Source organism: Brachybacterium sp. P6-10-X1 (genome assembly GCF_001969445.1).
GTDB lineage: Bacteria > Actinomycetota > Actinomycetes > Actinomycetales > Dermabacteraceae > Brachybacterium.
Genome location: NZ_CP017297.1, coordinates 170,417 through 285,006, shown reverse-complemented (window position 1 = coordinate 285,006; position 114,590 = coordinate 170,417). Strand labels below are relative to the sequence as shown.

General features: G+C 70.4%; 99 protein-coding genes, 2 tRNA genes, 3 rRNA genes and 1 pseudogene (2 of these 105 running past the window's edge). 32 read left to right on the top strand and 73 right to left on the bottom strand.

The genetic code is table 11. The features are described 5' to 3' along the window. The 10 genes from steA to BH708_RS01220 all read right to left on the bottom strand — a co-directional run. Positions 1-113, bottom strand: the beginning of a protein-coding gene (gene steA / locus BH708_RS01265) for a putative cytokinetic ring protein SteA (protein ID WP_076805965.1). It extends 1,066 nt beyond the left edge of the window; only the first 113 of its 1,179 coding nucleotides appear in the window; its start codon is at positions 111-113; the stop codon falls past the left edge of the window. After that, on the bottom strand, positions 110-1,858 hold the full coding sequence (gene recN / locus BH708_RS01260) for a DNA repair protein RecN (RefSeq protein ID WP_083713178.1): 1,749 nt from the start codon (positions 1,856-1,858) through the stop codon (positions 110-112). Before recN ends, steA begins: the two co-directional genes overlap by 4 nt. 16 nt (positions 1,859-1,874) lie before the next feature. Then, a complete protein-coding gene (locus BH708_RS01255; RefSeq protein WP_076805961.1) occupies positions 1,875-2,819 on the bottom strand; it encodes an NAD kinase in 945 nt (314 codons plus the stop codon). 4 nt (positions 2,820-2,823) lie between these two features. Further along, complete coding sequence (locus BH708_RS01250) at positions 2,824-3,714, bottom strand: TlyA family RNA methyltransferase (RefSeq protein WP_083713177.1); 891 nt, start codon at positions 3,712-3,714, stop codon at positions 2,824-2,826. After that, on the bottom strand, positions 3,711-4,727 hold the full coding sequence (locus BH708_RS01245) for an HAD-IIA family hydrolase (RefSeq protein WP_076805958.1): 1,017 nt from the start codon (positions 4,725-4,727) through the stop codon (positions 3,711-3,713). Before BH708_RS01245 ends, BH708_RS01250 begins: the two co-directional genes overlap by 4 nt. Further along, the gene (locus BH708_RS01240; RefSeq protein WP_253705435.1) at positions 4,724-5,347 is read right to left on the bottom strand and encodes a hypothetical protein; all 624 of its coding nucleotides are present in this window, start codon (positions 5,345-5,347) and stop codon (positions 4,724-4,726) included. Before BH708_RS01240 ends, BH708_RS01245 begins: the two co-directional genes overlap by 4 nt. 1,425 nt (positions 5,348-6,772) lie before the next feature. After that, positions 6,773-6,889, bottom strand: a 5S ribosomal RNA gene (gene rrf / locus BH708_RS01235). 109 nt (positions 6,890-6,998) lie between these two features. Continuing rightward, positions 6,999-10,067: ribosomal RNA gene (locus tag BH708_RS01230) — 23S ribosomal RNA — on the bottom strand. Between the two features lie 355 nt (positions 10,068-10,422). Then, positions 10,423-11,941, bottom strand: a 16S ribosomal RNA gene (locus BH708_RS01225). Together the 16S, 23S and 5S rRNA genes form the textbook arrangement of a ribosomal RNA operon. Before the next feature lie 496 nt (positions 11,942-12,437). Further along, positions 12,438-13,136, bottom strand: coding sequence for a demethylmenaquinone methyltransferase (locus BH708_RS01220; RefSeq protein ID WP_076805956.1), 699 nt, complete (start codon positions 13,134-13,136; stop codon positions 12,438-12,440). 141 nt (positions 13,137-13,277) lie between these two features. Between BH708_RS01220 and serC the strand changes: the two genes are divergently transcribed. Then, complete coding sequence (gene serC, locus BH708_RS01215) at positions 13,278-14,435, top strand: phosphoserine transaminase (protein ID WP_076805954.1); 1,158 nt, start codon at positions 13,278-13,280, stop codon at positions 14,433-14,435. Between the two features lie 175 nt (positions 14,436-14,610). On the opposite strand, the gene BH708_RS01210 is transcribed toward serC, so the two are convergent. From BH708_RS01210 to BH708_RS01140, 15 genes are all read right to left on the bottom strand, one after another. Then, positions 14,611-15,156 (bottom strand): MarR family winged helix-turn-helix transcriptional regulator, encoded by a 546-nt coding sequence (locus tag BH708_RS01210; protein ID WP_083713175.1) that lies wholly within the window; start codon positions 15,154-15,156, stop codon positions 14,611-14,613. After that, on the bottom strand, positions 15,156-16,658 hold the full coding sequence (locus BH708_RS01205) for an NCS2 family permease (RefSeq protein WP_076805952.1): 1,503 nt from the start codon (positions 16,656-16,658) through the stop codon (positions 15,156-15,158). The genes BH708_RS01210 and BH708_RS01205 overlap by 1 nt, the downstream gene beginning before the upstream one ends. A gap of 52 nt (positions 16,659-16,710) precedes the next feature. Then, entirely contained in the window at positions 16,711-17,508 is a 798-nt protein-coding gene (gene nagB, locus BH708_RS01200) for a glucosamine-6-phosphate deaminase (protein WP_076805950.1), read from the bottom strand. Between the two features lie 241 nt (positions 17,509-17,749). Continuing rightward, complete coding sequence (locus BH708_RS01195) at positions 17,750-19,123, bottom strand: NAD(P)/FAD-dependent oxidoreductase (RefSeq protein WP_076805948.1); 1,374 nt, start codon at positions 19,121-19,123, stop codon at positions 17,750-17,752. A gap of 143 nt (positions 19,124-19,266) precedes the next feature. Beyond that, positions 19,267-20,220, bottom strand: coding sequence for a Ppx/GppA phosphatase family protein (locus BH708_RS01190; RefSeq protein WP_083713838.1), 954 nt, complete (start codon positions 20,218-20,220; stop codon positions 19,267-19,269). A 2-nt stretch (positions 20,221-20,222) separates the two neighbouring features. Beyond that, the gene (locus BH708_RS01185) at positions 20,223-20,726 is read right to left on the bottom strand and encodes a DUF501 domain-containing protein (protein ID WP_172805721.1); all 504 of its coding nucleotides are present in this window, start codon (positions 20,724-20,726) and stop codon (positions 20,223-20,225) included. 56 nt (positions 20,727-20,782) lie between these two features. Continuing rightward, complete coding sequence (locus BH708_RS01180) at positions 20,783-21,487, bottom strand: septum formation initiator family protein (RefSeq protein WP_076805943.1); 705 nt, start codon at positions 21,485-21,487, stop codon at positions 20,783-20,785. Positions 21,488-21,517: 30 nt separating this feature from the next. Continuing rightward, positions 21,518-22,801, bottom strand: coding sequence for a phosphopyruvate hydratase (eno, locus tag BH708_RS01175; RefSeq protein WP_076805941.1), 1,284 nt, complete (start codon positions 22,799-22,801; stop codon positions 21,518-21,520). Between the two features lie 66 nt (positions 22,802-22,867). Further along, positions 22,868-23,662, bottom strand: a complete 795-nt coding sequence (locus BH708_RS01170) for a MazG nucleotide pyrophosphohydrolase domain-containing protein (protein WP_253705434.1) — start codon at positions 23,660-23,662, stop codon at positions 22,868-22,870. 10 nt (positions 23,663-23,672) lie between these two features. Further along, positions 23,673-27,302 carry a transcription-repair coupling factor gene (mfd, locus tag BH708_RS01165; protein ID WP_076805939.1) on the bottom strand — a complete coding sequence of 1,210 codons (3,630 nt, stop codon included), beginning with the start codon at positions 27,300-27,302 and terminating at the stop codon, positions 23,673-23,675. After that, positions 27,299-27,913: an aminoacyl-tRNA hydrolase gene (gene pth / locus BH708_RS01160; protein ID WP_076805937.1), complete on the bottom strand. Its 615-nt coding sequence runs from the start codon at positions 27,911-27,913 to the stop codon at positions 27,299-27,301. Before pth ends, mfd begins: the two co-directional genes overlap by 4 nt. Positions 27,914-28,153: 240 nt before the next feature. Further along, the gene (locus tag BH708_RS01155) at positions 28,154-28,780 is read right to left on the bottom strand and encodes a 50S ribosomal protein L25/general stress protein Ctc (protein WP_083713174.1); all 627 of its coding nucleotides are present in this window, start codon (positions 28,778-28,780) and stop codon (positions 28,154-28,156) included. A gap of 552 nt (positions 28,781-29,332) precedes the next feature. Next, entirely contained in the window at positions 29,333-30,313 is a 981-nt protein-coding gene (locus BH708_RS01150; RefSeq protein ID WP_076805935.1) for a ribose-phosphate diphosphokinase, read from the bottom strand. Then, positions 30,310-31,809, bottom strand: a complete 1,500-nt coding sequence (gene glmU, locus BH708_RS01145) for a bifunctional UDP-N-acetylglucosamine diphosphorylase/glucosamine-1-phosphate N-acetyltransferase GlmU (RefSeq protein WP_076805934.1) — start codon at positions 31,807-31,809, stop codon at positions 30,310-30,312. Before glmU ends, BH708_RS01150 begins: the two co-directional genes overlap by 4 nt. A 62-nt stretch (positions 31,810-31,871) precedes the next feature. Continuing rightward, positions 31,872-31,943, bottom strand: a tRNA-Gln gene (locus tag BH708_RS01140). Positions 31,944-32,110: 167 nt separating this feature from the next. On the opposite strand from BH708_RS01140, the gene BH708_RS01135 reads away from it, so the two are divergent. From BH708_RS01135 to BH708_RS01125, 3 genes are all read left to right on the top strand, one after another. Further along, positions 32,111-32,758: a TetR/AcrR family transcriptional regulator gene (locus BH708_RS01135; protein WP_076805932.1), complete on the top strand. Its 648-nt coding sequence runs from the start codon at positions 32,111-32,113 to the stop codon at positions 32,756-32,758. A gap of 77 nt (positions 32,759-32,835) precedes the next feature. Further along, the gene (locus BH708_RS01130; RefSeq protein ID WP_083713172.1) at positions 32,836-33,375 is read left to right on the top strand and encodes a MarR family winged helix-turn-helix transcriptional regulator; all 540 of its coding nucleotides are present in this window, start codon (positions 32,836-32,838) and stop codon (positions 33,373-33,375) included. A gap of 121 nt (positions 33,376-33,496) precedes the next feature. Then, positions 33,497-35,389: an ABC-F family ATP-binding cassette domain-containing protein gene (locus BH708_RS01125; RefSeq protein WP_076805931.1), complete on the top strand. Its 1,893-nt coding sequence runs from the start codon at positions 33,497-33,499 to the stop codon at positions 35,387-35,389. A 120-nt stretch (positions 35,390-35,509) separates the two neighbouring features. On the opposite strand, the gene BH708_RS20200 is transcribed toward BH708_RS01125, so the two are convergent. The 4 genes from BH708_RS20200 to BH708_RS01110 form a co-directional block, all read right to left on the bottom strand. Continuing rightward, the gene (locus tag BH708_RS20200) at positions 35,510-35,857 is read right to left on the bottom strand and encodes a hypothetical protein (protein ID WP_253705589.1); all 348 of its coding nucleotides are present in this window, start codon (positions 35,855-35,857) and stop codon (positions 35,510-35,512) included. Positions 35,858-36,014: 157 nt separating this feature from the next. Then, positions 36,015-37,202 carry a DUF222 domain-containing protein gene (locus BH708_RS19515; protein ID WP_083713169.1) on the bottom strand — a complete coding sequence of 396 codons (1,188 nt, stop codon included), beginning with the start codon at positions 37,200-37,202 and terminating at the stop codon, positions 36,015-36,017. A 483-nt stretch (positions 37,203-37,685) separates the two neighbouring features. Beyond that, positions 37,686-38,651, bottom strand: a complete 966-nt coding sequence (rsmA, locus tag BH708_RS01115; RefSeq protein ID WP_083713168.1) for a 16S rRNA (adenine(1518)-N(6)/adenine(1519)-N(6))-dimethyltransferase RsmA — start codon at positions 38,649-38,651, stop codon at positions 37,686-37,688. Continuing rightward, entirely contained in the window at positions 38,648-39,610 is a 963-nt protein-coding gene (locus tag BH708_RS01110; RefSeq protein ID WP_076805926.1) for a TatD family hydrolase, read from the bottom strand. The genes rsmA and BH708_RS01110 overlap by 4 nt, the downstream gene beginning before the upstream one ends. A 315-nt stretch (positions 39,611-39,925) precedes the next feature. Between BH708_RS01110 and rpmF the strand changes: the two genes are divergently transcribed. Beyond that, entirely contained in the window at positions 39,926-40,096 is a 171-nt protein-coding gene (gene rpmF, locus BH708_RS01105; protein WP_076805924.1) for a 50S ribosomal protein L32, read from the top strand. 197 nt (positions 40,097-40,293) lie between these two features. On the opposite strand, the gene rsmI is transcribed toward rpmF, so the two are convergent. Beyond that, a complete protein-coding gene (rsmI, locus tag BH708_RS01100) occupies positions 40,294-41,136 on the bottom strand; it encodes a 16S rRNA (cytidine(1402)-2'-O)-methyltransferase (protein ID WP_076805922.1) in 843 nt (280 codons plus the stop codon). A gap of 93 nt (positions 41,137-41,229) precedes the next feature. Here rsmI and BH708_RS01095 point away from each other — a divergent pair, with 93 nt between their 5' ends. Together BH708_RS01095 and malQ are read left to right on the top strand one after the other, a co-directional pair. Then, entirely contained in the window at positions 41,230-42,831 is a 1,602-nt protein-coding gene (locus tag BH708_RS01095; RefSeq protein ID WP_076805920.1) for a dolichyl-phosphate-mannose--protein mannosyltransferase, read from the top strand. A 47-nt stretch (positions 42,832-42,878) separates the two neighbouring features. Beyond that, a complete protein-coding gene (gene malQ, locus BH708_RS01090) occupies positions 42,879-45,002 on the top strand; it encodes a 4-alpha-glucanotransferase (protein WP_076810630.1) in 2,124 nt (707 codons plus the stop codon). Here the strand turns inward: malQ and BH708_RS01085 are convergent. The 4 genes from BH708_RS01085 to BH708_RS01070 form a co-directional block, all read right to left on the bottom strand. Then, positions 44,989-45,462 (bottom strand): S-ribosylhomocysteine lyase, encoded by a 474-nt coding sequence (locus BH708_RS01085; protein ID WP_076805919.1) that lies wholly within the window; start codon positions 45,460-45,462, stop codon positions 44,989-44,991. The genes malQ and BH708_RS01085 overlap by 14 nt on opposite strands. 97 nt (positions 45,463-45,559) lie before the next feature. Then, positions 45,560-46,105: a LysR substrate-binding domain-containing protein gene (locus BH708_RS01080; protein ID WP_076805917.1), complete on the bottom strand. Its 546-nt coding sequence runs from the start codon at positions 46,103-46,105 to the stop codon at positions 45,560-45,562. Between the two features lie 44 nt (positions 46,106-46,149). Further along, complete coding sequence (locus tag BH708_RS01075) at positions 46,150-46,968, bottom strand: hypothetical protein (RefSeq protein WP_076805915.1); 819 nt, start codon at positions 46,966-46,968, stop codon at positions 46,150-46,152. 98 nt (positions 46,969-47,066) lie between these two features. Further along, positions 47,067-48,119: a hypothetical protein gene (locus BH708_RS01070; protein WP_076805913.1), complete on the bottom strand. Its 1,053-nt coding sequence runs from the start codon at positions 48,117-48,119 to the stop codon at positions 47,067-47,069. A 196-nt stretch (positions 48,120-48,315) separates the two neighbouring features. On the opposite strand from BH708_RS01070, the gene BH708_RS01065 reads away from it, so the two are divergent. Beyond that, a complete protein-coding gene (locus tag BH708_RS01065) occupies positions 48,316-48,723 on the top strand; it encodes a hypothetical protein (RefSeq protein ID WP_157235652.1) in 408 nt (135 codons plus the stop codon). Between the two features lie 46 nt (positions 48,724-48,769). On the opposite strand, the gene BH708_RS01060 is transcribed toward BH708_RS01065, so the two are convergent. The 7 genes from BH708_RS01060 to BH708_RS01030 form a co-directional block, all read right to left on the bottom strand. Beyond that, positions 48,770-49,642: an SDR family NAD(P)-dependent oxidoreductase gene (locus BH708_RS01060; RefSeq protein ID WP_076805910.1), complete on the bottom strand. Its 873-nt coding sequence runs from the start codon at positions 49,640-49,642 to the stop codon at positions 48,770-48,772. 392 nt (positions 49,643-50,034) lie between these two features. Next, a tRNA-Ala gene (locus tag BH708_RS01055) sits at positions 50,035-50,107 on the bottom strand. Between the two features lie 76 nt (positions 50,108-50,183). Beyond that, complete coding sequence (locus tag BH708_RS01050) at positions 50,184-51,071, bottom strand: inositol monophosphatase family protein (protein WP_076805908.1); 888 nt, start codon at positions 51,069-51,071, stop codon at positions 50,184-50,186. A 126-nt stretch (positions 51,072-51,197) separates the two neighbouring features. Next, positions 51,198-52,508: a D-arabinono-1,4-lactone oxidase gene (locus tag BH708_RS01045; protein WP_083713166.1), complete on the bottom strand. Its 1,311-nt coding sequence runs from the start codon at positions 52,506-52,508 to the stop codon at positions 51,198-51,200. 40 nt (positions 52,509-52,548) lie between these two features. Further along, positions 52,549-53,754 (bottom strand): alanine racemase, encoded by a 1,206-nt coding sequence (locus BH708_RS01040; protein ID WP_076805905.1) that lies wholly within the window; start codon positions 53,752-53,754, stop codon positions 52,549-52,551. A gap of 1 nt (position 53,755) precedes the next feature. Then, positions 53,756-54,640, bottom strand: a complete 885-nt coding sequence (locus tag BH708_RS19665; protein ID WP_076805903.1) for a hypothetical protein — start codon at positions 54,638-54,640, stop codon at positions 53,756-53,758. A 36-nt stretch (positions 54,641-54,676) separates the two neighbouring features. Then, entirely contained in the window at positions 54,677-55,303 is a 627-nt protein-coding gene (locus BH708_RS01030; protein WP_076805901.1) for a GNAT family N-acetyltransferase, read from the bottom strand. A 118-nt stretch (positions 55,304-55,421) separates the two neighbouring features. Between BH708_RS01030 and BH708_RS01025 the strand changes: the two genes are divergently transcribed. Together BH708_RS01025 and BH708_RS20195 are read left to right on the top strand one after the other, a co-directional pair. Next, on the top strand, positions 55,422-56,090 hold the full coding sequence (locus tag BH708_RS01025; protein ID WP_083713163.1) for a 5-formyltetrahydrofolate cyclo-ligase: 669 nt from the start codon (positions 55,422-55,424) through the stop codon (positions 56,088-56,090). Between the two features lie 83 nt (positions 56,091-56,173). Further along, positions 56,174-56,269: pseudogene (locus BH708_RS20195) on the top strand (FmdB family zinc ribbon protein); the annotation flags it as partial. Positions 56,270-56,331: 62 nt separating this feature from the next. Here the strand turns inward: BH708_RS20195 and BH708_RS20190 are convergent. Then, positions 56,332-56,505 (bottom strand): hypothetical protein, encoded by a 174-nt coding sequence (locus tag BH708_RS20190; protein ID WP_253705588.1) that lies wholly within the window; start codon positions 56,503-56,505, stop codon positions 56,332-56,334. 147 nt (positions 56,506-56,652) lie between these two features. On the opposite strand from BH708_RS20190, the gene BH708_RS01015 reads away from it, so the two are divergent. From BH708_RS01015 to BH708_RS01005, 3 genes are all read left to right on the top strand, one after another. Further along, positions 56,653-57,309 carry an SAF domain-containing protein gene (locus tag BH708_RS01015; protein ID WP_076805897.1) on the top strand — a complete coding sequence of 219 codons (657 nt, stop codon included), beginning with the start codon at positions 56,653-56,655 and terminating at the stop codon, positions 57,307-57,309. Positions 57,310-57,345: 36 nt separating this feature from the next. Next, the gene (mscL, locus tag BH708_RS01010) at positions 57,346-57,774 is read left to right on the top strand and encodes a large conductance mechanosensitive channel protein MscL (RefSeq protein ID WP_076805895.1); all 429 of its coding nucleotides are present in this window, start codon (positions 57,346-57,348) and stop codon (positions 57,772-57,774) included. A 167-nt stretch (positions 57,775-57,941) separates the two neighbouring features. Beyond that, positions 57,942-58,799 (top strand): A/G-specific adenine glycosylase, encoded by an 858-nt coding sequence (locus BH708_RS01005; RefSeq protein ID WP_076805893.1) that lies wholly within the window; start codon positions 57,942-57,944, stop codon positions 58,797-58,799. Positions 58,800-58,907: 108 nt separating this feature from the next. Here the strand turns inward: BH708_RS01005 and BH708_RS01000 are convergent, their stop codons facing one another. The 3 genes from BH708_RS01000 to BH708_RS00990 form a co-directional block, all read right to left on the bottom strand. Continuing rightward, positions 58,908-59,417: an amino-acid N-acetyltransferase gene (locus tag BH708_RS01000; protein ID WP_076805891.1), complete on the bottom strand. Its 510-nt coding sequence runs from the start codon at positions 59,415-59,417 to the stop codon at positions 58,908-58,910. Continuing rightward, positions 59,414-60,295: a DedA family protein gene (locus BH708_RS00995; RefSeq protein WP_083713162.1), complete on the bottom strand. Its 882-nt coding sequence runs from the start codon at positions 60,293-60,295 to the stop codon at positions 59,414-59,416. Before BH708_RS00995 ends, BH708_RS01000 begins: the two co-directional genes overlap by 4 nt. 197 nt (positions 60,296-60,492) lie before the next feature. Continuing rightward, entirely contained in the window at positions 60,493-63,075 is a 2,583-nt protein-coding gene (locus BH708_RS00990) for an ATP-dependent Clp protease ATP-binding subunit (RefSeq protein WP_076805889.1), read from the bottom strand. Positions 63,076-63,338: 263 nt separating this feature from the next. Between BH708_RS00990 and BH708_RS00985 the strand changes: the two genes are divergently transcribed. After that, on the top strand, positions 63,339-64,031 hold the full coding sequence (locus tag BH708_RS00985; protein ID WP_076805887.1) for a FadR/GntR family transcriptional regulator: 693 nt from the start codon (positions 63,339-63,341) through the stop codon (positions 64,029-64,031). 3 nt (positions 64,032-64,034) lie between these two features. Here the strand turns inward: BH708_RS00985 and BH708_RS00980 are convergent, their stop codons facing one another. The 4 genes from BH708_RS00980 to BH708_RS00965 are packed head-to-tail and all read right to left on the bottom strand — an operon-like array spanning position 64,035 to position 68,478. Further along, a complete protein-coding gene (locus BH708_RS00980; protein WP_076805885.1) occupies positions 64,035-64,904 on the bottom strand; it encodes an amidohydrolase in 870 nt (289 codons plus the stop codon). Next, entirely contained in the window at positions 64,897-65,814 is a 918-nt protein-coding gene (locus tag BH708_RS00975) for an aldo/keto reductase (protein ID WP_371330002.1), read from the bottom strand. The genes BH708_RS00980 and BH708_RS00975 overlap by 8 nt, the downstream gene beginning before the upstream one ends. A gap of 29 nt (positions 65,815-65,843) precedes the next feature. Further along, positions 65,844-67,181, bottom strand: coding sequence for an alpha-L-fucosidase (locus BH708_RS00970; RefSeq protein ID WP_083713160.1), 1,338 nt, complete (start codon positions 67,179-67,181; stop codon positions 65,844-65,846). Further along, complete coding sequence (locus BH708_RS00965) at positions 67,165-68,478, bottom strand: enolase C-terminal domain-like protein (RefSeq protein WP_076805883.1); 1,314 nt, start codon at positions 68,476-68,478, stop codon at positions 67,165-67,167. Before BH708_RS00965 ends, BH708_RS00970 begins: the two co-directional genes overlap by 17 nt. Positions 68,479-68,833: 355 nt before the next feature. Here BH708_RS00965 and BH708_RS00960 point away from each other — a divergent pair, with 355 nt between their 5' ends. The 4 genes from BH708_RS00960 to BH708_RS00945 all read left to right on the top strand — a co-directional run bounded on the left by BH708_RS00960 (position 68,834) and on the right by BH708_RS00945 (position 74,448). Then, positions 68,834-70,636 carry a hypothetical protein gene (locus tag BH708_RS00960; RefSeq protein ID WP_076805881.1) on the top strand — a complete coding sequence of 601 codons (1,803 nt, stop codon included), beginning with the start codon at positions 68,834-68,836 and terminating at the stop codon, positions 70,634-70,636. Positions 70,637-70,639: 3 nt separating this feature from the next. Further along, the gene (locus tag BH708_RS00955; RefSeq protein ID WP_083713159.1) at positions 70,640-71,611 is read left to right on the top strand and encodes a carbohydrate ABC transporter permease; all 972 of its coding nucleotides are present in this window, start codon (positions 70,640-70,642) and stop codon (positions 71,609-71,611) included. Between the two features lie 7 nt (positions 71,612-71,618). Beyond that, positions 71,619-72,620, top strand: coding sequence for a sugar ABC transporter permease (locus BH708_RS00950; protein WP_083713157.1), 1,002 nt, complete (start codon positions 71,619-71,621; stop codon positions 72,618-72,620). 67 nt (positions 72,621-72,687) lie between these two features. Further along, positions 72,688-74,448 (top strand): extracellular solute-binding protein, encoded by a 1,761-nt coding sequence (locus tag BH708_RS00945; RefSeq protein WP_076805880.1) that lies wholly within the window; start codon positions 72,688-72,690, stop codon positions 74,446-74,448. A 95-nt stretch (positions 74,449-74,543) separates the two neighbouring features. Here the strand turns inward: BH708_RS00945 and BH708_RS00940 are convergent, their stop codons facing one another. After that, complete coding sequence (locus BH708_RS00940) at positions 74,544-75,848, bottom strand: alpha-L-fucosidase (protein WP_076805878.1); 1,305 nt, start codon at positions 75,846-75,848, stop codon at positions 74,544-74,546. Positions 75,849-75,927: 79 nt separating this feature from the next. Here BH708_RS00940 and BH708_RS00935 point away from each other — a divergent pair, with 79 nt between their 5' ends. From BH708_RS00935 to BH708_RS00910, 6 genes are all read left to right on the top strand, one after another. After that, positions 75,928-76,605 carry a DUF624 domain-containing protein gene (locus BH708_RS00935; RefSeq protein ID WP_083713156.1) on the top strand — a complete coding sequence of 226 codons (678 nt, stop codon included), beginning with the start codon at positions 75,928-75,930 and terminating at the stop codon, positions 76,603-76,605. 136 nt (positions 76,606-76,741) lie between these two features. After that, entirely contained in the window at positions 76,742-78,226 is a 1,485-nt protein-coding gene (locus BH708_RS00930) for a malate:quinone oxidoreductase (RefSeq protein WP_076805874.1), read from the top strand. 75 nt (positions 78,227-78,301) lie between these two features. After that, positions 78,302-79,087: a (Fe-S)-binding protein gene (locus BH708_RS00925; protein ID WP_076805872.1), complete on the top strand. Its 786-nt coding sequence runs from the start codon at positions 78,302-78,304 to the stop codon at positions 79,085-79,087. A gap of 124 nt (positions 79,088-79,211) precedes the next feature. Beyond that, a complete protein-coding gene (locus BH708_RS00920; RefSeq protein ID WP_076805870.1) occupies positions 79,212-80,765 on the top strand; it encodes a lactate utilization protein B in 1,554 nt (517 codons plus the stop codon). Continuing rightward, positions 80,762-81,562: an LUD domain-containing protein gene (locus BH708_RS00915; protein WP_083713155.1), complete on the top strand. Its 801-nt coding sequence runs from the start codon at positions 80,762-80,764 to the stop codon at positions 81,560-81,562. Before BH708_RS00920 ends, BH708_RS00915 begins: the two co-directional genes overlap by 4 nt. Beyond that, entirely contained in the window at positions 81,559-82,515 is a 957-nt protein-coding gene (locus BH708_RS00910) for an aldose 1-epimerase family protein (protein ID WP_083713154.1), read from the top strand. The genes BH708_RS00915 and BH708_RS00910 overlap by 4 nt, the downstream gene beginning before the upstream one ends. Before the next feature lie 61 nt (positions 82,516-82,576). On the opposite strand, the gene BH708_RS00905 is transcribed toward BH708_RS00910, so the two are convergent. From BH708_RS00905 to BH708_RS00840, 14 genes are all read right to left on the bottom strand, one after another. After that, positions 82,577-82,906: an Lsr2 family protein gene (locus BH708_RS00905; protein WP_076805868.1), complete on the bottom strand. Its 330-nt coding sequence runs from the start codon at positions 82,904-82,906 to the stop codon at positions 82,577-82,579. 299 nt (positions 82,907-83,205) lie between these two features. After that, positions 83,206-84,714, bottom strand: coding sequence for a lysine--tRNA ligase (gene lysS, locus BH708_RS00900; protein WP_076805866.1), 1,509 nt, complete (start codon positions 84,712-84,714; stop codon positions 83,206-83,208). Between the two features lie 43 nt (positions 84,715-84,757). Beyond that, complete coding sequence (gene panC / locus BH708_RS00895) at positions 84,758-85,663, bottom strand: pantoate--beta-alanine ligase (protein ID WP_083713153.1); 906 nt, start codon at positions 85,661-85,663, stop codon at positions 84,758-84,760. Between the two features lie 16 nt (positions 85,664-85,679). Beyond that, positions 85,680-86,582, bottom strand: coding sequence for a Rossmann-like and DUF2520 domain-containing protein (locus BH708_RS00890; RefSeq protein WP_076805863.1), 903 nt, complete (start codon positions 86,580-86,582; stop codon positions 85,680-85,682). Continuing rightward, on the bottom strand, positions 86,579-88,123 hold the full coding sequence (locus tag BH708_RS00885; protein ID WP_076805860.1) for a PH domain-containing protein: 1,545 nt from the start codon (positions 88,121-88,123) through the stop codon (positions 86,579-86,581). Before BH708_RS00885 ends, BH708_RS00890 begins: the two co-directional genes overlap by 4 nt. 101 nt (positions 88,124-88,224) lie before the next feature. Then, on the bottom strand, positions 88,225-88,725 hold the full coding sequence (locus BH708_RS00880; protein WP_253705433.1) for a PH domain-containing protein: 501 nt from the start codon (positions 88,723-88,725) through the stop codon (positions 88,225-88,227). A gap of 207 nt (positions 88,726-88,932) precedes the next feature. Next, positions 88,933-89,442 carry a DUF3180 domain-containing protein gene (locus tag BH708_RS00875; RefSeq protein ID WP_076805858.1) on the bottom strand — a complete coding sequence of 170 codons (510 nt, stop codon included), beginning with the start codon at positions 89,440-89,442 and terminating at the stop codon, positions 88,933-88,935. After that, entirely contained in the window at positions 89,439-90,380 is a 942-nt protein-coding gene (gene folK / locus BH708_RS00870) for a 2-amino-4-hydroxy-6-hydroxymethyldihydropteridine diphosphokinase (RefSeq protein ID WP_083713149.1), read from the bottom strand. Before folK ends, BH708_RS00875 begins: the two co-directional genes overlap by 4 nt. Then, a complete protein-coding gene (gene folP / locus BH708_RS00865) occupies positions 90,377-91,240 on the bottom strand; it encodes a dihydropteroate synthase (RefSeq protein ID WP_076805856.1) in 864 nt (287 codons plus the stop codon). The genes folK and folP overlap by 4 nt, the downstream gene beginning before the upstream one ends. A 4-nt stretch (positions 91,241-91,244) precedes the next feature. Next, the gene (folE, locus tag BH708_RS00860; protein WP_076805844.1) at positions 91,245-91,811 is read right to left on the bottom strand and encodes a GTP cyclohydrolase I FolE; all 567 of its coding nucleotides are present in this window, start codon (positions 91,809-91,811) and stop codon (positions 91,245-91,247) included. Position 91,812: 1 nt separating this feature from the next. Further along, positions 91,813-94,005: an ATP-dependent zinc metalloprotease FtsH gene (gene ftsH / locus BH708_RS00855; protein WP_083713148.1), complete on the bottom strand. Its 2,193-nt coding sequence runs from the start codon at positions 94,003-94,005 to the stop codon at positions 91,813-91,815. A 1-nt stretch (position 94,006) separates the two neighbouring features. Then, positions 94,007-94,561, bottom strand: a complete 555-nt coding sequence (gene hpt, locus BH708_RS00850) for a hypoxanthine phosphoribosyltransferase (protein WP_076805839.1) — start codon at positions 94,559-94,561, stop codon at positions 94,007-94,009. A 44-nt stretch (positions 94,562-94,605) separates the two neighbouring features. After that, positions 94,606-95,691 carry a tRNA lysidine(34) synthetase TilS gene (gene tilS / locus BH708_RS00845; protein ID WP_371329941.1) on the bottom strand — a complete coding sequence of 362 codons (1,086 nt, stop codon included), beginning with the start codon at positions 95,689-95,691 and terminating at the stop codon, positions 94,606-94,608. A 20-nt stretch (positions 95,692-95,711) separates the two neighbouring features. Further along, complete coding sequence (locus BH708_RS00840; RefSeq protein ID WP_076805836.1) at positions 95,712-97,121, bottom strand: D-alanyl-D-alanine carboxypeptidase; 1,410 nt, start codon at positions 97,119-97,121, stop codon at positions 95,712-95,714. Positions 97,122-97,203: 82 nt separating this feature from the next. Here BH708_RS00840 and BH708_RS00835 point away from each other — a divergent pair, with 82 nt between their 5' ends. Next, positions 97,204-97,716, top strand: a complete 513-nt coding sequence (locus tag BH708_RS00835) for an inorganic diphosphatase (protein ID WP_076805835.1) — start codon at positions 97,204-97,206, stop codon at positions 97,714-97,716. A 290-nt stretch (positions 97,717-98,006) separates the two neighbouring features. Here BH708_RS00835 and BH708_RS00830 read toward each other — a convergent pair whose 3' ends face one another. Both BH708_RS00830 and BH708_RS00825 read right to left on the bottom strand, forming a co-directional pair. Next, a complete protein-coding gene (locus tag BH708_RS00830; RefSeq protein ID WP_172805720.1) occupies positions 98,007-98,747 on the bottom strand; it encodes a hypothetical protein in 741 nt (246 codons plus the stop codon). A gap of 81 nt (positions 98,748-98,828) precedes the next feature. Beyond that, a complete protein-coding gene (locus BH708_RS00825; protein ID WP_076805834.1) occupies positions 98,829-99,512 on the bottom strand; it encodes a peptide deformylase in 684 nt (227 codons plus the stop codon). Between the two features lie 245 nt (positions 99,513-99,757). Here BH708_RS00825 and BH708_RS00820 point away from each other — a divergent pair, with 245 nt between their 5' ends. The 3 genes from BH708_RS00820 to BH708_RS00810 all read left to right on the top strand — a co-directional run bounded on the left by BH708_RS00820 (position 99,758) and on the right by BH708_RS00810 (position 103,012). Further along, positions 99,758-100,843, top strand: coding sequence for an ABC transporter ATP-binding protein (locus BH708_RS00820; protein WP_076805833.1), 1,086 nt, complete (start codon positions 99,758-99,760; stop codon positions 100,841-100,843). Positions 100,844-101,049: 206 nt separating this feature from the next. Continuing rightward, positions 101,050-102,291, top strand: coding sequence for a DUF4032 domain-containing protein (locus tag BH708_RS00815; protein ID WP_076805832.1), 1,242 nt, complete (start codon positions 101,050-101,052; stop codon positions 102,289-102,291). A gap of 16 nt (positions 102,292-102,307) precedes the next feature. Continuing rightward, positions 102,308-103,012 carry a YitT family protein gene (locus BH708_RS00810; RefSeq protein ID WP_076805831.1) on the top strand — a complete coding sequence of 235 codons (705 nt, stop codon included), beginning with the start codon at positions 102,308-102,310 and terminating at the stop codon, positions 103,010-103,012. A 174-nt stretch (positions 103,013-103,186) separates the two neighbouring features. On the opposite strand, the gene rlmB is transcribed toward BH708_RS00810, so the two are convergent. From rlmB to BH708_RS00790, 4 genes are all read right to left on the bottom strand, one after another. After that, positions 103,187-104,158 (bottom strand): 23S rRNA (guanosine(2251)-2'-O)-methyltransferase RlmB, encoded by a 972-nt coding sequence (rlmB, locus tag BH708_RS00805; RefSeq protein ID WP_076805830.1) that lies wholly within the window; start codon positions 104,156-104,158, stop codon positions 103,187-103,189. Between the two features lie 49 nt (positions 104,159-104,207). Next, on the bottom strand, positions 104,208-105,650 hold the full coding sequence (gene cysS, locus BH708_RS00800) for a cysteine--tRNA ligase (protein WP_076805828.1): 1,443 nt from the start codon (positions 105,648-105,650) through the stop codon (positions 104,208-104,210). 40 nt (positions 105,651-105,690) lie between these two features. Next, a complete protein-coding gene (locus BH708_RS00795; RefSeq protein ID WP_076805827.1) occupies positions 105,691-106,173 on the bottom strand; it encodes a phage holin family protein in 483 nt (160 codons plus the stop codon). Between the two features lie 85 nt (positions 106,174-106,258). Beyond that, on the bottom strand, positions 106,259-107,449 hold the full coding sequence (locus tag BH708_RS00790; RefSeq protein WP_076810618.1) for a LacI family DNA-binding transcriptional regulator: 1,191 nt from the start codon (positions 107,447-107,449) through the stop codon (positions 106,259-106,261). A gap of 170 nt (positions 107,450-107,619) precedes the next feature. Here BH708_RS00790 and BH708_RS00785 point away from each other — a divergent pair, with 170 nt between their 5' ends. From BH708_RS00785 to BH708_RS00775, 3 genes are read left to right on the top strand one after another with little or no spacing between them, the layout of a single operon-like run. Next, positions 107,620-108,975 carry a sensor histidine kinase gene (locus BH708_RS00785; RefSeq protein ID WP_076805821.1) on the top strand — a complete coding sequence of 452 codons (1,356 nt, stop codon included), beginning with the start codon at positions 107,620-107,622 and terminating at the stop codon, positions 108,973-108,975. Continuing rightward, positions 108,972-109,628: a response regulator transcription factor gene (locus BH708_RS00780; RefSeq protein ID WP_076805820.1), complete on the top strand. Its 657-nt coding sequence runs from the start codon at positions 108,972-108,974 to the stop codon at positions 109,626-109,628. The genes BH708_RS00785 and BH708_RS00780 overlap by 4 nt, the downstream gene beginning before the upstream one ends. Further along, entirely contained in the window at positions 109,625-110,539 is a 915-nt protein-coding gene (locus tag BH708_RS00775; protein WP_076805819.1) for a DUF4097 family beta strand repeat-containing protein, read from the top strand. The genes BH708_RS00780 and BH708_RS00775 overlap by 4 nt, the downstream gene beginning before the upstream one ends. A gap of 131 nt (positions 110,540-110,670) precedes the next feature. Here the strand turns inward: BH708_RS00775 and acs are convergent, their stop codons facing one another. The 3 genes from acs to BH708_RS00760 all read right to left on the bottom strand — a co-directional run bounded on the left by acs (position 110,671) and on the right by BH708_RS00760 (position 113,928). After that, entirely contained in the window at positions 110,671-112,650 is a 1,980-nt protein-coding gene (acs, locus tag BH708_RS00770) for an acetate--CoA ligase (RefSeq protein ID WP_076805818.1), read from the bottom strand. 191 nt (positions 112,651-112,841) lie between these two features. Continuing rightward, entirely contained in the window at positions 112,842-113,732 is an 891-nt protein-coding gene (locus BH708_RS00765; RefSeq protein WP_076805816.1) for a VOC family protein, read from the bottom strand. Between the two features lie 10 nt (positions 113,733-113,742). After that, entirely contained in the window at positions 113,743-113,928 is a 186-nt protein-coding gene (locus BH708_RS00760; RefSeq protein WP_076805813.1) for a CopG family transcriptional regulator, read from the bottom strand. Positions 113,929-114,073: 145 nt separating this feature from the next. Between BH708_RS00760 and BH708_RS00755 the strand changes: the two genes are divergently transcribed. Then, positions 114,074-114,590: the start of an NADH:flavin oxidoreductase/NADH oxidase gene (locus tag BH708_RS00755; protein WP_076805811.1), read on the top strand. The gene runs 590 nt beyond the window's last position; the window shows 517 of its 1,107 coding nt (coding positions 1-517); it begins with the start codon at positions 114,074-114,076; its stop codon lies beyond the right edge, outside the window.

The window sequence follows — 114,590 nt, the reverse complement described above, 5'->3', positions numbered from 1 at the left end:
ATGTCCTCATGGTCGATGATCGCGATGTCCCCGGGCTCGAGGCGTTTGGTGAGGTCCTTGGTCCGCTTGCCCAGCCGGGCGATGCCCGAGACCGTCGGCGGCGCGGCGCTCATCCGACGGACCTGCGGGGAGAGGTCCGGCCGGCAGGCGCCGTGCTCGCCTCGTCCAGCAGCTCCTCGGCGTGGGCGAGGGCCAGATCGGAGGCGTCGTCCCCGGCGAGCATGCGCGCGAGCTCCCGGATCCGTCCCGGGCGCTGCAGGGTCTCGACGGTGGAGCTGGTGGCTCCGTCGGTCGAGGACTTCACGATCTGCAGATGTGTGCCGGCGTGAGCTGCGACCTGCGGCAGGTGGGTGACGACGATGACCTGGGCGTGGCGGGCCAGCTGCGCCAGGCGCTGACCGACGGCGAGAGCGGCCCGGCCGCCGATGCCCGCGTCGATCTCGTCGAAGACGAAGACGGGGGCGGCGGTGCGGTCGCTGCGGGAGGAGGCCAGCGCCACCTCGAGGGCCAGCATGACGCGGGAGAGCTCGCCGCCGGAGGCGGCCTGGGCGACCGGCAGGGGCTCGGCACCGGGATGCGGGGCCAGCAGGATCGCGACCGCGTCGCGGCCGTGGGAGCGGTGGGCCCGCTCCGAGACGTCGACGCGGAGGGCGGCGTCGGGCATCTCGAGATGGCGCAGCTCCTCCTGCACCGCCGCGGCCAGCCGCTCGGCCGCGGCCCTCCGGGCGGCGGTGAGCGCGTCGGCGGTCTCCTCGAGCTCACCCTGGACGGCCTCGAGCCGAGCGGCGGCGGTGGCGCGCTCCTGCTCGGCTCCCTCGAAGCGGTCGAGGTCGACGGCCGCGCCGCGGGAGGTCTCCAACAGGGCGGTGACGTCCTCGGCCGGGCCGTCGGACCCGGGCAGCAGGGCACCGAGGTCCCGCACCAGGACGGTCAGTTCGTGCAGTCGCTCGTTCGCCTCGTCGAGCCGACCCGGGGAGGCGTCGATGTCCTCGGCATAGCGGGTCAGTTCGGCCGAGACGTCCGAGAGCTCGATGCGGGCGGCGTCCAGGCGCTCGACCAGCGGGGTCAAGGTGGTGTCGGTGCGGGCGGCGCGACCCAGGGACTCGGAGGCGACGTCCAGCAGGGAACCGGCGGCAGGGCCGTCGTCATCGCCGATCAGGGCCAGGGCGGCCTGGGTGGCGGCACCCCGCAGCTCCTCGGCGTTGCCGAGCCGTTCGAGCTCGGTGCGCAGGGCGTCGTCCTCTCCCGCCTCGGGATCGGTGGCCTCGATGCGCTCGAGCGCCTCGCGCAGCGCGGTGCCGCGGCGGTCCCGCTCGGACAGCAGGACGTCGAGCTCGGCGATCCGCTCCGTCAGGGTGGTGCGTTCACGCCAGATCTCCCGGTGACGGGTGAGCAGCGGCCCGATCTCGGCGTCGGCGAAGCGGTCCAGCGCCTCCCGTTGGGCGTCGAGGTCCCGCAACCGTTGCTGATCGGCCTGGCCGTGCACGGTGACGGCGGTGCCGACCAGGCGGGCGAGGGTTCCGATCGGCACGGGGACCCCACCGATCTGGGCCCGGGAGCGGCCGTCGCGGGTGACGCGGCGCACGACCAGGACCTCACCGTCGTCCTCCTCCGCTCCGAGCTCGTCGAGGGAGGTGGACAGCTCCTCGTGCCCGGCCAGCGCGAGGGTGCCGTCGACCGTGCTCGAGCCGCGCGTGCGGCCGCGGTCCAACCGGTCCCCGAGGAGCATGGTCAGTCCGGTGACGATCATCGTCTTGCCGGCGCCGGTCTCGCCGGTCAGGGCGGTGAATCCGGGGCCGAACTCGAGCATCGCGTCATCGATGACACCGATCTGGCGGATGCGCAGGGTGGACAGCATGGAACGGATCAGCCCCTCAACGCGTGCGCGGGCTGCGTCCCCGCCAGCCGACGACCGGGAGCTGGAACTTCTCGACGAGCCGGTCCGCGAAGGGGGTGGTGCTCAGGCGGACCAGGCGCACGGATTGCTCGGACAGGCGGGCCTCGACGCGCATCCCGGCGGTGATCTCGGCGGTGCGGCGGCCGTCGAGGGTGAGGATGCCGTCCTCGCGGTTGTCGAGAGTCATCTCGATCGCCGCCTCGGAGGAGCGGCCCAGCAGGAGCGGGCGGGCGAACAGGGCGTGGGCGGCCAGCGGGATCAGCAGCATCGCGTCGACCTCGGGCCAGATCACGGGCCCGCCGGCGCTGAAGGCGTAGGCGGTCGACCCGGTGGAGGTGGACAGCACCACGCCGTCGCAGCCGAAGGAGGAGACGGGGCGGCCGTCGATCTCGATGGCGACGTTGATCATCTTGAGCCGGTCGGCCTTCTCGAGCGAGGCCTCGTTCAGCGCCCAGTGCTCCGCGACGGGCTGGTCGTCGGCGTCCCGGACGTGCACCTCGAGCGCGGCGCGCTTCTCGATCTCGTAGTCCCCGTCCAGCAGACGCGCGACGGTGATCGAGAGGTCCTCGACCTCGCTCTCGGCGAGGAAGCCGACGTGCCCGAGGTTGACGCCGTGGACCGGGACGTCGGCCTCGCGGACCGCTTCCAGGGCCCGCAGGATGGTGCCGTCGCCGCCCAGGACGATGCCGAGCTCGACGAGGTCGGCGGCCGAGACGGCGTCCAGCACGTCCACTCCCCCGTTGGTGAGGAAGGTCAGCAGCTTCGGGGGCGCCGTGTTCTCGGGCAGCGCGAAGATCTCGTCGACCTGCTCGTCGACCACCACCCCGCGCACGCCGCGCCGGGTGAGCTCCTCGAGGACGGTGAGCATCGCGCTCAGAGCGGCGCGCCGCCCGGTGTGGACATAGAGGAGGAACCGTCGCATCTGGTCAGTCCTCCTGGTCGTCGGTCGGGGCATCGGCCGGGGCGTCGGCCGTGGTGCTCGGCGTGTCGGTCGGGATCTCGCGAAGGCGTGGCCGGTTCTCGTGCACGGCGTCCCCGATCATGTCACAGGCGACCTCGTCCATCGTGCAGGTCACGCCGGTGGGCCGCAGGTGCAGGAAGTACTCGCGGTTGCCGTCCTGACCGGGCAGGGCGCTGGGGCCGACGCCATGCAGCGCCAGCCCGGCCCCGACGGCGGCCCCGGCGACCCCGGTCACGGCGGCGATGCGGGCCGCGGGGTCGGTGACCACGCCGGTGCGCGGCAGCGCAGCCCGCCCCACCTCGAACTGGGGTTTCACCATGATCAGCAGATCGCCGCCGGGGCGTACAACGCTCGCCAGCGGGGCGATCACCGTGCGCAGGGAGATGAAGGAGAGGTCCGCGACGAGGAGGTCGACGATGCCGCCGACGAGCTCCGGGGTGAGGTCGCGCACGCTGGTGCCGTCGCGCACGCTCACCCGGGGATCGCGGGCCACGTGCTCGACGAGCTGGTCGTGGCCGATGTCGACGGCGATCACGGAGTCCGCCCCGCGGCGCAGCAGGACGTCGGTGAAGCCCCCGGTGGAGGCTCCGGCGTCCAAGCAGCGGGCCCCGGCGGGATCCAGGCCGAGAGTGCCCATCGCCCCCTGGAGCTTGTGCGCGGCTCGGGAGGCGTACTCGACGCCGTCGGGGACGTCGACGACCTGCAGCAGCGCCGCGGCGGGGACCGGGGTCGAGGGCTTCGGCGCGGGGCGGCCGTCCAGACGGACGCGACCTTCGTCGATGATGCGGCGGGCGTGGCTGCGGGATCGGGCGAGCCCTGCGGCGGTCAGGGCGACGTCGAGGCGCTCCGGACTCACCGGTCGGTGGGGTGCTGCTCGGTGCCCTGGCTGTCCAGGAGCCGTCCGGTCCAGGGGCCCTGCGCGGCGTTCGCGTGCAGGAGCGCCAGGACGGCACGGAGCACCCGTGGGTCCTCGAGCCGGTCGGTCAGGACGATGTCGCCGTCGGCCCAGCGGGCGCCGACCGCCCCGCAGCGGACTCGATCACCGTCCAGCACCGGCAGCGGGAACGGTGCCCCCAGCTCGGAGAGGTCGGCGAGGATGAAGGTGGGTCGACGCACGGGGTCCGCTCGCAGGGCCGCATCGATGCCGTCGACGCCGGTGAGGACCAGCAGGGAGTCCATGCCGGCGCGCACCGCTCCCTCGATGTCGGTGTCGAGGCGGTCGCCGATGATCAGCGGCCGACGGGATGCCGCATCTCGGGCGGCGACGGTGAACATGCCGGGTTCCGGCTTGCCGGCGACGGCGGGGGCGACGCCGGTGGCGTGGCGCAGCGCCGCGACCATCGCGCCGTTGCCGGGGGCCATGCCGCGTTCGGTGGGCAGGGTGGCATCGATGTTGGTCGCCATCCACCAGGCGCCGTGGCCGATCGCGTAGGCGCCTTCGGCGAGGATCGGCCAGTCCAGGGTCGGGGACCACCCCTGGACGACGGCGACGACGTCCGGGCCGTCGGTCGTGACGGGGTCGAGACCGACCTCTCGGATCTCGGCGGCGAGGCTCTCGCCGCCGACGACGAGCACTTTCTGGCCGGGCTCGAGGCGGTCGGCGAGCAGACGGGAGGCGACCTGCGGGGAGGTCACGAACTCCTCGGGCTGCGCGGTGACGCCCACCTGGGCGAGGTGGTCCGCGGCCTGGCGCGGGGTGCGGGAGGCGTTGTTGGTCGCGAAGACGACGGTGACGCCGGCGGTGCGGGCGTGGTCCACCGCTTCGGCGGCGTGCGGGATCGGGGTGGCGCCATGCATGAGCGTGCCGTCGAGGTCCAGCAGCAGGGCGTCGTAGAGATCCAGCAGGGAGGGATCGGGCCGACGGATCATGCCGGTCCCCTCGTGCCCGCGCCCAGGGGACCGGGGGCGGCGCGCTCGCCGTCGACCTGCGCGGAGGCGTCGGCCCCGGCGGGTTCGTCGGACGTCGGGTCGTAGGCGTCCAGGACGGCGACGGACTCGTCGTGTCCGAAGGCAGGCTCCTCCTCCCTCGCCGGCGCGGGTCGTCCCAGCCGCTCGGCGGCGTCCGTCAGGCCCTCGGAATCGGCATCGGCGGCGAGGGTGATCCAGCGCCTCGCCTCCTCGGAGCGCTCCGCCCGGTCCAGCAGATCGGCGTAGGCGACCCACAGGCGGACCTGCCAGCGACCGTCGACCTTGTGGCGCAGAGCGGGGACCTCGAGGGTGCGGAGGGCGGTTTCGACGTCGCCGGTGTCGGCATAGGCCCCGGCGACCACGATCATCAGCTCGATGGCCGCGTCGACGCCGAGGGCGGCGGCGTCGTCGGAGGCCGCGAGATCGAGCGCCCGCTCCGGGCGTCCCATGCCTCGCTCGGAGTCGGCGATGATCGGGAGCACATCGGTGCGCCCGGTGATGCGCAAGGAGGTCCGCAGCTCGCGGACGGCGGTGCGGTAGTCGCCAGCGCGGTAGGCGAGGATCCCGTAGGTCTCGCGCACACCGCCGACGCGCCCGCCGATGCGAGCGGCGAAACGGGCGTGCGCCTGGGAGAGCTCGGAGTCGGAGTCCTCCAGGAGGTAGGCGGCGACCAGGTGCCGGGCGACGCGTTCGGCCGTCTCCCTGCTCAGCCCCCGCAGCTCCTCCCGCAGCTCCTTGTCGAGCTCGCGGCCGGTGATGTCGTCGGGGATCCTGGGCTCGAAGGGCCGATCCGCCCGGGCCTCCTGGCCAGGACGCGAGGAGCGGCGGTCCTCGCCTCGGCCGCCTGCCGGACCGCGGTCCGGGCCGGAACCGCCTCCCCGGCGGTCATCGCCCGGGCCGCGGTGCGGCCGGTCGTCACGGCGTCCGCGGTCACGGACACTGCGCGGGTCGCGCTTCTCGCCCGGGCGGTCATCGCGCGTCTCGCGCGGTCCGCCGGTCCGCGGGCGGTGACGCTCATCAGATCCTCGGCCGCCGCTCGTCCGTCGGTCGCCTCGGCCCGGAGGACCGTCCTGGCGATCCCCCCGGTACGGCCGACCGTCCTGGCGGTTTCCCCGATCCGCTCGAGAGCGGTCGCCGTCGCGGACGCCGGAGCGCCGTGACGGCGCGCTTGCGCGATCGTCATCGCGGGAGGGACGGCCTCCGAACTCAGCGCGGGCGCGATCACTGCGACCGGAGGAGTCCTCGGGCCGCCGGCGGGAGGATCCTCGCTGGTCACCGACCGAGGCCGAGCGATCATCGCGCGTTCTCCCAGAACCGTCTCCGGACGAGCCGGGGCGAGAGGAGGACTGCCCACCGCGGTGCTCGGGCCGGGCGCGGGGCGCGGAGGAGCGCTGATCGCGCCGCTGGTCGCCTCGGCTCGTGCTGCCGCGCCCGCGGTCGCTGTTGCTGTTGCTGTGCTCAGCCACGTGAACCGTCCGTCTCTCGTCGTCTCGCCCTATGCCATTGTCAGGTGCACAGCCTAGGCCGTCCGGCGGATTTGACTCATCGGTAGGGCGCGTTCCGTGACTGCTTTCACCGGCAGGCTGGCCGTCGACGACCAGGCGGTGCAGCAGGACACAATGAGCCGGCTCCGGCACGCGCGCCGGGTGGCAGGCCGGCACCGGGACGCGCACAAAGCGGGAAGCCGGCTCCCGCCGCGCTCCGTGCGGCAGGCTGGCCCATTCCGCCAGCGCGGGTGCCCGACCATTCACACCCAGCGGCCCAACACGCGGTCGCGGCTCTCCGACGGACCGGGACGGGCACCGACAATCAGGGCACCGGCCACCAGGCACCGAGCACCGAGCACCGAGCACCAAGCACCAAGCACCGGACACCGGGCGCAGGGCGCAGGGCGCAGGGCGCAGGGCGCAGGGCGCAGGGCATCAGAGCACAAAAAAGGAGTGGGAGGCGCGAGACCGCCCTCTCGAACAAGGGGTCTCCAACAGCCTCCCACTCCCATGGAAGATGTCCGGCGGCGTCCTACTCTCCCACACCCTCCCGAGTGCAGTACCATCGGCGCAATCGAGCTTAGCTTCCGGGTTCGGAATGGAACCGGGCGTTTCCTCGATGCTATGACCGCCGTAACACGACGAGACAACCAGCCCACAAACACCACAACAATAGTGGTGCCCCGGGATTGTTTCTCCAGAACCACACAGTGGACGCGAACACACAACAATAAACAATAAACGTGTTGTTAAGTCATCAGCCATTAGTACCAGTCAGCTCCACACATTACTGCGCTTCCACATCTGGCCTATCAACCCAGTCATCTACTGGGGGCCTCTCACACCACAAGGGTGCATGGATATCTCATCTTGAAGCAGGCTTCCCGCTTAGATGCTTTCAGCGGTTATCCCTTCCCAACGTAGCCAACCAGCCATGCTCTTGGCAGAACAACTGGCACACCAGAGGTCAGTCCATCCCGGTCCTCTCGTACTAGGGACAGGACTTCTCAAATATCCAACGCGCGCAGCGGATAGGGACCGAACTGTCTCACGACGTTCTAAACCCAGCTCGCGTACCGCTTTAATAGGCGAACAGCCTAACCCTTGGGACCAACTCCAGCCCCAGGATGCGACGAGCCGACATCGAGGTGCCAAACCATGCCGTCGATATGAGCTCTTGGGCAAGATCAGCCTGTTATCCCCGGGGTACCTTTTATCCGTTGAGCGACACCCATTCCACAATGGAGTGCCGGATCACTAGTTCCTGCTTTCGCACCTGCCCGACATGTCTGTCTCGCAGTCAAGCTCCCTTGTGCACTTACACTCAACACCTGATTGCCAACCAGGCTGAGGGAACCTTTGAGCGCCTCCGTTACTCTTTAGGAGGCAACCGCCCCAGTTAAACTACCCATCAGACACTGTCCCTGATCCGGATCACGGACCGAGGTTAGGAATCCAGAACGACCAGAGTGGTATTTCAACAATGACTCCACACTCACTGGCGTGAATGCTTCCCAGTCTCCCACCTATCCTACACAAGCCGTCCCGAACACCAATATCAAACTATAGTAAAGGTCCCGGGGTCTTTCCGTCCTGCTGCGCGTAACGAGCATCTTTACTCGTAATGCAATTTCGCCGAGTTCGCGGTTGAGACAGTGGAGAAGTCGTTACGCCATTCGTGCAGGTCGGAACTTACCCGACAAGGAATTTCGCTACCTTAGGATGGTTATAGTTACCACCGCCGTTTACTGGGGCTTAAATTCTCAGCGTCGACCCCCAAAAGGGTCTAACCGGTCCTCTTAACCTTCCAGCACCGGGCAGGCGTCAGTCCGTATACAGCGTCTTACGACTTCGCACGGACCTGTGTTTTTAGTAAACAGTCGCTTCTCCCTGGTCTCTGCGGCCCTCACCGCTCTCACGGTTCGGGCCCCCTTCTCCCGAAGTTACGGGGGCATTTTGCCGAGTTCCTTAACCACGATTCTCTCGAACGCCTCGGTATTCTCTACCTGATCACCTGAGTCGGTTTAGGGTACGGGCGACCGTATTCGTCACGCCGGAACTTTTCTAGGCAGTACAGGATCACTCACCTACGCCCCTACGGGATCCCCATCACGTCTGACCCTCATGGCCCCAGCATTACCCGGGGCCGGGCTGCACGCTTAGACGGACTATTCCATTAAGTCCGCGGAAGCTACCTCACTGCGTCATCCCACGCGCTGACCTACTACAACCTTGGTTCCCAGCCTCACCAACCTCCACACCCCGAAGGGTATGGGGCCAGCTCGGGTGGTTAGCATCGGAAGCCTCGGTATGGGTCCTCCTACGATCGGTTCGGGAATATCAACCCGATGTCCATCGACTACGCCTGTCGGCCTCGCCTTAGGTCCCGACTAACCCAGGGCGGATTAACCTGGCCCTGGAACCCTTGATCAATCGGCGGACGGGTTTCTCACCCGTCTATCGCTACTCATGCCTGCATTCTCACTCGTACAGCCTCCACCACTGGGTTCCCCCGCGGCTTCACCGGCTGCACGACGCTCCCCTACCCACCCCAGCACATACGTCTGGAGTGACACAGCTTCGGCGGTGTACTTGAGCCCCGCTAAATTGTCGGCGCAGAATCACTTGACCAGTGAGCTATTACGCACTCTTTCAAGGGTGGCTGCTTCTAAGCCAACCTCCTGGTTGTCTCAGCAACTCCACATCCTTTTCCACTTAGCACACGCTTAGGGGCCTTAGCTGATGTTCTGGGCTGTTTCCCTCTCGACCATGAAGCTTATCCCCCACAGTCTCACTGCTGCGCTCTCACGTATCGGCATTCGGAGTTTGGCTAAGGTCAGTAACCCGGTGGGGCCCATCGCCTATCCAGTGCTCTACCTCCGACACGAAACACGCAACGCTGCACCTAAATGCATTTCGGGGAGAACCAGCTATCACGAAGTTTGATTGGCCTTTCACCCCTATCCACAGGTCATCCCCTCCATTTTCAACTGAAGTGGGTTCGCGCCTCCACGCGGTCTTACCCGCGCTTCACACTGCCCATGGATAGATCACTTCGCTTCGGGTCTAGAGCCGGCGACTGAACGCCCCGTTCAGACTCGCTTTCGCTACGGCTACCCCACACGGGTTAACCTCGCCACCGACCACTAACTCGCAGGCTCATTCTTCAAAAGGCACGCCGTCACCCCTCAAGGCTCCGACGGATTGTAAGCACACGGTTTCAGGTACTATTTCACTCCCCTCCCGGGGTGCTTTTCACCTTTCCCTCACGGTACTTGTCCGCTATCGGTCAAGAAGTAGTATTCAGGCTTACCAGGTGGTCCTGGCAGATTCACACCGGATTTCACGGGCCCGGTGCTACTCGGGAACAGCATCACGCCGCACACCAGTTTCGTCTACGGGGGTCACACCCTCTACGCCGTCGCACTCACCACGACTTCGACTACCACTATGCGTCCACGTCGATCCGCCGGCAGACAGACCAGACACGTCCCACAACCCCCAACCTGCAACCCCTGCCGGGTATCACACAGACCAGGTTTAGCCACCTCCGCTTTCGCTCGCCACTACTCACGGAATCACTCTTTGTTTTCTCTTCCTGCGGGTACTGAGATGTTTCACTTCCCCGCGTTCCCTCCACACCACCTATACATTCAATGGCGGGTACCGCGACATGACTCGCGGTGGGTTTCCCCATTCGGACATCCTCGGATCACAGCTCTGTTGTCAACTCCCGAGGCTTAACGCAGACTCACACGTCCTTCGTCGGCTCTTCTTGCCAAGGCATCCACCGTGCGCTCTAAAAAACTTAGCAACACAAAGACACAAAATCATAAAAATTGCTTACAAGATGCTCGCGTCCACTATGTAGTTCTCAAGAAACAACCCCACACCCACCACGACCACCACAACAGTGACTCATGACGAGGGAGGACCAGCCACACACCCCGACACCCACAGGCACCAGGGACGCGTGCAGCCTCACAACCCAATAGCGTGTCTCCACCTCGAACCAGCCCACCCCACTCGTTCCACACCCCGCAACACGGAGTCGTACTAGAGCCAGCAAGAACCAGCGAAGTGCCCATTCATCGATGTTCCACCCGTGAGCAACCACCCCCACCACACTCGGGCAGGACGATGGCCACCATAATGGTGATGCTCCTTAGAAAGGAGGTGATCCAGCCGCACCTTCCGGTACGGCTACCTTGTTACGACTTAGTCCCAATCACCGATCCCACCTTCGACAGCTCCCTCACGAGGATGGGCCACTGGCTTCGGGTGTTACCGACTTTCGTGACTTGACGGGCGGTGTGTACAAGGCCCGGGAACGTATTCACCGCAGCGTTGCTGATCTGCGATTACTAGCGACTCCGACTTCATGGGGTCGAGTTGCAGACCCCAATCCGAACTGAGGCCGGCTTTTTGGGATTCGCTCCACCTCACAGCTTCGCAACCCATTGTACCGACCATTGTAGCATGCTTGAAGCCCAAGACATAAGGGGCATGATGATTTGACGTCGTCCCCACCTTCCTCCGAGTTGACCCCGGCAGTCTCCCATGAGTCCCCGCCACGACGCGCTGGCAACATGGAACGAGGGTTGCGCTCGTTGCGGGACTTAACCCAACATCTCACGACACGAGCTGACGACAACCATGCACCACCTGTGAACCAGTCCAAAGAAAGCCACATCTCTGCAGCCGTCCGGTCCATGTCAAGCCTTGGTAAGGTTCTTCGCGTTGCATCGAATTAATCAGCATGCTCCGCCGCTTGTGCGGGCCCCCGTCAATTCCTTTGAGTTTTAGCCTTGCGGCCGTACTCCCCAGGCGGGGCACTTAATGCGTTAGCTACGGCGCGGAAAACGTGGAATGTCCCCCACACCTAGTGCCCAACGTTTACGGCATGGACTACCAGGGTATCTAATCCTGTTCGCTACCCATGCTTTCGCTTCTCAGTGTCAGTAATGGCCCAGAGACCTGCCTTCGCCATCGGTGTTCTTCCTGATATCTGCGCATTTCACCGCTACACCAGGAGTTCCAGTCTCCCCTACCACACTCTAGCCTGCCCGTACCCACCGCACGCCCGAGGTTGAGCCTCGGGTTTTCACGGCAGACGCGACAAGCCACCTACAAGCTCTTTACGCCCAATAATTCCGGACAACGCTTGCGCCCTACGTATTACCGCGGCTGCTGGCACGTAGTTAGCCGGCGCTTCTTCTGCAGGTACCGTCACTCTCGCTTCTTCCCTACTGAAAGAGGTTTACAACCCGAAGGCCGTCATCCCTCACGCGGCGTCGCTGCATCAGGCTTTCGCCCATTGTGCAATATTCCCCACTGCTGCCTCCCGTAGGAGTCTGGGCCGTGTCTCAGTCCCAGTGTGGCCGGTCGCCCTCTCAGGCCGGCTACCCGTCATCGCCTTGGTGAGCCATTACCTCACCAACAAACTGATAGGCCGCGAGTCCATCCCCCACCGAAAAACTTTCCAGCAACCACCATGCGGTGGAAACTCATATCCGGTATTAGCCTCGATTTCTCGAGGTTATCCCGAAGAGGGGGGCAGGTTACTCACGTGTTACTCACCCGTTCGCCACTAATCAGGCAGTGCAAGCACCACCGTCATCGTTCGACTTGCATGTGTTAAGCACGCCGCCAGCGTTCGTCCTGAGCCAGGATCAAACTCTCCATGAAAACATAGAAAAATCCCAGCAAACAACAAACAACTAGCATAAACTGCTAATCATCCGTTAAAATTTGCCATTCAAAATAATGGCATCAATAAACAGACACGCTATTGAGATATCAAGCAACACGCGCACTCAGAGATCCGAACCTTTCGGCTCTTCAGCTCCGGGGCAACCCTTATAACTTAGGGGTTCCGGTCCCCCATGTCAACTCGGTGGGATGTGATCCCCGCCGCGCCAACTCCTTCCGGAGAGACCTGTCGTACCCGCCAGTCCGAGATTCACGGTCAAACCTTCCGGCCTTTCCGCTGTCCCGTTCTGCTGGGCACGAGGAAGAACATTACGCAGGTCCCGACCACCCGTCAAGCCAGAACGCGCCTTCCGGCCGTGTGCTGCGACACATCGTCGCGGCGCGGACGACGATGCAGGTCAGCTGGACCTTCTCGAGGTTCCGGGCGGTGCGGTGGCGCCGGCGGACGGAGCTGCTGACCGAGGGCCGGTCCTCAGGTGTGAGGCACGACCCCACGGTGCAGCGCGACGATCCCCCCGGTGAGGTTCCGGTACTGAGCCCGGACGAGGCCGCCGTCGAGGAACCAGCGGCGCAGGGACTCCTGATCGGGCCATTCGAGGATCGACTCGGCGAGGTAGTCGTAGGCCTCCGCGCTCGTGGCGACCCGTCGGGCGACCGCCGGGAGCGCACGCAGCAGGTACTTCTCGTAGACAGTGCGGAACAACGGCGAGGTAGGGGTCGAGAACTCACAGACGACCACCCGTCCCCCGGGCCGGACCACGCGCACCATCTCGGCCAGAGCGGACTGCGGCCTGTGCACATTGCGCAGACCGAAGGAGATCACGGCGGCGTCGAAGGAGTCCTCGGCGAAGGGCAGGTGCTGCGCGTCCGCACCGATGAACGGGACCGGGGCCCCTCGGCGTCGGCCCTCGGCCATCATCCCCAGAGAGAAGTCGGCGGCGACGACGCGGGCGCCGGCGCGGGCGATCGCGGTGGACGAGGTGCCGGTGCCTGCCGCAAGATCCAGCACCGTGTCCTCGGCCTCGATCTCGAGCGCGTCGACCATCGCGGAGCGCCACATCTGGACCTGCCCCAGGGCGGCGACGTCGTTCATGAGGTCGTATCGCCCGGCGATGCTGTCGAACATCCCCGCGACGTCGTACGGCTGCTTGTCGAGATCGGCACGGCTCATGCTCCGATCTTCCCATGGCTCTCGCCGGTCCGGGTGCCGGACGCGGACCGCTCGGAGGCCCGGGGCCGGTGACTGGCAGGATGGACATCACCGCCGCCGGACCCGCCGACGGCACCGCTGACGCATCTTCAGGAGCAGCCGATGTCCGATGCCCGCACCGCACGCGCCGAGACCATCCGCGGTCTGTCGATCCCCCGGGAGCTGCTCCCGTCGGACGGTCGTTTCGGCTCCGGTCCCTCCCGCATCCGGGATGCGCAGGTGGACGTGCTGAGCTCCATGTCCCGCTCGGTGCTGGGCACCTCGCACCGCCAGGCCCCGGTCAAGCAGCTCGTCGCGCGGATCCGGGCCGGTCTGCGCGAACTGTTCTCGCTGCCGGAGGGGTACGAGGTCGTTCTCGGCAACGGCGGGTCCACCGCGTTCTGGGATGTCGCCGCCCTGGAGTTGATCGAACGCCGCTCGCAGCATCTGGTCCTCGGCGAGTTTTCCCAGAAGTTCGCCACCGAGGTCGCCGATGCCCCGCACCTCGGCGAACCCGAGATCGTGCGGGCCGACCCCGGCTCGCTCCCGGCCCCGGTGTCCCGCAAGGACGTGGACGCCTACGCCTGGCCCCACAACGAGACCTCCACGGGGGTGATGGCGCCGGTGCGCCGTCCCGACGGGGCAGGCGGCGATCAGCTGGTCCTGGTCGATGCCACCTCCGCCGCGGGCGGGGTGATGGTGGACGTCGCCCAGACCGATGCGTACTACTTCGCTCCGCAGAAGGCGTTCGCCTCCGACGGCGGGATCTGGCTCGCCCTCCTCTCCCCTGCCGCGATCGAGCGGGCGGAGCGCCTCGCCGCCGCCGGGGATCGATGGATCCCCTCGTTCCTCTCCTTGACCAGTGCGATCGAGAACTCGCGGAAGGATCAGACCCTCAACACCCCGGCGGTGGCGACCCTGGTGCTGATGGTGGAGCAGATCGAGTGGATGCTCGATCAGGGCGGCCTCGCCTGGGCGGATGCGCGCACGGCCGCCACCAGCGGCATGCTCCAGGAGTGGGCTGCCCGACGCCCCGAGATCACGCCCTTCGTGAGCGACCCGCGGGCCCGCTCCCAGGTCGTGACCACGCTGGACGTCGAGGAGTCGATCGACGCCACGGCGATCACCGCCGTGCTGCGCGCCCACGGCGTTCTCGACATCGAGCCGTATCGCAAGCTGGGGCGCAATCAGCTGCGGATCGCGACCTTCCCGGCCGTCGGGGAGGACGACGTCGCTGCGCTCCTCGCCGTGCTCGACCACGTGCTGGATCGTTCTGCCTGAGCTGCGGGGCCCAGGAGGCCGCTCGCCGCATGACGGCCGGACCCCCTTCGAGGTGGTCCGGCCGTTCCGTGTCCGGTGCGCGTCCGTGTCACGGGAACGGCAATGCCCGGTCGTCCTGCGTCGGCGGGTCACGCCGCGACATCGCATCGCCCGCCGGGGCCGGTCGCTGCGACGCTCAGTCGCGCCGCTCGACCAGCGTGCGTCTCAGCAGCGCCGTCGCCTCGCGGAGGGTCCGGCGCTCCTGGGGTCCTGCTGCCTGGAGTCTGCGGCGCAGCCAGGCGTCGCGCTCGGCGCGTCCCTCGAGCACGACCTGCTCCCCGGCGTCGGTGAGGGTGACCTGCACCTGGCGGCCATCCGCGGGATGCGCGGCACGCTGCACCAGGGAGGCCTCCTCGAGGCGGCCCAGAATCCGGGTCATCACCGGCGGGCTGACGTGCTCGAAGTCGGCGAGGGCGCCGGGCGTCGAGGTGCCCGAGCGCTGCAGATACGCCAGCACGGAGAACTGGGAGGCGGAGACGTCCTCCGACGCGGTGTGGGACCGCAGGATCCGGGAGGAGACCAGCAGCAGTCGTCGCAGGTCGGCCGCCAACTCCGTGACCTCGTCGTGCGCGCCCCCGGTGACCTCGTCGTTCGCGCCCCCGGTGGCCGCGTCAGCGGCCCTCGCGCCGTCGGCGGCAGCCTCGTCGGGCCCGTCGGACGCCTCCTGCGCACCGCGCGCCATCACAGCACCAGGCCCTCGAGGGCTCCTCGCAGGAAGTACACGATGAACAGCACCGCGATGACGTACATGAGCCAGTGCACCTCGCGCGCCTTGCCGCGCACCACTCGGATCAGGACGTACATCAGGAAGCCCGCACCCATGCCGACCGTGATCGAGTAGGCGAAGGGCATCAGGATGATGGTCAGGAAGGCCGGCAGGGCGACCTCGACGTCGGTGAAGTCCAGGTCGGAGACCTGCGTCATCATCAGGAAGCCGACCATCACCAGGGCGGGGGTGGCGGCCTCGTAGGGCACCAGGGCCACCAGCGGGGACAGGAAGGTCGTCAGCAGGAAGGCGATGCCGACCACGACCGAGGCGAGGCCGGTGCGCGCCCCCTCGGCGACGCCCGAGGTGGATTCGACGAAGCTGGTGTTGGAGGAGACGCCGCCGGCGCCGCCGGCGATCGCGGCCACCGAGTCCACCACCAGGATCCTCTGGGAATAGGGGATCTCCCCCTTCTCGTCGACGAGGTCCGCCTCGGAGCCGACGGCGACCATCGTGCCCATGGTGTCGAAGAAATCGGCCAGCAGCAGGGAGAAGACGATGACGATCGCGCCGATGCCGCCGGCGGCGGTGATGCCCCCGATCGGATCGACGGTCAGCAGGGTCGCGAAGTCCGGAACCTGGATCGGGAACTCGGTGATCGCCGGGACGTTCATCGCCCAGCCGCCGGGATTCCCGCCCGCGCCGGTGTCGTCCGGCGCTGCGAAGGCCCCCAGGTGCAGGAAGCGCTCGATGACGATCGACAGGACGGTCGCCGAGATGATCGCGATGAGAATGGCTCCGGGGACCTTGCGCACCCAGAGGACGAACATCAGCAGCAGCCCGGCGACGAACACGACGGTCGGCCATCCGGTCAGCGAGCCGTCGTTGCCCAGCTGCACGGGGGTGCCGGTCGCGGTGGTCACGAACTTCGCGTTGAACAGTCCGAGGAAGGCGATGAACAGACCGATGCCGACGGCGATCGCGGTCTTGAGGAACGGCGGCACGGCGTTGAAGACCGCTCTGCGGAAGCCGGTCAGCACCAGGACCAGGATGACCACGCCCTCGAGCAGGACCAGGCCCATGGCCCCGCCCCAGGTCATCCCGGGCAGGGGCACCACCGAGTAGGCGATGTAGGCGTTCAGGCCGAGCCCGGTCGCCAGCGCCAGCGGGAACTTCGCCCAGGCCCCCATGAAGATGCTCAGCAGGCCCGCGATCAGGGCGGTGCCGGCGGCCACCGCCGGCAGGTTGGGCTCGGACCCTCCGCCCAGGAACTGGCCGGTCGAGTCCGGCACGGTCCCGATGATCAGCGGGTTGAGCACCACGATGTAACACATCGAGAAGAACGTGACCAGCCCACCGCGGATCTCGCGGACGGGCGTCGAGCCACGCTCGGAGATCCGGAAGAACCGGTCGAATCCGCTGGGCGGTGCCGTGACCGCCGAGGTGGTCGATGAGGAGGGGGGAACGGCCTTCTGCATGGGAGCGATCGTATCCGGCCCCGTCCCGCGCAGTCGCCCCGTCCCCGCAGCATCAGCTGTGAGGCGTGACGGATCCCGCCTGCTCGAGACGGCGGGTGTGGCGATAGTAGTCGGCGAGCTCGAGCCGGGAGGCGGCCGCCTCGTCCACCACCACGGTCACCTCCGGGTGCAGCTGGAGGCTGGTGGCGGGCCAGCGCGCGCTGATCGGTCCCTCGACGAGCTGGGCCACGGCCTCTGCCTTGCCCTCACCGGTCGCGGTCAGCACGATGCGGCGCGCCTCACGGATCGTTCCCAGGCCCTGGCTGAGCGCGCGGACGGGAACGTCCTCAGGGTTCTCGAAGAAGCGGGCGTTGTCGGCGATCGTCCGGCGGGTCAGCCCGACGACCCGCGTGCGGGAGGCCAGGGAGCTGCTCGGCTCGTTGAAAGCGATGTGCCCGTTGGAGCCGATCCCGAGGATCTGCAGATCCACTCCGCCGGCCTCGCTGATCCGCCGGTCGTAGGCCGCGGCCTCCGCTGCTGGATCAGCGGTGGAGCCGTCGGGCGAGAGGACGGCGGCATCGTCGATGTCGACGTGGGCGGTGAAGTTCTCACGGATGAAGCGGTGATAGCTCTGCTCGTGGCCGGCGGACAGGCCGACGTACTCGTCCAGCAGGAAGGCTCGCGCCCCGGCGAAGGAGAGTCCCTCCTCGCGGTGGCGACGGATCAGCTCGGTGTAGGCCGGGACCGGGGAGGACCCGGTGGCCAGCCCGAGGACCGTGCCCGCCTCGGCGGTCTCCTGCAGCGTCCGTGCGAAGACGTCGGCGACCGCCTGCGCCCCCTCGGCGGCGTCGGTCACGATGTGGATCTCCATGAGGTCCTTTCCTCCTGGTCCTCCCGGCTCGGCCGCGGCGGCCACGGGCTCTGATCATACCTGCTCAGGTGATGGAGTATATGAGCATACTTCGTCACCCTCGGACGGTACGTGCGGGACCGATGAGACCGTCGTGTCCGGGACCGGCACCCCGGACGCAGCGAGGCACCGCCGCGTGACGTGCGGCGGTGCCTCGATCTGGGACGGGAGCGGGGTCAGCCGACCGCCGCTCCCGACCGGATCACTTCTTCTTGCCCGTGTTCGCGGCGTACTCGAAGGCCGCGCGGGGGGTCGAGTTCTCGGGGATGCCGATGATGTCGCGGCGGGAGATCAGGTTGGTCGCCCAGCCGGCGATGACCGCCGCCTTCCGGCCGAAGGTCGGCATCGCGTACACGTGGTACGAACGGGCCATGACCCAGGCCGGCAGGCCGCGGATGTCGATCTCCTTGTCGGCCAGGTTCAGGCGGCCCACGCCCTTGTACATGCCCAGGGTCGCCATGACGCCGAGGTTCTTGTGGTAGTAGTCCACCAGCGGACGACCCTGCACGGAGCGGGCGATGTTATCCGCCACGCGCTTGCCCTGCCGCACGGCGTGCTGGGCGTTGGGCGGGCAGAACTTGCCCTCGCCCGAGGCGAGGTCCGGCACCGCGGCGCAGTCGCCGGCGGCGAACACGTTCTCCAGCGGCCCGTCGGTGCCGTTGACGCGGAGGTCGGCCAGCGCGTCGAGCTTGCCCATCATGGGGCCGCGCTCGGAGATGACCGGCAGGTCGGAGGTCTCGTCGTCGCCGAGCACCGGGTTCGGCTTGACGCCGGCGTTCCACACCAGCATCCCGGACTCGAACTCGTCGCCGTCGCTGGTCTTGATGACGCCGTCCTCGACGGAGTTCAGGAAGGTCTCGAGCTTGACCTCGACACCGCGCTCGCGCAGCTGGTTCAGGACATAGGCGCGCTGGTCCTCGGTGAGCTCGGGGAACACGAACGGAGCGGCGTCGATCAGCACGAAACGGATGTCCGAGGCGTGCAGGTCCGGGTAGTAGCGCAGGGCGTCGCGGACCATGTCCTCGGCCTCCGCGACCGCCTCGCCGCCGGCGAAGCCGCCGCCGACGTAGGTGAAGGTGAGCAGTCGCTTGCGGATCTTCGGGTCCTTGGTGGACGCGGCCTCGGCGAGGCTGGAGAGGATGCGGTCGCGGACGGCCACGGCCTCCTCGACCTGCTTGAAGCCGATGGCGTTCTCGGCCAGGCCGGGAATCGGCAGCAGTCGCGGGACGGAGCCGAGGCCGACGACCAGGTAGTCGTAGGAGATCTCCAGCTGGACGTCCTCCTCGGTGCTGACCACGACGGTGTTCTCCGCACTGCGGATCTGGGAGACCGCACCGGTGACGACCTTGGTGCCCGTGAGCATCTTGCGCAGCGGCGCGAGGACGTTGCGGGGGTCGATGCTGCCCGCGCCGACCTCGGGGAGGAAGGGGGCGTAGGTCATGTACGGCCGCGGGTCGACGATCGTGATGGCGACCTCGGAACCGAGGGTCTTGCGCAGATCGGACGCAGTCGTCAGGCCGACGGAACCGCCGCCGAGGATCAGGACATGGGGCTTACCGCCGAAAGTGGTGTTCATGGACCCCAGCCTAGAACTCAGGGGGGCTGGAGACAAAAACGGCACCATCCATGGACACGCCGTGCCGCGGGCCGTCGCGTCGGCAACCCCGTTCTGCGGGGCTGCTCGCGCGCGGCGCTGCGCGCGATCCCGCCCGGCTTCGTTCAGACTGCGCGATCCAGCAGGTCCAGGGCGATTCCGTCCAGGATGTCATGTTCGCTGGTGCGGGCCCGGGTGATTCCGGAGGCCGCGGCCACCCGCTCCATGATGCGCGACCAGATCAGGGCGCCGGCTCCGATCACGTCGATGCGCCCGGGGTGGATCATCCGGTGCTGTGCGCGCTGCGCCCGGGTACGGGCGAGCAGGTCACGGCACACCGACTCGACATCCTCGATCCGCGAGGTGGCTCCGTGGGTGACGTCGGGCCGATAGTCCTGCAGACCCTCCACGACCGCTGTGATCGTGGTCACGGTGCCGGCGACGCCGACCAGTGCCGTGGCCTGCTGGAGCGGCACCGCGGCCGCGGCCGTCTCGAGCATCGCGTCGACGTCGGCGGTGGCGGCCTCGATCTCCGGGGCCGTGGGCGGGTCGGAGGCCAGGTGCCGCTCGGTCAGACGGACCGACCCGATGTCCAGGCTGATGCGGTGGGTGGGGGTCTCGGTGCCGAGCACCAGCTCGGTGGACCCGCCGCCGATGTCGACGACCAGGCGCGGCCCCTCGGGCAGGCCCTGGACGGTGCTGACGGCGCCGCGGAAGGAAAGCTCCGCCTCCTCCCCGCCGCTGATCACCTCGGGCGTGACGCCGAGGATCCGCTGGATGCCGCCGATGAACTCGTCGCGATTGGCGGCGTCCCGCGTGGCCGACGTCGCGACGAAGCGCACGTCGCCGGTGGCGACGCCGTGGTGTGTGATGAGCTCGCGGTAGCGGCGGGCCGCGGCGAGGGTGCGCTCGATCGCCACCGGGTCGAACCGGCCCGTGCGGTCGACCCCGAGGCCGAGGCGGACCATCTCCAGGCGCCGCTCGAGATCGACCAGGGCGCCGGTGGATTCCTCGCGCCGGGCGATGAGCAGGCGGATGGAGTTGGTGCCGCAGTCGATGGCGGCAACCGGTGCGGACAGGCTCATCGTGCGGTCTCCTCGTCGGCGGTCGTGTCCTCGGCCTCCGTGCGCTCGCAGCGGCAGACCAGATCAGGCAGCACCCCGTCGAGGGTCGCGAGCACCTCGTCGGCCACGGGGTTCACGCCCGGCCCCTCGGCCAGCGCCTGGCCCGCCAGGGCGTGGAGACACTTCACGCGGGTGGGCATGCCGCCCGCGCTGACGTGACGGACCTCCTCCGCCTCCCCGATCTCCGCCCGTCGGGCGAGGTAGCGCTCATGGGCACGGCGGTACCCGGCGGCGAGCTCCTCATCGGTGGCGAGCCGGTCGGTCAGCACAGCCATCGCTCCCGTGCCCTCCAGGCGCGAGAGCTCCAGCGTGAGCCACGGGAGGGTGAGGTAGAGCGAGGTGGGGAACGGAGTGCCGTCCTCCAGCCGGGGGGCGGTGCGGACCACGGCGGGGCGGCCGCAGCCGCAGCGGCGTGCGATGGAGACCACGCCGCGCATGTCCCGGCCGAGCTGCTGGCGCATGGCCCTCAGATCGCGGGGGGCCGCCGAGGTCTCGTACGGGAGGGGAGCAAGGGCTGTCACTGGTCGGGATCCTGATCGGTGGTGTCGGCGGGGTCCTCGTCGGGGACGTCCTCATCCGTGGAGCCGGTCTCGTCCGGGATGTCCTCGGGAGTCAGACGACTGGCACCCTCGACGCTCTTCCAGAGTGTCGAGAACCATTCGCCTTCCTGGGCCTCCTCGGCGGCCTGCTCGGCCTCGGTGAGGGGGACGTCCTGTCCGGAGGTGTCGGTGAGGCGGTACTGGGTCTCCCCCGGCATCGCGAAGAGCAGCCGCTCCCGGGCGCGGGCGGTGACGAATGCCGGGTCCTCCCAGCGGGCGACCTGCTCTCGCAGCGTCTGGACGTCCTGCTCCTGCCGGTCGACCTGGGTCTGCAGCTCGGACAGCTGCTGGCGCTGGGCGACATAGGAGTTGATAGTGGGGACCAGGGCGGCCAGGGCGATCACGACGAGTGCGACCAGGGCGAGGGTGCGGCGGGTGATGGTGATGCCGGGGCCGTCCTCCTCCGGCCCGCGCGGCGCGGTGCTGCGGGGACGCGAGGCGGGAGCAGGTCCCCGGCTGCGGCGCCGGGACGACGTGGCGTCCGACGCGGTGCCGCGCGAGGAGCTGCCGCGAGAGGAGGCGGAGGACGCCCGGGCCGCCGGTCCGGCCCCGGGTCGACGGGCCCCGGACGCAGAGACCGGGCGCCTCGCTGATCGCGGGGCGCCCGGACGTCTGCTGCTCATACCCAGAGGCTACAACCTCCGGCTGAGGGCTCAGGCGGAGAAACGCGGGAACGCCGAGGCGCCGGCGTATCGCGCGGCGTCGTCCAGCTCCTCCTCGATGCGCAGCAGCTGGTTGTACTTGGCCACGCGCTCGCCCCGGGCCGGGGCGCCCGACTTGATCTGACCGCAGTTGGTGGCCACGGCGAGATCGGCGATCGTGGTGTCCTCGGTCTCCCCGGAGCGGTGGGACATCATGGCCTTGAAGCCTGCGCGGTGCGCGAGGTCCACCGCGTCGAGGGTCTCCGACAGCGACCCGATCTGGTTGACCTTCACGAGCAGCGCGTTCGCGGAGCCCTCGGTGATGCCGCGGCCCAGACGCTCGGGGTTGGTGACGAACAGGTCGTCGCCGACGAGCTGGATCTTCGACCCGACCCGGTCGGTCATGGCCTTCCAGCCCTCCCAGTCGTCCTCGTCCAGCGGGTCCTCGATGGAGACCAGCGGGTACGCGTCGACCAGCTCGGCGTAGTAGTCGATCAGCTCGGCCGAGGTCTTCTCGGCACCCTCGAAGGTGTAGGTGCCGCCCTCGAAGAACTCGGAGGCTGCGACGTCCAGGGCCAGGGCGACATCCTTGCCGGCCTCGAAGCCGGCCCGTCCGATGGCCTCGACGATCAGGTCCAGGGCCGCCCGGTTGGACTCCAGGTTCGGGGCGAAGCCGCCCTCGTCCCCGAGCCCGGTGGCCAGGCCGCGCTCCTTCAGCACGGCCTTCAGGGCGTGGTACACCTCGGCGCCGACGCGCAGCGCCTCGCGGAAGGTCTCCGCACCGATCGGGGCGATCATGAACTCCTGGATGTCGACATTGGAGTCCGCGTGGGAGCCGCCGTTGAGGATGTTCATCATCGGCACCGGCAGGATGTGGGCGTTGGGTCCGCCGACGTACTGGTACAGCGGCACGCCCGCCGAGTCCGCGGCGGCACGGGCCACGGCGAGGGACACGCCGAGGACGGCGTTGGCGCCGAGCGTGCCCTTGTTGGAGGTGCCGTCGAGCTCGATCATCGCGGCGTCGATCGCGCGCTGCTCCTGGACGTCCATGCCCAGGATCTTCGGCTGGATATCGGCGACGACCGCCGAGACGGCCTCCTCGACACCCTTGCCCAGGTAACGGTTCTTGTCGCCGTCACGGCGCTCGACCGCCTCGAACGCGCCGGTGGAGGCACCGGAGGGCACCGCAGCGGTGGCGAACGTCCCGTCGTCGAGCAGGACCTCCACCTCGACGGTGGGGTTGCCTCGGGAGTCGAGGATCTCGCGGGCGTGAACGGCATCGATCAGAGCGGCCATGGGCTGTTCCTTCCTACAGGGCGACAAGCGGTCACGGCGGTCGGCGCTGACCGTCCACGAGCCAGTCTAGGCCGTCGGGCCGCCGGGACCGTCGCTCCCATGCTGCCGCAATCGCGCCAGCAGGGTCCGCAGCGCGGTCTCGGGGTCGTCGTCCCTGGCCTCGGCGGCGACGACCAGGTCCAGCAGCTCCCGGCCGAGGTCGCCGCCCCACCGCTCGGCGTCCGCCGCGGCCGAGGCGCGGTCGGCGGAGGCCAGCAGCTGCTCGAGCTGCCCGTCGGAGCGGGCGCGGTGGACGATCTTCGCAGCGGTCTGCAGAGCGGGCAATCGGGCGGGGATGCCGTCGGCCCAGCCCCGAGGGCGGTCGCCGGAGGCACGACGCTCGGCGGCCTTGACGGCGTGCCACTGCGCGATGATCTCCTCAACGTCCCCCCGATCGCGGAGAGCCTGCTCACGGTGGGAGGAGAAGATGTGGGGGTTGCGGCGTTCCATCTTGGCGATGAAGGAGCGGGCGACGTCGCCGACGTCCCAGGCGGGGTCCTCCTCGTGGCCGATGCGGGCGTGGAACAGGATCTGGAACAGCAGGTCCCCGAGCTCGTCGGCCAGCGCCCCGGGCGCATGGGCCGCGGGGTCGTCGATCACCTCGAGCACCTCGTGAGTCTCCTCCAGCAGGTACCTCGCGAGCGAGGCATGGCTCTGCTGATGGGTCCAGGCATCGCCGTCGGCCGCGCGCAGGGCGTCCATCACCTCCACGGCGCGCAGCAGCGCGGCCCCGCGGGGTTCGGAGTCGGTCCCGCGGGGTTCGGAGTCGATCCCGCGGGGTGCGGTCCTCCCGGTCGTGGTCCGGTTCTCGTCGTCGCTCACAGAGGGGAGGCTACTTCCCCGCGCCCCGATCGGTGCTCCCGACCTCGCCCGGGATCGTCGGCGCCGTCATCGCCTCGGCGGCCGCGGGCACGAGGGTGCGCAGCACCTGACGGGCCCACTCCAGCAGCTCGTGGTCCCGCAGTTCCGTGCCACCGAAGCGGGAGGTCATGGGTCGGGGCACCAGCACCTGGCGGGTGGCGGGCTTGAGCAGGGTGCCCGGGTAGAGGCGTTTCATCCGCATCGCGGCGGAGTCAGGCACCTCGAGGTGGGCGAAGCGGATCATCTTCCCCTGGGCCTGCACCTCGTCGACGCCGGCTGTCCGGGCATCGATCCGGAAGCGCGCCACGTCCAGCAGCACCTCGACCGGTTCGGGCGGGACGCCGTAGCGGTCGGTGAGCTCGGCGCGGATCTGCTCGATCTCGGAGACCTCGCGGACGGCCGAGAGCTTGGAGTAGGCCTCCAGCCGCAGCCGCTCGGAACCGATGTAGTCGTGCGGGACGTGCGCATCCAGCGGCAGCTCGACCCGGATCTCCTTCTCCGGCGCCGAGCTCTCGCCGCGGAAGGCCGCCACGGCCTCCCCCACCATGCGCACGTACAGGTCGAAGCCGACTCCGGCGATGTGCCCGGACTGCTCCCCGCCCAGCAGATTCCCGGCACCGCGGATCTCGAGGTCCTTCATCGCCACCTGCATGCCCGCGCCGAGATCCGTGTTGGTCGCGAGCGTGGTCAGGCGGTCGTGCGCGGTCTCCGTCAACGGCTTGGTGGCGTTGTAGAGGAAGTAGGCGTAGGCACGCTCGCTCGAGCGGCCCACGCGACCGCGCAGCTGGTGCAGCTGGGAGAGACCGAACTTGTCCGCGTTCTCGACGATCAGGGTGTTGGCGTTGGCGATGTCCAGCCCGGTCTCGACGATGGTGGTGCACACCAGCACGTCGAAGTCACGCTCCCAGAAGTCGATGATGACCCGCTCCAGCTGGGCCTCGTTCATCTTGCCGTGCGCGACCTGGACCCGGGCGTCGGGAACCAGCTCCCGCAGGTGGGCGGCGACGCGATCGATGTCCTCGACCCGGTTGTGGATGTAGAACACCTGGCCCTCGCGCAGCAGCTCGCGACGGATGGCGGCGGTGACCTGCTTGTCCTCCTGGGCACCGACGTAGGTGAGCACCGGATGGCGCTCCTCCGGCGGGGTGGCCAGGATCGACATCTCCCGGATTCCGGTGACGGCCATCTCCAGGGTACGTGGGATCGGGGTGGCGGACATCGCCAGCACGTCGACGTTCGTGCGCAGCGCCTTGAGGGTCTCCTTGTGCTCGACGCCGAAGCGCTGCTCCTCGTCGACGATCAGCAGACCGAGATCCTTGAAGCGCACGTTGCCGGTCAGCAGACGGTGGGTGCCGATGACGATGTCGACGCTGCCGTCGGCGATCCCCTCGATGGTCCGCTCGGAATCCGCCGGGCTCTGGAAGCGGGAGAGCCCCCGCACCGTGACCGGGAACCCGGTGTACCGCTCGGAGAAGGTGTCCAGGTGCTGTTGGGCCAGCAGCGTCGTCGGTGCCAGGACGGCCACCTGCTTGCCCTCCTGAACGGCTTTGAACGCGGCGCGCACGGCGATCTCGGTCTTGCCGTAGCCGACGTCGCCGAGGATCAGACGGTCCATCGGGACGGTCTTCTCCATATCGGACTTGACGTCGTCGAGGGTGGAGAGCTGATCCGGGGTCTCGACGAACTCGAAGGCGTCCTCGAGCTCGCGCTGCCACGGGGTGTCGGGGCCGAAGGCGTGGCCCGGGGCGGACTGCCGGGCCGAGTACAGGCGCACCAGCTCGTCGGCGATCTCGCGGATCGCCTTGCGGGCGCGGGACTTGGTCTTGGCCCAGTCGGCCCCACCCATCCGGTTGACGCTGGGCTCCTCGCCACCGACGTACTTGGTGACCTGGTCCAGCTGGTCGCTGGGGACGTACAGGCGATCGCCGGGCTGGCCCTTCTTCGACGGGGCGTACTCGATGACCAGGTACTCGCGGGTGGTGCGCTTCGCCCCGGTGCCGACGGCGCGGCGGGTCATCTCGACGAAGCGGCCGACGCCGTGGTGGGCGTGGACGACGTGGTCGCCGGGGCGCAGCTGGAGCGGATCGACGACATTGCGCCGACGTGAGGGCATCCTGCGCTCCTCGCCGCGGCGGGCCCCGGATTTGCCGGTCAGGTCGCGCTCCGAGGCGAGGACCAGCCGGAGGTCCTCGACGACGAGACCGTCGGGGAAGGGGCCGACGGTCACGACCGCCTCGCCGCCGGCGACCGGTCCCTCGAGATCGGGGGAGAACACGGCCGGCATGCCCTCGGCGCGGAGGTTCTCCGCGACGTGGCGCGCACCTCCGGGCCCGACCATGGTGGCCACGACGCTCCAGCCGTCCGCGCGCCGGGTCTCGAGGTCCTTGGCGGCATCGCCCGGCTTCCCGGAGTACCCGGGGTGGGTGTGCGCGGTGGTGGTGAGGTCGACGTCCGCGTCCAGTCCGAAGGCGGCGAGGCTGAACCAGGGGCGGCCGCCCTCGCGGGCGTGCCCCTTCGCCTCGGACAGCGGGACGAAGCTCGCGGCGCCCACGTCGAGCGGGAGACCGCCCCCTGCGGCGGCGCTGGACCAAGCCGCAGCGAGGAACTCGTCCGTGGTGGCCACCAGCTCCTCGGCGCGGGCGCGGGCGCGCTCGGGGTCGACCACCAGGAAGCGGGAGCCGGCAGGGAGGACGTCGGCGACCTGCTCCATGCCATCGACCAGGACGGGGCTCAGCGACTCCATGCCGTCGGCGGCGATCCCGTCGGCGATGCGCAGCAGCAGGTCGCGGGCCCCGGGCAGCTGTTCGGCGGCCGCTCGGGCCCGCTCCCGCACCTGCGGGGTCAGCAGGATCTCCCGGCACGGCGGGGCATCGAGCCCGCGCGGGGCAGGATCGAGGGAGCGCTGGTCGGCGACGGAGAAGTAGCGCACGTCGTCGATCTCGTCGCCGAAGAGGTCCACGCGCACCGGATGCGGCTCGGTGGGTGGGAAGACGTCCAGGATGCCGCCGCGCACGGCGAACTCCCCGCGCTTCTCGACCATGTCCACGCGCACGTAGGCGGCGTCGACGAGGTCCCGCACCAGGTCCTCGAGGGGATAGTCCTCGCCGACGGTCCCACGCACGGCGCGCAGGTCGCCGAGCCCGGTGGCGATCGGCTGCAGCAGGGAGCGCACGGGCATCAGCAGAACGTGCACCGGGTCCTCGGACTCGGGGTGGGCGAGGCGGCGCAGGGTCGCCAGGCGCCGCGCGACGGTGTCGGCGCGCGGGGACAACCGCTCGTGCGGCAGTGTCTCCCAGGCGGGCAGCTCGGCGACGTGGTCGGTGCCGATCAGGGCCGAGAGCGCCGAGCGGAGGTCCTCGAGCGCACGAGTGGTGGGGGTGACGACCACGAGCGGGCTCTCGGCGGTGGCGCGGCGGGCGAGGTCCGCGACGGCGAAGGGGAACAGTCCCGTCGCGGCGACGATGCTGCCGCCCTCACCCGAGGCGGACCCCTCCTCGACGAGCGCCCGCAGCGCGGTGAGGTCCTGTCCGTCGGCGAGCTGTTCGAGCAACGGGCGCAGCGGGGCGCGGGTCGCCGTGGCGGGGAGCGTGTTCGTGGTCATCGTGCCTCTGGGGAGTGGAATCGTTGCTGGGAGGCGGTGAGCCCTTCGAGGACCACGGACTCCACGGCGTCGGCGGCGTCGGAGATCAGCAGCTCGAGGGTCTTGCGCTCGGTGGCGGAGAACGGGGCCAGCACGTGATCGGCGGTGTCGCGGCCGCCGGAGGGACGACCCACGCCGACGCGGATGCGCAGGTAGTCCTTGGTGCCGAGCGCTTTGGTGATGTCACGCAGCCCGTTGTGCCCGCCCTCGCCGCCTCCGCTCTTGATCCGGAGCGTGTCGAAGGGGATGTCGACCTCGTCATGGATGACGACGATCCGCTCGGGCGGGATGTCGTAGTAGGCCGCGAGCGCCGCGACGGGGCCGCCGGAGACGTTCATGAAGGTGGTGGTCTTGGCGAGGATCATCCGCTCGTCGGAGCCGGGCAGACCCATCCGTCCCTCGACCACGACGGCCTGGGCCCGGCGTGCTGCGGCGAAACGGGCACCGACGGCACCGGCGATGTGGTCTGCCACCATCTGGCCGATGTTGTGCCGGGTCGCGGCATACTTCGGGCCGGGATTGCCGAGGCCCGCCACCAGGTACGGGCCGGGACGACGGTCGCTCACGGTCATGGACTGCTCCTCGCTGCAGCGTCGACGCCGGCACCGGGTCTCCTCCCCGGCGCGGCCTGATCCCGGCCGGTCATCCCACCGTGCGCCATGCGCTCACCGGCCCCGGACACCGTACCGGGGCGCCGCGCAGCGCGCGACGCCCCGGACGACGGGTGTGAGGAAACGAGCGGGCCCGTGCCTCGGAGGACTCGGCGCCTCGGGACGCCGTGCCTCGGGTGCTCCACGGCCCGCTCGATCAGGTCACTCCTTCTCGGCGTCCTCCTCGGACTCCTCGGAGCTTTCCTCGGCCGACTCCTCGGCGTCCTCCTCGGACTCCTCGGGCTCGACCTCGATGCGCGGCATCGCGACGGAGGCGACGAGGATCTCGGCATCGGTGACCAGCTCGGCGTCGCCGGGCAGGATGACGTCGCCGGCGAAGAGCTGGTATCCGTCCTCCGCCTCCTCGACCGAGATCTCGATGTGCTCGGGCACGCGGAGCGCGTCGACGGAGAGGGTGATCGTCTGCAGGTCGACCATGGCGATGGCGGGGGCGACGGGGTCGCCGGACAGGATGACCGGGATGTCGACCTCGACCTTCTCGCCGCGACGGACGGTGATGAGGTCGAGATGGGTCAGGCTCCGCTGGAGCGGGTGACGCTGGATCTCCTTGATCAGAGCCAGGTGCTGGGTGCCGTCGGCGAGGGCGAGCTCGAGCAGCGCGTTGGGGTTGCGCGCGGCCAGAGCGGTCTCGTGGTTCGGCAGCGACAGGTGCAGCGGGGCCTCGCCGTGGCCGTACAGGACGGCGGGGATGCGCTGCTCGGCGCGGAGTCGGCGCGCAGCGCCCTTGCCGAAGTCCTCGCGCAGTTCGACGTTCAGCTTCTCAGCCATGATGGGTGCTCCTCGTGGTGGCAGGTGCTCGACGATGAGCGACGCCACGGGGCACAGGGAGCACGAGCTCCCGGAGATCCGCACCGCGTCGATCACGGAGCGGGCTCGTGCCCGCTCCCTCGCCGAAGTGACCCGGTGAGATTAGCACGCCGAGTCTGCGGCGCCGACGCGGACGTGACGACGATCGCGGTGCGCTCTCCGTCGTGCGACTCGCGGCGGCCTCCCTCGTGCAAGCGGCTCCCTCGTGCAAAGAGTGCGACCTCGGGAACCCCTCCACCGACGGGAGAGGTGCCAGGGCCGCACTCGATGGGCAAGCTCGCAGCACGTCGATCAGACCGTGCTCTCTTGCCCGATCTCCCACCGCTCGCAAGCTCGCAGCACGTCGATCAGACCATGCTCCCCTGTCAGATCTCCTACCGCTCGCAAGCTCGCAGCACGTCGATCAGACCGTGCTCCCTGTCAGATCTCCTACCGCTCGCAAGCTCGCAGCACGTCGATCAGACCGTGCTCCCTGTCAGATCTCCTACCGCTCGCAAGCTCGCAGCACGTCGATCAGACCTCGCCGTCGAAGAGGCTGGTGACCGAGCCGTCGTCGAAGACCGCACGGATCGCCCGCGCCAGCAGCGGCGCGATCGACAGCTGGGTGAGACGGTCGAACTGCTTCTCCGCCGGCACCGGCAGTGTGTTGGTGCAGACGATCTCACGCACCGCGCTGGACTTGAGGCGCTCCGTCGCGGGATCCGAGAGGATCGCGTGGGTGGTCGCGATGATGACCGAGTCCGCCCCGTTGGCGAGCAGGGCGTCCGAGGCCTGCACGATGGTGCCGGCGGTGTCGATCATGTCGTCGACCAGGATGCAGGTCTTGCCCTCGACGTCACCGATCACGCGCTTGGCGACGGCCTGATTGGGCTTCTCCGGGTCGCGCGACTTGTGGATGAAGGCGAGGTTCACACCGCCGAGCTTCTTCGCCCACTGCTCGGCCACGCGGATCCGGCCGGCATCCGGGGAGACCACGGCGATGTCCTCCTCGCCGTAGTTCTCCTGGATGTAGGCGGCGAGGATCGGCAGTGCCATCAGGTGGTCGAGCGGCCGATTGAAGTAACCCTGCACCTGCGGGGCGTGGAGGTCGACGGAGATCATGCGGTCGATCCCGGCGGTCTCGTACATGTCCGCGACCAGCCGGGCGGAGATCGGCTCGCGCCCGCGGTGCTTCTTGTCCTGACGGGCGTACGGGAAGCTCGGGGAGATCGCGGTGATCCGCTTGGCAGATGCGCGCTTGAGCGCGTCGATCATGATCAGGTGCTCCATCACCCAGGTGTTGATGGGCGCGGGATGGGACTGCAGCACGAAGACGTCGGTGCCCCGCACGGACTCGCCGTAGCGCACGTAGATCTCCCCGTTGGCGAAGTCCCAGGCATCCATGGGGAGCACCTCGACGCCGAGCTCGTCGGCGACCTCCTGGGCGAGGACCGGGTGGGCCCTGCCCGAGGCGAGGACCAGTCGCTTCTCCCCTGTGGTGACGATTCCGCTCATCGCTGCTCGTGCTCCTTGTGCTCCTCGGCGTCTGTGCTGGCCGGCGCATCGGCAGCGGACCGTTCCGCCGAGTCCAGGGCGGCGCGTGCCGCGTCCTCGGCCGCGGTCCCCGCGCGGCGTCGCAGGGTCCATCCTTCCACGTTCCGCTGCGAGACCGCGTTCACCCCCAGAGCCCCTGGGGCGACGTCCTTGCGCACGGTGGTGCCTGCGCCGGTGGCCGCACCGTCGCCGATCGCCACGGGTGCCACCAGCACGTTGTCGGCACCGACGCGCACGTGCTTGCCGACGGTGGTGCGGTTCTTCGTCACGCCGTCGTAGTTGGCGACGATCGTGCCCGCTCCGATATTGGTGCCCTCGCCGATCTCGGCGTCGCCCACGTAGCTCAGGTGCGGGACCTTCGCGCCGGGTCCGATCTTCGCGTTCTTGGTCTCGACGAATCCGCCGATCTTGCCCGCCGTCCCGAGGTCGGTGCCGGCCCGCAGGTACGTGAAGGGACCGACGTTCGCCTCCGCGCCGATCACGGCGAGCACCGCGTGGGTGCGGACCACCTCGGCGCCGGCCCCGACCTCGGTGTCGCGCAGGGTGGTGTCCGGGCCGATCAGCGCGTCCTCGCCGATGTCGGTGGCACCGTGCAGCTGGACGCCCGGCAGGATCACTGCGTCCTGGGCGATCGAGACATCGGCATCGATCCAGGTGGTCGAGGGATCGACGATGGTGACCCCGGCGCGCATATGGCGCTCGAGGGTTCGACGGTTCATCTCGGCGCCGAGCTGGGCGAGCTGGACGCGGTCGTTGACCCCCTCGACCATCATCACGTCGTCGGTCACCACCGCGTGCACGGAACGCCCGTCGCGGCGGGCGATCGACAGCACATCGGTCAGGTACATCTCCCCCTGCACGTTGTCCGTGCCGATCCGACCGAGCGCGTCGCGCAGGACGGCCAGGTCGAAGGCATAGATGCCGGAGTTGATCTCGTCGATCCCCCGCTCAGCCTCCGTCGCGTCCTTGTGCTCGACGATGCCGAGCACCTCGGAGCCGTCGTCGCTGCGCAGGATGCGGCCGTACCCGCTGGGATCGGGGACACGAGCGGTCAGCACGGTCACGGCAGCACCCGCACCCTCGTGCGCGCCGACCAGCTCCCGCAGCGTCGCCGGATCCAGCAGCGGCACATCGCCGTAGGTGACCAGGACCGTGCCCGCGCCGGCGGCGACCTGCTCGAGGCCGCACTGGACGGCGCGACCGGTGCCCGGCATCTCGTCCTGGTCGGCGACGGTCACCTCGGAGGCATGCTCGGCGAGGTGCTCGGCGACCCGCTCGCGCTCATGGCGGAGCACGACGACCAGCTCGGAGGGGCTGGTGCCCTCAGCGGCGGTGACCGCATGCACGAGGAGGGATCTGCCTCCGATCTCGTGGAGCACCTTCGGCTTCCGGGACTTCATACGGGTCCCGGCGCCTGCGGCCAGAACGATGACAGCGGCTGGTGCGGGGGATTCCACGTCGGCAGCTCCTCGGGATCGACGGGTGTTGTGCGGCGACACCGCCTCCGGGGCGGTGAGCGTTCCGCCATCAGGATTCGAACCTGAAACTTCAGAACCAAAATCTGAGGTGTTGCCGATTACACCATGGCGGACCGCGGCTGCGGCACCGCCGACCGACCGCCGTCGACGTCCGAGGGGTCGACGGGCGGGGCGAGGGCATCGAGCACGCACCAGAAGCCTAACGTCCGCCTCCCGGCCCACGGACAGGATCAGCGCGGAGTCCGGGTGGTGCTGGCCACGCCTGTGGGAGACTCGCGCCATGGCGGACAGCAGTGGCCCCCGCGGCCGGTCGACCCGGATGACGGGACGGGAACGACGCGAGCAGCTCGTGGCGGTGGGACGGCAGGTCTTCGCCGAGAAGGGCTTCGACATGGCCAGCGTCGAGGAGATCGCCGCCCGCGCGACGGTCTCCAAGCCGATCGTCTACGAGCACTTGGGGGGCAAGGAAGGGCTGTACGCGGTCGTCGTCGATCGCGAGGTCTCCACCCTGCTGGCCGCGCTCGGGCACGCCCTGCGCGATCAGCGCACTCATCCACGACTGCTCATGGAGCGGACCGCGACCGCGTTCCTGGCCTACATCGACGAGAACGAGGACGGGTTCCGGATCCTGGTGCGGGACTCCCCCGTCAGCCAGACCGGCGGCACCTTCTCCTCGCTGCTGACCGACGTCGCGCAGCGGGTCGAGGAGATCCTCGCCGCCCAGCTGCGCCTGCATTCCTACCCCACCCAGGATGCGACGATGTACGCGCAGATGCTGGTGGGGATGGTCGCGTACACGGGCCAATGGTGGCTGGAGTCCCGCCAGCCGGCGAAGGAGGTCGTCGCCGCGCGCATGGTGAACCTGTCCTGGTACGGGCTCGGGGCACTGCAGAAGGAGCCCTCGCTGCGCGTCGACTCCCGGGGCTGAGCGCACGGACGGTGTCACGGACCACGCCAGAGCGACCCACCCTCCCTCTCGCACGGAGCGCGCCCTAGACTCACCGCATGCCCACCACCACCCCTGATGACGCCGACGTGCCGCGCCTCGACGAGGTCGACCGCATCATCGAGGGCTGGAAGCGGGCTCGCGGCGACCTGGACACCGATCCGCTGGCCGTCTTCTCCCGCATCTCCCGCCTGGCCCGATTCCTGGAGACCGCGCGACGCGACTCGTTCACGGCCGCCGGCCTCGAGGGCTGGGAGTTCGACATGCTCTCCGCACTGCGCCGCAGCGGCGACGACGCCCTCTCCCCCGGCGCTCTGATGCAGCAGACGCTCGTCACCAGCGGCACCATGACCACACGCATCGACAAACTGGTCGCCCGAGGTCTGGTCAGCAAGAACCGCAGTCCCCGAGACGGACGCGCCGTCGAGGTCCGCCTGCAACCGGAGGGGGTCCGTCGCGTCGATGACGCCATGGAAAGCCTGCTCGCGGCGGAGCGAGACCTGCTGCGCCCCCTGGATGCCGATGGCCGCACGGCGCTCGCCGACACCCTCCGCTCGCTGCTGCTGACCTTCGAGGTGGACGACCCCGTGAAGGGCTGATCGCGCCGGTCGCGATCCGCGCCCGCCGCGGCGTCGTCTCCTGGTCGCGATGCTCTCCTCGCCCGCACCCACCTCGCCTGCACACACTTCGGCACCACTGCTTCCTGAAGGACACTTCTGAATGGCCCACCTGCTCGGCACCCAGTCCCTGCACGTCTCCCTGCCCGACCGCGTCCTGCTCGAGGACGTGACCCTCGGGATCGACGCGGGCGACCGCATCGGCGTGGTCGGGCGCAACGGCGACGGCAAGTCGACGCTGCTGCGCCTGCTCGCTCGGCTCCAGGACCCGGACTCGGGCCGGGTCACCGTGCGCGGCGGGGTCCGCGTCGGCGTCCTGAGCCAGCAGGACGAAGCCACCGAGGACACGACGATCCGCCAGCGCGTGGTCGGTGAGCGGCCCGCGTACGAATGGGCCTCCGATCCGCGGATCCGCGACGTCCTGGCCGGTCTGCTCCAGGAGCTGGACCTGGAGACTCCGCTGGCGGACCTCTCCGGTGGCCAGCTGCGCCGGGTGCACCTGGCGGAGCTGCTGGTCGGCGACTGGGACGTGCTGCTGCTGGACGAGCCCACCAACCACCTCGACGTCGAGGGCATCGCCTGGCTCGCCGAGCATCTGCGCCGGCGCTGGACCGCGAAGGACGGTGGACTCGTGGTGATCACCCATGACCGCTGGTTCCTCGACGCGGTCTGCACCCGGATGTGGGAGGTGCACGACGGGGTGGTCGAGCCCTTCGAGGGCGGATACGCCGCCTACGTGCTGCAGCGCGTGGAGCGCGACCGTCAGGCCGCCGCCGCGGAGGCGAAACGGCAGAACCTGATGCGCAAGGAGCTCGCGTGGCTGCGCCGCGGGGCCCCGGCCCGCACGTCGAAGCCGAAGTTTCGGATCGATGCCGCGAACGAGCTGATCGACGACGAACCGCCGGTGCGCGACACCGTGGAGCTGACCCAATTGGCCACCTCGCGCCTGGGACGGGACGTGATCGATGTGCTCGATGTCGACGCGGGGTACGGGGACGTGCAGGTGCTGCGCGACGTGACGCTGCACATCGGACCGGCGGACCGTATCGGGGTGCTCGGACCGAACGGCGCCGGGAAGTCGACGCTGCTCGCGCTGATCACCGGGGACCTCGCTCCGCAGGCCGGGCGCGTCAAGCGCGGCAAGACCGTCACGGTGCGCCAGGTGTCGCAGCGGATCGAGGGTTTGCAGGATCATCTGCACTCGCGGGTCAGCGACGTGGTGGGCCGGTATCGCAGTTCCTACCGCGCGGGCAAGGACGACGTCTCCCCTGGTCAGCTGCTGGAGCGCCTCGGCTTCACCACAGCCCATCAGAAGGTGCTGGTGGGTGCGCTCTCCGGTGGTCAGCAGCGACGACTGGATCTGCTGCTGACACTGCTCGAGGAGCCCAACATCCTGGTGCTCGACGAGCCGACGAACGACATGGACACCGACATGCTCGCCGCGATGGAGGATCTGCTGGACACCTGGCCGGGCCCGCTGATCGTGGTCTCCCACGATCGTTACCTGCTCGAGCGCGTCACGGATACCCAGTACGCGGTGCTCGACGGCACGGTGCGACACGTGCCGGGCGGCGTCGAGCAGTACATCGAGCTGCGCAAGGCGACCGAGGCGAATCCCGGAACAGCACCGGAACGCGGCGCGGGGAGCGGGAGCGCGCCGACGTCGCCTCCGACACGGGACGGCGGCTCTGCTCGCTCCCCGGGAGGGGCTGCATCATCCGCGGGAGCCGACACCGGTGTGCCTGCCGGAGGCCGATCGGCCGCTCCGGTTCTCTCCGGGGCCGAGGCGCGCTCCGCTCAGAAGGAGCTCAGCTCCGTAGAGCGTCGGATGGAGAAGCTGTCCCGGCAGACCGGGACGCTCCACGAGAAGCTTGCGGCGCATGACCAGTCCGATTACCAGGGGCTGCAGACGATCACCGAGGATCTGCGGGCGGTCGAGGCCGAGATCGAGGGACTCGAGGAGCGCTGGCTGGAGCTGTCCGACCTGGTGGGCTGACGGCGCTCAGTCCCCGCCTCCCGCTGCCCACGCCCGCCTGCCCGCGACCGCCCCTGAGCTCGTGTCCACCCGAGCATGATGCCTCGCGTCCTGCCGTCCCGTGCCGCGCGCTGTGTCTGGTCAGGGGTGCCGGGGTGGAGTGTGGTCGGTGGTGAAGGAGAGGTCGGTGCGGCCGGTGAGCTGGTAGCGGCGGTATCCGGGCCAGCCGCTGCCGCCGTGGTGAGGCCTGCCGGCCGGGGATCGTCCGAGGCGGTCCAGACCCTGTTCCAGGGTGGCCGTGGTCCCGGTCCTGGCGGGGACCGGCCCGTGCAACCCTTCGATGATCCAGGGAGTCCACCGCGTCCGCGCCGTCGTGGCGGGGTCGCCGGGATCGGAGCGTCGGGCCAGGCGGTGGCGGGCGGTACCGACCGGGTCGAAGTTGTGCCCCGCCCGGCGGGCTTTCTGCCCATACCTGCTCCTCCACTCCACACTGGCTCGTCGGCCCTGCTCATCGGTGATCACCCGTGCGGTGACGCCGACTTCTTCCTTCTGGTTGTCCCCCGCGCACAGGCTGTTGCCGTTGTCCCGCGACGTCGCCCTACCGCGGGAGTGCGGGGTGATGTGGTCGATCTGCCGGATCGGCGCGTCACAGTACGGTGCCCGGCAGGTGAGGTGAGACCACCGCAGGAACCGCGACAGGGCCGGCGGGAACGCCCGCGAGCGGGACTGGGCCGCGACCAGCTGCCCGTCCTCGGGATCGATGTACAGGTTCCGCAGCGCCAGCTTCAACGCCGGGCTGCTCCCGCACGTGCTCGTACGGCACCGACCCCACGCCCTCGATCACCACCGCATCTGCATGGGCCGGGGCCAGCAGCGACCGGTCGGTGATGATCACCCCGATCTCCATCGTCGTCACCACTGTGCCGGGCCCCTCGCGTGCGCCATGGTCCAGCATCACGTCGACGAACTGATCGGCCATGATCTGCTGGTGACCGCGCCGGTCCCCTCCGGCCCGGGCCTTCTCCGCCCCCAGCGACAGCAGTTTACGGATCCGGGCCGCGTCCATCGCGCTGACCCGCGCGGTCAGGGTGCACATCCCGTCCTCCGCCCGCCGCATCGTGACCGAGCGCCGCTGATGAGCGCGCAGGTGCCGACCCGCCGCCCCCTCGGGGTCCAGGGCGTGCAAGACCTTCTCGGCCTCGCTGCCCCACTCCTCGACCCCGCAGCCCTCCAGCTCGGCCAGACGCTCCGTGAGGATCTCATCGACCTGACTGCGCAGCGCCGGGCCGGCCGAGGCGACGACCTTGCCCACCCGGTGCGCGGCCGCCGGTGACGCCCGTCCCCGCGACAGGGCCGCGACCGTCCCCGGCATCGAGGCGACCCGGCGCCGGGAGCTGGACATCGTCTGTCCCGCTGCGGCAGGGGACGCCTTCAGCGCGAACGATGCTTCCGACCGTGCTGTCTTCACCGCTGCCCGACCCCTCTCGCCCCGCGCCAGCGCGTCGTCCTTCGCCGCCGCCTCCAGATGCACCAGCGCCCGGGCCTGGACCGCCGCCATCGCCGAGGACAGTTCCCGCAACCCCGTCAGCACCCGGATCGTCTCGGCCGCCGAGAGTCCCTCCATTGACGACGACCCTCGCGCGCCCAGCTCCGCGAACACCCCGATCACCGCAGACAGCTCCACACCCCCGACCACCACCCCGTCGTCACCGGCCGTGACCACCACCCCACCCGTCGAGGACCCGGCGGGAGCGCCGGTCGAGGACTCGACGGGGCCACCGGTGGAGTCATCGCCTGCTCCCGCGGTCTCCGCACCCTCGAACCCGTCATCCATACCATCCAGTTTCACATGTCCGTGCGACGTACTGAACAGTCACCACGCAATCTCTCGAAGATCACCGAGAAATGTGGATAACCACCCTCTGGGGAGGATAATCGAAGTCTGCGGGCATCCCGCGACGGGCTCGCCAACATCACGAACGTCTCATCGCTCACCCAGGTCACAGACGCGCACGGTCCAGTCAGAGGCACATTTCCTCGTCCGCAGAGCAGACCCCCCCCCCAACGTCGTCAAGAGACACTCCAAAAAAGTGGACAACCAGAGATTGTGGAGGACTCGCAATCATCCGGAATCGCCACGAACCAACCCCGAGCGCCCGGATAGACGCGGTTCCGCCCGGATAGGCGCCGTTCCGCGTAGATAGACGCCGTTCCGCGTAGATGGACGCGGTTCCGCCCGGCAGACGGCCCAGCACATCGGCCGGCGCCCCGTGATCGGTGAGCGAAGGTCCTGTCTGCGCGCGGCCCCCGTCCGTCCTCAGCTGGTCGCGCCGTTCGCCTGAGCGATCGCGCGGAAATGCTCGATCCCCAGCGTCTCCCCCCGTGCGCTCGGATCGATGCCGGCGGCGCGCAGGATCTCCTCGGCGCGGGGCGCGCTCCCCGCCCAGGTCGCGAGGGCGGCGCGCAGGGTCTTGCGTCGCTGAGCGAAGGCCGCGTCGACCACGGCGAACACCTGTTCGCGCTCCGCCGCGGTGCCCAGTGGCTCGTCGTGCCGCACCAGCTCCACCAGCGCGGAATCGACGTTGGGGACCGGCCAGAAGATCTGCCGGGAGATGCGTCCCGCATGCACGGCACGGCCGTACCAGGCGGCTTTGACGCTGGGGCCGCCATAGGTGCGCGACCCCGGCCCCGCGGTGAGACGGTCGACGACCTCGGACTGCACCATGACCAGCGCGGAGCGGAGGGAGGCGAAGCGCTCCAGAGCCGTCAGCAGGATGGGAGTCGCCACGTTGTAGGGCAGGTTCGCGACCAGGACGGTCGGAGCTCCGGCCCGGGGCAGCTCGGGGAGTTCTTCGACGCGCAGAGCATCATCGTGCACCAGGCGGAAGCGGTCCTCGCCGATCCCCCGGGCCCGCAGCGTCTGCGGCAGCAGCTGGGCGAGACCGCGGTCCAGCTCGACCGCCACGACGTCGGCCCCGGCGTCGAGCAGCCCGAGGGTGAGGGAGCCGAGACCCGGCCCCACCTCGAGCGCCGCCTGGCCCGGCTCGATGCCGGCGCGGCCGACGATGGTGCGCACGGTGTTGGGATCCATCACGAAGTTCTGGCCGCGCTGCTTCGAGGGATGGATTCCCGCTGCCTCCGCGAGCTCGCGGACGTCCCGGGCGGTCAGCAGCAGGTCCGGGGCCGACGGGTCCTGCCCGTCCCGCGATGAGTCCCCGCCCGCGTTCGACGGGGTCTCGCCCTCGGCGGCCCCTCGCGCCCCCTCCCCCGTCGGGCTGCTCATGCTCCGACCGTTCCCGGCCAGCCGTAGACCTGTTCGGTGGTGGCGCGGATCGTGCGGCAGGCCTCCTCCAACGCGGTATCGGTGACCTCGGCGATGGTCGCCATGGTCAGCGGGATCAGGTACGAGGAGTTCGGCCGACCCCGATAGGGCACGGGCGTGAGGAACGGGGCGTCGGTCTCGACCATCACGCGCCCCAGACCCACCTCGGCGAGCGCATCGCGCAGGTCGGCGGCATTCTTGAACGTCACGGTGCCGGCGAAGGAGAGGTACCACCCGCGATCCACGCAGGTGCGCGCGAACTCGGCGTCCCCGGAGAAGCAGTGGAACACGGTGCGCTCGGGCGCCCCGTCGGCCTCCAGCACCTCGAGCACGTCGCGGTGGGCGTCGCGGTCGTGGATCTGCAGCGGCAGATCGAGCTCCTTGGCGAGGGCGATGTGCGCGCGGAACGACTCGATCTGCGCGGCGCGCGCCTGCTCGTCCGTGCGGGAGGTGCGGAACCAGTCCAGCCCGGTCTCGCCCACCACGACCATGCCGGGACCCCGCAGCAGCTCCGAGACCTCGGCGATCGCGGCGTCGAGGCCGATCAGCGCCGCGCCGTGGTGGTCGGTGCCACGGGCGTGCAGCGCCGCCTCGTTGGGATGGACGGCGACGCCCCCGCGCAATGATGGCGGGCAGGCGTCGGAGGCCAGGAGAGCGGCGGTCCAGCGCACCGCTTCGAGGTCCGAGCCGATGGTGATCTGCGCGTCGATGCCCGCTGCGGCCGCGTGGGCCACGTGGTCATCGACGCTGAGGGACTGCTCGCCATCGGCGAAGTCGAGATGACAGTGGTTGTCGATCACCGGGAACGGCAGGGGGTCGGGTGCCGGCGGCCAGGAGCGGTCACGGGAGCGCCCGCGGGGGTCGATGTCCTCACGGCTGCGCACCGGGGCGGGGGACTCTGTCTCATGCGATGACGGCATGCGACCATGGTAGAAGGATCGCTGAGCCCATCGTCGCGCCCGGCCGACGCGGTACTGGTCCCGGTCCGGTGCTGGTCCGATTCCCGGCCCGACGCTGTTCCGGCCCTGTTCCGGTCTCGGCGGCCGACGGGGAGGCGGTGGGATAGCTCACGAGGGCCCGGGGGCGCGAGATCACGCCCCATGTGACAAGATGGGTCGTCGTTGCGCGTCCTATCGTGCACCCGAGCGCCCCGATTACGCTGGACCGGGTTCGGGTCGCTGCTCGGGACGGATGCCAGCGCCCGTTCATCCTCCGGACCGTCAAGGAGCGTCCTCATGGCAGTGCCCAAGTTCAAGATGTCCCGCGCTCGGACCCACGCCCGTCGCTCGCAGTGGAAGGCCAACAACCCCGGCCTCGTGCAGGTGACGGTCCGCGGCCGCACCGCCTCCGTCCCGCGTCGTCTGGCCAAGGCCTACCAGCGCGGTCTCCTCCAGATCGAGGACTGATCCCCGCGGGTTCTCGGCCCGCGCAGTGATCCTTTGACGAAGCCCCCGGCATCTGGTGCCGGGGGCTTCGTCGCGTCCGGGCCGAGCGCGGAGAGGGGTGCCCTGGAGCCGGCACCCCGAGGGGCTCCGGGCCGGCCACGGAGAGACGCCCCGGACCGCCGCTCCCCCGTGACCCACGTCGTCCCGTCGACGTCGCCTCACCCACGTCGTCGCAGCGCGAGATCGTACAGCTCGCTCGCGCTCACGCCCGGATCGTCCTTGGCCAGCTCCTTCGCCACGGTCTTGAGCCGCTCCCCGGTCGCCGCCCGGGCCAGGACCTGCTCGACGAGGTCCTCGGCGCTCGCCGTGACCGGTTCCGCCCCGGCCACCACGATCACAATCTCGCCCAGCACCTCGGTGCTCCCGGCCCAGTCGGCGAGCTCCGCGAGAGATCCGCGCACCACGTCCTCGTAGGTCTTGGTCAGCTCCCGGGCGACGGCGGCCTCGCGCTGCGACCCGAAGGCCTCGGCCATGGCGGCGAGGGTGGCGGCGGTGCGGCGCGGCGACTCGAAGAACACCATCGTGCGCCGCTCGTCGGCGAGCGGCTCGAGCGCACTGGCCCGTCGGCCTGCGCGCCGCGGCGGGAATCCTTCGAAGACGAACCGGTCCGGGGCGATCCCCGACGCCGCCAGGGCCGTGAGCACGGCGGAGGGCCCGGGGATCACGGTGGTCGGGTATCCCGCCTCGGTCGCAGCGCGCACCGCGCGGAATCCCGGGTCGGAGACCACGGGCATCCCGGCGTCGGTGACGATCAGGACCCGTCGGTCCTCCGCGAGCGCCTCGAGCAGCACGTCGGTGCGCTCGGCCTCGTTGTGCTCGTGGTAGGAGATGATCCTGCCGGTGGTCTCGACCTCGAGGGCGGACACGAGCCGGGCGAGGCGCCGAGTGTCCTCCGCGGCGATGAGGTCGGCCTCCTCCAGCGCCCGCATCAGGCGCACCGAGGCGTCCAGCGGGTTGCCGATCGGCGTGGCGGCGAGGGTGAGGACTCCGGGCTCGAGCATCCGGCCATGCTAGCCACTCGCCGCTGGGGCCACCGCAGGCTCCTGCGTGGGATCCTCGCCTGGCCGCGGAGGCCGATGTCCTAGCATGACCAGGTGCACACGGAGGAGGGGACGCATCACCGCGCCGATGTCCAGGACGAGCCCGGCGCTCTCGCCGCCTCCTATCGCCGCCGGTTGAAGACGTTCGACCTGCCGGTCTCCCGCATGGCCTGGGCCGGGGCGATGGCTCTCGTCGGCCTCGCCCTCGTGCTGCGGCTGTGGGGGCTGGGCACGATCGACGAGCTGATCTTCGACGAGACCTACTACGTCAAGGACGGCTACACCCTCACCCAGCAGGGCGTGGAGATGGACTGGCCGGACGACCACGATGCCGTCTTCGAGTCCGGCCGCGTCGACACCTACGAGGACTCCGGCTCCTACGTGGTCCATCCGCCGCTGGGCAAATGGCTGATCGGCCTGGGCATGATGCTGCTGGGGGCCGACAACCCCGTCGGATGGCGCATCTCCTCGGCCGTGCTCGGGGCCGCCGCCGTGCTGATGCTGACGTTCATCGCGCGCCGGCTGTTCCGCTCGACCACCGCCGGACTCATCGCAGGGCTGCTGCTGGCGGTCGACGGTCTGGCCATCGTGCACTCGCGCACCAGTCTGCTCGACCCGTTCCTGATGGTCTTCGCCCTCGCCGGCTTCGGGGCGCTGCTGATCGACCGTGACCGTTTCCGGGAGCACCTGGCGCTCCAGGCCGCCCGATTGCACACCAGCGCCGAGGTCGCCGCCCCGCTGGGGATCTCCGGCGGGCTGAGACCGTGGCGGCTGGCGGCCGGGGTGCTGCTGGGGATGTCCTGCTCGGTGAAATGGTCGGGTCTGTACTTCCTGGCGGTCTTCGGGATCATGACCGTGCTGTGGGACTGGTGGGCCCGGCGCACCATCGCCCAGAAGAACTGGCTGCTCGGTGGGCTGGTGCGCGACGCGATCCCGGCGTTCTTCGCCATGGTGGGCACGGCGCTGGTGGTCTACGTCGCCTCGTGGGCCGGCTGGTTCGCCTCTGCGGTGGGATACGACCGGCACGCGGCGGAGCAGGAGGGCATCGGCACCGGGAACGGGGCGCTGGACTCGCTGCTGTCGCTCTGGCTGTACCACCGGCAGGCCTACGAGTTCCATATCGGTCTGGACAGCGAGCACCCCTACGAGGCGAATCCGCTGGGGTGGCCGCTTATGCTGCGGCCGACGAACTTCTACTACCGCTCCTCCGAGTACGGGGAGGACGGCTGCCAGGTCGCCCAGTGCGCCTCGCACATCCTCTCGGTCGGCAATCCGCTGATCTGGTGGCTGGGCACCATCGCGGTACTGGTCAGCCTGGTGATCGCGGTGGTCCGCTTCGATGGTCGGGCCTGGGCGGCGCTGGCGGGGATCGCGGCCGGGTACCTGCCGTGGCTGCTGTACATGGACCGCACCATCTTCACGTTCTACGCGATCGCCTTCGAGCCGTGGCTGATCATGTGCTTGGCCTACGTGCTGTCCCTGGTGATCGGCCCACCCGGGTCCGACCGGGAGAGACGCCTGGCCGGCGGATTGTTCGCGGGCTCCCTGCTGGTGCTCATCGTCCTGGTCTCCGCGTTCTTCTGGCCGATCTGGAGCGGTCAGGTGATCGACCTCGAGCAGTGGAGGTACCGCATGTGGCTGCCGTCCTGGACGTAGCTGCTGGAACGTCCGCCCCCGGTGTGATCCCCGCTACGATGACCCGCATGGCTTCGGAATCCTCACCGCTGCGCGATCTCGCCCGCGACCTCGGGGTCAGCACGGACTACTGGGGCTGGGACGGCACCCGCCGGGACGTCGCCGACGAGACCCTGCGCGCGGTCCTCGCCGCGCTCGGCGAGGACGTCGCCTCCGAGACGGACATCGCCCGCATCCGCGGCGAGCACGAGCGAGCCCCGTGGCGACGCACCCTGCCTCCGGTGACCGTGCTGCGTGAGGACCTCGGCACCACGGTCCCCGTCCACGTCGACCACGGCACGGCCGTGACGGCGCATCTGCTGCTGGAGGACGGCGGTCGGCGCGATCTCGAGCAGGTCGAGGACTTCACCCCGCCCTACGATCTGGACGGGCAGCTGCGCGGGCGCGCGAGGTTCCGTCTGCCCGCCGGTCTGCCCCTGGGCTGGCACCGGTTGGTCGCGGCGACGTCGGCCGGACCGACCGAGGCGGACGTCGTCGTCACCCCTGCCCGGCTCACCGTCCAGGACCCCGTCGCCGCCCGGCCCGGCTTCGGGGTCCAGGCGCAGCTGTACTCGGTGCGCTCGCAGCGGTCCTGGGGCATCGGCGACCTCGGGGACATGCGCGATCTGGCGGCGATCTCCGCCGCCCGCCACGGCGCGGACTTCCTGCTGGTGAACCCGCTGCACGCGTCCTACCCGACCCCGCCGGTCGAGCCCTCCCCGTACCTGCCGGTGACGCGTCGCTTCACCAGTGTGCTCTACCTGCGCATCGAGGACGTCCCGGAGCACCGGGACCTGTCGGAGGTCGCCCGGCAGAAGGTGCTGCTTCTGCGCCGCGGCGTCGAGGGATGGAATGCCCGGGCGGACCATCTCGAGCGCGACGAGGTGCTCGCGGCGAAGCTGGAGGCCCTCGAGGAGCTCTTCGCGGTGCCGCTGACGGCGGGGCGGCGCGCCCTGCTGGACGCCTACCGCCGGCGCGAGGGCAGGGGTCTGGAGGACTTCGCGCTGTGGTCCGCGATCGCGGAGCAGGTGCACGGCACCGCCGAGGAACCCGTCCTGGGGGATCTCGGGGACGCCGCCGTCGAGCGGGCTCGGATCGAGCTGGCTGAGCGGGTCGAGTTCCACATCTGGACCCAGTGGCTGCTGGACGAGCAGCTGGCGGCGGCGCAGTCCGCCGCCCGCGAAGCAGGCATGCGCGTCGGCATCATGCACGACCTCGCCGTCGGCGTGGAGCAGATCGGTGCGGACTCCTGGCGCCTGCGCCACGTGCTCGCCCGGGGCGCCGCGGTCGGGGCTCCGGCCGACCAGTACAACCAGCAGGGCCAGAACTGGCATCAGCCGCCCTGGCACCCCGAACAGCTGCGCGAGGCCTCCTACCGGCCCTGGCGCGACATGCTGCGCACCCTGATGCGCCACGCGGGCGCCCTGCGCATCGATCATGTGCTGGGTCTCTTCCGCCTGTGGTGGATCCCCGAGGGCCACGAGGCGTCCGACGGCGCCTACGTCTCCTACGACCACGAGGCGATGATCGGCATCCTGGCGCTGGAGGCGCAGCGCTCCGGCACCGTCGTGGTCGGTGAGGACCTGGGCACCTTCGAGCCGTGGGTGCGCGATCACCTGGTCGATCGCGGGATCCTCGGCACCTCGATCCTGTGGTTCGAGCACGACGGCGAGGGGCGCCCGCTGCGCGCGGAGCACTACCGTGCGCTGTGCATGGCGTCGGTGAACACGCACGACCTGCCCCCGACGGCCGGGTACCTCGCCGGGGACCACGTCACGCTGCGCCATGAGCTGGGCCTGCTCGAACGTCCTCTGGACCAGGAGCTGGCGGCCGATGCCGCCGGGCGCGATCAGGTCCTGGACGTCCTGCGCGAGGAGGGGCTGCTGGAGCCCGGGGCGGATCTCGAGGCCACGGTGATCGCCCTGCACCGACATCTCGCGCGCACGCCGTCGATGCTGTTGGGAGTCTCGCTGGTGGACTGCGTCGGCGAGCGCCGTATCCAGAATCAGCCGGGCACCGACGAGGAGTACCCCAACTGGCGCATCCCGCTGGCCGACCCCGACGGACAGGTGATCGGCGTCGACGAGATCGCGGACGACCCGCGCACCGCGCGATTGCTGGCCGCGGTGCGCGAGGGCCTCAGCGCGCGGTGACCTGCCCCCAGCGCTCGCGGGCGTCGAGGAAGGTACGGGCAGCGTCCTTCGCGCCCTGCAGCGTGTGGTGGGCGCCCCAACCGCACTGGATCTCGTTGGCTGCGGGCACCTCGTCGGCCGCGAGCAGGTCGACCAGCGTCGCCTCCAGGATGGGGGCGAAGCCCTCGGTCGTGTGGTCCCCGACCAGCAGCACGTAGAAGCCGGTGCGGCATCCCATCGGGGAGACGTCCAGGACGTCGCCGGTGTGGTTGCGCATGTGCTCGGCCATGAGGTGCTCGAGCGAATGCACGGTCTCGGAGTCCAGGTGCTCGGTGTTGGGCTGGGTGAAGCGCACGTCGAACTTGGTCAGCACGTCGCCGCCGGGCAGCTCCTTGCGGTCGGCGATGCGCAGGTACGGGGCGGCGACGGTGCGATGGTCGAGGTTGAAGCTCTCGACGTTCATGCGGGGCTGCTCGGTCATGGGGACTCTCCTCGGTCGTCCGGGTGCCGCGTCAGCGGCGGGCAGAACATGTGCCGCGTCAGCGGCGGGAAGAACGGGTGGGACAGGGTCCGCCGCCTCAGCGGCTGGAGCGCGGGGTGCGGCCCCGGACGACGCCGACGAACTCCTGACGCAGGTCGTCGTCGGCGGCGCGGGGCCAGGCCAGGGCGATGCGGGTGGGCTCGGCGTCGGTCAGGGGACGGTGGACGACGTCCTTGCGGTGGTGCAGGCGGGCCAGCGACATCGGGAGCCGGGTGTAGCCGACTCCGCTCGCGGCGACGGCGACCCGCTGCGCGGCGTCGTCGGGCCCGTCGGCGGGGATCTCCGTCTCCTCGGTCAGCTCGGCCTCGGTCAGCTCGTCGTACAGGCTCAGCACGCTCTCGCCGCTGACGACGATCATGGGCCGCTCCTCCCACAGGGGGATCAGGTGCAGGTCGTCAGCGGGAACCGGGAGGCGCACGAAGCACATGTCGACGTCACCGCGGTCGAGCGCCTCGCGCTGGGTCGAGAGCGGCACGGACACGGTCTCCAGGAAGGCCGGGCGGCGTCCGGCGCGCCAGCGGCGCACGAAGCGGTCCGGTTCGACGCCCGGCACGAAGCCGACGCGCAGCACGGGGCGAGTCATGCCCCCAGCCTACGGGGCGAGGGCGCCGACGGTCCCGCCGGAGTTCACAGACCCGCGGGCCGAGGAAGCGCGCCGTCCAACAGCTCCAGCAGGGTGTCCGCCCCGATCTCCCGCACGAGCGTCTGCTCGGCCTCGTCCTGCGGCGTGTCCATCACCAGCACGCCGTCGGAGGTGGCCATGATCGAGACCTGTGCGGAGACGTCGTCGTGCACCGTGGTCAGCACGGTCAGGGCACGGGTGTCCTGCAGACGGGCGGCGAGCGGGTCGGTCGACGTCTCGATCTCGGTGACCGTGCCCTCGACGCTGCCGCCGTCGGCCGCGCCGGCGACCTCCGCAGCGTCCGCGTAGCGGGCGAGCCGCCCGGGAACGGCCTCGCGGGCGGGGACGCTGAAATGATGGAACCCGTCGGCGGTGATGAATTCCTCCAGCACACCGCCGTGGGGGAACAGGTACACCATGAGCGAGGTGGTCTGATCGGCGACTCGGCGCGTGAGGTTCGCCAGAGCCAGCGGGGACGAGCGCAGCGTGAGCAGTCCGGCGAGGGTGCGATCCAGCTGTGCGGTGCGCTGGGCCGGGGACCCGTCCGCGAGGTCCTCCCCGTCGTTCTCCCGCCCGTCCTCCTCGAGCACGACGAGCCCGCGGGCGACCAGGGATCGCAGCGCCACGGCGGCGGCCGGATCGCGCTCGAGGCCCGCCGTGTCGAGGAACGGCGTGCCGGCGAGCTCCGCGGCCTCCGTGCCGGCCAGCGCGACCAGCTCCTCGTCGGTCAGGACCACCAGGACGTCGGGCTCCGCGGTGGCGGCGGCGAGGATCTCGTAGGCACCGGCGGCGTCGCGCTCGGTGCGGAGGGTCTGCTGAGTCATGTCCGTCATCCTAGGGTCACGAGGGCTGGGGCACGTCGGTGCGAGAGCTGCGGTGGTCCGTCGCCAGAGACCGCCGCCGTGATCGGCCGGGGCCGTGCTCAGAAGCCGAAGGCATCGCCGACCGCTCCGATGCCGTCGCTGATGGCGGAGCCGACGTCGCTGACGGTGTCGGTCACCGTATCGGCGGCGTTCCCGACGGCATCGCTCACGGCTCCGGCCGTGTCGCTGATCGCCCCTGTGGTGGCGTCCCAGGCGTCGCCGACCGCGCCGGTGATGTCGTCCCAGTTCTCATAGACGAGCTTGCCGACGTCCATGCCGAGGGAGACGATGCCGAGGCCCGCGCCGATCGCTCCCACGATCGGGGCGGCCGGGCCGGTCAGCGGGGCGATCGCGAGGAGGGTGCCGCCGGCCGCCCCGATGCCGCCGCTCCAGCGGTCGTAGGCGTTGTCGGCGGTGAAGGCCTGATGGAGTCCGAAGCCGATGTCGACGAAGGGCACCGCCTTGCCGAGCAGTTTGCCGCCGGTCTTGAGGAACGGAGCGACCTCGTCGAGCTTGTTGAGGTACTTCCCCGGCTCGAAATTGCCGAACGACGAGGGAATGTTGAGCTTGTCCAGGGCGCTCTCCGCGGCCGTCTGCCATCCCTTTCCGCCGTTGAACAGCTCATCGAGGTACGAGGACTTCCACAGTCCCTGCAGCCCGCGTTCGGCGAGCTGGGCGTATTCGTCGGCGGCCGAGGGGATGCGCTTGAGGAAATCGAGCATCTTCGTCGAGTTCTTGAAGATGCCCTGCGCCTTGCTCGCGAACTCACCGAGGAACGACAGCGGGTTGAATGCCTCGTCCGATCCCCCGCCGGAGCCGTCACCCGCTCCGGAGCCGCCATCTGCTCCGGAGGCGGTGTCCTGCTGTTCGGCATGCTCCTCGAGATCCCGGCCGCGGCGCGTGAGGTCCTCCCCGCTGCCGGCGAACAGCGGCTCCGTGACCCCGCTCCAGCTCTGGCGGAAGCTGTCGGCATCCTGGCCCTGCCAGATCGACTCGTCCATGACCAGAGGTTCGAGACTGTCGCGCAGCTCCATGAGGCGCTGCGCCTTCCCCTGCAGCATGCTCGCGTGCTCCCGCAGCTGATCGGTGTCCGCCCCGAAGAATCCGCTCATGCCCGCCCCACCGTCCTGGCCGGCTCCCCTGCGGAGCGGCACCTCGTCATCCGTGTCGTCCTCGACGGTATATGCGCCCGAGGGTTCCGCCCATGGGGACAAGTCCCCATGGGCGGATCCCGGACCCGACCTGTGCGTCGCGCGGGCGCAGCTGCTCGTCCCGGTGCCCGCCGAGCTGTGGCTCTACGATGGCGCCATGGCCACGTCCCGCGCTTCCATGTCCTACGCCACCGCGCTGAACCGCAACGAGCTGTTCTCCTCACCCGGCCTGCGGCGCGATGTCCCCAGGGCGCTGGACCCGCAGGAGGAGGTTCTGCTCGCTCTGCCGGGGGTCGCCGGCGACTACCCGGACGTGATGATCGCGACCGTGCGTCGGCTGCTGGTGGCGAAGGTGACCGGCGGCTTCACGGGCGTGAAGGTCAAGAAGGAGGCGCGCGCCGACCAGATCACCGGCATCGCCTACCGGCCCGGCATCTTCTCGCGGGTGAAGATCCAGGTCGAGGGGGCTCGGGACATCGCGATGATGCCGAATCGGAAGGCCGACGCGGAACGTTTCGTCCAGGCCTTCGAGCATCTTCTGCGCACCGGTCACCTGCCCGACTGAGCGACCGGGACGCCGCGAAGCTCCCGGATCCCGGGAGCGCCCGTCCTCACGCGCCCGGATGCCCGGAGAAGCGGTCCATCGAGGAGTGGATCCGCAGGAACCCTCCGGCGAGCAGATCCCACGCCCGGGTGGGCAGGACGCCGCGAGCGGCCATCGCGGCCTTCACGCTCCAGGGCGCCGTCACCAGGAGGCGCCCGGCGAGCATCCCGGCCCAGGCCTTCTCGACCGCCTCCTCGGGCGACATGATCGGGGTCAGGCGTGGTCCGCGAGCGCCCTCGAACATGCCGGTGGAGACGAAGCTGGGGCAGAAGGTGGTGACGGCGAGGTGGCCGTGGTCGCTGCGCTCGAGTTCGAGCCGCAGAGAGTCGCTCCAGCCGATCATCGCCCATTTCGAGGCGGCGTAGACGCTCATCCCGGGGTTCGCGAGCGTGCCGGCGGCGGAGGCGATGTTCAGCAGGCGCTTGGGGCGGGAGCGGTCCTGCCTCATCGCCGGAAGCACCTCCCGGGTCAGCCACATCGGTGCCAGGGCGTTGATCCGCATGGTCCGCTCGATGTCCTGGACGGGGTCGTGCTCCCAGAAGGGGATGCCGCGCACGATCCCGGCATTGTTGATCACGATGTCGGGATCGCCGATCTGCTCACGGGAGCGGGCTGCGGCGACCCCGATCTCCTCGTACCGCGAGAGGTCGACGCCGACGGCATGGACCGCCGTCCCGGAGCGCGAGAGCTCCGCCGCCAGGCGCATCGCCGCCTCGTCGTCGACGTCCCACAGCGCGATCGCTCGAGCGCCCTCCTGTGCTGCACGACGCGCGAACAGCGCCCCCATCCCCTGGGCGGCCCCGGTGACGAGCACACGTGCGCCGGCGACGACCGGGGCAGTGTCGACGACGGGGCCGACGGCTCGGGCGGCTCCGACCACGGCGGCCTCCTTCGGGGTCCGGTCCGAGGTGGTTCTCGGCGTCGTCGCACCGTAGCGCGCACCGGTCAGAACGGCGAGTCCGAGGACGCGCTCGGGAGCGCGAGCTCCGGCTCGCCGAGAGCACCGGCTCTCCAGAGCACCGGATCGTGGGGAATCCGAGAACTCTCGGGGCGAAGGCCTCGAGGGACATGGCCGTCGCCCCGGCGCGGGCCTGGTACTCGATCATCTCGGGACGATGGTCCGGGGAGCGCCGGGGCGCGCCCCGAGGTCGGCGGCCATCGACCGACCGGGCGTCCGTCCGTCCCACCACACGACCCCCGACCCAGGACGACCGCACCTCCCGCGAGCACGAAGAAACCCCCGATCAGCTTGCTGACCAGGGGTTCCGTGGGTGGAGCTAGGGGGATTCGAACCCCCGACCTTCTCATTGCGAACGAGACGCGCTACCAACTGCGCCATAGCCCCATGTCGCGTGGCGACCTCGACAGATTAGCATCGGTCGGCACCGGGCGACGAACCGACAGGGCCGCCTTGACGAGGATCACAGATCCGCGTCGCGGACCTCCTGGACCTGCTCGTGCAGTTGGTCGAGCAGCCCCAGGCGCTCCGGCCCCGTGCACGCGACGTAGGCGGGATGGAGGTGAGCGGGCCGGTCGCTGCGGTCCCGACCCGGCCAGGTGCGGATCGATCCGCCGGCACGCTCGATCAGGTGGAACCCGGCGGCGATGTCCCAGGCGTTGATGGAGGCCAGCGCGGTGGCATCGGCCCAGCCGGCGGCGACATAGGCGAGTTCGAGGGCCGCCGTGCCGAGATGGCGGACGGCGGAATGCTCCTGATGGATCTCGACGTGGGCGCGGGCGGCGAGCTCGGGGAACTCGAGGGCATCGCGCTGCCCGGGGAAGCCGGTCAGCAGCAGGGCATCGGCCGGGGCATTCGTCGAGCGCGGGCTGATCGGGACGCCGTTCAGCATCGCGGGCCCGTCGGCCGCGGAGAAGATCTGGCCGAGGATCGGCGCATCGATCACCCCGGCGACCAGCTCGTCGTCGACCGCGACCCCGATCGAGACGCAGAACAGCGGCAGACCGGCCGCGAAGTTGCTGGTTCCGTCGATGGGGTCGACGTAGAAGCTCACCACCGGTCCCCCCGCCTCGGCGGACCCCTCCCCAGCCGGGCGCTCCCCACCCTCCTCGCCGACGATGCGGCAGGTCGGCAGCAGGCGCCGCAGCTCGGAGACGATGATCTCCTCGCTGGCCCGGTCGTGCTCGGTGACGATGTCGTGGCTGGAGGTCTTGTACTCGCGGCCGAGGTGGTCGCGGTCCAGGGACCGGATGTAATCGGCCGCGGCGCCGGACGCGGTGGTCGCGATCTCCAGCAGGCGCGTCGGGCTCGGGACGGACGAGGGCGGGGTGCGGGGTGCGGAGGTGTTCATCGCCGTCAGCCTAGGCCGAGGCGGATCCGGGTGCTGAACCCGCCGCAGGCCGGACCGGGCCGCCGCACGGATCGCGCCGGATGGCCCGGATCGCCGACATCACCGGGTCGCTGGAGCGCCCACCTCTCACCCCAGCAGGTGGTCCAGATACGGGGTCAGCAGCATCCGGTCGGGGTCTGCCGCCGCACGCACAGCTCGGAAGTCCTCGAAGCGCGGATACAGCTCACCCAGCTCCCGGGACCCGAGCCAGTGCTGCTTGCCCCAGTGCGGCCGCGCCGCGAAGGGTGCGAGCGTGCGCTGGACGAGCAGCAGGTACGGCCCGGGGTCCTCCCGGTGGTAGCGGTGGGCGGCGAGGTACACGGTGTCGCGGCCGTAGGCGGTGGACAGCCAGACGTCGTCGGGAGCGGCCCGCCGGATCTCCAGCGGAAAGCTGACGCGCACGTCCTCGGCGTCGAATCGAGTCCGCAGCGCGGCGACAGCCTCCCCGAGACGCTCGGCGGGGATCGCCCACTCGGACTCGTGGAAGCGCACCCGGCGCGGCGCGGTGAACACGGCGGAGGAGTCGTCCAGCACGCGCGGCCCGGCAAGGACCCGGGAGGCGAGCTCGGCGGCGGGCCGGCTGAGAGCCGGCGCGAGCGAGGCCCCACGGCACAGCAGCTCCCAGGCGCCGTTGCCGAGCACCTCCCGCTGGAGCGTCCCGACCAGCCGGCCGGGGCCCCGGACCGCGGTGTCCTGGGGGACGCGGCGCATGGTCCGCGCCGTCGCGCGGGCGGTGCGCGGGAACCAGAACAGCTCGTGGTGGTCGATGATCGCGGAGTCCGCGAGGAAACTGCCGAGCGCCTCCTCGAGATCGACGGTGGCCTCGACGAGATCCAGCCGGTACCGGGGCACACAGGCCAGCGTGACCTCGAGGACCACGCCGATCGTGCCGAGCCCGAGCCGGGCGGCCTCGAACAGATCCGCATCCTGCGACGGCGAGGTGTCCACGACGGACCCGTCGGGCAGGGCGAGGCGGAGCCCGCGGACCATGCCCGCGAAGCCGGTGCAGCGCGCCCCGGTTCCATGGGTGCCGGTCTGGATCGCCCCGGCGATGGACTGGTGGTCGATGTCCCCCATCACCGGCAGCGCGAGGCCGAGCGGGGCGAGCAGATCGGCGATCTCCCACAGCCGGGTCCCGCCGCGCAGGGTGACGAGGCCCGAGTCCGTATCGGCCCGCACCAGGCCCCGGCAGCCGTCGAGGGTGACCATCACACCATCGGTCGCCACCAGTGCGGAGAAGGAGTGCCCGCCGCCGATCACCCGCAGGCCCGATCCGGCCTCGCGGGCGGTGCGCAGCGCCGCGAGGATCTCGTCCTCGCCGCTCGGGGCGAGGACCTGCTTCGGACTCCAGCGGACCTTCCCGCTCCAGGTGCGGTGGGTGGGTCGCGGGATCAGCACGATGGGTTCTCCTTCCTGCAGCGCCGGGTGAGGACCCCCCTCAGAGGAAGGCTGCCCCCTCTCCGCGGTAGGTGGGGACGGCTGCGACCACCTCGTCGCCGGAGATCAGCACATAGGTCGCCACGTGCTCCGCAGGTTCCCCCGCTTTCGCGTGCCGCAGCCAGACGGTCCCTCCGACGCGCAGATCGTCGGCGGCGGCACCCACGACCGGGGTCTGCACCTCACCGGCCGCCTCCTGCGGCGCGTAGGACAGTCCGGCAGGATGCGCGATGGTGGGCAGGCGGTCCTCCCCGGGCACCCCGCTGGCGATCCACCCGCCGCCCAGCAGCGTGGCGATCCCGGGTCCAGGCCGTCTGACGACGGAGAACCCCAGGTGGAGAGCCGGCCGAGGGCGGAAGTCGCGGTAGTGGTCGAACAGCCCGGGGCCGATGAGCCCGGAGCCGGCGGCGATCTCGGTGACGGCGCCCCCGGCGCCGGTGGACTCGATCGATCCCGTGCCGCCGCCGTTGACGAACTCGAGGTCCGCGACCTCGCGCACCGCGGCGACCGCCTCGGCCCGGCGGGCGGCGATGTCGGGTCTGGAGAGGGTCTTCATGGTGCGCACGGCGGCGCCGTACGGGGTGCGGGCCGCGTCGGCGACCCCGGCGATGTGCCCTTCGTAGGCCATCAGGCCGACCAGCTCGAGCCCCGGGCGACGCACGATCTCCTGAGCCAGGGCGCGGGCGTGCTCGGGGGTGTGCACCGGGGAGCGATGGGCGCCGAAGCGGACGCCCGGCAGCGGCGCGTAGGAGACGTCGAGCTCGAGTGCGACCCGGATCGGCAGCGCCCCGCCGCGCACATCCGACGTCGCGTCCAGGATCAGCTCGAGCTGGGCGACCTCGTCGACCATCAGGGTGACCGCAGCCAGCGCCGACGGATCGCCCACCAGCCGGCGCAGTGCGGCGCGCTCGGCGGTGGGATAGGCGACCACCAGGTCCTCGATCCCGTGACCCACGAGCCAGAGGGCCTCCGGCAGCGTGTACGCGAGGACACCGCGGTATCCCGGGTGCGTCAGTGCTCGCTCCAGCAGGGCGCGCACGCGCAGGGATTTCGAGGCGACCCGCAGCGGGGTGCCGTCGGCGCGACGGGCCAGTTCCGCGAGGTTCGCGTCGAAGGCGTCGAGATCGAGCACCGCCAGCGGCCGCTCGGCCCAGCCGTCGCGGGCCAGCACCCGGTCGATCGCGTCCAGGCGTGCGGACCCGTCCATCTCAGGCGCGGCGGCGGGCGAGGATCTCGTCGAGCTGCAGGTCCTGCGCAGGGGCGTAGCTCTCGTCGGCCGCCTCGAGCTCCTCGACCCCTTCGCTCTCGAGCGGGACCGACGTGGCCTGCATGCTCCGGCGGTGAGCGGCATGACGGCTGGCGAGGTCGTCGACCTCGCCGCGAAGGGTGTAGGTGGGACGCGGGACCGGTCGCGGCATCCACTCCCCCGGCGCGGAGACCTGGTGGGCGGCGCGCTCGGTGGTGGTCTCCAGGCGTTCGCGCCGTCCGGGCGCCTCGGGCGGGGCATGCGGGGCCTCCGGCTCCGCGACGGGGGCCGCGGTCCTCGCGGCATCGGCCCGACGGGCGGTCTCCCGTTCGGCGCGCTCCTGGCGGGCACGGGTCGCGGTGCGGGTGGTGCGGGCGCGGCGCTCGAGCTCGGCGCGGCGCAGGCCGACGAGGTACGCGGCGAGGCCGGCGACCCCGATCAGCGGCACCCACCCGGCGATGACCTGCGCGAGAGCGAGACCGATCAGGGCGAGGGTGACCCCGGCCAGCAGCGCGAGCACGGCTCGCATCACCCGGCGCGAACGCGCCCTCTCCTCCAGGACGTCGATGCGGGCGCCGGGGACGGCGTCGAAGCGGGGGCGGCTGGTGGGATCGGCGGGTCGCAGCAACAGGCGGTCCTGGGACATGGCGGCATTCACCTCACGGGAGGAGCGGCGGGTGTGGACGGCCTCGGACAGGTCCCGGGCCTCCGAGGTCATCTCGGTGAGCTCGGTGGTGCGGGCACGGCCCATCACGTCGCGTCGGCGCGCGGTGCGCGGCAGGGCGTAGGCCACCCACAGCAGCAGCAAGAGGCCGAAGAGGACGGCTCCGAGGTTGATCGACTCCACACCGCTACAGTAATGACAGCGATGTGACTTCCCTGGTCATCCCGTGGGCGTGTCGGACGGGAACTCGCGATGAAGCCGTGCGAGCACCCCGTGGCCGTCCGCGCCCGTGGTGACCTCCTCGGCGGTGAGCGCGAACACCAGGTGGTCCCGCCACGCGCCGTCGACATGGATCGCCGAGCGGCGCAGCCCCTCGGGACGCAGGTGGAGCTTCTCCACCACGCGCAGGCTCGCCGTGTTCTCCGGGCGCACCGTGACCTCGATGCGGTGCAGCCCGAGCTCGGCGAAGAGGTGATCGATCATCAGCGCTGTCGCGCGGGGGACCAGACCGGCCCCGGCCCGCTCGCGGTCGATCCAGTACCCCAGCACCGTCGAGCGCAGCGCGCCGTACTGGATCGGTCCGGCCGTGATCTGCCCCGCGAGGCGACCGCCGGCGGTGATCGCCAGCGGCAGGTACCAGCCGAGCCGGGCTTGTCGGTCGTTCCACCGACGCAGCGCGGTGAACGGCAGCTGGCGGGCGGCACGCTCGGGATCGGTCGCATCCCACGGTCGCAGCCAGGCACGGTTGCGCTCCCGCAGGCGGTCGAACTCGGGGCGGTCCCGCCGTCGCAGGGGCCGCAGCACGAGCTCCTCGTCGCGCAGGGTGAGCGGCCAGACGTGAACCATCGCGCCATCGTAGACGGACTCCTGATCCCGGGCGTGCGCAGGCGCTCCGGCAAGAAGCCCGGTGTGGGAGCCCGGTGTGGGAGCCCGGTGTGGGAGCCTGGTGTGGGAGCCTGGGGGCATGGACACCGAGGCGATGGCGGCTCGCAAGAAGCAGCTGCGCACAGAGCTGCGGGCCCGGCGTTCCCGGGCCTACGGGGGCGAGGCGGGCAGCGCGCGTCGGGCCTGGGAGGCACTGCAGCTCCTCGACCATGCCGCCCCGCTGCTCGCGCAGGTGCGCGAAGCAGTCCTCTCGGTGGCGGAGGAGGGCGACGGGGGCAGGGCGCCGCTGGTGGCGGCGTACCACCCCTCGTCTCTCGAGGCCGACGTCATGCCCCTGGTCGACGAGCTCGTCGCGCTCGGGGCCCGGCTGATCTTCCCCGCCTCCGCGGGGCGCCGGCTCGAGTGGATCACCTGGGACGGCCACTCCCCCTTCCTCCCGTCCCCGGGACGGGGCTTCGGCCCAGAGCCCGACGGGGAGCGTCTGGGCCCCGATGCGCTCGCCGACGCGTTCCTCGTGCTGACCCCGGCGGTGGCGGTGGATCGCTCCGGGACCCGGATCGGGCACGGCGCCGGGTACTACGACCGGGCGCTCGCGGCGTCGGGCACGGACACCCGGGTGGTCACGGTGATCCATCCCGACGAGCTGCTGGAGGCGGGCAGCCTGCCCCGTGGGGAGCACGACGTGCCGATCCCCACCGTCCTCACGGCCGACGGGCTCGTCCGCTTGGTCACGCTCGAGGGCTCCTGAGCCCCGGAACCCGGCTCCCGGACGTAGAATCGCTCCGGTCGCCGCGCCAGCGGTCGCTGAGAGAAGATCCCGGAGGATGCCTCGTGCCCACCTATGTCTACGCCTGCAAGAGCTGCGGGCACCGGTTCGAGCAGTACCAGAGCTTCAGCGAGGACTCGCTGGTGACCTGCCCCGAGTGCGCGCAGGATGCACTGCGGAAGGTCTTCGATTCGGTGGGCATCGTCTTCAAGGGATCTGGTTTCTACTCCACCGACTCCGCGAACTCCGCGGCGTCCTCGCAGTCCTCCTCGGGCTCGTCCAGCAGCGACTCCTCGTCCTCGGACGGCCCCTCCGCGGCTTCCGACGGTGCGTCCTCGTCCAGCTCGTCCTCGTCCAGCTCCTCCTCGGACGGCGCGGCGAGCGGCGGCTCGGGCACGTCCGGGTCCTCTGCCGGCGGCTCCTCCCCGAGCGCGCAGCCGGCGGCCGCAGCAGCCTCCTCCTGATCCTTCCTCCCCAGCGTCCCGTCGTCCACAGCACAGCCGCACGGCGGGCTGGAGGGCGCGGTGCCCTCTAGGTTCGGGGCATGCTCACCCGGATCCGCGCATCCCTCCCCGCCTGGCGGCGTGCCCTGCGGCGCCGCCGCCGCACACTGCTCGTGCTCGCCCTCGCCCTGACCCTGGCCCTGATCGTCCCTTCTCTGCTGCCGCCGAGCACGCGCGGCGTCCCGGTGGTGGCCGCGGCGGACGACCTGCCGGCCGGGACGGTCCTGACCGACCAGCACCTGCGCACGGTGCGGGTCGCCACCGAGCTCGTCCCGGCGGGGAGCTCGAGCACGCCGAAGCAGCTCGTGGGCCGCGAGATCGCGCTCGACATCCCGGCCCGCACCCCACTGCTGCCCGGCCTGCTCATCGGGGACGGCGCCGCGGCGGTCCCCGAGGGTTCCGCGCTGATGGCGCTGCCCGTGCCGGCGGTGCTGGTGCCGCGTCTGGTCCCTGGCGCACATCTCGACGTCCTCACCTCGGGCCCCGACCCCGCCTCCGTCGCCGCGGTCCCCGCCGTCGTCGTCGAGCTCCCGGACGCCGGTGGCACCGAGGACGTGCTCGGGCAGGGCACGACCGGGGCGGCGCAGGTGCTGGTCTCTGTCGAGCGGCCCCGCGCCCGAGAAGTGGCTCACGCCATGCGGGAAGGATGGGTCTCGGTCTCGATCGTCGGCTACAGTCCCGAGGTGTCGCCTCGGTGACATGATCCCGATCCCAGATCCCAGTAAGGATGACCCATGAAGGGTTTCAAGGACTTCATCATGCAGGGCAACGTCATCGACCTCGCGGTCGGTCTCGTCATCGGCTCCGCGTTCACCGCGCTGATCGGGGCCTTCGTGGACAACTTGATCCAGCCCATCATCAATGTCTTCGGCGGCGGCAACGTCCATGGCCTCGCGTTCCTGATCACCAACGAGTCGACGCGGGTCGACGTCGGGGCGATCCTCTCCGCGGTCATCGCCTTCCTCATCACGGCAGCCGTCGTGTACTTCGTGTTCGTGCTGCCGATCTCCAAGGCTCGCGCCCTGGACCGCAAGCGTCGCGGGCTCCCGGAGGAGGAGGAGACCCCTCTGTCCGAGGACATCCTGCTGCTCACCGAGATCCGCGACCTGCTGTCGTCGCAGCGCGACCCGTCCTCCGACCGGCAGGCAGGGCCGCAGGCCTGACCGACGGACCAGGGGCCACGGCGCCTCACTCCCTCGACGCGGGACGGGACCGAGCGGTCCCGTCCCGCGTCGCTCATGGACCCCTGAGGACCGACGACCGGACCGACCTCGCCGACCGGACCGACCAGAACGACCAGAACGACCCGAACGACCACGCCGACGACACCATGGTCGACGCGGTGATCGACTGGTTCGGCGTCCAGGGCCGCGACCTCCCTTGGCGACGCCCGGACACCTCGCCCTGGGCGATCCTCGTCTCCGAGGTCATGCTGCAGCAGACCCCGGTGGTCCGGGTCCTCCCGCGTTGGCTCGACTGGATGGGGCACTGGCCCACGCCGGCCGACCTCGCGGATGCCCCGACGGCTGAGGTATTGCGGCGCTGGGACCGGCTCGGTTATCCGCGCCGGGCTCTCCGCCTGCAGGAGTGCGCGCGCGCCATCGTCCGCGAGCACGGCGGCGCCGTCCCCCGCGGCATCGAAGCCCTGCGCTCCCTGCCCGGTATCGGCGAGTACACCGCCGCCGCCGTCACCGCCTTCGCGCACCACGGGCGCGCGGTGGTGGCCGACACCAACATCCGCCGGGTGCTGGCCCGCTCCGTGCGCGGGACCGCACTGCCCGATGCGTCGTACTCCGCGGCCGAACGCGCCCTGGCCACCCGGAGTCTGCCGACCGGCCGTGAACGCTCCGTCGCCTGGAATCAGGCGGTGATGGAGCTGGGCGCCCTCGTGTGCACGGCGCGCTCGCCCCAGTGCCAGCGGTGCCCGCTGGCCGGGGCCGGGTGCACCTGGTACGCGGCGGGACGACCCGCTGCTGCCGAGGACGGTCGACGCCGGCAGCGTTTCGAGGGGACCGACCGGCAGATGCGCGGGAAGATCATGGCGGTGCTGCGACGCGAGGGCGAGGCGGCCCCCGCCGATCTGCTCGCCCTGGACCCGTCGGATCCGACCCGGGTGGAGCGCTGCACCGCGTCCTTGCTCCGGGACGGGCTCGCAGCGCGCGCCGGGGAGCGGCTTCGCCTGCCCTGAACGGGCTGCCGCGCGCCGGCTCGGCCGTTCCTCGGCCGCCGCAGCCGTCCCGCGGCCGGTGGAGTCCTCGCCGGCCGGCGGAGACTTCCCCCGAGCTGGCGGATCCCGTCACCCGTCTCCGTCGAGCGCCCTGATCATCCGGGTGTTGCCGAGGGTGTTGGGCTTGACGCGGGCGAGATCGAGGAATTCCGCGATGCCTTCGTCCGGAGACCGCAGCAGCTGGTTGTAGACCTCCGGGTCGACCTCGTCGGCCATCACCTCGAACCCGTGGCGGGAGAAGAACTCGACCTCGAAGGTCAGGCAGAACACTCGGCTGAGCCCGAGCTGGACCGCCCGCTGAAGCAGGGAGGCCAGCATCCGGTGCCCCAGCCCGGTGCCGCGCTGGTCGTCGGCGACGGCGAGAGTGCGCACCTCGGCGAGGTCCTCCCACATGACGTGGAGGGCACCGCAGCCCACGACCGTCCCGTCGTCATCGATGGCGACGAGGAACTCCTGGACCGCTTCGTAGTAGGAGACCATGTCCTTGCCCAGCAGGATGCCGGTGTGGGTCATCGGCTCGACGAGCCGGTTGATGCCGCGGACGTCGGCCGGCAGGGCCGGGCGGATGGTGGGGATCATGCCGGGCTGTCCTGTCCCTGGGACGCCAGGGGCGTCGCCCCCTGATCGCTGTCGATGTCCTGGTCGTCCCGCGGATCGGCGAGCTCGTGGTGACCGTCCTGGCCGGTCCGCCCCCGGTCCTCCAGCTGCTCCCCGTCCTGTTCCTGGCCACCCGGGTGCGCCTCGTCCCGCTCAGCGGCGGGCTCCTCCGCGGTGTCCGTGATGCCCAGTCGGTCCTCGACGATCTCGCCGCGGCGCTCGGCCCGACGGTCCAGGACCCGGTGCATGACCGCGATCAGCCGCTCCACGATGAGGGCCAGCACGACGGCCGCGATCAGGGCGACCGTGATCGCGAGCAGATGGTGCTCGCCGAACCAGGCTCCGGCGACAGCACCGATGGCGCAGGAGTAGACGGCCCACACGAAGGTGGACAGCAGCGAGCGCGGCCAGAACTCCTTGTGGGGGTAGTGCACGGCACCCGCGACCAGGTTCACCGCCGTGCGGCCGAAGGGGATGTAGCGGGCGGTCATGAGGAACAGCAGGGCGCGGCGCTGCAGTCCGCGATCGGCCGCTTCGACGGCGCGGCGTCCCTTGCCCTCGCGCAGGAACCTGAATCGTTCCCACCCGATCTTGCTGCCCAGCCAGTAGCCCAGGTTGTCCCCGGTCCAGGCACCCATCCAGGCGGCGAAGCCGATCAGGAGGATCAGGGGGCGCCCCGAGGAGGACCACAGGGAGGACAGGGTGACGATGGTCGATTCGCTCGGCACCGTCGGGAAGAAGCCGTCGAAGGCCGCGAAGGCGTAGACGACCAGGTAGATCCACCAGGCATCGGCGACGCCCATGATCCAGCCCTCGATCTGACCGGTCAGGGACAGCAGCCAGTCGATGGATCCGCCCATGCGTCCTCTCCTCCGATTCCTCGGTGTCCGGGCCGGGGTCGACACCGGACCGGTGACACGTCGATGCGCTCACCGGCGTCGCGCCCGCGAGAGCCCGTGACCGGCCCTTCGGGACGGATCGCCCACGACCGGCGCACGGTTCCGCCCCGAAGGGGACGAGCCGGCCCCGCCGAGCAGACGGGACCGGCTCGTACCGATCAGGAGGCGCTGGCCTCCGCGCTGTCCGTGTCCGGAGCGGCTGAGCCGTCCGGGCGGGTCATCTCGTCGGCCCGAGCCTGCGTCATCGATTCGACATCGACCGTCTCCGTGATCGACTCGAGCTCACCGCTCTCGCCGCGTCGACCGAAGGTCAGCTCGCCGAGCAGACCCTCGCCCTCCGCGTCGACGATGATCGTATCGCCCACGTGGACCTGCCCGAACAGAATCTTCTCAGACAGGACGTCCTCGATGTCGCGCTGGATGGTGCGACGCAGGGGGCGGGCACCGAGCACCGGGTCGTACCCCTTCTCCGCCAGCAGGACCTTCGCCCCGTGCGTGAGCTCGATCGTCATGTCCTTCTCGGTCAGACGCGCCTCCAGCTTGCCGATCATGAGATCGACGATCCTGACGATCTCCTCGCGCGAGAGCTGCGGGAAGACCACCGTGTCGTCGACACGGTTGAGGAACTCCGGCTTGAAGTGCTGCTTGAGCTCCTCGTGGACCTTGGCCTTCATCCGGTCGTAGTCGCTGTTCAGATCGCCGCCCGCGGTGAAGCCCAGGGAGACGCCCTTGGCGATGTCCCGGGTGCCGAGGTTGGTGGTCATGATGATCACGGTGTTCTTGAAGTCGACGATGCGACCCTGCGAATCCGTGAGCCGCCCGTCCTCGAGGATCTGCAGCAGCGAGTTGAAGATGTCCACATGGGCCTTCTCCACCTCGTCGAACAGCACCACGGAGAACGGCTTGCGACGCACCTTCTCGGTGAGCTGGCCGCCCTCGTCGTAGCCGACGTAACCGGGGGGCGAGCCGAACAGCCGCGAGGCCGTGTGCTTCTCACCGAACTCGGACATGTCCAGCTGGATGAGGGACTCGTCGTCACCGAAGAGGAACTCCGCGAGCGCCTTGGCCAGCTCGGTCTTGCCGACGCCGGTCGACCCGGCGAAGATGAACGAGCCGCCGGGACGCTTGGGGTCCTTGAGCCCGGCACGGGTGCGGCGGATCGCCTGGGACAGGGCCTTGATGGCCTCGTCCTGGCCGATGACCCGCTTGTGCAGCTCGTCCTCCATGTGGAGCAGACGCGAGGACTCCTCCTCGGTGAGCTTGACGATCGGGATGCCGGTCGAGGCGGCGAGCACCTCGGCGACCACCTCTTCGGAGACCGTGGTCACGGCATCGGTCTCGCCGTGGCGCCAGGCCTTCTCCTTGTCGTCGCGCTCGGACTTCAGCTGCTGCTCCTCGTCGCGCAGGGAGGCGGCGAGCTCGAAGTCCTGGCCGTCGATCGCCTCCTCCTTCTTCGTGCGCGCCGTCTCGATCTTGGCGTCGAACTCCTTGAGCTCGGGCGGTGCGGTGAGACGGCGGATGCGCAGCCGGGCACCGGCCTCGTCGATCAGGTCGATCGCCTTGTCCGGCAGGAAGCGGTCGTTGACGTAACGGTCGGCGAGGTTCGCGGCGGCCACCAGTGCGGCATCGGTGATGGTCACGCGGTGGTGCGCCTCGTACTTGTCGCGCAGCCCCTTGAGGATCTCGACCGTCAGCGCCACCGAGGGCTGATCCACCTGGATCGGCTGGAAACGGCGCTCGAGAGCGGCGTCCTTCTCGATGTGCTTGCGGTACTCCTCCAGAGTGGTCGCCCCGATGGTCTGCAGCTCGCCGCGGGCCAGCATCGGCTTGAGGATGCTGGCGGCGTCGATCGCTCCCTCGGCGGCGCCCGCCCCGACGAGGGTGTGGATCTCGTCGATGAACAGGATGATGTCCCCGCGGGTGCGGATCTCCTTGAGCACCTTCTTCAGGCGCTCCTCGAAGTCACCGCGGTAGCGGGAGCCGGCGACCAGCGACCCGAGGTCCAAGGTGTAGAGCTGCTTGTCCTTGAGCGTCTCGGGGACGTCGCCGGCCGTGATGGCCTGCGCCAGCCCCTCGACGACCGCCGTCTTGCCGACGCCGGGCTCGCCGATCAGCACCGGGTTGTTCTTGGTGCGGCGCGAGAGCACCTGCATCACCCGCTCGGCCTCGTGGTCCCGGCCGATGACCGGGTCGAGCTTGCCCTCGCGGGCGGCCTGGGTGAGATTGCGGCCGAACTGGTCCAGCACCAACGAGCCGGAGGGCTGGCCCTCGGAGGGGCCGCCGGCGGTGGCCGGCTCCTTGCCCTGGTAGCCCTGCAGGCGCTCGATGACCTCCTGGCGGACGGCCGACGGCTCGGCCTTGAGGCGGGAGAGCACCTTGACGGCGGTGCCCTCTCCCTCGCGCAGCAGGCCGAGCAGGATGTGCTCGGTGCCGATGTAGTTGTGGCCCAGCTGCAGCGCCTCGCGCAGGGACAGCTCGAGGACCTTCTTCGCACGGGGCGTGAAGGGGATGTGGCCGCTGGGGGTCTGATTGCCCTCGCCGATGATGTCGCGCACCTGCTCGCGCACGGCCTCGAGCGTCACGCCGAGGGCCTCGAGAGCCTTCGCGCCGACGCCTTCGGCCTCGTGGATGAGCCCCAGCAGGATGTGCTCGGTGCCGATGTAGTTGTGGTTCAGCAGTCGTGCTTCGTCCTGTGCCAGGACGACGACGCGACGGGCGCGATCGGTGAAGCGTTCGAACATGGTCCTCCCCCGTCCGGTGGTGATGTTGGCTCGACACTACGCGTGTTCGACGCGGATTCCCCGCCTGTTCGCCGCGGGCGTGACCGAGCGTGCGAGGTCCGCAGGCATGGGCGCCGCGAGGGGGCCACGAGACGGGCGGTGGGACCGGTTCGGACCCGGACACGGGAGATCGGCGGTTCCGCGCCCGGTGCGCGGGACAAGTGAACTAGCATCGATCATGTGATGACCGGCATCTTCGCCGGCCCAGCGAGGAGTAGGACGCCATGCCAGCACCGCATGCCGTGACGGATCGCGCGATCGACGCGATCAAGCAGATGATCATCGACGGCGAGCTCGGCCCGGCCGACCGCCTGCCGCCGGAGAAGGAGCTCTCCGAGCGGATCGGCGTGAGCCGCAACTCGCTGCGCGAGGCCGTCAAGGCCCTGTCCGTGATCCGCGTGCTGGACGTGCGCCAGGGCGATGGCACCTATGTCACGTCCCTCGCCCCGAGCCTGCTGGTCGAGTCGCTCGGCTTCATCCTCGATCTCCACCACGGCTCCGGGGAGGAGCAGATCCTCGAGGTGCGCCGGCTGCTGGAGCCCACGGCGGTGGAGCAGGCCTGCCCCCGTCTGGGCGAGCACGACTTCGAGCGTCTCGAGCAGCTGATGGTCGACCTCTCCGAGCATTCCAGCGTCGAGGAGCTGGTGCAGGCGGACATCGACTTCCATCAGCTGATCACCAGTCGCTGCCCCAACGCCTACCTCTCCTCGATGCTCGAGGGCCTCGCCAGCGCGACGGCGCGGGCGCGGGTCTGGCGAGGGCTCACCGAGAACGCCGCCGTGGACTCCACCCTGGCCGAGCATCGCCGCATCCTCGACGCGCTGCGCCAGGGGCGAGGGGACCTGGCCCGGGTGCACGCCGCCGCACACATCGGGGGCGTCGAGAGCTGGATCCTCAAGGGAGCCGGCCTCGACTGAGCCTCACTCGGCCGGGCGCCGGTACACGCGCTGCGCCGTGCCGCGGTGGATCTGAGCACGATCGGTGGCGGGCAGCTCCTCCAGCAGTGCGATCAGACCGCTGGTCCCGGAGGTGAGGTCGAAGGCGGTCGGGGCGATCGGCCAGTCGCTGCCGAACATCAGCCGACCGGGTCCGAACAGTTCCCCGGCCAGATCCACGGCGCGGCGCAGGTCCGTCGCGGCCGCGTACCCCGCGCCGCTGGTGGCGAGCCCGGACAGCTTCGCGATGCTGGTTCCGAGACCCGCGAACTCGCGCAGGGAGCGTTCCCACTCCCCCATCGCCGCGGCCTCGCCCAGCGGGGGCTTGCCGAGGTGGTCCAGCACCAGCACCAGGGAGTCGACCTCCGATCCCACGCGAACTGCCTGGTCCAGGTGCCGGGGGAAGGCATCGGGAACATCGAGCGGGAGGCCCCGGGCGGCCAGCAGGGCCAGGGACTCACGGACCTCCGGGCGGTCCAGGAACCCCCGGTCGGGCTCGTCGTGGATCAGATGGCGCACCCCGACGACGTGCCGCATCGCCGTGGCATCGTCCAGCAGCTCCGCGGTGCGGGCGGGATCGGCCAGCGGCAGCCAGGCGACCACGTCGGCCCGGCGCACCGGACCGGGGCCGGCCTCGATCCGGGCCGCGGCCCGCTGCATCGCGGCGGTGTCGGCGTGGGTGTCATCGGCCTGCACCAGGACCACGCGCTGGACGCCGAGCGCCGCGTGCTGGGGCGCGACCTCCTCCCAACGGGCATCGCGGCGCAGGGCCTCCGCAGCCCCGCCGAGCCAGCGGTAGCCTCCCCCGCTGAGGTCCCACAGGTGCAGGTGGGCATCGGTGGTCCCCTCAGGCATCGATCTGCTCCCAGAGCTCCTCGGGAATCGTGCGGGCCACCCGCTCCAGGTTCTGCCGCACCTGGTCCGCGGTGCGCATGCCGAGGACCACCGAGGAGACCGCCTCGTGGCGCAGCGGGTAGCGGAGAGCGAGATCCGGCAGCTGGACCCCGTGCTCGGCGGCGAGCGCGGCGAGATGCCGGGCACGCTGCAGGAGCTCGACCGGCGCGGCACCGTACTCGTACTTCGCGTCGTCGGGCACCTCGGGCCGGGAGAGGATCCCGGAGTTGAACACGGAGACCGCGACCACCTCCACCCCGTGCTCGAGGCAGGCCGGCAGCAGCTCCGCGGCGGCGGGCTGCTCGAGCAGCGTGTAGCGCCCGGACAGCATGATCACGTCGAGCAGCCCGGTGCGCACGGCGCGCAGCAGGACGTCGACGTCCTTGGACCCGACTCCGACGTGGCTGATCAGCCCCTCCTCGCGCATCGCGGCGAGGGTCGGCAGCGCCTCGGCGAAGGCCTGTTCGGTGGGGCTCTCCTCGGGGTCGTGGAGGTAGAGCACGTCGACCCGGTCCAGCCCCAGCCGCTCCAGGGATTCGGCGTGGCTGCGGCGGATCCCGGCCTCGCTCATGTCCCACACCCGCCGATGGGAGTTCGGGACCGCGAACCCGTGGGCCATGTCGTCCCCGTCGCCGGGGCCGGGCACCAGCAGGCGCCCCACCTTGGTCGAGAGCAGGTAGTCCTCGCGGGGGTAGGAGGCCAGCAGGGCGCCGAGCCGGCGCTCGCTGGTGCCGATCCCGTAGTGCGGTGCCGTGTCGAACAGGCGGACACCTTCGTCCCAGGCGGCGTCGACGGCGCCGCGCGCCTCCTCGTCGGTGGTGACCCGGTAGAGGTTTCCGAGCTGGGCGGCGCCGAAGCCGAGAGCGGGCAGGGGCGCCCGCTCCGCAGCGGCGGCCGCGCTCAGGAGCCCGCTCCGCTCGCTCCGGTCTCCAGCCAGACCTCGATCACCGGCAGCAGCACGTCGGGCCGCATGATCGGGACGGTGAAGGTCACGGTGTCGTCGCTGATGCCGCCGACGGTGGTATGACTGCCCTTCTGCGCCGGGTCGATGGTCGAGAAGGCGATCTCCGATCCGTCGTTCAGCAGGCGAGCGAAGCGGACCGACCCGGCCAGGCCGCGCACGTGCAGATGCGACATCGGCCAGGAGGTGAGATGGATGTACAGATGGTCTCCGCGCTGGGTCAGCAGGGTCCCTGGCGGAGCGAGGATGCCGAGGGCAGGGTCGACCGCACCGGCGCCATGGACCGACGCCTCGTGCAGCTGCATCCACTCCCCGATCTCCGCGAGCGAGTCCGTGTCCTCGCGCCGCAGCCCGCCACGGCCGTCGGGTCCGATGTTCAACAGCATGTTCCCGCCCTTCCCGACGGTATCCACCAGCATCCGCAGCAGCAGATCGGGCGACTTGAACTCGAGATTGTCGCGGTCGTAGCCCCATGAACCGTTGGTGGTCTGGCAGGCCTCCCAGCGCACCGTCTCGCCGGCGTCGTCCCGCATAGGCTCGGCCGGCTGGTACTGCTCAGGGGTGACGAGGTCACCCGGAATCCCGAGGCGGTCGTTGACCACGCAGCCAGGCTGGAGCTCGCGCACCATGGCCAGCAGACGCTCGGAGTCCCAGTCCTCGGGCCCCTTGCCGTTCCCACCCGGGTAGGTGAAGTCGAAGAAGAGGTAGTCCACCTCGCCGTACCCGGTCAAGAGCTCGCGGACCTGGCCGTGGAGGTACTCGCGGTACCGGGCGATGTCACGGCCCCGGTCGAGCTCCTCGCGATCCTCGCGATCGCGCAGAGGATGCAGGCGATCGATCGGGAAGTCGGGATGGTGCCAGTCGATCACCGAGTGGTAGAACCCGACCCGCACTCCTTCCTCCCGAAGAGCGTCGACGAACTCCCGCACCAGATCGCGACCGCAGGCGTGCTGGGAGGTGTAGTCGCTCAGTGCGCTGTCGAACAGGCAGAAGCCCTCGTGGTGCTTGGTGGTCAGCACCGCGTAGCGCATCCCGGCCTCCCGCGCGATGCGCGCGATCCGGCGGGCGTCGAAGCGGTCCGGGTCGAACAGCTCGGCGTAGCGCTCGTAGTCTTCGGGACTGCGCCGTTCACGGGTCATGATCCACTCGTGCCGAGCAGGGATCGCGTAGAGCCCGAAGTGGACGAACAGACCGAAGCGGGCGTCGTCGAACCAGGCGAGCGCATCGGCAGGCGAGGTGTCGCAGCGGGCGTGGGTGGATTCAGGCGACAGGGACATGACTCTCCTCCGTCCAGACCGGTCCGGTCGGGTACAGGTGCGACTCGACAGTGGATGGATGCATGCGGGCTCCGGATCCCGCTGCCAGCGGCGCCTCGTACGCACCGTCGACGATGGACACCGGGTCCTCGAAGTGCTCGTGCAAGTGGTCGACGTACTCGATGTAGCGGTGACCGTGTTCGCCGCTCACCGCGGCGGCATCGAAGAAGGCGTAGTGCTGAACCAGCTCGCACAGCCCGACCCCACCGGCGTGCGGACATACCGGCACGGAGAACTTGGCGGCCAGCAGCATGATGGCGATGTTCTCGTTGACGCCCCCGACGCGCGCAGCGTCGAGCTGAAACACGTCGATCGCCTCCGCCTGCATCAACTGCTTGGCGACGATCCTGTTCTGCACCTGCTCACCGGTGGCGACCGGCAGGGGCGCGACCGCCCGTCGGATCGCCGCGTGAGCGAGAACGTCGTCGGGACTGGTCGGCTCCTCGATCCAGGCGGGGCGGTAAGGGGCGAGCCGGCCCAGCCACTGCACTGCTTCGGCGACGTCCCACCGCTGATTGGCATCGATCGCGATGGGGAAGTCCGCTCCCAGAACGTCGCGTGCGACCGCCATCCGACGCACATCGTCCTCGACGGAGCCACCGACCTTGAGCTTGACCATCTCGAAGCCTTCGGCACGGGCTTCGCGCAGCAGGTGGGCGAGCTTCCCATCGCTGTACCCGAGCCATCCGGGCGTCGTGGTGTACGCCGGGATGCCGCTCTTCTGCAGTGTCGCGATGCGCCCGGCTTTGCCGGGCTCGGCACGGCGCAGGATCTCCAGGGCCTCCTCACGGGTGAGGGCGTCGGTGAGATACCGGAAGTCCACCAGCTCGACGACCTGTTCGGGCGTGAGCTCGGCCAGCAGCAGCCACAGCGGCTTGTCCTCGCGGCGTGCCCGCAGATCCCAGGCCGCGTTGACCAGTGCTCCGATCGCCATGTGCATGACCCCCTTCTCGGGGCCCAGCCACCGCAGTTGGGAGTCCCCGATCAGCGCACGGGAGAACCCGCCGAGATCGGCGAGCAGGGTGTCCACGTCACGGTCGAGCACATGGAGGGACAGCGCCTCGATCGCCGCCGCCTGCACATCGTTGCCGCGACCGATGGTGAAGACCAGTCCGTAGCCCGCTTCCCCGTCGCTGGTGCGCAGCTCGACGTAGGCGGCCGAATAGTCGGGATCGGGATTCATCGCATCAGACCCGTCGAGTTCGCGAGAGGTCGGGAAGCGGACGTCGTGAACGGTGAGCGACGTGATCGTGGCCATGGGCACGCTCCTCCTGGGACAGGTCGTGCGCGGCCGATCCGGCATCGGCACAGACCTCGGATGTTCCGACGAGATTACGACACCTCGGACCTTTGATCAAGCGAGATGGCGCGGCAGAACATCGTGGCATCCGGTCGCGCCGTCGCCGCTCGGATCCCCTGAGAGGCGCGAATACACAGTGGGGGAACCCTTCGCCACGGGCGCATCGCAGGTTCAGCCGTCGGACAAGGCCGGTCGTCGACCGGCTGCGGCTTCACCCCCGAATCACCCCGCACCCTCAATGATCCGATCTATCCTTGCCGACACCTCCGATCTATGTCATATTCTCCGCACCATCCCCGACGAAGGAGTCACCGTGGACGCCAAGGACCACCAGGATCAGCCCGACGCTCCGCCCGCCCAGCCCGAACCCCTGGCGCGACGTGCCTTCCTCGGTCGCAGCGCGGCCGCCGGTGCCGCAGCCGTCACGGCGCCGCTCGTGCTGAGCGCCTGCGGGGGCGATGCCGACGCGGACGACGAGATCACGGGAGGTGAGGACTACCAGCCCGGCAGCGCGACCCTGAAATACGATCTCGCCCCGGAGATCGACGGAGTCAACTACCCCGAGGACTACGTCGGCCCGCGAGCGCGCGCGCTGGAACCCTTCGGTGACGGCGACACTGACTTCTCGGTGCTCAGCCAGGTCGATCCCGGGATGGATTTCGAGACCAACTACTACTCCCAGCACCTCGAGGAGACCACCGGCGTCAACGTCTCCTACCTCACGGTCCCGGCCGGCGAAGACGGAAAGACCAAGGTGAACGCCATCGTCGCCGGCGGTGACCTGCCCGATGCGATGATGGTCGGCCAGGACATCTTCAACCTCTCCGAGATCAGCATCTACGGCCAGCAGGGCCTGTTCCTGCCGCTGGACAGGCTGATCGACGAGAATGCCCCGCACATCCTGGACATGTTCGCGTCCTTCCCCGACATGCGCAAGCAGTACTCCTCCCCCGACGGCAGGCTCTACGCCGTCCCCTCGATGAACGACTGCTACCACTGCAAGGCCGCGAACGTCCGCACCTGGATCAACTCCGGCTGGCTGGAGGGTGTCGGCGCCGAGGCGCCGACGAGCATCACCGAGTACGAGGAGCTCATGGACGAGTTCCGGACCTACTCCGGTAAGCCCGAGGGCTCCGCCCTGACCACCGCCAGCGCCGAGACCATGCTCCAGCTGATGCAGTTCTTCCTGGGCTCCTTCCTCGAGATCCCGGAGATCAACCTGCGCCGAAACGGATCGACGGTCGAATGGGTCCAGGACGACCCCGCCTTCCGGGAGGGCATGATCTGGATCCAGAAGCAGTTCGCCGACGGCAACTTCGATCCCGGGATCCTCTCCAACACCCCCGAGCAGTACCAGAGCCTCGGCGACGCTTCCGGCGGCCCTGAGTTCGGCATCGCCTACGGCTACTCCACCTTCCACTTCGCGACCGCCTCGGATCCCTCCGATCCCGAGGACATCTCCCGGATCATGACGGTGATGGAACCGCTGGAGGGCCCGGGCGGCGTACGCAGCTGCCAGTGGGACCATTTCTCCTACGGCTACCCCAACTTCGTCATCACCCCGCAGTGCCCCGATCCGGTGCAGATGGTCCGCTGGGCGGATTACCAGTTCGAGCTCGGTCTGACGGTCTCCATCACCCGCGGGGAACAGGGCGCCGATTGGGACTGGGCCGACGAGGGCCAGACCGGCATAGACAGCCAGCAGGCCGTCTACACGGTGCTGAACCCCGGCGACGAGCTGAAGAACCGCACCTGGCGGGAGTGGGGCCCTCTGTACAAGTCGACGTCACAGCGCCACTCGGAAGCTCTCGACCCGGATTCCCCCTCGATCGAGCCGATCCTCTATGAGGGCACCAAGCTCGTCGAGCCCTTCGCCACCCCTGAGAAGATCGGCGTGCCCCCGCTGATCTACGACATGGAGCAGTCCGCCCAGACCGGAGAGATCATCCTCAATCTCGAGGACCATCTGAAGCAGACCATCGCGGACTTCGCCACCGGCCGCGCAGACGCCGCCGACGACGCCTCCTGGACCGCGTATCTCGACAAGGCCCGGGCCATCGGCGTCGATACGTACATCAGCATCGCCCAGGATGCGTACGACCAGCAGTACGGCTGAGCCATGACGCTGCTCCGATCCCATTCCCACCCCGAAGCGACGGCCCACAGCACCACTCCCGCCGCCGCACCCCCGTCACGCCGCAGGATCAAGGAGCCGCTCTCGGACCGGGTCCTGAACATCGTGATGACCGTGCTTCTGCTGCTGTTCACCACCACGATCATCTATCCCTTCGTCTACATCGTCAGCGCCTCCCTGTCCCAGCCGGCGGCGGTCACCTCCGGAGAGATGTGGCTATGGCCGGTCGGGTTCAGCTTCGACGCCTACGAAGCGATCCTCGACTACCCCGCGATCCCCCGCGGCTTCTTCAACTCGCTGCTGTACTCGACGGCGGCGATGACCCTGGGGACCGCGGTCACCATCGGTGGGGGGTACGCGCTCTCCCGCAGCGATCTGGTGGGTCGGAATGCCCTGACCATCGTCTTCGTGCTGACCATGATGTTCTCCGGGGGCATGATCCCCACCTACCTGGTGGTGCAGTCCCTGGGGATGCTCAACACCATCTGGGCGATGATCCTGCCGACCTGCGTGAGCGTCTGGCAGCTGATCGTGACCCGGACCTTCTTCCAGACCACGATCCCCCATGAGCTGCTGGAGTGCTCACGGATCGACGGTGCCAACGATCTGCGCTTCTTCGGGCAGATCGTGCTGCCCCTGTCCAAGCCGATCATCGCCGTGAACCTGCTGCTGTACGGCGTGGCCACGTGGAACGCGTACTTCAACGGGCTGATCTATCTCACCGATGAGTCGCTGTACCCGCTGCAGCTGGTGATGCGGAACATCCTGCTGGAGAACTCCTTCGACCCCTCCCAGATGGCCAATGCGGATCCGGAGCGGATCGCGGCCATGCAGAAGCTGGCCGACCAGCTGAAGTACGCATTGATCATCATCGCATCCGTTCCTCCGCTCATCGCCTACCCGTTCGTGCAGAAGCACTTCGTCAAGGGCATGATGATCGGTTCGCTGAAGGGCTGAGGCACCTATGAGCACAGACCAGGGAAACTTCGTCGACCAGCTGCGCGTCGACGACACCAAGAAATCTCGCAGGAAGATCACGCTCGAAGGACAGCGCAAGAAGTCGCTCGGGCGCCGCCTCGCTCACTCGTGGCAACTGTACCTGCTGGTCCTGCCAGCCGTGATCTGGGTCGCGATCTTCATGTACTGGCCGATGTACGGCATTCAGATCGCGTTCCGAGACTTCACCCCCGTCGGAGGACTCACCGGGTCCGAGTGGGTGGGGATGAAACACATCGAGCGCTTCGTGGAGAGCTACAATTTCTGGCCTCTGCTGCGCAACACGATCGTGCTGGCCTTCTACGAGCTGATCGCGGGCTTCCCCATCCCGATCCTTCTCGCGCTGGCGCTGAACGCGGTGCGCCAGAAGTACTTCTCGCGCGTCGTCCAGCTCATCACCTATGCGCCGAACTTCATTTCGGTCGTGGTGGTGGTCGGCATCCTGGTGATGCTGCTGGACCCCTCCAGCGGGATCTTCCCGCACGCGCTGAGCCTGCTCGGCATCGATCCGCCGGCGTTCCTCACCGATCCCGGCTGGTTCCGCCACACGTACGTCTGGTCCGGTATCTGGCAGACCGCCGGCTTCAGCGCGATCATCTACCTGGCGGCTCTGTCCTCGGTCCCGCCCGAGTTGCACGAAGCCGCGAAGGTCGACGGCGCCTCTCTGATGCGTCGGATGTGGCACATCGATCTGCCGGCGATCATCCCGATCGCCGTCGTGCTGATGATCCTCAATGTCGGCACGATCATGAGCGTCGGCTTCGAGAAGGTGCTGCTGCTGCAGAACCCTCTGAACCTCACCACCTCGCAGGTGATCGACACCTACGTCTACGAGGTCGGTCTGAAGAGCCCGATCCCGCAGTACAGCTACGCCACGGCGATCGGTCTCTTCCGCAGCATCATCAGCCTGCTCCTGCTGATCGCCGTGAACTTCCTGGCCAGGCGGACCACCAAGGCCGGACTCTTCTGAACCCACCTCGGATCATCGCGCCCCCCCCCCCTATTTTTTCCTCGCACGACGACGTCAGGAGATCATCATGACCCCACGACCCGAACCCACCACCGCGACCTCACCACTGCGTCGCCGCACCCTGCTGGCCGGCGCTTCCGCCCTGCCTCTCGGGGCCGCTCTCGCCAGCTGCTCCGGGGGCGACGCCGCCGGCCCGGCGACCGTGCCCCAGGTGGACTACGAGCAGGGCAGCGCCTCCCTCGAGGTCCAGCTCGGCCCCGAGATCGACGGAGTCCCCTACCCGGAAGGCTATGTCGGCCCGAAGGCGCGGGAGAGCGAGCCCTTCGGCGACGGCAGCACCGCCCTGTCGGTGATCACCCGCAGCGTGGCCAACTTCGAACCGGCGACAAACCTCTTCTCGAAGTATTTGGAGGAGAAGACTGGGGTGAAGATCGAGTACGGGACCGTGCCTCGCGGCGACGAGGGTGCCCCGAAGGTCAACGCCATCCTCGCCGGCGGGGAGCTGCCCGACGCGCTGATGCTGGGCCCGGAGTGGATGGGCGGCTTCACCAAGTCGGAGCTGTACGTCTACGGGCAGCAGGGGCTGTTCCTGGCCCTGGACGAGCTCATCGACCGCCTGGCTCCCGAGCTCCAGGAGGTCTTCGCCCAGAACCCGGACTTCCGCACGGCGTGGACCGCCCCGGACGGTGCGATGTACGCCTTCCCGTCACTGAACCAGTGCTATCACTGCAAGTCCTCCGCCTTCCGGACCTGGGTGCACACGCCGTCGATGGAGGCGGCCGGGTTCAGCGAGCAGCCCACGACGCTCGAGGAGTTCGAGCAGATGCTCACGGCGATGAAGGAGGCGGACCCCGAGATCCGGCCGATGTCGGGATGGAAGGACAACCTCCCGCTGCAGCTGCTGGGAGCCGCCCACCTCGATCTCGGCGTGAACCAGCTGCGCCGTGACGGGGACACGATCGTGTTCACGCCGACGGACCCTGCCATGCGGGATGTCTTCCGCGCCGCCGCCCGCCTGGTGCGCGGCGATCTCCTGGACCGCAATGCCTTCACCCAGACCAGCGAACAGCTGATCCGGCTCGGCATGGCTCGAGCAGGCAGCCGGATCGGGGTGTGCCAGGGCGTGTCCCAAGGCAACTTCGCGACCGTCGACTACACGGATCCCGAGGCGCGCTATCGCGAGTTCGCGCCGCTGCGTCCCTTCGCCGGCCCGGAGGGCGATCCCGTCATCGCCTGGGACGACCCGCCCGGTGCCGGATCGGTGGGCATGGTGATCCCGGCCGACAGTGCCGATCCGGAGACCCTGGTGCGCTGGGCCGACTTCCAGCTCGGGCTGCTGTCGACGCTGTCGATGCGACTGGGCCCGCAGGAGGACTTCTGGACCTGGGCGGCCGAGGGCGACATCGGGATCGACGAACGTCCTGCCCTGTACAAGAAGGTGCCCCAGCGCAAGGAGACCCGCAACGTCGGATGGGAGGAGCACGGAGTGTTCAACTTGGCGCTGGACGTGCGCCACGGTGAGGCGGTCGACGAGATGACCAGCTTCGAGCCGATGCTCTACCGCGCCGGAAAGCTGTACGAGGAGTTCCGGGCCGAACCCGAGGCGCTGTTCATCGCCCCGTTCTTCGATCAGGACCAAGCCGCACAGGTCGGCGAACTGCGCACCAACATCGACGCCGCCTACGTCCGCGGGGCGACCAGCATGTGCCTGGGCGAGCTCGACCCGGACTCCGACGCGGACTGGGAGTCCTACCTCACCTCTCTGTCCAACGCCGGCGTCGACCAGTACCTCCAGGTCCTCTCGGAGGCCGACACGAACCAGGCCTGAACGATCCTCGGTGACCCTCCCGCTCGCCCCGGAGCGAGGAGCCGAAGGCATCAGAGCGAGGGGCCGGTGCCCGAGAACGCCGGCTCCTCGCCGGCTCAGTCCACCGGTGCCGCCGACGATGCCCTGTTCGACTCGTCGAGCTGCGGGACCGGCGCCCCGCTGGCGTCGTGGACGCAGGCTGCCTCCAGCATCGCGCCGTCACCGACCAGCTCGACCAGGAGCGTGCGCGTGCTCAACGGGCGGGCCAGCCGGTGGATGCGTCGGACACCCACGGTGCCGCCCTCGGCAACCAGCTGCCCGTCGTCTGTGACGATCCGGTGGGAGGTGACCCGCTGGCCATCCTCGAGTCGTTCCCGCAGCTCGACATGGTCGAACCAGGTCCCGGCCGTCGCCGGCAGTTCCAGGCGCACGTGACCGTCCGACTCTGCCCGGACGGTCGCGGAGGTCGGCGCCCCGAACCGGGCGTCGAGGGCGGCCCGCAGCTCGCGGCAGCGTGCGGCGTCGTCCTCTCCGATGCGTCCGGTCCGGTCCGGCGGGACGTTCAGCAGGAGGTTCGCGCCCAAACCGATCGACCGGTCGTGGATCCCCAGCAGGTGAGCGAGCTCTTTGGGTGATTCCGCCTCCTGCCAGAACCAGCCGTTGCGCAGGGAGACGTCGCACTCCGGGGGCAGGTAACGGGCCGCGCCGAGATCAACCACGTCCGGGTCGTACTGGTTCAGGTCGGTCGAGCGGGTGACGTACTGGACCGGGTCCGAGGCGAGCCCGTCCTCGTTGCCGATCCAGCGGATGGTGGCCGGGCCCATGTTGAACACCATCGCCTGCGGCTGCAGCTCGGCGATGAGCGAGCCGATGCGGTCCCAGGCGTACTCGCGACCCGCCGAGCCAGCACCGTCGAACCACAGCTCATGCAGCTCGCCGTAGTTCGTGCACACCTCCCGCAGCTGGGCGAGGTAGAACTCGTCGTAGGCCTCGGGGTCCTCGTACTGCGGGGCATTGCGGTCCCAGGGCGAGAGATACAGTCCGAGCTTCATCTCGTACTTTCGGCAGGATGCAGCCAGCTCCCCCACCACGTCGCCCTCGCCACCGAGCCACGGGGAGGAGGCCACCGAGTAGTCGGTGGTCGCGGTGGGCCACAGGCAGAAGCCGTCATGATGCTTGGCGGTGAGGATCACGTACACGGCGCCGAGGTCCTTGGCGGTGCGCACCCACTGATCGGTATCGAGATCCGTCGGCGCGAAGAGGTCGGAGGGCACGGAACCGTTGCTCCACTCCTTCTGGGCGAAGGTGTTGATCCCGAAGTGGAAGAAGACGCCGAGACCATCCCTCTGCCATTGCAGCTGCTCAGGGGTGGGACGGAGGGGCTCAGGGTCGACGGCGATGCCGTGCGGAGCTGTTTCCATCCCTCCATCCCATCAAACATCGGGTGTCTGTGGCAAGAAGACATCGGGTGTCTTGTGGGGGCACGTGTAGCCTCAGCCCATGACGACTTCCCGCCCGTCCCGTGGGCCCGCCGAGGTACCCGTCTGGGTCACACGATTCAACGAGGCCGTGGACCAGGTCTGGCTGGTGCTGCGCGTGAACCTCGTCTGGTCCCTGCTCAGCCTCCTGGGTCTGGTCGTGCTGGGAATCGCACCGGCCAGCGTCGCCGCGGCCGATGCCTTCCGCGCCTCCCGATACGGAGCGAAGGTGAGGGTGTCGACGGTGATGTGGGAGAGCTGGCGACACCAGCTGGTCAGTGCGAACCTGCGACTTCTCCCCCTGATGGTGGTGCAGACCGGCTCCGCAGCGATGCTCTGGATCGTGCTCGGAGGAGCGGTTCCGAGCTCGGCGGCCACCATCGTCCTGGCCGGTCTCGCCGTGATCAGCGCCGCCTGGTCCACCGTCTCCGCCGCCGTCCTCGTCGCCGTGCCCCGGGTGCGCCGTCAGGACCTGCCGGTCTCCTGGCGCCTCGCTCTGCTGCTGCCCGGCACCCTGCCCGTGCACTTCATCGCCGTCGTCCTCGGGCTGGCCGCCTGGATCGCCGTATGCTCCCTGGTCTGGCCGGTCGGGCTCCTGGTGGGCGCCGCAACCGCGATCGAGGGTGCGACGGTGCTGCTGGGCCGGCGCATCGAACTGCTGCTGACGGACCTGGAGGCCCGCCGCGGCGTTGCCGGTTGAGCTCCGACGGCTCCGGTCCGGGCCATGCGGTCGAGCCGCCGGGACACGGGATACCCTGGACGGCAGACCACCCGGGGCTGCGCGAGGATCGCGCCCCACCCTCGGGCGCGCCCCGAGACAGCTGGAACGGAGAGACATGGCAGACCTGGATGTGACCCGTGCGGATGCGGTGCTGATCGGCGGCGGGGTCGCGAGCGCCACCCTGGCCGCGATGCTCACCGAACTCGAACCCGACTGGAACGTGGTGGTGCTCGAGAAGCTGGACGATCTCGGCCGGGAGTCCAGCCAAGGGTGGAACAACGCCGGCACCGGGCACAGCGCCCTGTGCGAGCTGAACTACACGCCGCAGGACGTCGACGGCTCGGTGAGCCCCGCCAAGGCGATCACCATCAACGAGCAGTTCCAGGTCTCGCGCCAGTTCTGGGCGCACCTGGTGGAGAACGACAAGATCGGCGACCCCTCCACCTTCATCCACCCGGTGCCGCACATGAGCTTCGTGCACGGCATCGAGAACGTGGACTACCTGCGCCGCCGGCACGAGGCGCTCACGGCGAACCCGCTGTTCGACCGTATGGAGTTCACCTCCGAGCATGCGCAGCTGAGCGACTGGGCCCCGCTGGTGACCGAGTCGCGGCCCGTCACCGAGACCATCGGTGCGACCCGCTCGCCCGACGGCACCGACGTCGACTTCGGCTCGCTGACCCATCAGCTGCTGCAGCACGCCGGCCGCGTGGGCACCACGGTCTCGACCGGCAGCGAGGTCATCGACCTGCGCCGGATGGGCAGCGACTGGGGCGTCATGGTCCGCGACACCTCCGACGACGAGGTCCGCGTGATCCGCGCCCCCTTCGTCTTCGTCGGGGCCGGCGGCGCCGCCCTGCCGCTGCTGCAGAAGTCCGGCATCGAGGAGATCCGCGGCTTCGGCGGGTTCCCGATCTCCGGCCAGTGGCTGCGCTGCACCGACGAGGACGTGATCGCCCGCCACGATGCGAAGGTCTACGGCAAGGCCGGCGTCGGCGCCCCGCCGATGAGCGTCCCCCACCTCGACACCCGGTACGTCGAGGGCCGCCGCTCGCTGATGTTCGGCCCCTACGCCGGCTGGTCCCCGAAGTTCCTCAAGTCCGGCAGCTACATGGACCTGTTCGCCTCGATGAAGCCCTCCAACATCACGCAGATGATGGCCGTCGCCCCTCCCAACCTCGATCTCATGGTCTACCTGGGCTCCCAGCTCGCCGCGACGCGTCGCCAGCGCTTCGAGGCGCTGCTGGAGTACATGCCCTCGGCGCAGATGGAGGACTGGGAGGAGGTCACCGCGGGCCAGCGCGTCCAGGTGATCGCCCCCGATGCCGACAAGCGCGGCGTGCTCCAGTTCGGCACCCAGGTGATCACCGCGGCCGACGGGTCGATCGGCGGCATGCTGGGTGCGTCCCCGGGTGCTTCGACCGCGACCAGCATCATGCTGAACCTCCTCGAGCGCATGTTCCCCGACCGCATCGAGGGCTGGCGCCCCGGCATCGCCCAGATGGTGCCGAGCTGGGGCACGCTTCTCTCGGACGATCCCGACGCCGCGCACCGCAGCCTCGCCGACACCGCCGCGGCACTGGGCCTCGAGCACCGCTGATCCACCCGGTGCGCCGGGAGCCACCCTCCCGGCGCTCGGGACGACCGCAGGAACCCCCAGGAAGAAGGATGTCGGATGCGCATCTCGCTGATGACCACGTGCTTGGTGGACGTGATGGCCCCGGACGTCGCCCGGGCCACCGTGACCGTGCTGGAGCGACTGGGCCATGAGGTCGTGTTCGACAAGCGCCAGACCTGCTGCGGGCAGATGCACACCAACACCGGCTACTACACGGAGGCGGCGCCGGTGGTGCGCAGCTTCGTGGACACCTTCGAGCCGTCCCTGGACTCGGTCGACGCGATCGTGATGCCCTCGGGGTCCTGCGCGGGCTGTGTGCGCGATCAGCACCGGCTGGTGGCCCGGCACGAAGGCGATGAGGAGCTCGAGCAGCGGGCTGCGGCGGTCTCGGCGAAGACCTACGAGCTCTCCGAGCTTCTGGTGGACGTGCTGAAGGTGTCCGACGTCGGGGCCTACTTCCCGCACAGCGTCACCTACCACCCCACCTGCCATTCGATGCGGGTGCTCAAGGTCGGTCCGCGACCGCTGAAGCTGCTGCGCGCGGTCGAGGGGCTCGAGATGAAGCGGCTGGAGGAGTCGGACACCTGCTGCGGCTTCGGGGGCACCTTCTCGGTCAAGAACGACGCCACCTCGGATGCGATGGTCACCGACAAGGCCGCGAACGTGGTCTCCTCCGGCGCGGAGTACGTGGTCGCCGGCGACGCCTCCTGCCTGATGAACATCGGCGGCAAGCTGCGCCGCACCGACGCTGCACCGCGCGCCATCCACCTCGCGCAGATCCTCGCCTCGACCCGGGAGGACCCCTTCGTCCCGGCCGAGACCATCCTGGGGAAGGCCTCATGACCATCCGTCCACTCTCTCCGACCGAGATCTGCGGTGTCGTTGCGACAGCGCTCGATGGCAACGACACCGCAGAAGTCAGCATCGGTCGACGAGCTGCGAGGAACGAACAGGAGGAGACGGCCGCATGAACACGATCGACCTCGGCATCCCGTCCGTCCGTCCCCAGCACGCCTCACCGTCCTCGAACCTGCGCGGATCGCGCTCCTTCCCCGAGGCGGCGAGGGACGAGCTGGACGATGCGACGCTGCGCGAGAACCTCCGCACGGCCACCGCCACCATCGGTTCCAAGCGTGCCTCGGCGGTGCGCGAGGTGCGCGACTGGCAGAAGCTGCGCGACGCCGGCAGCGCCCTGAAGTGGCAGGTCACCGATCATCTGCCGGAGCTGCTCGAACAGCTCGAGGAGTCGGTGACCGCCGCCGGTGGCGTGGTGCACTGGGCTCGCGATGCCGAGGAGGCCGGAGAGATCATCACCGGTCTCGCTCTCGAGCGCGGTGCCGAGGAGGTGCTCAAGGTCAAGTCGATGGCTACTCAGGAGATCGGCCTGAACGAGACGCTCGCCCACGCCGGGATCCGCGCCGTGGAGTCCGATCTCGCCGAGCTCATCGTGCAGCTGGCCGATGACACCCCCAGTCACATCCTGGTCCCGGCGATCCACCGCAATCGCGCCGAGATCCGGGAGATCTTCCTGGCGGCGATGCCCGATCTGGACGAGTCGATCACCGACGACCCGGCGGAGCTCGCCGAGGCCGCCCGTCGCTTCCTGCGCGAGAAGTTCCTGGACATGCCGGGATCGGTCGCGATCTCCGGGGCGAACTTCGCCGTCGCCGAGACCGGCACGATGGTGGTCGTGGAGTCCGAGGGCAATGGCCGCATGTGCCTCACGCTGCCCAAGACGCTCATCTCTGTGGTGGGGATCGAGAAGATCGTCCCCACCTTCGAGGACCTCGAGGTGTTCCTGCAGTTGTTGCCGCGCTCCTCGACCGGAGAGCGGATGAACCCCTACACCACCTTGTTCAGCGGGCTGACCGAGGGGGACGGTCCCGAGGAGTTCCATCTGGTGCTGCTGGACAACGGGCGCAGCGCGGTGCTGGAGGACCCCGAGGGGCGCAGCGCCCTGCACTGCATCCGCTGTTCCGCCTGCCTGAACGTGTGCCCCGTCTACGCCCGGACGGGAGGGCACGCCTACGGCTCGACCTACCCCGGCCCGATCGGCGCCATCCTCTCGCCCCAGATGACGGGGATGAACGGACCGGACGATCCGAGCACGTCCCTGCCCTACGCCTCGAGCCTCTGCGGTGCCTGCTACGACGTGTGCCCGGTCAAGATCGACATCCCCAAGATCCTGGTGCACCTGCGCGCCGAGGACGTCGACGGGCGTCGCGACACCCGCGGACAGTTCCGCGGGAGATGGGACGTCGCCATGAAGGGGGCGAGCACGCTGATGTCCTCCCCGGGCGCCTACGACAAGGCCGTGCGCTCGGCCGGGCCGCTGACCAAGCTCCTGCCCGGTACGAACATCGGCAAGCTGCCAGGCATCGTCCCCCTGGTGCCGGGGTGGACCGATCACCGCGATCTGCCCAAGCCGGGCCCCTCGTTCCGCAGCTGGTGGGACGCCCGGGAGAAGACCCGCTCCGACGACGCCGGCTCGGACGGCCCGCAGGGCGAGGAGCAGGCATGAACGACTGGGACGACCAGCGTCCTGCCCGCACCCCGGGGCTGAGCGCGAAGGACGAGATCCTGGCCCGGGTGCGCACGGCGCTGGCGGCGCCGCGCCGCGACCAGGTCACCGAGGCGGAGGACGTCCCCCGCACCTACCAGCGCGCCGACGGCAAGCCGGAGGTCACGACGGAGCCGGCGAAGATGCGCGACGTGCTGGTCCGACGCCTGGAGGACTACACCGCCGTCGTCCACCGCACGACGCCCGCCAAGCTCTCCGCGACCATCGCCGAGGCGCTCGGAGACGCCCGCAGCGTCATCGCATCGCCCGGGGTCCCCGCCTCGTGGACGGACGAGCTGGAGATCGCGGTGTCCCGGGACGACGGCAGCACCGGCCCCCGGGCCCTCGACCGGATCGACGCGGTCCTGACCGGCTGCCACACCGCGATCGCCGTGACCGGCACGATCGTCCTGCGCGGCGACGAGCTCGGGGGACGGCGAGCGATCTCACTGGTGCCGGACCGCCACGTGGTGGTGGTCGACGCTGAGCAGGTGGTCCTCGGCGTCCCCAAAGCGGTCGAGCGCATGGGCACCGACCCGGGAGCTCCCTGGACCATGATCTCCGGGCCGAGCGCCACCAGCGACATCGAGCTCAGCCGGGTCGAGGGCGTGCACGGCCCGCGTCGGCTCGAGGTGGTCCTGATCGAGCCCCCGGCCCCGCAGCAGGATCAGGACCAGCACCACGACGAGCAGCAGGTACAGGACCAGCACCACGATGAGCAGCACGATCTGACCGAGGCCCAGGAGAGGACAGCATGAGCACCAGCGCGAGCACCGAGGGGACGGACGTCGTCGGCGTCCGGGACCGCGGAGACCTGTACACCCTCGCCGCCGGGACCTACCGGGCGGAGGTCTCCACGGTCGGCGCGATCCTCGAGTCCCTCACCGTCGGGGGGCGGGACCTGCTGGTGCGCAATCCCGAGCAGGGACCGATGCAGTTCTACCGCGGCGCGGTCGTCGCGCCGTGGCCGAATCGGATCGGCGACGGGGCCTACACCTGGGACGGGCAGCGGATCCAGACGGCCCTGAACGAACCCGAGCGCGGGAACGCCCTGCACGGGCTGGTCTCCTTCCAGTCCTTCACCCCGGTCACGGTCGCCGAGGACACGATCGTGCTGCGCACCGAGCTGGTCCCCTCCCCCGGGTATCCCTTCCACCTGCTGCTGACCGTCCAGCACTCCCTGGACGCCGAGGACGGGCTCACCACCACGGTGACCGCCCGCAACCTCGGCGACCGGGACGCCCCGTACGGCGTGTGCCCACATCCGTATCTGGTGGCGGGGCCGGGGGCTCTGGATGCGTGGTCGCTGCAGGTCACCGCCGGGACGGTGCTCACCGTCACCGAGGATCGCCTGCTGCCGACAGGGACCGAGCCCGTCGCCCCCGGCAGCGCCTTCGACTTCCGCGAGCCCCGGGTCATCGGTGAGACGTTCATCGACCACGCCTTCACCGATCTGGGCCGGGACGAGGCCGGTCGGCTGTCGGTCACGGTGACCGCGCCCGGCGGCACCGGGGTGGCGCTCAGCGCCGGGCAGGAGTGCGGTTGGCTGCAGGTGCACACCGGAGACCGTCCGGAGCCGGAGAACAACCGTCTCGGCCTCGCCGTCGAACCGATGACCTGCCCGCCCGACGCGTTCCGCAGCGGGATCGATGTGGTGTCCCTGGCACCGGGGGCGGAGAGCAGCGCCGGCTGGTCGATCCGGGGTTGGTGACCGGGCTGGTGACCGCTGCCTCGTGCTGTCGGGGGATGATCCCCGGACGAGGGGGACGCGATCAGTTCGCGTGCGCCTCCTCGTAGGCCGTGCGGATCGTGCCCGAGATGCGGCCACGGTCGGGGACCTCGTAGCCGGCCGAGCGGGCCCACTCGCGGATCCGCGCGGAGTCGTTGGAGCTGCCCGAGCGAGAGCCCGTGCCGCGGCTGCGGCGGCCGCCGACGCGGCGGGCCTTCGTGACCCAGCCGTCGAGCTCCTCGCGGAGCTTCCGGGCGTTGTCCTCGGACAGATCGATCTCATAGGCGACGCCGTCGACGGCGAAGCTCACGGTCTCCGCGGCGGTGCCGCCGTCGAGATCGTCGACGAGCTCCACGTAAGTCTTCCGTGCCATAGGGGTTCTCCCTCGCTGATGTGGGTATTCAGGTCCGACGATGCCATGCGGCGCCGTCGGCGTGAGCCAGTATCAACGAATAACGGACAGATATCAATCCGACACCCAGGAATGTGGAAGCACGGTGACACTATTCATCCGAGTCGTTCCGTTCCCGGTAATCCTGATCGGCCTGGCGCTGAGCCTCCCGTTCCCGTCGATCGGAGCGCAGAATGGCACGCATCACGAACCAGAACAACAGTCCCACGCCGATCGACGGGAGCAGGGAACCCGCTTCGTACCAGAATCCGCTGTCCATCTCAGGCCTCCGGCTTCACGAGGGGGAACAGGATGGTCTCGCGGATCCCCAGCCCGGTCAGGGCCATGAGCAGGCGGTCCAGGCCCATGCCCATGCCGCCCGTCGGCGGCAGGGCGTACTCCATGGCCTCGAGGAAGTCCTCGTCCAGGCGCATCGCCTCGTCGTCTCCCTGGGCCGCCAGGGCGGCCTGCTGGGCGAAGCGTTCGCGCTGGATGACGGGGTCGACGAGCTCGGAGTACCCGGTGCCCAGCTCGAAACCGCGCACGTACAGGTCCCACTTCTCGACCACGCCCGGCGTCGAGCGGTGCTCGCGCACCAGCGGGCTGGTCTCGACAGGGAAGTCCCGGACGAACGTCGGCTCGTACAGGCCGTCGCCGACCCGGTTCTCGAACAGTTCCTCGACGAGCTTGCCGTGCCCGTACTTGGGGTGGTCGAGCTCCAGTCCCAGGGAACGGGCGATCCCGCGCAGACGCTCTGGAGCGGTCTCGGGGGTGATCTCCTCGCCGAGGGACTCGGAGAGGGAACCGTAGACGGTGATGTTCGCCCATTCTCCGGAGAAGTCGTATTCGCTGCCATCGGCGAGGGTCACCACCTGGGACCCGGTCGCGCGCTCGGCCGCCTCCTGGACGAGGGTGCGGGTCAGATCGCCGATCGTGTCGTAATCCCCGTACGCCTGATACGCCTCGAGCATCGCGAACTCCGGGGAATGAGTGGAATCAGCGCCCTCGTTGCGGAAGTTCCGGTTGATCTCGAAGACGCGCTCGAGGCCGCCGACGGCTGCCCGCTTCAGGAACAGCTCGGGAGCGATCCGCAGGTAGAGGTCCAGGTCGAAGGCGTTCATGTGGGTCACGAACGGCCGCGCCGCAGCCCCCGAGGGGATCACCTGCAGCATTGGCGTCTCGACCTCGACGAAGTCGCGGTCGTGGAAGGAGGTGCGCAGCGAATGCATCACCTCGGCGCGCCGGCGCACGGTGTCCCGCGCCTGCTGGCGCACGATGAGGTCGACGTAGCGGTGGCGGACCTGCGACTCCTCGGACAGCTCCGCGTGCAGCACCGGCAGCGGCCGGACGGCCTTGGCGGCCATCCGCCAGGAGTCGGCGAACACGCTCAGCTCGCCGCGGCGGGAGGCTCCCACGCGACCGTGGAAGAAGACGTGGTCGCCGAGGTCGACGTCGGTCTTCAGATCGGCCAGACGCTGCTCCCCGAGCACTGCGAGGGAGGCCATGATCTGCAGGCGTCGGCCCTCGCCGTCCTGGAGGGTGACGAACGCGAGCTTGCCGGTGCTGCGCTGGAACACGACGCGGCCGGCGACGCCGACGAGGTCGTCCGTCTCCTGGCCGGCCTCCAGATGACCGTAGCCCTCGCGCACCGCGGCGATCGTCGTGGTCACCGGGACCGAGACCGGGTACGGCTCCTCCCCGCGTTCCAGCAGTCGCTCCCGCTTGGACTTGCGGACCGCGACCTGGTCGGAGGTGTCCGTCGGGTCGGAGGCAGGCGCGTTCTCGTTCATGGTCTCCATTGTCGCATCACCGCCCTGCGAAGCGTCCGCCGGCTCAGGGTGCTGTCACCACCACCACAGCGGCGTCCAGCAGGCGGGTGCCCTCGACCCGTCCGGCCAGGGTCACGAGCACCTCGCCGCGATGATCCTCGGTGATCTCCTCGAGGGTCGCGGGATCCAGCGCCAGGGCGTAGACCCAGTCGATCTCGGCGCGGGCCGTCGCCTCCTCCAGCACCGCACGGATCGCCGCGACCGACGGCGCCGCGGCCCGAGCGGCCATGATCGTGCGGGACAGGGCCAGGGCCCGCTCCCGCCCCGCCTCGGTGAGGTAGACGTTGCGGCTGGAACGAGCCAGGCCCGTGGGCTCTCGCTGGATCTCGACCGGTTCGATCCTCACCGGCAGGTCGAGGTCGGCGACCAGACGCTGGATGATCGCGAGCTGCTGGGCGTCCTTGCGACCGAACACGGTCACGTCCGGCGCCGTCAGGTGCAGCAGCTTCGCGACGACGGTGACCACGCCGTCGAAATGCCCCGGACGGGCCGCTCCCTCGAGCACCGTGCCGGCGCGCCCCGCGGTCACCGAGACAGTCGGCGGCAGCACCGGGTACATCTCCTCGACGCTCGGGGCGAAGACGAGGTCCACCAGCCCGTCGACGAGGGCGAGGTCCTCCGCGAGAGGACGCGGGTAGGCCTCGTAGTCCTCCCCCGGGCCGAACTGGAGCGGGTTGACGAAGTCGGTCAGGATCACGTGATCGGCGATCTCCCGGGCACGCTGGACCAGCGCCAGGTGGCCGGCGTGGAGAGCGCCCATGGTGAACACGGCGGCGACGGTTCCGTCCAGGGCGACTCGCGCGTCGCGCAGCTGCGCTTTCGTGGTCACCACCGTGGTGGCCGGACGCACGGTCCCGCCTCGCGCACGGTGGGAGCTCGCGAGCGGTTCCGTCTCGGGGTCCTGGCTCATGCGTTCCGGTCCTGTCTCATGCGTCCTCCGTCGGCGGGTCCTCGGCGAGCAGCTCCCGGATCTGAACCCGGGTGCCCTCCGGGAGTCTCGCACGGGTCAGGGCCGCCCGCGCCAGGGCGCGGTAGGTGTCGCCGGTGTCGCCGCGTTCCCCGTCGATCCCGGTCGCGTCGAGGTCGTCGAGCGCCTCGAGGTGCGCGGTCACGGTCCCGGTGTCGCCGCGCATCACCGGGCCGGTGAGCGCCCGTGAGCCGTGCCGCAGGGATTCGTCGAGCGCGGCCTCCAGCAACGGGCGCAGATACGCCCCGGGGTCCTCGACCCCGAGCCGCGCCAGCGCCTCGCGGGCCTGGTCCACGAGGACCACGAGATGGTTCGCCGCGTGGGCGAGGGAGGCGTGGTAGAGCGGACGATCACCTTCGGCCAGCACCACGGCCTCGCCCCCGAGCTCGACGACGAGGGCGCCGGCGACCGGGAGGAAGGTGGGTGAGCCGGTGATCGCCATCGGGCAGCCGATCAGCCGGGACAGGTCCGCGCGGGTGCCGGTGAAGGTCATGGCGGGGTGGAGGGCGAGGGTGGCGCTGCCCGCCCCGGCCAGGGGCTCGAGCACCTGTGTCCCGTAGCGGCCGGAGGTGTGCACGACGAGCTGTCCCCCCCGGGCCAGGCCGGTCTCGGCGATGCCGGCGGCGAGCGGACCCAGCTGGTCGTCGGGGACGGCGAGCAGCAGCATCTCGCTGCGCTCGACGATCGCCGGCACGTCCAGCAGCGGAACGCCCGGCAGCAGGCCCTCGGCGCGTTCGCGGGAGGCGTCCGAGACGGCGTAGGCACCGGTGATGGCGTGCCCCTCGGCCCGCAGGGCGGCGCCGAGCACGGCGCCGACGCGACCGGCGCCGATGACGCCGATCCCGAGTCGGGGTGTGCTCATCGATCCTCCCGGAACGCCTCGGCCGTGGCGTCAGCAGCAGGGGCGTCGGTGACCGGGCGACCCAGCGCGGGATGCGGCCAGTGCTCGCGATCCCGATGACGTCGCAGGGTGCGCGCATCGCGGGCCAGGACGGCATGCAGAGCACGGGCGTTCTCGCGGGCGAGCGAGGTGAGGCGCTGGGGGGTGTCCCCCGCGACGCCCACGGCCAGGTCGAGCACCCCGAGCCGGTGGCCGAACGGGTCGTCCTCGAGCGTGAGCTCCTGGACGCGTTCGCGCGGGATGATCGCCACGGTCCTGGCCAGCAGGCCGCTGCGGTGGATCAGCGCTCCCGGCAGCAGCACGGTGACCTCGGTACGACGGGCGATCCAGAACGGCCGCACCGGGGTGCGGAGTCCGTCGATGTCGCGTGCTCGCGCCGTGATCAGGTGCTCGAGCGTCCCGAGGTCGTCGCTCGTCCCCAGCGGGACGGCGAGGTGGCCGAGCGTGGCGCCCAGCTCCTCCGGGGTGCCGACGGGAAGGACGTTCTCGGCGCCGTTCTCGCCGGCGTCGTCGATCCCGGAGACGGTCACGGACACGGCGGTCCAGGCGGGGCCGCGCCACAGCAGCGGCCGACGCATCACGAATCGTTGGATGCGCCCCGAGGCGATGTTGTCGGTGCGGGTGTTCGCGAGCCCGCGGCGCATCCGCAGGCCGCGTTCGGTGTGGCGGGAGACGAAGCCCCAGCCGGACTCGACCCGTCCGAAGATGTACTTCGGGATCGTGATCGCCGTGGGCAGCAGCGCGATGATCACGCCGACGGAGAAGCCGTCCTGCCAGAGGGCCAGGGCGATCGCGACGACGACGCCCACGACACTCATGATCGTGCCGATGAGGAACCCGAGATCTCGCAGCAGCGAGCGCATCAGTCGCCCCGTGGGGATCTTCGCGATCAGCTCGCCGTCGGTCACGCCGTCGTAGAGCACGTCCTCGAGCGTGCCGGTGCCGGCAGGTGCAGCCTGCTCGTCCCGGGCACGCTCCGTCCCGGCTCCCGACTCCGCGCCCGTCCCGGTATCCGCACCCGTTCCGATATCCGCGCCGGGTCCGGATTCCGCGGGGCCGGTCGAGGTCCCCGGGGCGGACGGCCCGGCGAGGGCGGCGACGCCGAGGATCTGCCGACGCAGCCGCTCGGCGTCGGCGGAGCGGATGTACTCGATGTCGAGATAGGACTCGCCGCCGCCGGCGAGCTCGATGCGCACCTTGGCCAGGCCCAGCACCCGTGCCAGCAGCGGGCGCTCCACGGAGACGGACTCGATGCGGGCGCGGGGGGCGTACTGCCGGGACTTGCTGATCATCCCGGTGTGCAGCGAGACCCCGTCGTCATCGACCGCATAGGTCATGAACCACCAGCTGACGCCGGACAGCACGATGGCGACGACGATCGCGGCGAGCAGCACACCGGCGCCGATGAGCGCACGGGTCACGGTGAAGTCGTCGATCAGCCGCGCGATGTTCTGCGCCGTGATCACCGCGACGATGCCGACGACGATCTTCCAGCCGGTCACCAGCGGCGTGATCGGGTGGGTGCGGCTCCGGGGAGCCGACGGGGCATCGCCCGCCGGGGCGGGGGCTGACGGGACGCGGTCCGAAGGCGGTTCGGGCGTGCTCACAGCGCGGCCATGATCTCGATGCCGCGGTCGGTCAGCAGAGCGCGCAGGCGTTCGGCCTCCTGCTTGGGCAGGCCGGGCAGCACCACGGTCGACCCGCCGGCCGCGGTGCTGACCGTGAGCTTCGCGAGTCCGTAGCGGCGGTCCACGGGGCCCTCGTCGATCTTCACGGACTGCACGCGTCCGTAGGGGATGGTGTGCACGGCGCGGAACATGATGCCGCTGGCGATCGAGAGGTCCTCCTCGGCGTCCAGGTAGCCGATGGCCCGCACCCGGCGCGGGGTCAGCAGGAGGCTCTGGAGCAGGATGATCAGGGGCAGCAGGCCGATCAGAGCGAGCCACCACCAGGTGGTCAGCACCGCGGCGACGATCGCGCCGGCGATCATGAGCACCCAGATGATGTAGGCGGCGACGCTCGCCACGTAGCGGGCGCGGACCAGGCGCGGGGAGACCGGGCGCAGCGCGTCGGCGCCGAGGAGACCCTCGGGATCGTCGCTCATCAGGTCTCCTGCGGGGGCGGGACGCACCGACCGGGCGGATCGCGCGGCGGGGTCAGGGACGGTGCTCATGAGCACCATCGTGTCACCTCGCCGCGCCCCGGGCGCTCCGACCCCGGTGGGCATGTCCTCCGTCGAAGGTCGGTCCCGCCGCGGGGCCCTCCCTCCGGGACGGCTCATCGCGCTGCCGGGCTCACCCGGCCCCGAGATTCAGTGGCCGGCTCCGGCGCCCTCGGTCGGGCTCTCGCCGTCCTCCGGGGGCAGGCGGCCCCAGCGCTCGACGAGGACGCCGAGCACCCCGAGCACGATCCCGGAGATCGCGGCGGACCCGGTGGGCAGCGTCGCCCGCAGCAGGTCACCGGTGCCGGTCAGGAGCAGGTACAGCACCTGCCCGGTGAAGATGCCCCCGACGACGGCGCCGGTGTAGGCGCAGGCCCGTGCGAGCAGCACGGTCCGGAACGCGGTGGGGAGGTCGATCTGGTGCCGGCGCGGGGCGAGGCTCGGATGCAGATGGCGCTCCTCGCTCTCGAGCATGTAGCGGCGCAGCGGGAGTCCATAGGCCAGCAGCACCCCCACCAGCACGAGCAGCACCACCGTGGTCAGCCAGCCGGCGATCGGCAGCGAGTGGCCGCGGGCGGCGAGGGTCTCCAGCATCTGCGCTCCGAAACCTGCGCCGACCACGACGATCAGCGCCAGGAGCGGGACGTTCAGCGGCTTCACGGTCGGTCGAACCCCGGCAGGGCAGGGCCGGCGGCCAGGTCGTCGCGGTCCGCGGCCTCCGCCAGCAGGGCGGCCACGGAACCGTGGCCCGGCAGCTCCGCGGTGGGACGGGCAGCATGCCAGGGCGCGAGGACGAAGGCGCGCTGGTGCGCGCGGGGGTGCGGGAGGGTCAGGTCCTCGTCGTCGCTGCGGACGTCGCCGTAGGTGATCACGTCGACGTCCAGGGTGCGCGGCCCCCAGCGCACGAGGCGCTCGCGACGGGCGTCGCGCTCGGCCCGGCGGGCCGCCTCGAGCAGTTCGAAGGGCCCCAGTGTGGTGAGGACGCCGAGCGCCGAGTTGAGGAAGGCGCCCTGCCCGTCGGGACCGCCCACGGGGGCGGTCTCCAGAACGGGTCCCGTCCACTCGATCTCGATGCCGTCGGTGTGCCCGAGCAGCTCGAGGGCACGGACCAGATGCTCCTGGCGGTCCCCGAGATTGGTGCCGAGGGCGAGCACGGCCGGGACCGGCGCGGCGTCCCGTTCGATGGTGATCGCGACGTCCCCGACCGGCAGTCCGACGGGGGCCGCGGGCTTGTGCACCCGCACCCCGACGCGGCGCACCAGCGGGCGGCCGACGCCGGTGAGGATCCGCGTCGCGATCGACTCGGCCAGGGTCTCCACCAGGTCGTGGGGACCGCCGCGGATCTCGTCGGCCACCGCGGCGGCGACCTCGGCGTAGTTGACGGTGCGCGAGAGGTCATCGGCGCGTCCGGCCGGGGCGGTCCAGAGGTGCAGCGTCACGTCGACGACGAACTGCTGGCCCAGCTCCTTCTCCGCGGCGAGCACGCCGTGGTGTCCCCAGGCCCGGATCCCGGTGACCTCGATGCGGTCGAGCCAGCCGCGATCGGACCCGTGCTCGGACCCGGCGCGGGAGGGGTCGGGACGCGCGTCGGCGGTCATCGGCGCATGCTCCGGCGCAGACGGTCCCCGACGCGGACGGCGGCCAGCGAGGAGGGGACCTCGTGGACCCGGACGGCCCAGGCCCCGTGCTCGGCGCTGTAGGCGCTGATCGCAGCGGTGGCGGCGTCGCGGTCGACCCCCAGGGAGCTGACGAAGCGTTTGCGGGAGGCTCCGATGAGGATCGGCAGCTCGTGGGAGGCGATCCCCGCCCAGTCGGCCAGCACGTCCCAGTTCTGCTCGCCGGTCTTGGAGAACCCGAGCCCGGGATCGGCCACCAGGAAGCGGTCCTCCACCCCGGCCTCGCGCAGGGCGGTCAGGCGGTCCTCGAGCTCCGTGGCGGCCTCGCGCGAGGCGTCGTCGTAGACCGCGAGCTCGTTCATGACGTCGCTGTGCCCGCGCCAGTGCATGGCGATGAACACGGGCGGGGTGCCGTGACGGGTGCGCAGGCGCGCCGCTTCGGCGCCCATGTCCGCGTCGGCCCGGCCGGCGGAGACGTCGTTGACGATGAGGGCACCGGCGGCGACGCTCGCGGCCGCGACGGACGAGCGCATGGTGTCGACGCTGATCACGACGTCCTCGGCGGCCAGGGCCTCGACCACGGGCAGGACCCGGCGCAGCTCCTCGTCCTCGTCGACCCGGGGCGCCCCCGGGCGGGTGGACTCTCCGCCGACGTCGACGATCGCCGCCCCCTGGGAGGTGAGCAGGCGGCCGTGCGCGATCGCGTCGGCCGACGCGAAGTGCTCCCCGCCGTCGGAGAACGAGTCCGGGGTGACGTTCAGGACGCCCATCACCAGGGTGTCGTCCCCCCGGAGTCGCTCGGGGAGCCCGTCCGGGCAGGGGCGCGGCGCCGCGGTGCTCACGCCGTCAGCCCCTGTTGATGAGGCTCATGGCCTCGGCCCGGGTGCTCGAGTTCTCGCGCAGCATGCCGCGCACCGCGCTGGTGACGGTGCGGGCGCCCTCGGCGCGCACGCCGCGCATCGACATGCACATGTGCTCGGCCTCGATCACGACGATCGCGCCGCCCGCCTCGAGCTCCGTCATCAGGGCATCGGCGACCTGGGAGGTCAGCCGCTCCTGGACCTGCGGTCGCCGCGCGTACACATTCACCAGGCGGGCGAGCTTGCTCAGCCCGGTCACCGCTCCCCCGTCGGGGATGTATCCGACGTGGGCGACGCCGACGAAGGGCAGCAGGTGGTGCTCGCACATCGAGTGGAAGCCGATGTCGCGCACCAGCACCAGCTCCTGGTGATCGATGTCGAAGGTGGTCGACAGCGGCTGGCGCGGGTCCTGGTCCAGCCCCTCGAAGACCTCGGCGTACATGCGGGCGACCCGGGCGGGGGTCTCCTGCAGCCCGTCGCGGTCCGGGTCCTCGCCGATGCCGGCGAGGATCTCCCGGACCGCGGCCTCGACGCGGGCGTGGTCGACGGCCATCTCAGCGTCCTGTTCCCTCGTCGTTCCCGGGACCGTGCCCCTCGCCGTAGCCCTCGTCGCCGCGGTGGGTGTCCGTGCGGCCGTATCCGGGCCCGTAGGGACCGTAGGGGCCGGGACCCTCGGGGCCGTCGCCGTGGGGCGCGCCCGGGATCTCGGGTCCCTCGCCCCCGGGATGCGGGAGCTCCGGCGGGTTCGGCTGCAGGGGTTCTCCCGCGTCGTGCTCCTCGGTGCCGGTGGCCGTGGTCGTCGCACCGGCCTGCGGCGCCGCCAGGGAGGGGCGGTCCTCGCTGGAGACCCAGACCGCTCGCGGCGGCCGCTTGGTGACGTCGGCGAAGATCGCCCCGAGCTCGTGCTCGTTCAGCGTCTCCTTCTCCAGCAGCTCCTCCACCAGGCGGTCGAGCACGTGTCGGTTCTCGACGATCACGGACCACGCCTCGTCCAGGGCGGTGTCCAGCAGCTCCCGGACCTCCTGATCGATGACGCTCGCGGTCTCCGCGCTGAAGCGGGGTGCCTGGCCCTGCTGCATGCCGACGAACACCTCGTCCTGCTCACCGGAGAGCGCGACCTGGCCGACGGCCTCGCTCATGCCCAGCTGCATGACCATGGTGCGCGCGATCTTGGTGGCGTTCTGCAGGTCGGAGCTGGGTCCGGTGGTGACGTCGTGGAAGATCGACTCCTCGACGGCGTACCCGCCCATCGCGTAGGCGAGACGGTCCAGCAGCTCGTTGCGCGACTGGTAGTTGCGATCCTGCGTGGGCACCACCATGGTGTAGCCGCCGGCGCGGCCGCGCGGCAGGATCGTCACCTTGGTGACGGGCGCGGAGTTGTTCATGGCCGCGGCGACGAGGGCGTGGCCGCCCTCGTGGTACGCCGTCATCTGGCGTTCGCGCTCGGTCATCACCTTCGAGTAGCGCTGGGGTCCCATGGAGACCCGGTCCACGGCCTCGTCCAGGGCGCGGTCGTCGATGATCTGGTTGCCGCTGCGGGCGGTCAGCAGCGCCGCCTCGTTGAGCACGTTGGCCAGGTCCGCGCCGGACATCCCGATGGTGCGCTTGGCGACCGCCTCGAGGTCGACGTCATGCGCCAACGGCTTGCCCTTGGCATGGACGCCGAGGATGTGCAGGCGACCCTTGAGATCCGGGGCCTCGACCCCGATCTGGCGGTCGAAGCGCCCGGGGCGCAGCAGCGCCGGGTCCAGGATGTCCACGCGGTTGGTGGCGGCGATGAGGATGACGTTCTGGTTCTCCTCGAACCCGTCCATCTCCACCAGCATCTGGTTCAGCGTCTGCTCGCGCTCGTCGTGGCCGCCGCCCATGCCGGCGCCGCGATGGCGGCCGACGGCGTCGATCTCGTCGACGAAGATGATCGCCGGGGCGTTCTCCTTGGCGGTGGAGAACAGGTCGCGCACGCGGGAGGCGCCCACGCCGACGAACATCTCCACGAAGTCCGAGCCGGAGATCGAGTAGAAGGGCACGTTGGCCTCGCCGGCGACGGCGCGGGCCAGCAGCGTCTTGCCGGTGCCGGGCGGGCCGTACAGCAGCACGCCCTTGGGGATCTTGGCGCCGACGGCCTGGTACCGGCCGGGCTCGACGAGGAACTGCTTGATCTCGTCGAGCTCCTCGACCGCCTCCTCGGCACCGGCGACGTCGGCGAAGGTGACCTTGGGCTGCTCCTTGTTGAACAGCTTGGCCTTGGACTTGCCGAACTGCATGGCCTTGCCGCCGCCGCCCTGGGCGTTCATGATCAGGAACCAGAACAGGCCGATGAAGATCAGCAGCGGCAGGAAGGACAGCAGCAGCGTCGACCACCAGGAGCTGCTGGCGATCTCGTCGGTGAATCCCTTCTCGGGGGCCGCGTCGCTGACCGCCTGCACGACGGCGTCGCCGCGGGCGTCGACGTAGGAGAACCGCACCTGGGTGCCCTTGTTCTCCTCGCCGTCGACGAAGTCCTCGCTGAGCACCAGGTCGACCCGCTGCTGGTTGCCATCGATGATCTTGGCCTGCTCGACGGTTCCGCCGTCGAGCAGCTCGAGGCCCTGTTCGGTGTCGATCTGCTGGTAGCCGTCGCGTCCGAACAGGGAGAAGAGCGCCATGCCCAGCAGCAGGGCGACCAGGATCCAGATCGCGACCCCGGCGAGCGGGCGACGCTTCTTGGACTTGTTCTTGTTCTTGTTCTTGGTGGAGGAGTCCGCCATATCAGTCCTCGTAGATGGAGCGCTCGAGGACGCCCACGTAGGGAAGGTTCCGGTAGTTCTCTGCGTAGTCGAGCCCGTAGCCGACGACGAACTCGCTGGGGATCTCGAAGCCGACGTACTTGACGTCGATCTCGACCCGTGCGGCCTCCGGCTTGCGCAGCAGGGTGGCGATCTCGACGCTGCGGGGCCCGCGCGAGCGGAGGTTGGACAGCAGCCACTTCAAGGTCAGGCCGGAGTCGATGATGTCCTCGACGATGAGCACGTTGCGTCCGGAGATGTCCGCGGAGAGGTCCTTGAGGATCCGCACGACGCCGGAGGACTTGGTGCCCGAGCCGTAGGAGGAGACCGCCATCCAGTCCATCTCGACCTTCAGGTCGACCTGGCGGGCGAGGTCCGCCATCACCATCACGGCCCCCTTGAGCACGCCCACGAGGATCGGCGGCTCGTCCGCGTAGTCCGCGGTGATCCTCTCTCCGAGTTCGGCGAGCCGATCACGGATCTGCTGTTCGTCCAGCAGGACCCGTTCGACATCAGGGTGGGGGGGCGTCTGGGGCACGCGGATCTCCTCCAGGGGACGTGGTGGGGTGCGGTCGGCGCGGCTCACGTGTCTGTGCGCGAGTCCGTGCAGCGCCACACCAGCAGGCCGTCGCGACGAGCGACCTCGATCCTACCCGGAACGGGTACAGGTGCCTGACCGTGCCATGAGACGACCAGGGCGTCGAGGGCGAGCACCTGTCTGCGCAGCAGGGACTTCGTCGCGCCCGGGGCCCCGGCGGACCGCGCTGCGCTCTCGGCGGAACGTGAGCCATCGCGCAGGACGCGGGTGCGCAGCGGGGCGGGTGCGGCCGCGAGCGCGTGGACGTCGAGCAGGAGCAGGTCGCCCTCCTCGCGCGCCTGGCCCCCGTCCCGGCGCAGGGCGTCGAGCAGCTCGCGGGCCTCGGCATCGAGGTGGTCGACGTCGGGCCGGAGCAGATCGGCGGTGCGGGCGAGGTTCTCGTCGAGCTGCTCGCCGAGCAGCTCCCGGAGAAGCGGCAGCGCCCGGTGCCGCACGCGGGCACGCAGCATCGTCGTGTCCGCGTTCATCGGATCCTGCCACCACTGGAGGTCGTGCAGGCGGCAGATCTCCTCGGTGTCGGCGCGGCGCAGCGCGGTGGTCTCGTCGCGTCCGCTGCCCAGGAAGGGGCGCAGCAGGGACCCGCGGGCCCGGGGGATGCCGGCCAGCGCGCGGGGGCCCGCTCCCCGTGCCATACCCATGAGCACCTGTTCCGCCTGGTCGTCGAGGGTGTGGGCCATGAGCAGGGCGAGGGCGCCGCGGTCGGTGAGCAGGTGGTCCAGGGCGTCGTGACGGGCCCGGCGGGCGGCGTTCTCGAGCCCGCCGGCGGCGGCGGTGTCGACGCTCACGGCCAGCACGTGTGCGGTCACCCCGAGTCGTTCGGCCTGCGTGCGGGCGCGCTCGGCGACCTGGTCCGAGTCTTCTCGGAGGCCGTGGTCGACGATCGCCGCCTCGGTCTCCAGACCCATCCGGGATCCGACCCAGGCCGTGGTCGCGAGCAGGGCGAGGGAGTCGGCGCCGCCGCTGAGACCGACCAGCAGGCGCGGGGCGAGCTGACCGGCGGCGGTGTCGTCGGCCAGCTGCTCGAGACGGGCGGTGACGGCGACGCGCACGGCGGTGCGTGCACGCGCCACGACAGGAGGCGGCCCGGCCATCAGGGCGCCTCCACCATCTCGGCGGCGACCTCGTCGACCGCGGCCCGCGCGGCGACGGCATCGGCTCCGTCGAAGCCGTGCACCACGATGGAGTAGCCGGCGGTGCGGCCGTCGGGCAGGACGACGACACCGGCCAGGGTGGCGGATCCCCCGAGGTAGCCCGTCTTCCCGCGCACCAGGCCGCGCGCGACCTGGGTGTCGCCCTCGTCGAAGCGGTCGATCAGGGTGCCGGACAGGCCGGCGATCGGGATGTCGAAGAGGATCTGCTCGAGCACCGGGGCATCGCCGGAGGCGGCCTCGCCGAGCACGGCCGCCAGCAGCGCCGGCGGGACCCGGTCGTGCGTGGAGAGCCCGGAGCCGTCCCGGATCTCGAGGCCCTCGAGCACCTGCGGATCCAGGCCCAGCTCGGCGGCCAGGTCACGGATCTCCGCCTCGACCGCGGCGGCCGCTCCCTGGGGCGTCGTCTCCTCGTCCCGGGCATCGGCGACCAGGTGGGCGAGCAGTTCGGCGGTGGTGTTGTCGGAGATCAGCAGGGTGTGGCGCACGATCTGCTCCAGCGGCTCGGAATGCACCTCGACGCTCGGCGCCTCGGCAGGGGCCTTCCCGGCGATGACCTCGCCGCGAACGGTGAGGCCCTGTTCGGCGAGCAGCTGGGCGAACAGGTCGGCGGCGTCTCCCGCCGGGTCGGTGGACTTGCGGCCGTACTGCTCGCCGTCGAGCCAGCCCTCCTCCACGGCGAGCGAGGCCGTCGGCGTCACCCACCCGTCGGCCGGTCCGTTGTTCCCCCAGGCGGGGTTCGCCCCGCCCACGAGATAGGTGTCGTCCAGGGCGAGGGAGACGGTGGTGGTGCCCTGCTCCGCCGCGAGATCCGCGGCCCGGGCCGCGAGATCCTCCAGCTGCTTCTCGCTGAGAGTCATGTCACCGCCGCCCTGCAGGGTGATCAGCCCGTCCTCGACGGTGGCACGTGTGGTGAGCACCTCGTCCCCGGTGTAGAGGCGCAGCGCGGCGGCGGCGGTCAGGAGCTTGAGCGTGGAGGCGGGCGTGCGGGCTGTCTCGGCGTCCCGCGCCGCGAGCACCGCGCCGGTGTCGGCGTCGACCACGCTGAAGGCCAGGTTCCCGTCCACCACGGGCAGATCGGCCAGGGCGGACATGCGTTCTTCCAGGTCGTCGGCCAGTTCGGGGCTCGTCGACGGGGCGACCTCCGGGCCCGGTGCGGGAGCGGCGACCCGCTCCCAGTCCTCCGCCTGCGCGCCGGGCCCCGCGCCAGGTGCCTCGGAGGAGGACCTCAGGGTGAGCACGCCGGGGAAGGCGTCGGTGAGGTCTCCGAGGAGATAGAAGCTGGCGGGGACGGCGGCGCACAGCACCATCGCCGTGGTGCGCCAGATCCGCTCGGATGTCCGTCTCGCCATGACCTCACGATAAGGTGTCGGCGTCAGAACCAGTGCCCACTGGAAACAGAGCCCACAGGGCCGGAGCAACGGAGCGGCTGTCGTGGAATTCGACGTGACCATCGAGATCCCTCGCGGGAACCGGAACAAGTACGAGGTGGACCACCACAACGGGCGCATCAGGCTGGACCGGATGCTGTTCACCGCCACCCGCTACCCGGACGACTACGGATTCATCGAGGGCACCCTCGGTGAGGACGGCGACCCGCTGGACTGTCTGGTCCTGCTCGAGGAGCCGACGTTCCCGGGATGCCTGATCCGCTGCCGGGCGCTCGGCATGTTCCGCATGCGCGACGAGGCCGGCGGCGACGACAAGATCATCGCGGTGCCGGTCGGGGACCGCCGCCAGGTGCGGCGACAGGAGCTCACCGACGTCTCCGAGTTCCATCGCCTCGAGATCCAGCACTTCTTCGAGGTCTACAAGGACCTCGAGCCGGGCAAGAGCGTGGAGGGCGCCCACTGGGAGGGCCGCAGCGACGCCGAGGCCGAGATCAACGAGTCCTACCGCCGCGCCGCCGGCACCGAGCACGCCAACGAGTTCACGCAGGACGCCTGACCCCTCGCGCCGGCTCCCGGCGACCCCATCCGGCGACCCCATCTGACCTCCCCATCCGGCGTCTCGCCGGACTGCCCGGTGGCCCCGCCCGGTGGCCCCGCCCGGTGGCCCCACCCGGTGGTCCCACCCGCACCGAGCGTGGCCCCACCCGCACCGAGCTCTGCGCTCCCGTTGTCAAGATCGCCGGAAGCACCAGGTACGCAGAGCTCGGCACAGGGGGAGGACCGGGCCGGCCCGTGGAGGGCTGGGCCCGCCCGGCGGGCCGGAGCCGACCCTCCCCGGAGGTTCTGTCAGCCCTCCAAGGAGCTCCGGTCGTCCGCGAGCTCCCCGTCGAGGGTGGGGGCCTGGGAGAAGATCTCCAGCATCGCCTCGACCACGGAGCGCGAGACCGACCGCGCCCCCAGCCCGCCGATCACGGCTCCGATCCCGAAGGGCAGCAGCCGCATGAGCCACAGCTTCCCGGTGCGGGCGATCACACGACGGCGCACATACCGCGAGATCTGCTTGCTGACCAGGCCGGGCAGGAATCCGCCGCCCCCGCCGAGGACCGCATTCCACTGCAGCCCCTGCTGGCCCAGGGCGCGGGCGATGATCTCGGCGCCGCGATCGCCGCTGAGAACACCCATCAGCACCAGGCGGCGCGTGTGCTCATCGGACATGTCCACGTCGTAGATGTCCGCGACGGACAGGGTGAGGAAGGCACAGCCCTCCGCGAAGGAGACGCCCTCGCCGACCGTCAGGCCGAGGGCCGCGGCGGTGCCGAGCCCGGGCAGCGCGGCCACGCCCCCGATACCGGCGCCGGTGGCGGTCATCAGCAGCGTGAAGCGGCCGGTGACCTTCTGGAGCAGCTGGCGCTGCGTCGCCTCGGGATGCTGGGCGCGCAGACGCTCGACGTAGGCGTGGGCGAGCGGCGTCTGGACCTTCAGCGCGGCGTCGATGACGTCGAGCCAGCGCTCGTCGAGCTGCTCGCGGAACTCACCGCCGTCCTCCTGCTCGGTTCCCGGGGTGTTCGGATCGCTCGTGCTCACCATCGGCTCCGTCCTGTTCGTGGTCGTGATCGAGCCCAAGCTATCGCGTGGGCCTGTGCGCCGCCGGGCCCCGTGCCGCGCGTCTCACCGGGCGATGACCTCGCCGGGATCGAGCTCGGTGACCTCCCCGCGCAGTCCGAGGCGGCGCACGGCCTCGGAGAGGTCCGTGTAGTGGGCCGCGTAGCCGGCGTCGATGAAGGAGCGCGGCACCATCAGGTCATGGCACAGCGTCCCCTCCAGGTGGTCGGTCTCGTGCTGGAAGATCCGCGCGGTCCACCCCACGTGCTCCTCGTCGACCTCCCGCTGGGTTCCGTCGGGCAGCAGCTCGCTCGCCCGCAGGCGCACCCGCCGGGCACGGGGGACGATCGACTGCCATCCGCTGACGGACAGGCAGCCCTCCCAGGCGTAGACCCGTTCGCCGCCCAGCAGCTCGACCTGGGGATCGAGCAGGGCACGCAGCGGAAGGCTGCGACGCTCGAGCAGATCACCCTCCTCGTCCTCGCCCGGCTCCCCCGCGACGCGGTCCTCGACGACGTACAACGACAGGGGCAGTCCGATCTGCGGCGCGGCGAGGCCCACCCCCGGAGCGTCCCGCATCGTGATCGTCATCGCCTCGACCAGCTCGAGCAGCAGGGCGGGCTCGAGTTTCGCGCGGGCGGTGACGGCGCGGCGGCGCAGCGCGGGATGGCCGGCCTGCACGATCCGCAGCGGATCGGACGGCCTCTCGCGGCGGTCGAGGATCTTCCGGGTCAGCTCTGGGGTGTCCACCCCTCCAGTATCCCGCAGGCAGCACCCGGCAGGCGCACCCTCCCGCCGGCCGCAGCGGATCGGTCCGCCCCGTCGGCCGCTCCGGCCCGTGCCTCGGACAGCGCTCCCCATCACGGTGAGACGTGGGATACACTTCCTCTCGCCGGTGCAAGGGAGCACACCTCTTCGCGAGAGCGACCGAGACCGGTGATCATCACTTCACAACGGACCGTCCGGCACGTACCTGCCGGTGAAGGAGTTCCACCATGGCAACTGTCACGTTCGACAACGCCTCGCGCGTCTACCCGGGCCAGGAGCGCCCGGCCGTCGACAACCTCAACATCGAGATCGGCGACAGCGAGTTCCTCGTCCTCGTCGGCCCCTCCGGCTGCGGAAAGTCGACGTCCCTGCGCATGCTCGCCGGCCTCGAGGAGATCGACGCCGGCCGCATCCTCATCGGCGATCGTGACGTCACCGACGTCCCGCCGAAGGACCGTGACATCGCGATGGTGTTCCAGAACTACGCGCTGTACCCTCACATGACGGTGGCCGACAACATGGGCTTCGCCCTGAAGATCGCCGGCAACCCGAAGGCCGAGATCCGCAAGCGCGTCGAGGACGCCGCGGAGATCCTGGACCTGACCGAGTACCTCGACCGCAAGCCGAAGGCGCTCTCCGGCGGTCAGCGCCAGCGTGTCGCCATGGGTCGTGCGATCGTCCGCTCGCCCCAGGTGTTCCTCATGGACGAGCCGCTGTCGAACCTCGACGCCAAGCTGCGTGTGGCCACCCGTACCCAGATCGCCTCCCTGCAGCGCCGCCTCGGCGTCACCACCGTCTACGTGACCCACGACCAGACGGAGGCCATGACGATGGGTGACCGCGTCGCAGTGCTCGATCGCGGAGTGCTCCAGCAGATCGACACCCCGCGCCGCATGTACGACCACCCGCAGAACGTGTTCGTGGCCGGATTCATCGGCTCCCCGGCGATGAACCTGTTCGACTCCAAGCTCACCGACCAGGGCGTCGAGTTCGGCGGAGCCGTGGTGCCCGTGGACCGCGCCACGCTCTCCGACACCGACCAGAGCTCGGTCACGGTCGGTGTGCGACCCGAGGATCTCGAGCTCGTCGGCGACGAGCAGGGCATCGCGGTGGAGATCGACCTCGTCGAGGAGCTCGGCGCCGACGCCTTCGTCTACGGTCGCCGCGCCGGGGCCGATGAGACGGACAAGCCGTTCATCGCGCGAGTCGACGCGCGCCGTCCCCCGGCCAAGGGCGAGACGGTCTACTTCCGTCCCGCGGAGGGCCACGTGCACCTCTTCGACGTGAAGAACGGCCAGCGCCTGGGCGGCTGACCCACCGCACCACCGCGCGACGGGCGCCCGGCCATGGCCGGGCGCCCGTCCTCGTCCGGATGCCCGTTCTCGTCCGGATGCCCGCCGCCCCCGGGGTGCCCGTCGTCCGTGCGCAGATCCGTGATCCGCGTGAGGTTCGTGGTGTCATCCGGTGAAAAAGTGCCCAGAGACGGGCACGTCGTCGCGGTTCGGGAGAGAATGGAGCAATGGCACCTCTGGAGATCACCGCGTCACGAGCAGATCCGGCGCTGCTGGACCTGCCGTGGGACCAGCCGCTCGCCGACTGGCCCGAGGACATCCTCGCCGCGCTCCCCCGCGGCATCTCCCGACATGTGGTGCGCTTCGTGCGCGTCTCCGGGCGCGTCCTCGCGCTGAAGGAGATCACCCATGATCTCGCCCGCCGCGAGTACGAGATGCTGCGCCTGCTGGGACGTATCGGCGTGCCGTCGGTGGCACCCTTCGCCGTGATCTCCGGCCGCACCACACCGAGCGGGGAGCCGCTGGACGCGATGCTGATCACCCGCCACCTGCAATTCTCCCTGCCCTACCGGGCGGTGTTCAGTCAGGTCTCGCGTGAGGACACCGCGCAGCGACTGCTCGATGCCCTGGCCGTGCTGCTGGTCCACCTCCACCTCGAGGGCTTCTACTGGGGCGACGTCTCGCTGTCGAACACGCTGTTCCGGCGGGACGCCGGAGCGTTCGCCGCCTACATCGTCGACGTCGAGACCGGCAGCCTGTACGAGACCCTCACGGAGGGCCAGCGCCGCTACGATCTCGACCTCGCCCGCACCAACATCATCGGCGAGCTGATGGATCTGCAGGCCGGCGAGCTGTTCGATCCCGAGGCCGATCCGATCGCGGTCGGCGACGACCTGGTCGAGCGCTACGAGAGCCTGTGGTCCGCCCTGACCGAGCGCGAGCTGTTCTCGGCCGATGAGCGCTGGCGGGTCTCCGAGCGCATCGAGAAGCTCAACCGCCTCGGCTTCGACGTGGGAGAGCTCGAGATCACCACGGACCTCGACGGCACCACGCTGTCGATCCGCCCGAAGGTGGTAGACGCCGGCCACCACGCCCGCCGGTTGATGCGTCTGACGGGGATCGATGCCCAGGAGAACCAGGCCCGTCGGCTCCTCAACGACCTCGACCAGTACCGTGCCTCCACGGAGCAGCAGGCCGAGGACGAGGAGTTCGTCGCCCACGAGTGGCTGCAGCACCAGTACGAGCCCGTCGTCCGCGCGATCCCTCGGTCGATGCGCTCCAAGCTCGAGCCTCCGGAGTTCTACCACGAGGTGCTCGAGCACAAGTGGTTCCTCTCCGAGCAGGCGGGGACCGACGCCAGTCTCGACGAGACCGTGCGGCACTACATCCTGAACGTCCTCATCCACCGACCGGACGAGAAGTCCCTGGTCACCACCGAGACATCGGCGCTGCCGATCGCCGAGAGCTGAGGGGCCCGACCGCGACATGGCCGATCCCTCCCCTCCTCTGCTGGCGAATCTGTCCCTGCGCGATCAGCTGCGCGTGGACCGTCTGCCGCTGCGCCTGGCCCAGATGATGGTCGGCCTGACCGGTTTCGGCCTGTCGCTGGCGATGCTGCTTCGCTCCGGTCTGGGGGGCGCGCCCTGGGACGTGCTGCACGCGGCACTGGCCGAACGGGCCGGTCTGAGCGTGGGGACGCTCAGCATCGCGGTGAGCTTCGTGGTGCTGCTGGCCTGGATCCCGTTGCGGGAGCAGCCCGGCATCGGCACCGTCGCCAACGCGATCTGGGTGGGGATCAGCATCGATCTCGGCATGGCGCTGCTGTCCCCGGCGACGAGCGCGGCCCAGGCCGTGGTGCTCATGGTCGCCGGGGTCGTCATCAACGGCATCAGCGCCGCGGTGTACATCGGGGCGCAGCTCGGTCCCGGGGCGCGCGACGGTCTGATGACCGGGCTGGGACGGGTGCTGGGCCGTCCCGTCGGGCCGGTGCGGATCGGGCTGGAGGCGCTGGTGCTCGTGACCGGCTGGGCGCTCGGCGGGCCGGTCGGTGTGGCGACGGTGCTGTATGCCATCGGCCTGGGCCCGGTGATCCAGCTGGCGCTGCCGTACGTGGTCCTGCCCGTGCGCTCCCCGTCGCCGTCGGCGCGAGCCGAGGTGGTCGACGACGAGCCACCGCCCGATCCGGCCTGAGCCGGAACGGCGCCGGACCCGGGCGGCGGTGGTGATCAGCCGATGGCCGAGACCGACGTTCGCAGCAGTATGCAGCTCGCAAGCATGCCGAACGTCGATCTCGATGCGGAAGAGCCTCGATATCGACCGATGAACGATCACGCCCGGCGAACGATCACGGCCGACGAACTGCGTTCAGGCGCGGCCCTGCGCGGCGCGGACCCCGGAGATCTCGTAGAGCGCGATGGCCGCCGCCACCGAGGCGTTCAGCGACTCGGTGGAGCCGGTCATCGGCACCGAGACCACCTGATCGCTGATCTCGCGGGCCAGACGGGACAGGCCCTTGCCCTCGGCCCCCACGACGAGAGCGGTCGGCTGCGTTCCGAGGTCGAGCCCGCGGGTGGTGACATCGCCGTCCGCGTCCAGACCGAGAACGAACACGCCCTTGTCCTTCAGGGAGGTCAGGGTGCGGTTGAGGTTCGTGACCTGGGCGACGCGGACGCGGCCCGCGGCCCCGGCCGCGGCCTTCCACACGCTCGCGGTCATCGAGACGCTGCGCCGCTCGGGGAGGATCACGCCGTGCACCCCGAAGGCATCGGCGCTGCGCAGGATCGCGCCGAGATTGCGCGGATCGGTGATGCCGTCCAGGGCGATCAGCAGCGGCGGCTCGAAGGCGTCGGCGGCGATCTGCAGGAGGTCGTCGACCTCCGCGTACTCGTACGGGGGCATGGTCAGCGCCACGCCCTGGTGCACGGCGTGGTCCGTCATCCGGTCCAGATCGGTGCGGGAGGCCTCGGCGACGGGAAGGTTCTGCGCCGTCGCCAGGCGCATGATCTCCCCCACCCGCTCGTCGGCGTCGAGGCGGACCATGACGGTCAGCTGCGTGGCCGGGACCTGTTCGCGCAGCGCCTCCAGCACCGCGTTGCGCCCGGCCACCTGGTCGGCGCCGGGCGACTTCCTGCCGCCCTTCCCGCTCGAGCCGCCCGGGCCGCCGCGACGGGCGGGGCCGCTGGAGCCTCCCGTGTACTTCTTGTGGGCGGGACGGTCCTCGGCCCGGGGCGTCGGCCCCTTGCCCTCCAGGGCACGGCGCCGCACACCGCCGGACCCGACGGATGCCCCCTTCTTGCCCTTGCGCGTCGCGCCGCGGCGCGAGCTGTTGCCTGCCATCAGGTCGACTCCTCGGTCATGTCGGTCATCATCGTCGTCCTCGTCATGCTCATCGTGCGGGACCCTCGAGGCTCCAGCGGGCGCCGTCCTGGGCGTCCTCGATGCGGATGCCGGCCGCGCTCAGCGCATCGCGCAGGGCGTCGGCCCGGGCCCAGTCCTTCTGCGCACGGGCCGCCGCCCGGGCGGTCAGCTGGGCACGGATCAGGGCGTCCAACGCCTCATGCTCGGCGCCACCTGTCCCGACGGTGCTCGCCCATTGCGCCGACAGCGGATCCAGGCCCAGCACGTCGAGCATAGCGCGCAGACGTCCGAGCCCATCGGCCACGGCGGCAGGTTCCGCACCCTCGGCCAGCAGGGAGTTCAGCGCGCCCTGCTCGCGGTGGATCACGGCGAGTGCTTCGGGCACCGCGAGATCGTCGTCCAGCGCGGCGATGAAGTCCGCCGGAAGGTCCACGGCGGCGAGCTCGGCCTCCGGCTCTGCCAGCGCGTCCCCGGCGAGCAGCTCGGCCGCCCGATGGGCGGTCGCGGAGAAGCGCTCCCAGACCACCTCCGCCTCTCGCATGGCCGTCGCGTTGTACTCGACGGTCGCCCGATAGTGGCCGCTGACCAGCGCGAGCCGCACCGCCGGGGTCGGGTGGTCGGTCAGGGCGCGGGCTGCGGTGACGAAGTTGTCGAGGCTCTTGCCCATCTTCAGGCCGTCCACGGTGAGCACCCCGGCGTGCATCCAGCGCCGGGCGAAGCCGTATCCGGCGGCATGGGACTGGGCCTGCTCGTTCTCGTGGTGCGGGAAGCGCAGGTCGAGGCCGCCGGCGTGGATGTCGAAGGTCTCCCCGAGGTACTTGTGGCTCATGGCGGAGCATTCGAGGTGCCAGCCCGGGCGGCCGCGGCCGTAGGGAGTGTCCCAGGACGCGGTCTCCGGCTCGGTCGGCTTCGCGGCCTTCCACAGCGCGAAGTCACGGCGGTCCCGTTTGCCCGGTTCCGGCTCCTCGCCGGCGTCCTGCATGTCCTCGAGGCTCTGCCGGGTCAGCGCGCCGTAGGTGGGGTGGGACGCCACGTCGAAGTACACCGAGCCGTCGCCGTCCGCGTAGGCGTGGCCGCGCTCGATGAGACGCCGCATCAGCGCGATCATCTCGGGCACGTGCCCGGTGGCACGGGGCTCATAGGTGGGCCGACGGTTCCCGATCCGGTCCAGGACGTCCTGGAACTCCCGCTCGAAGCGCAGGGACCACGCCCACCATGACGCACCGGCCTCGGCGGACTTCTCCAGGATCTTGTCGTCGATGTCGGTGACGTTGCGGACATGGGCGACCTCGTGGCCGCTGCGCTCCAGCCAGCGCACCAGCACGTCGAAGGCGAGGAAGGTGCGCAGGTGGCCGAGGTGCGGAGCCCCCTGGGTGGTCGGGCCGCACACGTACAACGACACCGCCCCCCGGCGCACCGGATCAAGCGGCGCGGTCGTGCGGGTGGCGGTGTCGTGCAGGTGGAGAGTCACGTGCACCAGGGTACTGCCCTGGCCGGGGCCGAGCGTCCCCTCACTCGACGCGGGCGCTGACCTTCTTGCCGTAGAGCTCCTCGAAGGTGTCGTCGTAGGAGACGGCGTTCGCGCGCCGCTTGCCCTGGACGGCGTCGACCGCGGACTGCGCGGTCTCGATCGTGGTCTCGGGCGCCTTGATCTTCTTGGAGACGAGGAAGGCCACCAGTCCCGCGATCGCGGCGATCACGATGAACACGCCGGCGACGATCAGGAAAGCTGCCCAGTACGGCAGGCCGAGGGCCTGAAGTCCGGTGGCGGCGGCGAACAGCAGCATCACCCAGGCCGAGAGCAGGAGGAACAGCAGCACCGCGGCGCAGGCGGCGATGATTCCCACCTTGATCGCGAGCGCGATGAGCTCCTTCTTCGCGATGTCGATCTCGTGGTGGACGACGCCGAGGAGCTCGTCCCGGATGGACTGGACGAGTTCACCGATGGACCGCTGGGTGGGCGGCGTGCTCGGATCGTTCGTGGTGTTGATCATGGTCGGAGCCTATCGCAGGGGGTCGGGGTCACGGGTCATCGACGGAACCGGGTGGGCGGCCGGCCGGTGGTGGGCCGCCCGGTGGTCAGTCCACGGAGATGCGCTTGCGCTTGGTCGCCTCGGGGCGCGGTCCGGCCGAGCTGGAACGGCGCACCACGACCGACGGTGCGACCGCGACGTCGCGGGGCGGGGCCTCGAGCCCGGAGACGCGCTCGACGAGGAACTGCGCCGCCAGCGCGCCCAGGCGGTCGGAGTTGGGGTCGACGCTGGTGATCTGGGAGACGCCCGAGGAGGCCAGGGAGGTGTTGCCGTACCCGGCGACGGCGAGCTCCTCGGGGACGGAGAGCCCCGCTTCCCGCGCTGCCGAGAGCAGGCCGACGGCGGTGACGTCGTTCGCGCAGGTGACAGCCGTGGGGACGCGGCTGCCGCGCAGCAGCATCGACCCCGCCGTCTGCCCCACCTGCTCGGTGAAGTCGCCGGGCTCGACGCGGGCCTGGTCCTCGAGGCCGTGGCGGGCCATGGCCTTGCGGAATGCGTCGGCGCGCTCGCGGGCGACCTCGGCTCCGACCCCTCCGACGTGGGCGATCTCGCGATGGCCGAGACCGACCAGGTGATCGACCAGCAGTCCCTGGCCGACCTCGTCGTCGATGCGCACGGTGTCGAAGCTTCCGCTGAAGGACCTCGAGCAGCCGATGCCGACGAAGGGGCGATCACCGGTCGCCTCGAGCACGCTGTCCATGTCGGCGAGGTCCGAGACCATCAGGAAGCCGTCGACACCGAGCTGGACCAGCGACTCGATCGCCTCGGTGTCCGCCGCGACCGGGTACTCGGGCACACGGAGGCGGGTGGGGACCACCACCGCCGACCGACCGGTCGCCGTGAGCTCGATGCGGATCGCGCGGACCAGGTCCGAGATCCACGTGTTGCGCATGGTGTTGACCAGGACGGCGACGACGCCGCGGTGGTCCGTCTCCTCGCTGAGCTCCTCGAGCGGGAAGCGGAGGCGTTCGGCCGCCTCGCGCACGCGGGTGGCCATGCGGGGCTTGATCTCCTCCGCGCCGCGCAGCGCCCGCAGCGCGACGGCGCTGGAGATCCCGAGGGAATCGGCGACGTCGCGCAGCGTGCCGCGCTGCTGACCGGCGTCGTCCATCTCGGAGGCGGCGTGGTCGACGTTCTCGATGACCTGGCCGCTGGAGCCCTCGTCCCCGCGGGGCGCTCGGGAGTCGGAGGCGGGATCGATGGTGCCGTCGGAGGAGGCGCTGGCGTCACTGCTCATGGACCCATTGAACCGCATTTCCGCCGTCCGCCGTGACACCACGGGAGGGATCGGTCCGCTCCTGCCCCGCCGAGCGTCCGCAGGGACCGTCGGACGCGGGGGCTTTCCCCCGTCCGGACGGCGGGAGGTCCCCGTGGGCAGCGGTCACCGGCCCGCCTAGGCTCGAGTCCATGGACGAGACCACCGCGCCCCCGCCGGCGCCCCGACGCCCTCGGCTGACGGCCGCGGCCCTCGCCTCCGTGCTGCTCGGAGGCGTGCTGTTCTGCTCCTGGTTCTGGATCAGCCTCTCCGTGCTGCTGGGCGGGCTGGCGGCCCTGCCGGCCCTGGGATCGGGGCTGTTGCTCCTGGTCCCCTGGCTCCTCGTGATGCAGGTCGCCGTGCGGATCGAGCGCCGCCGGGCGGTAGCCGTGCACGGGGTCGGGGTGATCCTTCCCGCCCGCCGCCGTTCTCGTCGGACCGGGGCCGCGGGCTGGATCCACGATCGGTGGCTCGAGCTGGGCACCGGCGCGTTCTGGCGCGGGACGCTGCACCACCACCTGGCGATGCTCGTCGCCGGGGCGTTCTTCCTCCTCGTCCTCGTGCTGCTGTGGCTGGGCTGGACCGCCGGGGACATCGCCCTGCGGCACGGCCCGGTGACGCTGGGTTCGATCACGCTGTCGCGGTGGATGCTCGGCCTGCTCGCCACGATCTCCGCGGCGCTGGCCGGCCTCGCCCTGGTCCTCGGCGCTCTCGCCGATCGGGGCCTGGCCCGCGTGCTGGTCTCCGGGTCCGAGACCGACCTGCGCGAACAGGTCGCCGAGCTCGCCGAGCGCCGCCAGGGCGCCGTCGACGCCGCCGCCCAGGAGCGGCTGCGCATCGAGCGCGACCTCCATGACGGGGTCCAGCCCCGCCTGGTCAACCTCGCGATGACCCTCGGGATGGCCAAGCATGCGATCCACGGTGACCCCGACCGGGCGAGCGAGCTGGTCGGGCAGGCTCATCTCGAGGCCAAGGGCGTGATGACCGATCTGCGTCAGCTGGCCCGCGGCATCCACCCGGCCGTGCTCACCGACCGAGGGCTGGACGCCGCGCTCTCCGCCCTCGCCGCCCGGTCCTCGATCCCCGTGGATCTGCAGGTCGACCTCGGCGCCGCGGACCACGCGCTCCTGGACCGGGAGCGGGAGGCCGTCGCCTACTTCGTGGTCTCCGAGGCCCTGACCAACATCGCCAAGCACTCCGCGGCGGACTCCGCCTCGGTCACCGTCACCCAGACCCCCGAGGTGCTGCGGGTCCGCGTCGAGGACGACGGCCGCGGCGGGGCCCGGGTCCGCCGCGACGGACTCTCCACCGGGCTGGCCGGCCTCACCGACCGCGTGCGGGCCACCGGCGGCCGCCTCGAGGTCTCCAGCCCTGCCGACGGCGGCACGGTCCTGGTGGCCGTCCTCCCGCTGCTCACCGGGGTGCCCGCGACGGCGCCCGTCCGACCCGCCGCCCCCGGTGCCCCCGCGGCATCCGCCGGCATCGACTCCCAGGAGGTCCTGCGATGAGGATCGTGATCGCCGATGACGCCGTCCTGCTGCGCGCCGGGGTGGAGCGTCTGCTCACCGATGCCGGCCACGAGGTGGTCGCCGCCGTCGGTGACGCCACCGCCCTGCTCAGCGCCGTCTCCCACCACCGGCCCGATCTCGCCGTGATCGACGTGCGGATGCCGCCGACGTTCACCGACGAGGGCGTGCGCGCGGCGATGCTGATCCGGCAGCAGGATCCGCAGGTCGCCCTGCTGGTGCTCTCGCAGTACGTCGAGGAGCGCTATGCGACGGACCTGATCGCCGATTCGTCGCACGGCCTGGGCTACGTGCTCAAGGACCGCGTCGCCGACGTCGAGGACTTCCTGGCCGTGCTCGCCGACGTCGGAGCCGGCGGCACCTGGCTGGACCCCGAGGTGGTCCAGCAGATCTTCGTGCGCTCCCGGCGTCGTCGCACGCTCGAGGGTCTGACCCCGCGGGAGCGGGAGGTGCTCTCGCTGATGGCCCAGGGACGCTCCAACCAGGCGATCGCCGACACCCTGTTCGTCTCCGCCGGCAGCGTCGAGAAGCACATCTCCTCGCTGCTGACCAAGCTCGATCTTCCTCCCGTGGACGGGGAGAACCGTCGGGTCATGGCCGTGCTGCGCTTTCTGGAATCCGAGGACAGATCATGACCACCACGCATCCCGCTCCCCACCGCGGCACTGCCGAGGAGCCGGGCCGCCGCCTCTCCCCCTCCCCGCAGCGCGACCGCGGCTGGCGCACCCTGATCACCCTGCTCGGCGCGGCCGTGCTGCTGCTGGCCCTGCTCACGCTGGCGGCCGCATCGGTCACGGGCTGGTGGCTGGGGCGCGGCTACGACGACATCCCGGCCACGCTGGAGCTCGGCACGCCGGAGTCGCTGACGCTGAGCAGCGGTGTCGGCGACGTGCAGGTCCTGGCATCATCCGACGTCGAGGAGGTCACCCTCGCGCTGGTCGAGGACGGGGTGACCTCGCTGCCGGCCCCGGACGCGACGGCGCGGGCACGCATCACCCAGCACGGCGGGTCGACCGCGCCCATCGTCGACGTCCGTCAGTCGGACGGATACGGACCGGTGCCGTGGCAGGACGAGCACCAGGACGTCCTGGTGCTGATCCCGCTCGGTCACCGGCTCGCCCTCGACCTCACCACCGACGTCGGCGGCATCCGGGCCGACGGCGACTTCTCCGCGCTCGTCCTGACCTCCTCCGTCGGCGACGTGCGGCTCGACGAGGTCTCCGTCACGGACTCGCTGAGACTGCGCGCCGATGTCGGCGACGTGGAGGCCGTGCTGAGCGGAGCGTCACCGACCTCCGCGGAGGTGACGGCAGCGGTCGGGAACGTCGAGATGCGTCTGCCCTCGGACGCGGGGTCCGACGTGCGGATCGACGCCGAGCTCGGGGAGGTCGAGATCTCCCTGCCCGGTACCGGCCGCTGGGACGTCGAGGCGCGCACGGAGCTCGGCGAGACCCGGATCGAGCCGGAAGTGACCGGGGCTCCCGGGCCGGTGGTCGGCGCTCTCACCGTCACCTCGGAGATGGGGGACCTGTACATCGGTCGCTGAGCGCAGAGCCCGGGGCACCGGGCTCATGATGGCGAGCCCACGGCACCGAGCCCGGGACACCGGGCTCACGACGACGGGGCGGGGCCCCGGTCCATGGACCGGGGCCCCGCCCCGTGCGCGGCGCAGCTCGCTCAGCTCTTGCCGCTCATGCCTTCCTGGATCAGGTCCATGACCGATGCATCGGCGAGAGTCTGGGTGTCCCCCACCTGACGGTTCTCGGCGACGTCCCGCAGCAGCCGGCGCATGATCTTGCCGGAGCGGGTCTTGGGCAGCTCCGTGACCAGGAGGACCTTCCGAGGCTTGGCGATCGGGCCGATCTCCTTGCCCACGTGGGCGCGCAGGAGCTCGGGGACCTTCTCCTCGCCGCCGGCCGCGGCGATCTCCTCCTCGGTGCCGGTGCGGAGGATGACGAAGGCGACCGGCGCCTGACCGGTGGTCTCGTCGTTCGCGCCGACGACCGCGGCCTCGGCCACCCAGTCGTTGCTGACCAGCGCGGATTCGATCTCCATGGTCGACAGTCGGTGACCGGAGACGTTCATGACATCGTCCACACGGCCCAGCAGCCAGATGTCGCCGTCCTCGTCGCGCTTGGCGCCGTCCCCGGCGAAGTAGAGGCCCTGGAATCGGGACCAGTAGGTCTCCTTGAACCGCTCCGGATCGCCCCAGATGCCGCGCAGCATGCTCGGCCACGGCTTATCGAGCACCAGGTAGCCGCCCTGGCCGTTCTCGACCGGCTTGCCGTCGTCGCCCACCACCTCGGCGCCGATGCCCGGCAGGGCGACCTGCGCGGAGCCGGGCTTGGTCGCGGTGATGCCGGGCAGCGGCGAGATCATGATCGCGCCGGTCTCGGTCTGCCACCAGGTGTCGACGATCGGGCAGCGGTCCCCGCCGATCACCCGGCGGTACCACATCCAGGCCTCGGGGTTGATGGCCTCGCCGACGCTGCCGAGCAGACGCAGGGAGGAGAGGTCGTACTTCGCCGGGATCTCCTCGCCCCACTTCATGGCGGTGCGGATCGCCGTGGGCGAGGAGTAGAACTGGGTGACCTCGTACTTCTCGATGATCTCCCACCAGCGGCCCTGGTGCGGGGTGTCCGGGGTGCCCTCGTAGATCACCTGGGTGGTGCGGTTGGCCATCGGGCCGTACACCACGTAGGTGTGCCCGGTGACCCAGCCGACGTCCGCGGTGCACCAGTACACGTCGCTGGAGGGCTTGAGGTCGAAGACGTCGCGATGGGTGTACGCCGCCTGGGTGAGGTACCCGCCGGTGGTGTGGACGATGCCCTTGGGCTTCCCCGTCGTGCCGGAGGTGTAGAGGATGTAGAGGGGGTGCTCGGCCTCGACCCACACGGGCTCGTGCTCGCTCGAGGCGCTCTCGCGGGCCTCGTGCCACCAGACGTCGCGGCCGTCGGTCCAGTCGACCTCGCCGCCGGTGCGGCGGACCACGAGGACCTTCTCGACGCTGTCGCCGCCTCCGGCGAGCGCCTCGTCGACCGCGTTCTTCAGCGGCAGCTGCTTGCCGCGACGGTTCTGGCCGTCGGCCGTGACGACCACGCGGGCCTCGGCGTCCTCGATCCGCGAGCGCAGCGCGTCGGCGCTGAAGCCGCCGAAGACCACGGAGTGCGGAGCGCCGAGACGGGCGCAGGCCAGCATCGCGAACACGGTCTCGGGGATCATCGGCATGTAGATGGCCACCCGGTCACCGGTCTTGACCCCCAGATCGGTCAGGACGTTCGCCATCTTGCTGATCTCGTCCTTGACGTCCGCGTAGGTGAACCTCGCGTCGGAGCCGTCCTCGTACTCCGCGAACAGGGCGACCTGCTCGCCGTGCCCGGACTCGACGTGTCGGTCCACGCAGTTGTAGGCGGCGTTCAAGGTGCCGTCGGCGAACCAACGGGCGAAGGGAGCGTCCGACCAGTCCAGGGTCTCGGTGAAGGGCGTCTTCCAGCTCAGCAGGCTCGCCCGCGCTCGCCAGAAGGCCAGTCGATCGCGCTCGGCCTCCTCGTAGAGCGAGGGGCGAGCGACCGCGTTCTGGACGAACTCGGAGGACGGGGAGAACGTGCGGGTCTCCTGCGAGAGATTCTCGATCCCGGGTGCGGCGTCGTCGGACATCACTACTCCTGCTGGGTGGGCCCCGGATCCACCGGGGCGTTGCGGACTCCCTCACCGTATCGCAGGAGACGCACGTCACGCGCATCGTCCAGCGCTCGCCCCGAGCCCGTTCGTCGGTGGATCGGCACGCCGCAGCGGTCCGCCCCGGACGGCGCCCCGACACCGGTCAGGGCGCCGCCGATGCTCCGCTCTCAGCGCCGGGACCGGGGATGGATCTCCACCTGCTGCCCGTCGGGATCGGTGACGTGCACGCTGCGCACGCCGCGGCCGACGACCACGCGGGCCGGGTGCCCGGCGGCGCCGAGGCGCTCGGCGAGGGCGTCGAGATCCTCGGTGGTCTCGAAGCCGAGCCGGACCAGCGAGACCTCCAGCTCCGGATGCCCCGGGTCGCCCCCGGGCCGGAAGGCCGCCTCACCGTCTGCCGGCTCATGCAGTCCGATGGTGCCGTGGCCCGGATTGCCGAGGGCCCGGTACCAGCGGTCGCCGCCGTCGACCGGGAGGAAGCCGAGCGCGGCGAAGAACGCGACGTCCCGCTCCCGCTCCGGCCCGTCGGCGCTGGCGCGCACGGCCGTCACCGAGAGCCGCTCATCGGCCCCCTCCCCGTCGTGGGCGAGGTAGCCGTAGTGGTCCTCCTGGTCCTCGTTGACTCCGACGGCCTCGCCGTGCGGACCGGTGATGTTCCCCTGGCGGCCGTAGCTCTCGTCCCAGACCGTCACCTCCAGCCCGGCCTCCCGCAGCCTCTCGGCCGCAGCGTCGGCGGAGGCCACGGCGGTGCTCAGCTGCGTCTCCCCCGCCGGGGCGAGAGACGCCGAGCCGGCGGCGGCATGGACCATCACCCGACCACCTCCCCCGGCCACCAGGTCGGCGAAGCCCTCGCCCTCGATGGTGATCAGTGGCGCCATCCCCAGGGTGCACAGGAAGGCGATCAGGGCGGCCGGATCGTCTGTGAACCGCAGCGGGAAGACGGTGACGGTCGCCGCGGACCCGGCGGCGGTCGCGACCTCGGTCCGCATCGGGTGCTCGGCGGGGGCAGGATGTTCGGTCCCGATGGTGCTCTCGGCGGGCGTGGTGTGCTCGGTCATGACGGGCTCCTCAGGCGTCGTCGCGATGGGATGGGGCAGGGGCGAGGTACTGCCGCAGCGCGGCCTCCACGAGGGCGCTGAGGCTGGCGGACTCGTCGATCGCGCGGTGCTTGACCGCGACCACGAGGTCCTGGGGCAGATACACGTTGAACTGCACCTTGCGGGGCGGGAGGGGAGGATCGGCGCTTTCTACCATTCTCGGATGCTAGCATTCTTGCCCCCTGTGCGCCATGGCTGCCTGTCGACCGCGCATGGACGACGGGTCGACCTGCATCACCTCTGCGGTCCCCGTCGTGGTCGATCGCTCGCCCGCGCAGGCCGGAGGACTACCGTGAGGACTCATGGACCGAGATCCCGCCACCGCCCCGCCGTCGCTGCTCGCGCCGGCCCGCCTGCGCGACCTCGAGCTCCGCAATCGCATGTGGTTGGCCCCCATGTGCCAGTACATGGTCGAGGCGGAGGACGGTGTCCCGACCGACTGGCACCTGGTCCATCTCGGCGCCCGCGCCGCCGGCGGCTTCGGCCTGGTCATCACCGAGGCCACGGCCGTCACTCCCACCGGGCGCATCAGTCCGCGGGACACCGGCCTGTGGAACGACGAGCAGACCGGTGCCTGGTCACGCATCACCGACTTCTGCCACCGACAGGGCTCGGCCGCCGCGGTGCAGCTCGCCCATGCCGGCCGCAAGGCCTCCACCTGGCCGGCCCTGCCCGCATACTCGGCGCGGCGCGGGACCATCCCCGAGTTCGCGTCCGGCTGGCGGACCGTCGGCCCCACCGCCGAGCCGTTCCCCGGCCTGGACGCCCCGGACGCCCTGAGCACCGCGGACATCTCCCGCGTGGTCGAGGAGTTCGTGG

Coding starts and splice junctions, on each gene's coding strand:
- BH708_RS00830 (WP_172805720.1), bottom strand. CDS start 98,747: ATGGTGAGCACGAGCGATCCGAACACCCCGGGAACCGAGCAGGAGGAC.
- BH708_RS01030 (WP_076805901.1), bottom strand. CDS start 55,303: ATGGTTCACGTCTGGCCGCTCACCCTGCGCGACGAGGAGCTCGTGCTG.
- BH708_RS00795 (WP_076805827.1), bottom strand. CDS start 106,173: ATGATCAACACCACGAACGATCCGAGCACGCCGCCCACCCAGCGGTCC.
- BH708_RS19515 (WP_083713169.1), bottom strand. CDS start 37,202: ATGGATGACGGGTTCGAGGGTGCGGAGACCGCGGGAGCAGGCGATGAC.
- BH708_RS00760 (WP_076805813.1), bottom strand. CDS start 113,928: ATGGTAGAAAGCGCCGATCCTCCCCTCCCGCCCCGCAAGGTGCAGTTC.
- BH708_RS00980 (WP_076805885.1), bottom strand. CDS start 64,904: ATGCCTGAGGGGACCACCGATGCCCACCTGCACCTGTGGGACCTCAGC.
- acs (WP_076805818.1), bottom strand. CDS start 112,650: ATGTCCGACGACGCCGCACCCGGGATCGAGAATCTCTCGCAGGAGACC.
- BH708_RS01220 (WP_076805956.1), bottom strand. CDS start 13,136: ATGAGCCGTGCCGATCTCGACAAGCAGCCGTACGACGTCGCGGGGATG.
- BH708_RS01255 (WP_076805961.1), bottom strand. CDS start 2,819: ATGCGACGGTTCCTCCTCTATGTCCACACCGGGCGGCGCGCCGCTCTG.
- BH708_RS01210 (WP_083713175.1), bottom strand. CDS start 15,156: ATGGCGCGCGGTGCGCAGGAGGCGTCCGACGGGCCCGACGAGGCTGCC.
- BH708_RS01245 (WP_076805958.1), bottom strand. CDS start 4,727: ATGATCCGTCGGCCCGATCCCTCCCTGCTGGATCTCTACGACGCCCTG.
- BH708_RS00920 (WP_076805870.1), top strand. CDS start 79,212: ATGAACACGATCGACCTCGGCATCCCGTCCGTCCGTCCCCAGCACGCC.
- BH708_RS01155 (WP_083713174.1), bottom strand. CDS start 28,780: ATGGCTGAGAAGCTGAACGTCGAACTGCGCGAGGACTTCGGCAAGGGC.
- BH708_RS01075 (WP_076805915.1), bottom strand. CDS start 46,968: ATGACTCAGCAGACCCTCCGCACCGAGCGCGACGCCGCCGGTGCCTAC.
- BH708_RS00995 (WP_083713162.1), bottom strand. CDS start 60,295: ATGGGCGGATCCATCGACTGGCTGCTGTCCCTGACCGGTCAGATCGAG.
- panC (WP_083713153.1), bottom strand. CDS start 85,663: ATGAGCCAGGACCCCGAGACGGAACCGCTCGCGAGCTCCCACCGTGCG.
- BH708_RS00950 (WP_083713157.1), top strand. CDS start 71,619: ATGAGCACAGACCAGGGAAACTTCGTCGACCAGCTGCGCGTCGACGAC.
- BH708_RS01015 (WP_076805897.1), top strand. CDS start 56,653: ATGCTCACCCGGATCCGCGCATCCCTCCCCGCCTGGCGGCGTGCCCTG.
- recN (WP_083713178.1), bottom strand. CDS start 1,858: ATGCTGTCCACCCTGCGCATCCGCCAGATCGGTGTCATCGATGACGCG.
- BH708_RS00890 (WP_076805863.1), bottom strand. CDS start 86,582: ATGAGCACACCCCGACTCGGGATCGGCGTCATCGGCGCCGGTCGCGTC.
- BH708_RS00915 (WP_083713155.1), top strand. CDS start 80,762: ATGAACGACTGGGACGACCAGCGTCCTGCCCGCACCCCGGGGCTGAGC.
- BH708_RS00780 (WP_076805820.1), top strand. CDS start 108,972: ATGAGGATCGTGATCGCCGATGACGCCGTCCTGCTGCGCGCCGGGGTG.
- BH708_RS01005 (WP_076805893.1), top strand. CDS start 57,942: ATGGTCGACGCGGTGATCGACTGGTTCGGCGTCCAGGGCCGCGACCTC.
- BH708_RS00970 (WP_083713160.1), bottom strand. CDS start 67,181: ATGTCCCTGTCGCCTGAATCCACCCACGCCCGCTGCGACACCTCGCCT.
- BH708_RS00775 (WP_076805819.1), top strand. CDS start 109,625: ATGACCACCACGCATCCCGCTCCCCACCGCGGCACTGCCGAGGAGCCG.
- BH708_RS01110 (WP_076805926.1), bottom strand. CDS start 39,610: ATGCCGTCATCGCATGAGACAGAGTCCCCCGCCCCGGTGCGCAGCCGT.
- ftsH (WP_083713148.1), bottom strand. CDS start 94,005: ATGGCGGACTCCTCCACCAAGAACAAGAACAAGAACAAGTCCAAGAAG.
- mfd (WP_076805939.1), bottom strand. CDS start 27,302: ATGACCACGAACACGCTCCCCGCCACGGCGACCCGCGCCCCGCTGCGC.
- BH708_RS00940 (WP_076805878.1), bottom strand. CDS start 75,848: ATGGAAACAGCTCCGCACGGCATCGCCGTCGACCCTGAGCCCCTCCGT.
- BH708_RS01195 (WP_076805948.1), bottom strand. CDS start 19,123: ATGAACACCACTTTCGGCGGTAAGCCCCATGTCCTGATCCTCGGCGGC.
- lysS (WP_076805866.1), bottom strand. CDS start 84,714: ATGAACGAGAACGCGCCTGCCTCCGACCCGACGGACACCTCCGACCAG.
- folK (WP_083713149.1), bottom strand. CDS start 90,380: ATGACCGCCGACGCGCGTCCCGACCCCTCCCGCGCCGGGTCCGAGCAC.
- BH708_RS01135 (WP_076805932.1), top strand. CDS start 32,111: ATGGCGGACAGCAGTGGCCCCCGCGGCCGGTCGACCCGGATGACGGGA.
- BH708_RS01150 (WP_076805935.1), bottom strand. CDS start 30,313: ATGAGCGGAATCGTCACCACAGGGGAGAAGCGACTGGTCCTCGCCTCG.
- rsmI (WP_076805922.1), bottom strand. CDS start 41,136: ATGCTCGAGCCCGGAGTCCTCACCCTCGCCGCCACGCCGATCGGCAAC.
- BH708_RS00925 (WP_076805872.1), top strand. CDS start 78,302: ATGCGCATCTCGCTGATGACCACGTGCTTGGTGGACGTGATGGCCCCG.
- BH708_RS00990 (WP_076805889.1), bottom strand. CDS start 63,075: ATGTTCGAACGCTTCACCGATCGCGCCCGTCGCGTCGTCGTCCTGGCA.
- BH708_RS00880 (WP_253705433.1), bottom strand. CDS start 88,725: ATGAGCGACGATCCCGAGGGTCTCCTCGGCGCCGACGCGCTGCGCCCG.
- mscL (WP_076805895.1), top strand. CDS start 57,346: ATGAAGGGTTTCAAGGACTTCATCATGCAGGGCAACGTCATCGACCTC.
- BH708_RS00840 (WP_076805836.1), bottom strand. CDS start 97,121: ATGGCGAGACGGACATCCGAGCGGATCTGGCGCACCACGGCGATGGTG.
- BH708_RS00810 (WP_076805831.1), top strand. CDS start 102,308: ATGGCCGATCCCTCCCCTCCTCTGCTGGCGAATCTGTCCCTGCGCGAT.
- folE (WP_076805844.1), bottom strand. CDS start 91,811: ATGGCCGTCGACCACGCCCGCGTCGAGGCCGCGGTCCGGGAGATCCTC.
- BH708_RS01085 (WP_076805919.1), bottom strand. CDS start 45,462: ATGACCGAGCAGCCCCGCATGAACGTCGAGAGCTTCAACCTCGACCAT.
- malQ (WP_076810630.1), top strand. CDS start 42,879: ATGGCTTCGGAATCCTCACCGCTGCGCGATCTCGCCCGCGACCTCGGG.
- BH708_RS01070 (WP_076805913.1), bottom strand. CDS start 48,119: ATGAGCGGATTCTTCGGGGCGGACACCGATCAGCTGCGGGAGCACGCG.
- BH708_RS00820 (WP_076805833.1), top strand. CDS start 99,758: ATGGCAACTGTCACGTTCGACAACGCCTCGCGCGTCTACCCGGGCCAG.
- BH708_RS01130 (WP_083713172.1), top strand. CDS start 32,836: ATGCCCACCACCACCCCTGATGACGCCGACGTGCCGCGCCTCGACGAG.
- BH708_RS01025 (WP_083713163.1), top strand. CDS start 55,422: ATGGACACCGAGGCGATGGCGGCTCGCAAGAAGCAGCTGCGCACAGAG.
- BH708_RS00910 (WP_083713154.1), top strand. CDS start 81,559: ATGAGCACCAGCGCGAGCACCGAGGGGACGGACGTCGTCGGCGTCCGG.
- eno (WP_076805941.1), bottom strand. CDS start 22,801: ATGGCCGCTCTGATCGATGCCGTTCACGCCCGCGAGATCCTCGACTCC.
- BH708_RS01205 (WP_076805952.1), bottom strand. CDS start 16,658: ATGCAGAAGGCCGTTCCCCCCTCCTCATCGACCACCTCGGCGGTCACG.
- BH708_RS01185 (WP_172805721.1), bottom strand. CDS start 20,726: ATGCGCCAGCAGCTCGGCCGGGACATGCGCGGCGTGGTCTCCATCGCA.
- serC (WP_076805954.1), top strand. CDS start 13,278: ATGTCCGATGCCCGCACCGCACGCGCCGAGACCATCCGCGGTCTGTCG.
- BH708_RS00765 (WP_076805816.1), bottom strand. CDS start 113,732: ATGACCGAGCACACCACGCCCGCCGAGAGCACCATCGGGACCGAACAT.
- BH708_RS00985 (WP_076805887.1), top strand. CDS start 63,339: ATGCCAGCACCGCATGCCGTGACGGATCGCGCGATCGACGCGATCAAG.
- BH708_RS01000 (WP_076805891.1), bottom strand. CDS start 59,417: ATGATCCCCACCATCCGCCCGGCCCTGCCGGCCGACGTCCGCGGCATC.
- BH708_RS01080 (WP_076805917.1), bottom strand. CDS start 46,105: ATGACTCGCCCCGTGCTGCGCGTCGGCTTCGTGCCGGGCGTCGAACCG.
- BH708_RS01065 (WP_157235652.1), top strand. CDS start 48,316: ATGGCCACGTCCCGCGCTTCCATGTCCTACGCCACCGCGCTGAACCGC.
- BH708_RS00935 (WP_083713156.1), top strand. CDS start 75,928: ATGACGACTTCCCGCCCGTCCCGTGGGCCCGCCGAGGTACCCGTCTGG.
- BH708_RS00955 (WP_083713159.1), top strand. CDS start 70,640: ATGACGCTGCTCCGATCCCATTCCCACCCCGAAGCGACGGCCCACAGC.
- nagB (WP_076805950.1), bottom strand. CDS start 17,508: ATGGAGATCCACATCGTGACCGACGCCGCCGAGGGGGCGCAGGCGGTC.
- BH708_RS00965 (WP_076805883.1), bottom strand. CDS start 68,478: ATGGCCACGATCACGTCGCTCACCGTTCACGACGTCCGCTTCCCGACC.
- rlmB (WP_076805830.1), bottom strand. CDS start 104,158: ATGGCAGGCAACAGCTCGCGCCGCGGCGCGACGCGCAAGGGCAAGAAG.
- pth (WP_076805937.1), bottom strand. CDS start 27,913: ATGACCGTGAGCGACCGTCGTCCCGGCCCGTACCTGGTGGCGGGCCTC.
- BH708_RS01040 (WP_076805905.1), bottom strand. CDS start 53,754: ATGGACGGGTCCGCACGCCTGGACGCGATCGACCGGGTGCTGGCCCGC.
- BH708_RS00785 (WP_076805821.1), top strand. CDS start 107,620: ATGGACGAGACCACCGCGCCCCCGCCGGCGCCCCGACGCCCTCGGCTG.
- BH708_RS00815 (WP_076805832.1), top strand. CDS start 101,050: ATGGCACCTCTGGAGATCACCGCGTCACGAGCAGATCCGGCGCTGCTG.
- BH708_RS00945 (WP_076805880.1), top strand. CDS start 72,688: ATGACCCCACGACCCGAACCCACCACCGCGACCTCACCACTGCGTCGC.
- rpmF (WP_076805924.1), top strand. CDS start 39,926: ATGGCAGTGCCCAAGTTCAAGATGTCCCGCGCTCGGACCCACGCCCGT.
- BH708_RS01050 (WP_076805908.1), bottom strand. CDS start 51,071: ATGAACACCTCCGCACCCCGCACCCCGCCCTCGTCCGTCCCGAGCCCG.
- rsmA (WP_083713168.1), bottom strand. CDS start 38,651: ATGAGCAGCCCGACGGGGGAGGGGGCGCGAGGGGCCGCCGAGGGCGAG.
- BH708_RS00905 (WP_076805868.1), bottom strand. CDS start 82,906: ATGGCACGGAAGACTTACGTGGAGCTCGTCGACGATCTCGACGGCGGC.
- BH708_RS00790 (WP_076810618.1), bottom strand. CDS start 107,449: ATGAGCAGTGACGCCAGCGCCTCCTCCGACGGCACCATCGATCCCGCC.
- BH708_RS01125 (WP_076805931.1), top strand. CDS start 33,497: ATGGCCCACCTGCTCGGCACCCAGTCCCTGCACGTCTCCCTGCCCGAC.
- BH708_RS00930 (WP_076805874.1), top strand. CDS start 76,742: ATGGCAGACCTGGATGTGACCCGTGCGGATGCGGTGCTGATCGGCGGC.
- BH708_RS01180 (WP_076805943.1), bottom strand. CDS start 21,487: ATGAGCAGCAGACGTCCGGGCGCCCCGCGATCAGCGAGGCGCCCGGTC.